This window comes from Achromobacter sp. SLBN-14, from assembly GCF_006715415.1.
Classification (GTDB): domain Bacteria; phylum Pseudomonadota; class Gammaproteobacteria; order Burkholderiales; family Burkholderiaceae_B; genus Achromobacter; species Achromobacter mucicolens.
Map to the genome: position 1 here is coordinate 1,310,188 of NZ_VFNE01000001.1, position 114,277 is coordinate 1,424,464.

At 67.5% G+C, this 114,277-nt stretch carries 100 protein-coding genes (1 of these 100 cut by a window edge); 60 read left to right on the plus strand and 40 right to left on the minus strand.

All coding sequences use genetic code 11. The annotated features are described in order from the left end of the window. The first annotated feature begins 29 nt into the window (after positions 1 to 29). The 6 genes from FBY20_RS06015 to ruvA all read left to right on the plus strand — a co-directional run bounded on the left by FBY20_RS06015 (position 30) and on the right by ruvA (position 5,499). Positions 30 to 1,199, plus strand: coding sequence for a UbiH/UbiF/VisC/COQ6 family ubiquinone biosynthesis hydroxylase (locus tag FBY20_RS06015; RefSeq protein ID WP_062840351.1), 1,170 nt, complete (start codon positions 30 to 32; stop codon positions 1,197 to 1,199). 116 nt (positions 1,200 to 1,315) lie between these two features. Next, positions 1,316 to 2,341: a tRNA dihydrouridine synthase DusB gene (gene dusB / locus FBY20_RS06020; protein WP_056321185.1), complete on the plus strand. Its 1,026-nt coding sequence runs from the start codon at positions 1,316 to 1,318 to the stop codon at positions 2,339 to 2,341. A 36-nt stretch (positions 2,342 to 2,377) separates the two neighbouring features. Next, the gene (locus FBY20_RS06025; RefSeq protein ID WP_006217670.1) at positions 2,378 to 2,617 is read left to right on the plus strand and encodes a helix-turn-helix domain-containing protein; all 240 of its coding nucleotides are present in this window, start codon (positions 2,378 to 2,380) and stop codon (positions 2,615 to 2,617) included. A gap of 101 nt (positions 2,618 to 2,718) precedes the next feature. After that, complete coding sequence (gene purH / locus FBY20_RS06030; RefSeq protein ID WP_056321182.1) at positions 2,719 to 4,308, plus strand: bifunctional phosphoribosylaminoimidazolecarboxamide formyltransferase/IMP cyclohydrolase; 1,590 nt, start codon at positions 2,719 to 2,721, stop codon at positions 4,306 to 4,308. Further along, positions 4,308 to 4,856: a crossover junction endodeoxyribonuclease RuvC gene (gene ruvC / locus FBY20_RS06035; RefSeq protein ID WP_142050713.1), complete on the plus strand. Its 549-nt coding sequence runs from the start codon at positions 4,308 to 4,310 to the stop codon at positions 4,854 to 4,856. Before purH ends, ruvC begins: the two co-directional genes overlap by 1 nt. Positions 4,857 to 4,926: 70 nt before the next feature. Then, entirely contained in the window at positions 4,927 to 5,499 is a 573-nt protein-coding gene (gene ruvA, locus FBY20_RS06040; RefSeq protein ID WP_142050716.1) for a Holliday junction branch migration protein RuvA, read from the plus strand. A gap of 6 nt (positions 5,500 to 5,505) precedes the next feature. Here the strand turns inward: ruvA and FBY20_RS06045 are convergent, their stop codons facing one another. The 5 genes from FBY20_RS06045 to FBY20_RS06065 form a co-directional block, all read right to left on the minus strand. After that, positions 5,506 to 6,432 carry a complex I NDUFA9 subunit family protein gene (locus FBY20_RS06045; RefSeq protein ID WP_142050719.1) on the minus strand — a complete coding sequence of 309 codons (927 nt, stop codon included), beginning with the start codon at positions 6,430 to 6,432 and terminating at the stop codon, positions 5,506 to 5,508. A gap of 104 nt (positions 6,433 to 6,536) precedes the next feature. After that, a complete protein-coding gene (locus FBY20_RS06050; RefSeq protein ID WP_056321169.1) occupies positions 6,537 to 7,502 on the minus strand; it encodes a threo-3-hydroxy-L-aspartate ammonia-lyase in 966 nt (321 codons plus the stop codon). 103 nt (positions 7,503 to 7,605) lie between these two features. Then, positions 7,606 to 8,679 (minus strand): Holliday junction branch migration DNA helicase RuvB, encoded by a 1,074-nt coding sequence (ruvB, locus tag FBY20_RS06055; RefSeq protein ID WP_142050722.1) that lies wholly within the window; start codon positions 8,677 to 8,679, stop codon positions 7,606 to 7,608. 85 nt (positions 8,680 to 8,764) lie between these two features. After that, positions 8,765 to 10,351 (minus strand): ATP-binding protein, encoded by a 1,587-nt coding sequence (locus FBY20_RS06060; RefSeq protein ID WP_142050724.1) that lies wholly within the window; start codon positions 10,349 to 10,351, stop codon positions 8,765 to 8,767. Then, complete coding sequence (locus FBY20_RS06065; RefSeq protein WP_142050728.1) at positions 10,351 to 11,052, minus strand: response regulator; 702 nt, start codon at positions 11,050 to 11,052, stop codon at positions 10,351 to 10,353. Before FBY20_RS06065 ends, FBY20_RS06060 begins: the two co-directional genes overlap by 1 nt. Positions 11,053 to 11,271: 219 nt before the next feature. Here FBY20_RS06065 and FBY20_RS06070 point away from each other — a divergent pair, with 219 nt between their 5' ends. Both FBY20_RS06070 and recQ read left to right on the plus strand, forming a co-directional pair. After that, the gene (locus tag FBY20_RS06070; protein ID WP_233461990.1) at positions 11,272 to 12,609 is read left to right on the plus strand and encodes a fimbrial protein; all 1,338 of its coding nucleotides are present in this window, start codon (positions 11,272 to 11,274) and stop codon (positions 12,607 to 12,609) included. A gap of 93 nt (positions 12,610 to 12,702) precedes the next feature. Next, the gene (gene recQ, locus FBY20_RS06075; protein ID WP_056321158.1) at positions 12,703 to 14,532 is read left to right on the plus strand and encodes a DNA helicase RecQ; all 1,830 of its coding nucleotides are present in this window, start codon (positions 12,703 to 12,705) and stop codon (positions 14,530 to 14,532) included. Positions 14,533 to 14,584: 52 nt separating this feature from the next. On the opposite strand, the gene FBY20_RS06080 is transcribed toward recQ, so the two are convergent. Both FBY20_RS06080 and FBY20_RS06085 read right to left on the minus strand, forming a co-directional pair. Next, complete coding sequence (locus tag FBY20_RS06080) at positions 14,585 to 15,640, minus strand: cytochrome d ubiquinol oxidase subunit II (RefSeq protein WP_142050730.1); 1,056 nt, start codon at positions 15,638 to 15,640, stop codon at positions 14,585 to 14,587. Beyond that, positions 15,637 to 16,980, minus strand: a complete 1,344-nt coding sequence (locus tag FBY20_RS06085; RefSeq protein WP_142050732.1) for a cytochrome ubiquinol oxidase subunit I — start codon at positions 16,978 to 16,980, stop codon at positions 15,637 to 15,639. The genes FBY20_RS06080 and FBY20_RS06085 overlap by 4 nt, the downstream gene beginning before the upstream one ends. Positions 16,981 to 17,116: 136 nt before the next feature. Between FBY20_RS06085 and FBY20_RS06090 the strand changes: the two genes are divergently transcribed. The 4 genes from FBY20_RS06090 to minE all read left to right on the plus strand — a co-directional run bounded on the left by FBY20_RS06090 (position 17,117) and on the right by minE (position 21,165). Continuing rightward, the gene (locus FBY20_RS06090; RefSeq protein WP_128830049.1) at positions 17,117 to 18,883 is read left to right on the plus strand and encodes a glutamine--tRNA ligase/YqeY domain fusion protein; all 1,767 of its coding nucleotides are present in this window, start codon (positions 17,117 to 17,119) and stop codon (positions 18,881 to 18,883) included. Between the two features lie 160 nt (positions 18,884 to 19,043). Next, on the plus strand, positions 19,044 to 19,946 hold the full coding sequence (minC, locus tag FBY20_RS06095) for a septum site-determining protein MinC (RefSeq protein ID WP_142050734.1): 903 nt from the start codon (positions 19,044 to 19,046) through the stop codon (positions 19,944 to 19,946). A gap of 142 nt (positions 19,947 to 20,088) precedes the next feature. After that, on the plus strand, positions 20,089 to 20,904 hold the full coding sequence (gene minD / locus FBY20_RS06100; protein WP_008158705.1) for a septum site-determining protein MinD: 816 nt from the start codon (positions 20,089 to 20,091) through the stop codon (positions 20,902 to 20,904). Positions 20,905 to 20,907: 3 nt separating this feature from the next. Next, positions 20,908 to 21,165 (plus strand): cell division topological specificity factor MinE, encoded by a 258-nt coding sequence (gene minE / locus FBY20_RS06105; protein ID WP_006217654.1) that lies wholly within the window; start codon positions 20,908 to 20,910, stop codon positions 21,163 to 21,165. Positions 21,166 to 21,254: 89 nt separating this feature from the next. On the opposite strand, the gene FBY20_RS06110 is transcribed toward minE, so the two are convergent. The 4 genes from FBY20_RS06110 to FBY20_RS06125 all read right to left on the minus strand — a co-directional run bounded on the left by FBY20_RS06110 (position 21,255) and on the right by FBY20_RS06125 (position 25,072). Further along, positions 21,255 to 21,479, minus strand: coding sequence for a glycine zipper 2TM domain-containing protein (locus tag FBY20_RS06110; protein ID WP_056321146.1), 225 nt, complete (start codon positions 21,477 to 21,479; stop codon positions 21,255 to 21,257). Between the two features lie 192 nt (positions 21,480 to 21,671). Then, the gene (locus FBY20_RS06115; RefSeq protein WP_062840342.1) at positions 21,672 to 22,205 is read right to left on the minus strand and encodes an isochorismatase family protein; all 534 of its coding nucleotides are present in this window, start codon (positions 22,203 to 22,205) and stop codon (positions 21,672 to 21,674) included. Between the two features lie 180 nt (positions 22,206 to 22,385). Further along, a complete protein-coding gene (ettA, locus tag FBY20_RS06120) occupies positions 22,386 to 24,059 on the minus strand; it encodes an energy-dependent translational throttle protein EttA (protein ID WP_056321139.1) in 1,674 nt (557 codons plus the stop codon). A gap of 92 nt (positions 24,060 to 24,151) precedes the next feature. After that, a complete protein-coding gene (locus FBY20_RS06125; protein WP_142050737.1) occupies positions 24,152 to 25,072 on the minus strand; it encodes a DMT family transporter in 921 nt (306 codons plus the stop codon). Positions 25,073 to 25,292: 220 nt separating this feature from the next. Between FBY20_RS06125 and FBY20_RS06130 the strand changes: the two genes are divergently transcribed. After that, positions 25,293 to 25,811, plus strand: a complete 519-nt coding sequence (locus FBY20_RS06130; protein ID WP_056321133.1) for a hypothetical protein — start codon at positions 25,293 to 25,295, stop codon at positions 25,809 to 25,811. Positions 25,812 to 25,862: 51 nt separating this feature from the next. Here the strand turns inward: FBY20_RS06130 and FBY20_RS06135 are convergent, their stop codons facing one another. From FBY20_RS06135 to FBY20_RS06160, 6 genes are all read right to left on the minus strand, one after another. Continuing rightward, positions 25,863 to 26,858, minus strand: a complete 996-nt coding sequence (locus FBY20_RS06135) for an ABC transporter ATP-binding protein (protein ID WP_062840340.1) — start codon at positions 26,856 to 26,858, stop codon at positions 25,863 to 25,865. After that, positions 26,855 to 27,841, minus strand: a complete 987-nt coding sequence (locus tag FBY20_RS06140; protein ID WP_056321127.1) for an ABC transporter ATP-binding protein — start codon at positions 27,839 to 27,841, stop codon at positions 26,855 to 26,857. Before FBY20_RS06140 ends, FBY20_RS06135 begins: the two co-directional genes overlap by 4 nt. Before the next feature lie 7 nt (positions 27,842 to 27,848). Next, positions 27,849 to 28,763, minus strand: a complete 915-nt coding sequence (locus FBY20_RS06145) for an ABC transporter permease (RefSeq protein WP_056321125.1) — start codon at positions 28,761 to 28,763, stop codon at positions 27,849 to 27,851. Next, complete coding sequence (locus FBY20_RS06150) at positions 28,763 to 29,752, minus strand: ABC transporter permease (RefSeq protein WP_008158681.1); 990 nt, start codon at positions 29,750 to 29,752, stop codon at positions 28,763 to 28,765. The genes FBY20_RS06145 and FBY20_RS06150 overlap by 1 nt, the downstream gene beginning before the upstream one ends. A gap of 58 nt (positions 29,753 to 29,810) precedes the next feature. Continuing rightward, a complete protein-coding gene (locus FBY20_RS06155; protein WP_062840337.1) occupies positions 29,811 to 31,382 on the minus strand; it encodes an ABC transporter substrate-binding protein in 1,572 nt (523 codons plus the stop codon). Between the two features lie 187 nt (positions 31,383 to 31,569). Continuing rightward, complete coding sequence (locus FBY20_RS06160) at positions 31,570 to 32,067, minus strand: MarR family winged helix-turn-helix transcriptional regulator (protein ID WP_056322688.1); 498 nt, start codon at positions 32,065 to 32,067, stop codon at positions 31,570 to 31,572. A gap of 367 nt (positions 32,068 to 32,434) precedes the next feature. Here FBY20_RS06160 and FBY20_RS06165 point away from each other — a divergent pair, with 367 nt between their 5' ends. The 14 genes from FBY20_RS06165 to FBY20_RS06230 all read left to right on the plus strand — a co-directional run bounded on the left by FBY20_RS06165 (position 32,435) and on the right by FBY20_RS06230 (position 49,952). Further along, positions 32,435 to 34,681 (plus strand): indolepyruvate ferredoxin oxidoreductase subunit alpha, encoded by a 2,247-nt coding sequence (locus tag FBY20_RS06165; protein WP_142050740.1) that lies wholly within the window; start codon positions 32,435 to 32,437, stop codon positions 34,679 to 34,681. Positions 34,682 to 34,694: 13 nt separating this feature from the next. Beyond that, positions 34,695 to 36,239 carry an indolepyruvate oxidoreductase subunit beta family protein gene (locus tag FBY20_RS06170; protein WP_142050743.1) on the plus strand — a complete coding sequence of 515 codons (1,545 nt, stop codon included), beginning with the start codon at positions 34,695 to 34,697 and terminating at the stop codon, positions 36,237 to 36,239. Positions 36,240 to 36,266: 27 nt separating this feature from the next. After that, positions 36,267 to 37,244 (plus strand): PDR/VanB family oxidoreductase, encoded by a 978-nt coding sequence (locus FBY20_RS06175; protein ID WP_142050746.1) that lies wholly within the window; start codon positions 36,267 to 36,269, stop codon positions 37,242 to 37,244. Between the two features lie 20 nt (positions 37,245 to 37,264). After that, positions 37,265 to 38,584, plus strand: a complete 1,320-nt coding sequence (locus FBY20_RS06180; protein ID WP_062840333.1) for an aromatic ring-hydroxylating dioxygenase subunit alpha — start codon at positions 37,265 to 37,267, stop codon at positions 38,582 to 38,584. Further along, positions 38,581 to 39,072, plus strand: a complete 492-nt coding sequence (locus tag FBY20_RS06185; RefSeq protein WP_056321109.1) for an aromatic-ring-hydroxylating dioxygenase subunit beta — start codon at positions 38,581 to 38,583, stop codon at positions 39,070 to 39,072. Before FBY20_RS06180 ends, FBY20_RS06185 begins: the two co-directional genes overlap by 4 nt. A gap of 9 nt (positions 39,073 to 39,081) precedes the next feature. Then, positions 39,082 to 40,722, plus strand: a complete 1,641-nt coding sequence (locus tag FBY20_RS06190; RefSeq protein ID WP_142050749.1) for an AMP-binding protein — start codon at positions 39,082 to 39,084, stop codon at positions 40,720 to 40,722. After that, positions 40,719 to 41,888 carry a thiolase family protein gene (locus tag FBY20_RS06195; protein WP_142050752.1) on the plus strand — a complete coding sequence of 390 codons (1,170 nt, stop codon included), beginning with the start codon at positions 40,719 to 40,721 and terminating at the stop codon, positions 41,886 to 41,888. The genes FBY20_RS06190 and FBY20_RS06195 overlap by 4 nt, the downstream gene beginning before the upstream one ends. Then, entirely contained in the window at positions 41,885 to 43,132 is a 1,248-nt protein-coding gene (locus tag FBY20_RS06200) for an SDR family NAD(P)-dependent oxidoreductase (RefSeq protein WP_056321101.1), read from the plus strand. The genes FBY20_RS06195 and FBY20_RS06200 overlap by 4 nt, the downstream gene beginning before the upstream one ends. Positions 43,133 to 43,340: 208 nt before the next feature. After that, positions 43,341 to 44,126 (plus strand): cyclase family protein, encoded by a 786-nt coding sequence (locus FBY20_RS06205; RefSeq protein WP_142050755.1) that lies wholly within the window; start codon positions 43,341 to 43,343, stop codon positions 44,124 to 44,126. A gap of 38 nt (positions 44,127 to 44,164) precedes the next feature. Beyond that, a complete protein-coding gene (locus FBY20_RS06210) occupies positions 44,165 to 44,893 on the plus strand; it encodes an SDR family NAD(P)-dependent oxidoreductase (protein WP_056321097.1) in 729 nt (242 codons plus the stop codon). A 162-nt stretch (positions 44,894 to 45,055) separates the two neighbouring features. Next, positions 45,056 to 46,207: an ABC transporter substrate-binding protein gene (locus FBY20_RS06215; protein WP_108005030.1), complete on the plus strand. Its 1,152-nt coding sequence runs from the start codon at positions 45,056 to 45,058 to the stop codon at positions 46,205 to 46,207. Between the two features lie 165 nt (positions 46,208 to 46,372). Further along, complete coding sequence (locus tag FBY20_RS06220) at positions 46,373 to 47,413, plus strand: branched-chain amino acid ABC transporter permease (RefSeq protein WP_142050758.1); 1,041 nt, start codon at positions 46,373 to 46,375, stop codon at positions 47,411 to 47,413. Continuing rightward, positions 47,410 to 49,206 carry an ATP-binding cassette domain-containing protein gene (locus tag FBY20_RS06225; RefSeq protein WP_142050761.1) on the plus strand — a complete coding sequence of 599 codons (1,797 nt, stop codon included), beginning with the start codon at positions 47,410 to 47,412 and terminating at the stop codon, positions 49,204 to 49,206. Before FBY20_RS06220 ends, FBY20_RS06225 begins: the two co-directional genes overlap by 4 nt. Beyond that, positions 49,203 to 49,952: an ABC transporter ATP-binding protein gene (locus FBY20_RS06230; RefSeq protein WP_062840326.1), complete on the plus strand. Its 750-nt coding sequence runs from the start codon at positions 49,203 to 49,205 to the stop codon at positions 49,950 to 49,952. The genes FBY20_RS06225 and FBY20_RS06230 overlap by 4 nt, the downstream gene beginning before the upstream one ends. Here the strand turns inward: FBY20_RS06230 and FBY20_RS06235 are convergent. After that, positions 49,917 to 50,852, minus strand: coding sequence for a glycosyltransferase family A protein (locus tag FBY20_RS06235; RefSeq protein WP_056321085.1), 936 nt, complete (start codon positions 50,850 to 50,852; stop codon positions 49,917 to 49,919). The two genes, FBY20_RS06230 and FBY20_RS06235, sit on opposite strands and share 36 nt — an antisense overlap. A 223-nt stretch (positions 50,853 to 51,075) precedes the next feature. On the opposite strand from FBY20_RS06235, the gene FBY20_RS06240 reads away from it, so the two are divergent. After that, a complete protein-coding gene (locus FBY20_RS06240; protein ID WP_142050763.1) occupies positions 51,076 to 52,041 on the plus strand; it encodes a LysR family transcriptional regulator in 966 nt (321 codons plus the stop codon). A gap of 97 nt (positions 52,042 to 52,138) precedes the next feature. Here FBY20_RS06240 and FBY20_RS27915 read toward each other — a convergent pair whose 3' ends face one another. The 4 genes from FBY20_RS27915 to FBY20_RS06260 all read right to left on the minus strand — a co-directional run bounded on the left by FBY20_RS27915 (position 52,139) and on the right by FBY20_RS06260 (position 54,780). Further along, entirely contained in the window at positions 52,139 to 52,267 is a 129-nt protein-coding gene (locus FBY20_RS27915; RefSeq protein WP_006226408.1) for a hypothetical protein, read from the minus strand. A gap of 129 nt (positions 52,268 to 52,396) precedes the next feature. Next, on the minus strand, positions 52,397 to 53,329 hold the full coding sequence (locus FBY20_RS06250; RefSeq protein WP_142050766.1) for a sugar kinase: 933 nt from the start codon (positions 53,327 to 53,329) through the stop codon (positions 52,397 to 52,399). Then, positions 53,322 to 53,972, minus strand: coding sequence for a bifunctional 4-hydroxy-2-oxoglutarate aldolase/2-dehydro-3-deoxy-phosphogluconate aldolase (locus FBY20_RS06255; RefSeq protein WP_142050769.1), 651 nt, complete (start codon positions 53,970 to 53,972; stop codon positions 53,322 to 53,324). The genes FBY20_RS06250 and FBY20_RS06255 overlap by 8 nt, the downstream gene beginning before the upstream one ends. 22 nt (positions 53,973 to 53,994) lie before the next feature. Next, a complete protein-coding gene (locus tag FBY20_RS06260) occupies positions 53,995 to 54,780 on the minus strand; it encodes an IclR family transcriptional regulator (RefSeq protein WP_056322686.1) in 786 nt (261 codons plus the stop codon). 227 nt (positions 54,781 to 55,007) lie between these two features. On the opposite strand from FBY20_RS06260, the gene uvrA reads away from it, so the two are divergent. From uvrA to FBY20_RS06275, 3 genes are all read left to right on the plus strand, one after another. Next, on the plus strand, positions 55,008 to 60,803 hold the full coding sequence (uvrA, locus tag FBY20_RS06265) for an excinuclease ABC subunit UvrA (protein WP_142050772.1): 5,796 nt from the start codon (positions 55,008 to 55,010) through the stop codon (positions 60,801 to 60,803). A 6-nt stretch (positions 60,804 to 60,809) separates the two neighbouring features. Next, a complete protein-coding gene (locus tag FBY20_RS06270; RefSeq protein WP_142050775.1) occupies positions 60,810 to 61,946 on the plus strand; it encodes an aminodeoxychorismate synthase component I in 1,137 nt (378 codons plus the stop codon). Positions 61,947 to 62,014: 68 nt separating this feature from the next. Further along, positions 62,015 to 62,647: an aminotransferase class IV family protein gene (locus FBY20_RS06275; RefSeq protein WP_142050778.1), complete on the plus strand. Its 633-nt coding sequence runs from the start codon at positions 62,015 to 62,017 to the stop codon at positions 62,645 to 62,647. 24 nt (positions 62,648 to 62,671) lie between these two features. Here the strand turns inward: FBY20_RS06275 and FBY20_RS06280 are convergent, their stop codons facing one another. Next, the gene (locus FBY20_RS06280) at positions 62,672 to 63,574 is read right to left on the minus strand and encodes a LysR family transcriptional regulator (RefSeq protein ID WP_062840316.1); all 903 of its coding nucleotides are present in this window, start codon (positions 63,572 to 63,574) and stop codon (positions 62,672 to 62,674) included. A gap of 211 nt (positions 63,575 to 63,785) precedes the next feature. Here FBY20_RS06280 and FBY20_RS06285 point away from each other — a divergent pair, with 211 nt between their 5' ends. Genes FBY20_RS06285 through FBY20_RS06295 form a run of 3 tightly spaced genes read left to right on the plus strand, consistent with a single transcriptional unit; the run spans position 63,786 to position 65,846 of the window. Beyond that, positions 63,786 to 65,045 carry an aromatic ring-hydroxylating dioxygenase subunit alpha gene (locus FBY20_RS06285; RefSeq protein WP_142050781.1) on the plus strand — a complete coding sequence of 420 codons (1,260 nt, stop codon included), beginning with the start codon at positions 63,786 to 63,788 and terminating at the stop codon, positions 65,043 to 65,045. Between the two features lies 1 nt (position 65,046). Beyond that, complete coding sequence (locus tag FBY20_RS06290) at positions 65,047 to 65,520, plus strand: nuclear transport factor 2 family protein (RefSeq protein WP_142050783.1); 474 nt, start codon at positions 65,047 to 65,049, stop codon at positions 65,518 to 65,520. A 14-nt stretch (positions 65,521 to 65,534) separates the two neighbouring features. Beyond that, the gene (locus FBY20_RS06295) at positions 65,535 to 65,846 is read left to right on the plus strand and encodes a non-heme iron oxygenase ferredoxin subunit (protein ID WP_063953274.1); all 312 of its coding nucleotides are present in this window, start codon (positions 65,535 to 65,537) and stop codon (positions 65,844 to 65,846) included. Between the two features lie 90 nt (positions 65,847 to 65,936). Here FBY20_RS06295 and FBY20_RS06300 read toward each other — a convergent pair whose 3' ends face one another. The 4 genes from FBY20_RS06300 to FBY20_RS06315 form a co-directional block, all read right to left on the minus strand. Beyond that, complete coding sequence (locus FBY20_RS06300; RefSeq protein ID WP_063953275.1) at positions 65,937 to 66,785, minus strand: ThiF family adenylyltransferase; 849 nt, start codon at positions 66,783 to 66,785, stop codon at positions 65,937 to 65,939. A gap of 567 nt (positions 66,786 to 67,352) precedes the next feature. Next, the gene (locus FBY20_RS06305) at positions 67,353 to 68,780 is read right to left on the minus strand and encodes an efflux transporter outer membrane subunit (protein WP_142055822.1); all 1,428 of its coding nucleotides are present in this window, start codon (positions 68,778 to 68,780) and stop codon (positions 67,353 to 67,355) included. A gap of 5 nt (positions 68,781 to 68,785) precedes the next feature. Then, positions 68,786 to 70,744, minus strand: coding sequence for a MacB family efflux pump subunit (locus tag FBY20_RS06310; RefSeq protein ID WP_142050786.1), 1,959 nt, complete (start codon positions 70,742 to 70,744; stop codon positions 68,786 to 68,788). 1 nt (position 70,745) lies between these two features. Further along, the gene (locus FBY20_RS06315) at positions 70,746 to 71,930 is read right to left on the minus strand and encodes an efflux RND transporter periplasmic adaptor subunit (protein WP_142050788.1); all 1,185 of its coding nucleotides are present in this window, start codon (positions 71,928 to 71,930) and stop codon (positions 70,746 to 70,748) included. Positions 71,931 to 72,242: 312 nt separating this feature from the next. Between FBY20_RS06315 and FBY20_RS06320 the strand changes: the two genes are divergently transcribed. From FBY20_RS06320 to purU, 6 genes are all read left to right on the plus strand, one after another. Then, on the plus strand, positions 72,243 to 73,451 hold the full coding sequence (locus tag FBY20_RS06320; RefSeq protein ID WP_128830020.1) for an MFS transporter: 1,209 nt from the start codon (positions 72,243 to 72,245) through the stop codon (positions 73,449 to 73,451). 2 nt (positions 73,452 to 73,453) lie between these two features. After that, positions 73,454 to 74,110 (plus strand): gamma-glutamylcyclotransferase, encoded by a 657-nt coding sequence (locus FBY20_RS06325; protein ID WP_142050791.1) that lies wholly within the window; start codon positions 73,454 to 73,456, stop codon positions 74,108 to 74,110. A 114-nt stretch (positions 74,111 to 74,224) separates the two neighbouring features. Then, positions 74,225 to 74,854, plus strand: a complete 630-nt coding sequence (pdxH, locus tag FBY20_RS06330; protein ID WP_056321041.1) for a pyridoxamine 5'-phosphate oxidase — start codon at positions 74,225 to 74,227, stop codon at positions 74,852 to 74,854. A 69-nt stretch (positions 74,855 to 74,923) separates the two neighbouring features. Beyond that, complete coding sequence (locus tag FBY20_RS06335; RefSeq protein ID WP_056321038.1) at positions 74,924 to 75,448, plus strand: flavin reductase family protein; 525 nt, start codon at positions 74,924 to 74,926, stop codon at positions 75,446 to 75,448. Continuing rightward, positions 75,445 to 76,554 (plus strand): NAD(P)/FAD-dependent oxidoreductase, encoded by a 1,110-nt coding sequence (locus FBY20_RS06340; RefSeq protein ID WP_062840307.1) that lies wholly within the window; start codon positions 75,445 to 75,447, stop codon positions 76,552 to 76,554. The genes FBY20_RS06335 and FBY20_RS06340 overlap by 4 nt, the downstream gene beginning before the upstream one ends. A 40-nt stretch (positions 76,555 to 76,594) precedes the next feature. Then, the gene (gene purU, locus FBY20_RS06345) at positions 76,595 to 77,449 is read left to right on the plus strand and encodes a formyltetrahydrofolate deformylase (protein ID WP_056321032.1); all 855 of its coding nucleotides are present in this window, start codon (positions 76,595 to 76,597) and stop codon (positions 77,447 to 77,449) included. A gap of 3 nt (positions 77,450 to 77,452) precedes the next feature. Here purU and FBY20_RS06350 read toward each other — a convergent pair whose 3' ends face one another. Continuing rightward, on the minus strand, positions 77,453 to 78,364 hold the full coding sequence (locus FBY20_RS06350) for a LysR family transcriptional regulator (RefSeq protein ID WP_056321030.1): 912 nt from the start codon (positions 78,362 to 78,364) through the stop codon (positions 77,453 to 77,455). A gap of 120 nt (positions 78,365 to 78,484) precedes the next feature. On the opposite strand from FBY20_RS06350, the gene FBY20_RS06355 reads away from it, so the two are divergent. The 4 genes from FBY20_RS06355 to FBY20_RS06370 all read left to right on the plus strand — a co-directional run bounded on the left by FBY20_RS06355 (position 78,485) and on the right by FBY20_RS06370 (position 83,953). Beyond that, positions 78,485 to 80,185: an acyl-CoA dehydrogenase family protein gene (locus FBY20_RS06355; protein WP_142050794.1), complete on the plus strand. Its 1,701-nt coding sequence runs from the start codon at positions 78,485 to 78,487 to the stop codon at positions 80,183 to 80,185. 70 nt (positions 80,186 to 80,255) lie between these two features. Continuing rightward, positions 80,256 to 81,233, plus strand: a complete 978-nt coding sequence (locus FBY20_RS06360) for a tripartite tricarboxylate transporter substrate binding protein (protein ID WP_056321024.1) — start codon at positions 80,256 to 80,258, stop codon at positions 81,231 to 81,233. Between the two features lie 14 nt (positions 81,234 to 81,247). Next, complete coding sequence (locus FBY20_RS06365; RefSeq protein ID WP_142050797.1) at positions 81,248 to 82,375, plus strand: CaiB/BaiF CoA-transferase family protein; 1,128 nt, start codon at positions 81,248 to 81,250, stop codon at positions 82,373 to 82,375. A 186-nt stretch (positions 82,376 to 82,561) separates the two neighbouring features. After that, positions 82,562 to 83,953, plus strand: coding sequence for an APC family permease (locus FBY20_RS06370; protein ID WP_056321019.1), 1,392 nt, complete (start codon positions 82,562 to 82,564; stop codon positions 83,951 to 83,953). A 66-nt stretch (positions 83,954 to 84,019) separates the two neighbouring features. Here FBY20_RS06370 and ggt read toward each other — a convergent pair whose 3' ends face one another. Further along, positions 84,020 to 85,780 carry a gamma-glutamyltransferase gene (gene ggt / locus FBY20_RS06375; RefSeq protein WP_142050801.1) on the minus strand — a complete coding sequence of 587 codons (1,761 nt, stop codon included), beginning with the start codon at positions 85,778 to 85,780 and terminating at the stop codon, positions 84,020 to 84,022. Positions 85,781 to 85,907: 127 nt separating this feature from the next. On the opposite strand from ggt, the gene FBY20_RS06380 reads away from it, so the two are divergent. Further along, a complete protein-coding gene (locus FBY20_RS06380; protein WP_142050804.1) occupies positions 85,908 to 86,888 on the plus strand; it encodes a LysR family transcriptional regulator in 981 nt (326 codons plus the stop codon). A gap of 78 nt (positions 86,889 to 86,966) precedes the next feature. Here the strand turns inward: FBY20_RS06380 and FBY20_RS06385 are convergent, their stop codons facing one another. After that, a complete protein-coding gene (locus FBY20_RS06385) occupies positions 86,967 to 87,959 on the minus strand; it encodes a tripartite tricarboxylate transporter substrate binding protein BugE (RefSeq protein ID WP_056321009.1) in 993 nt (330 codons plus the stop codon). 161 nt (positions 87,960 to 88,120) lie between these two features. On the opposite strand from FBY20_RS06385, the gene FBY20_RS06390 reads away from it, so the two are divergent. Beyond that, on the plus strand, positions 88,121 to 89,098 hold the full coding sequence (locus FBY20_RS06390; protein ID WP_056321006.1) for an AEC family transporter: 978 nt from the start codon (positions 88,121 to 88,123) through the stop codon (positions 89,096 to 89,098). Positions 89,099 to 89,165: 67 nt separating this feature from the next. Here FBY20_RS06390 and fumC read toward each other — a convergent pair whose 3' ends face one another. Continuing rightward, positions 89,166 to 90,563 (minus strand): class II fumarate hydratase, encoded by a 1,398-nt coding sequence (gene fumC, locus FBY20_RS06395; RefSeq protein ID WP_056321003.1) that lies wholly within the window; start codon positions 90,561 to 90,563, stop codon positions 89,166 to 89,168. Between the two features lie 161 nt (positions 90,564 to 90,724). On the opposite strand from fumC, the gene tsaE reads away from it, so the two are divergent. Together tsaE and FBY20_RS06405 are read left to right on the plus strand one after the other, a co-directional pair. Next, positions 90,725 to 91,264, plus strand: coding sequence for a tRNA (adenosine(37)-N6)-threonylcarbamoyltransferase complex ATPase subunit type 1 TsaE (gene tsaE / locus FBY20_RS06400; protein ID WP_081100995.1), 540 nt, complete (start codon positions 90,725 to 90,727; stop codon positions 91,262 to 91,264). Next, the gene (locus FBY20_RS06405) at positions 91,192 to 92,574 is read left to right on the plus strand and encodes an N-acetylmuramoyl-L-alanine amidase (RefSeq protein WP_142050809.1); all 1,383 of its coding nucleotides are present in this window, start codon (positions 91,192 to 91,194) and stop codon (positions 92,572 to 92,574) included. The genes tsaE and FBY20_RS06405 overlap by 73 nt, the downstream gene beginning before the upstream one ends. A 97-nt stretch (positions 92,575 to 92,671) precedes the next feature. On the opposite strand, the gene FBY20_RS06410 is transcribed toward FBY20_RS06405, so the two are convergent. After that, positions 92,672 to 93,310 carry a VTT domain-containing protein gene (locus FBY20_RS06410; protein ID WP_128830008.1) on the minus strand — a complete coding sequence of 213 codons (639 nt, stop codon included), beginning with the start codon at positions 93,308 to 93,310 and terminating at the stop codon, positions 92,672 to 92,674. Between the two features lie 99 nt (positions 93,311 to 93,409). On the opposite strand from FBY20_RS06410, the gene mutL reads away from it, so the two are divergent. Together mutL and miaA are read left to right on the plus strand one after the other, a co-directional pair. After that, entirely contained in the window at positions 93,410 to 95,416 is a 2,007-nt protein-coding gene (gene mutL, locus FBY20_RS06415) for a DNA mismatch repair endonuclease MutL (protein ID WP_142050811.1), read from the plus strand. A gap of 1 nt (position 95,417) precedes the next feature. Then, complete coding sequence (gene miaA, locus FBY20_RS06420; protein WP_174245387.1) at positions 95,418 to 96,377, plus strand: tRNA (adenosine(37)-N6)-dimethylallyltransferase MiaA; 960 nt, start codon at positions 95,418 to 95,420, stop codon at positions 96,375 to 96,377. 186 nt (positions 96,378 to 96,563) lie between these two features. On the opposite strand, the gene purM is transcribed toward miaA, so the two are convergent. Next, positions 96,564 to 97,613, minus strand: coding sequence for a phosphoribosylformylglycinamidine cyclo-ligase (purM, locus tag FBY20_RS06425; RefSeq protein ID WP_142050814.1), 1,050 nt, complete (start codon positions 97,611 to 97,613; stop codon positions 96,564 to 96,566). A gap of 281 nt (positions 97,614 to 97,894) precedes the next feature. Here purM and hda point away from each other — a divergent pair, with 281 nt between their 5' ends. Genes hda through FBY20_RS06445 form a run of 4 tightly spaced genes read left to right on the plus strand, consistent with a single transcriptional unit; the run spans position 97,895 to position 101,147 of the window. Next, on the plus strand, positions 97,895 to 98,596 hold the full coding sequence (gene hda / locus FBY20_RS06430; RefSeq protein ID WP_056320988.1) for a DnaA regulatory inactivator Hda: 702 nt from the start codon (positions 97,895 to 97,897) through the stop codon (positions 98,594 to 98,596). Continuing rightward, positions 98,593 to 99,291: an HAD family phosphatase gene (locus tag FBY20_RS06435; RefSeq protein WP_056320985.1), complete on the plus strand. Its 699-nt coding sequence runs from the start codon at positions 98,593 to 98,595 to the stop codon at positions 99,289 to 99,291. Before hda ends, FBY20_RS06435 begins: the two co-directional genes overlap by 4 nt. Beyond that, the gene (pcnB, locus tag FBY20_RS06440; protein ID WP_056320983.1) at positions 99,292 to 100,653 is read left to right on the plus strand and encodes a polynucleotide adenylyltransferase PcnB; all 1,362 of its coding nucleotides are present in this window, start codon (positions 99,292 to 99,294) and stop codon (positions 100,651 to 100,653) included. A 5-nt stretch (positions 100,654 to 100,658) separates the two neighbouring features. Next, entirely contained in the window at positions 100,659 to 101,147 is a 489-nt protein-coding gene (locus FBY20_RS06445; RefSeq protein WP_142050817.1) for a 2-amino-4-hydroxy-6-hydroxymethyldihydropteridine diphosphokinase, read from the plus strand. 33 nt (positions 101,148 to 101,180) lie between these two features. Here FBY20_RS06445 and FBY20_RS06450 read toward each other — a convergent pair whose 3' ends face one another. The 4 genes from FBY20_RS06450 to FBY20_RS06465 all read right to left on the minus strand — a co-directional run bounded on the left by FBY20_RS06450 (position 101,181) and on the right by FBY20_RS06465 (position 104,994). Continuing rightward, a complete protein-coding gene (locus FBY20_RS06450) occupies positions 101,181 to 102,077 on the minus strand; it encodes a sugar kinase (protein ID WP_142050820.1) in 897 nt (298 codons plus the stop codon). Between the two features lie 66 nt (positions 102,078 to 102,143). Next, the gene (locus tag FBY20_RS06455; RefSeq protein ID WP_142050822.1) at positions 102,144 to 102,977 is read right to left on the minus strand and encodes a CoA ester lyase; all 834 of its coding nucleotides are present in this window, start codon (positions 102,975 to 102,977) and stop codon (positions 102,144 to 102,146) included. Then, complete coding sequence (locus FBY20_RS06460) at positions 102,974 to 104,167, minus strand: CaiB/BaiF CoA-transferase family protein (RefSeq protein ID WP_082586256.1); 1,194 nt, start codon at positions 104,165 to 104,167, stop codon at positions 102,974 to 102,976. Before FBY20_RS06460 ends, FBY20_RS06455 begins: the two co-directional genes overlap by 4 nt. Beyond that, positions 104,164 to 104,994 (minus strand): MaoC family dehydratase N-terminal domain-containing protein, encoded by an 831-nt coding sequence (locus FBY20_RS06465; protein ID WP_142050825.1) that lies wholly within the window; start codon positions 104,992 to 104,994, stop codon positions 104,164 to 104,166. Before FBY20_RS06465 ends, FBY20_RS06460 begins: the two co-directional genes overlap by 4 nt. Before the next feature lie 188 nt (positions 104,995 to 105,182). Here FBY20_RS06465 and FBY20_RS06470 point away from each other — a divergent pair, with 188 nt between their 5' ends. Next, positions 105,183 to 106,076, plus strand: a complete 894-nt coding sequence (locus tag FBY20_RS06470) for a LysR family transcriptional regulator (protein ID WP_142050828.1) — start codon at positions 105,183 to 105,185, stop codon at positions 106,074 to 106,076. A 60-nt stretch (positions 106,077 to 106,136) separates the two neighbouring features. Here FBY20_RS06470 and paaG read toward each other — a convergent pair whose 3' ends face one another. The 3 genes from paaG to FBY20_RS06485 are packed head-to-tail and all read right to left on the minus strand — an operon-like array spanning position 106,137 to position 109,276. Further along, positions 106,137 to 106,943, minus strand: coding sequence for a 2-(1,2-epoxy-1,2-dihydrophenyl)acetyl-CoA isomerase PaaG (gene paaG / locus FBY20_RS06475; protein WP_062840288.1), 807 nt, complete (start codon positions 106,941 to 106,943; stop codon positions 106,137 to 106,139). After that, a complete protein-coding gene (locus tag FBY20_RS06480; protein WP_142050831.1) occupies positions 106,940 to 108,052 on the minus strand; it encodes an acyl-CoA dehydrogenase family protein in 1,113 nt (370 codons plus the stop codon). The genes paaG and FBY20_RS06480 overlap by 4 nt, the downstream gene beginning before the upstream one ends. Positions 108,053 to 108,085: 33 nt before the next feature. Further along, positions 108,086 to 109,276 (minus strand): acyl-CoA dehydrogenase family protein, encoded by a 1,191-nt coding sequence (locus FBY20_RS06485; protein WP_142050836.1) that lies wholly within the window; start codon positions 109,274 to 109,276, stop codon positions 108,086 to 108,088. Positions 109,277 to 109,489: 213 nt separating this feature from the next. On the opposite strand from FBY20_RS06485, the gene FBY20_RS06490 reads away from it, so the two are divergent. The 5 genes in view from FBY20_RS06490 to FBY20_RS06510 are tightly spaced (at most 56 nt apart) and all read left to right on the plus strand, a layout consistent with a single transcriptional unit that may run on beyond the window. Further along, on the plus strand, positions 109,490 to 109,894 hold the full coding sequence (locus FBY20_RS06490) for a Zn-ribbon domain-containing OB-fold protein (RefSeq protein ID WP_142050839.1): 405 nt from the start codon (positions 109,490 to 109,492) through the stop codon (positions 109,892 to 109,894). Next, positions 109,891 to 111,063: a thiolase gene (locus tag FBY20_RS06495; protein ID WP_142050842.1), complete on the plus strand. Its 1,173-nt coding sequence runs from the start codon at positions 109,891 to 109,893 to the stop codon at positions 111,061 to 111,063. Before FBY20_RS06490 ends, FBY20_RS06495 begins: the two co-directional genes overlap by 4 nt. A gap of 17 nt (positions 111,064 to 111,080) precedes the next feature. Beyond that, complete coding sequence (locus tag FBY20_RS06500; protein WP_142050845.1) at positions 111,081 to 112,598, plus strand: class I adenylate-forming enzyme family protein; 1,518 nt, start codon at positions 111,081 to 111,083, stop codon at positions 112,596 to 112,598. Positions 112,599 to 112,654: 56 nt separating this feature from the next. After that, entirely contained in the window at positions 112,655 to 113,629 is a 975-nt protein-coding gene (locus FBY20_RS06505; protein WP_056320955.1) for a tripartite tricarboxylate transporter substrate binding protein, read from the plus strand. 19 nt (positions 113,630 to 113,648) lie between these two features. Further along, positions 113,649 to 114,277, plus strand: the 5' portion of a protein-coding gene (locus FBY20_RS06510) for a nitronate monooxygenase family protein (protein WP_142050848.1). The gene runs 337 nt beyond the window's last position; 629 of the gene's 966 nt are visible here — the first part of the coding sequence; the start codon lies at positions 113,649 to 113,651; the stop codon falls past the right edge of the window.

A 114,277-nucleotide genomic window follows, 5' to 3' on the forward strand; every position in this document is an offset into this window, starting at 1 on the left:
CGATTGTAGTGGACGGTTAAAATCCGGGCATGACTTCCTCCGCCTTCGACATTGCGATTCTTGGCGCCGGCCCCGTGGGCCGCGTATTGGCCCTGATGCTGGCGCGCGTGGCGCCGGACCCGGCGCGCATCGCCCTGCTCGCGGGCAGCGCACCGGCACCCGTCACCCCGGCCGCGGCCGTGCCCGCCGCCGATCCGCGCGTGCTGGCCATGAACCACGGCAGCCGGGTGCTGCTGGAGTCGCTGCATGCCTGGCCCGAACGCTCGGCCGACATTCGCAACATCCACGTGTCGCAGCGCGGCCGGCTGGGCCGAACGCTCATCCAGAACACCGATTTTGGCGTGCCCCAGCTGGGCAGCGTGGTGGCCTATTCCGGCCTGTACGCCAAGCTGGACGAATGCGTGGCCGCTTGCGGCGTCTCCGTGCTGGCCGGCCCCCCGGCGCAGATCGGCATGCAGGACGCCGACGGCGTGCGCATCCAGCAGGGCGACACGGAAATCCTCTGCGGCGTCGCCGTGCAGTCCGACGGCGCCGGCGCCACGGATGTGCGGCGCGATTACGACCAGCACGCCGTGCTGACCACCGCCCACGCCACCCTGCCGCGGCGCGGCTGGGCCTGGGAGCGCTTCACCTCCGAAGGTCCGCTGGCGCTGCTGCCGCACCCGCAGACCCCGGATGCCTACTCCGTCGTCTGGTGCAGCGCGCCGGACCGCGCGGCCGAACTCGCGGCCCTGGACAACGTCGCTTTCTCGCATGCGCTGACGCAGGCTTTTGGCGACCGCCTGGGCCGCCTGACCAGCCATGCGCCGCGCCATGTCTTTCCGCTGGCGCTGTCCGCCCGGCGCGCCCAGGTGCACGGCCGGGTCGCGGCCATCGGCAACGCCGCACAGACCTTGCACCCGGTGGCGGGCCAGGGATTGAACCTCGGCTTGCGCGATGCGGCGCGCCTTGCCCAGACGCTGACCGGCTGGCTGGCCCGTCCCGGCGCCAATCCCGGACCGGCCCTGGCCGAGTTCGCCAGCGCGCGCCATCTGGATCGCTTCATCACGGCCGGACTTACCGATTTCATGCCGCGCATCTTCGCCACGGGGCTGGCGCCCGTGGAGCACGCCTGCGGCGCCGCCCTGCTGGGGATGGATCTGGCCTCCCCGTTGCGCGCCCCGCTCGCCCAGCACCTGCTCCAAGGATTCCGCGCGTAAATCCCCGTCGGATCCGGCCCCGTTCAGGGGCCGGCTTCCCCTCGTTCCCCCCATCTGTTACCAGGCCATCGCCCCTCCAAAAATGAGGGTTCGATCGAGCCGGTTAAAATGTGAGCATGCGCATAGGCCAGTGGACCCTTCCCAACAACGTTCTTGTCGCGCCCATGGCGGGCGTGACGGACCGTCCTTTCCGCCAGCTTTGCAAGAAGCTGGGGGCGGGTTACGCGGTGTCCGAGATGGCCGCCAGCAACCCCAAACTGTGGGATAGCGTCAAGACATCGCGCCGCCTGAACCACGACGGCGAGATCGCCCCGATTTCCGTGCAAATAGCGGGGGCGGATCCGGCCATGATGGCCGAGGCCGCGGCGTTCAACGCCAACAAGGGCGCCCGGATCATCGACATCAACATGGGCTGTCCGGTCAAGAAAGTGTGCAACGTGGCGTCCGGGTCGGCGCTGTTGCGCCACGAAGACCTGATCGTCCGCATCCTGGACGCCGTGGTGGCCGCCTGCGCGCCGCTTGGCGTGCCCGTCACCCTGAAGACCCGGACCGGCTGGGACCGCAGCAGCCGCAATGCGCTGCGCGTGGCCAAGCTGGCCGAAAACGCGGGCATCGCCGCCCTCACCCTGCACGGGCGCACGCGGGCCGACCTCTATACGGGCGAGGCGGAATATGACACCATCCGCGCCGTCAAGGCTGAAATCGGCATCCCCGTGATTGCGAACGGAGATATCGACTCGCCCGCCAAAGCCAGGCACGTCCTGGATTACACTGGCGCCGATGCGGTCATGATTGGCCGGGCGGCCCAGGGCCGCCCGTGGATCTTCCGCGAAATCGACCACTACCTGCGCACGGGCGAAACACTGGCCCCTCCCTCTTACGGGGAAATGCGCGAGCTGCTGCTCGAACATCTCGACGACCACTACCGTTTCTATGGCGAGCACACCGGCGTACGTACCGCGCGCAAGCACATAGGCTGGTATGTGGACGGCCTGCCGGGCGCGGATTCGTTTTGCGCCCGCATGAACCTGATCGACAACACCCGCGACCAATGGCGGGCGGTGGCGGACTGGTTCGACACCCTCTCAAGCGACGGCAGCTGTACCCCGGCGCCGGCCGCAGAAGCCCTGCTGGCGGCATGACCGCCTCAACACCAACATAAAAATATCTGTACTCAAATGAGCAAGAAAGATGTCCTGGAAGAATGCGTGCGCGCCAGCCTGGAGCGCTATTTCGAAGACTTGGGCGAGTCCGAGCCCCACGATATGTGGGACATGGTCATGCGCTGCGTGGAGCGCCCGGTGCTTGAAGTAGCGTTGGAGCGGTCGGGCGGCAACCAGTCCCGGGCTTCCGAGATGCTGGGCATCACCCGCAACACCCTGCGCAAGAAGTTGCTGGCGCACAATATCCAGGTATAGATTTCCCTCGCGCGGGCGGCGCACGCGTCGCGCCGCCGCCGCTTCCAGATTTCCCATCCGACCAGAACGAGAAAGGCGCTCCCGCCCCACTCCGTCCCATCATGAAAATCGAAACCGCCCTGCTTTCGGTGTCCGACAAGACCGGCATCGTTGAATTTGCCCGCGCCCTGGCCGCGCGCGGCGTGCGCCTGCTCTCGACCGGCGGCACCGCCAAGCTGCTCGCCGAATCCGGCCTGACCGTCACCGAAGTGGCCGCTCACACCGGTTCGCCCGAGATCCTGGACGGCCGCGTGAAGACGCTGCACCCCAAGATCCACGGCGGCCTGCTGGCCCGCCGCGACAGCGCCGAGCACATGGACACCATCAAGGCGGCTGGCATCGATCGCATCGACATGCTGGTGGTCAACCTGTATCCGTTCCGTGAAACCGTGGCCAAGCCCGATTGCACGTTTGCCGACGCCGTCGAGAACATCGACATTGGCGGGCCCGCCATGCTGCGCGCCGCCGCCAAGAACCACGGCACCGAAGCCGGCGGCGTCACGGTCGTGATCGACCCGGTCGACTATTCGCGCGTCCTGGCCGAAATGGACAAGGGCGGCGCCACCTCCTACGGCCTGCGCCTCGCCCTGGCCGCGAAGGTCTACGCCCACACGGCCGCCTACGACGGCGCCATCGCCGCCTACCTGACCAGCCTGACCGCGGCCGAGCCCGAGCAGGACGCCGTGCCCGCCCGTAACGAATGGCCCGGCACGCTGACCCTTCAGGTCAAGCAGGAGCAGGCGCTGCGCTACGGCGAGAACCCCCACCAGAGCGCCGCCTTCTACGTGGACGCCCAGCGTCCGGCCGGCCTGCTGGGCAACTACCGCCAGCTGCAGGGCAAGGAACTGTCCTACAACAACATCGCCGACGCCGACGCGGCGTGGGAATGCGCGCGCAGCTTCGAAGCGCCCGCCTGCGTCATCGTCAAGCATGCCAACCCCTGCGGCGTGGCCGTTGCAGCCGACACGCTGGGCGCGTACCAGCAAGCCTTCAAGACCGACCCGACGTCGGCCTTCGGCGGCATCATCGCCTTCAACCGTCCGGTCGACGCCGCGACGGCCGAGGCCGTGAGCGCGCAGTTCCTGGAAGTGCTGCTCGCCCCCGCCTACGACGGCGCCGCGCTGGCCATCCTGGCCGCCAAGAAGAACGTGCGCGTGCTGGAAGTGCCGATGGGCACCGGCCAGAACGCCTTCGACATCAAGCGCGTGGGCGGCGGCTGGCTGGTGCAGACGCCGGACGCCTACAACGTGCCGCGCGACGCCCTCAAGGTCGTCACCAAGCGCCAACCCACTGAGCAGGAAATGAACGACCTGTCGTTCGCCTGGAAGGTCGCCAAGTACGTCAAGTCCAACGCCATCGTGTTCGTGGGCGGCGGCATGACCCTGGGCGTGGGTGCGGGCCAGATGAGCCGCATCGACTCGGCGCGCATCGCGTCCATCAAGGCGGAAAACGCCGGCCTGACCCTGAAGGGCTCGGCCGTGGCATCCGACGCGTTCTTCCCGTTCCGTGACGGCCTGGACGTAGTGGTGGCGGCGGGCGCAACCTGCGTGATCCAGCCCGGCGGCAGCGTGCGCGACGACGAAGTCATCGCCGCCGCCGACGAACACGGCATCGCCATGGTGCTGACCGGCACCCGCCACTTCCGCCACTGATGCGCGTCCTCGGCATCGATCCCGGCCTGCGCCGCACCGGCTTCGGTGTGATCGATGCCGAAGGCTCGCGGCTGCGTTACGTGGCCAGCGGGACCATCGTGGTCCCGCCGGCGCTGACGCTGTCCGAACGCCTGAAGGTCATCCTGGACAACCTGCGTCAGGTGGCCCGCGACACGCAACCGGACGTGGCCGCGCTGGAAATCGTCTTTCTGAACACCAATCCCGCATCCACCCTGCTGCTGGGCCAGGCCCGCGGCGCGGCGCTTTGCGCGCTGGCCGACAGTTCGCTGGACGTGCACGAGTACACCGCGCTGCAGATCAAGAAGGCCGTGGTCGGCACCGGCCGCGCCGCGAAAGAGCAGGTGCAGATGATGGTGCAGCACCTGCTGGCGCTGGATGGCGTGCCGGCCCCCGACTCGGCCGACGCGCTGGCCTGCGCGATCTGCCACGCGCACGTGGGACCGCTGCAGGACAAGCTGGAACGCCTGGGCAGCGCGCTGCGGATGGGCGGCAAGACCCGCATCCGCAATGGCCGGCTGATCGGCTGAGCGCCCTCCCGTATAGAATCCCCGCATTCGCCGCGCGTTCCGCGGCCGCCACCATTGCAGGCCTCTCACCATGATCGGAAGAATCACCGGAACCCTGATCGAAAAACTGCCCCCCACGATCTGCGTGGATGTGGGCGGAATCGGGTATGACATCGACGTGCCCATGAGCACGCTGTATTCGCTGCCCGAGACGGGCGCGCGCGTCACGCTCTACACGCACCTGACCGTGCGTGAAGACGCGCATATCCTGTATGGATTTGCCTCGGCGAGCGAGCGCAGCGCGTTCCGTGAGCTCATCAAGGTCAGCGGCATCGGCGCGCGCACGGCGCTGTCCGTGCTGTCCGGCCTGTCGGTCGCGGACCTGGCGCAAGCCATCACGCTGCAGGAGTCCGGCCGCCTGACCCGCGTGCCCGGCATCGGCAAGAAAACCGCGGAACGGCTGCTGCTGGAGATGCGCGGCAAGCTGGGCGCGGACATCGGCGCAGCGGCGCACGTCACGCACGACAACCAGTCCGACATCCTGAATGCCCTGCTGGCGCTGGGTTACTCCGAGAAGGAATCGCTGTCGGCGCTGAAGACGCTGCCCGAAGGCGTAGGCGTGTCCGACGGCATCAAACAGGCGCTCAAGGCGCTGGTGCGCTAACTGGCGCTAAGCCGCCTTGCCGTGCTGCAGGTAGCGCGGCGCCACGGCCTCCAGGCCCGTGGGCACCACGTGCAACTCGGGGGCGATGGGCCCGCCGCAGACGTTGTCGCGGCGCAGGGAGTCCAGGTTGTCGCGCGACATCAATGGCGTGCCCGGCATGCATTCGAACAGCCGGGCTTGCATGCGCCCCACTCCCATCGGCATGCTGATGACGGGGCGCGGATGCCCGCTCCAGGCGGCGCACAGCCGCGCGATCTCGCCCAGCGTGTAGACCTGCGGCCCGCCCAGTTCGTAGGTCTTGCCGCAGGTGTGGGTGTCGGCCAGCGCGTTGACCATGGCGGTCACCACATCGCCCACATAGATGGGCTGCATGCGCGCATTGGCGCCCGCCAGCGGCAGCACCGGCAGCCAACGCGCCAGCGACGCGAACATATTGGTGAAGTTGTCGTCAGGTCCGAAAAGCACCGACGGGCGGAAGATGGTCCAGCCAATGTCGGGCCGGCCTTGGTAGGCCGCTTTGATGGCGGCCTCGCCGTCGCCCTTGGAACGCTGGTACATGCTGTCGCCGCTGGAGTCGGCGCCCAGCGCGCTGACGTGAAGCAAACGCCGCACGCCATGGCGCACACAAGCCTGCGCAATGCGCTGCGGCAGATGCACGTGGGCGCGCGCGAAATCGGACCCATACGGCCGGCCCACGTTGCCGTGGAGGATGCCCACCAGGTTCACGACGGCATCGCACCCTTGCACCATGCCATCGAGCGCGGCATCGTCGTGGATGTCAGCCTGAAGCAGCGTGACGGTGGGAAGTAATTGCAGGTCGCGTCCGCGGGCAAGAAGCCGCGTGGGCACGACGATCTGATGCGGGTCCGCGCAAAGCCGTGCTACCAAGTGGCGGCCGATGAAGCCCGTGCCGCCAATGACAAGGATACGCATGGCGTAGCCTCCGGTTCGTCAGGATCGAGGTTCGATTCTGCCCTGCAAGGTCGGCATGCGCAAGCGCGCGCGAGCGAGGCGCCGCGCGCGCCGCTTGATGCGCGTCAGCCTGCCAGCAGCTTTGCGTAGGCCGGAAGATCGACGTTGCCGCCGCTGATGATGACGCCAACCCGGGCCCCGCGCACCGGCACCACGTTCTGCATGACGGCCGCCGCCGCCAGGCAGCCCGTGGGTTCCACGACCATCTTCATGCGTTCGGCAAAGAACTTCATGGTCGTCACGAGCTGTTCATCCGTCACCGTGACGATGTCGCGCACGTACTTCTGGATGAGGGGGAAGGTGAGATTGCCCAGATGCGTGGTGGCGGCGCCGTCCGCCAAGGTCTTGGGCGCGGGGATCCGGACGATCTCACCCTTGCGCAAGGACTGCTGCCCGTCATTGCCGGCTTCGGGCTCCACGCCGTAGACCAGGCAGCGCGGGCTGAGCGCGAAGGCGGACAGGGCCGAGCCCGACAGCAGGCCGCCGCCGCCCAGGCACACGAAAAGATAATCGAGCTCGCCGACTTCCTCGAACAATTCCTTGGCGGCCGTGCCCTGCCCCGCGATCACGTCTTCGTGGTCGTACGGCGGGATCAGCGTGGCGCCGGTTTCGGCCTGGATGCGGCGGGCGATGGTCTCGCGGTCTTCGGTGTAGCGGTCGTACGTGACGATCTTGCCGCCGTAGCCTTCGGTGGCCGCGCGTTTGGCCGCGGGCGCGTCCAGCGGCATGATGATGGTGGCCTGGACCCCTTGCAGCCGGGAGGCCAGCGCGATGGCCTGCGCGTGATTGCCCGACGAGAATGTCACGACGCCCGCGGCCCGTTGCTCGGGCGTGAGGCGCGCGATCGCGTTGTAGCCGCCCCGGAACTTGAAGGCGCCCATGCGCTGGAAGTTCTCGCACTTGAAGAACAGCGACGCGCCGGCGATAGCATCGGCGGTGGCCGAGGTCAGGACGGGCGTGCGGTGTGCGTTGCCGGCCAGGCGCTCGCTGGCGCGCGCGACATCATCATAGGAGGGCAATTCGGGCTGCATGGAATAAGGTCCTTAGATCGCGAGGGGGAAACGAAACCCTCGGATCATAAACCCGCCGGCGCGATTTGCGCGCCGCCCGAAGGCATGACGGCGCGAGGGCAGCCTATTTGCCGAAGAGGTCGCCGCTGCCGCCCGTGGTGCCTGCGGGCGGCGCGAGGCCCAGGTGGCGCCACGTGGTCAGCGTGGCCGTGCGGCCGCGCGGCGTGCGTTGCAGATAACCGTGCTGGATGAGGTACGGCTCGATGACGTCCTCGATCGTGTCGCGCTCTTCGCCGATGGCTGCGGCCAGGCTGTCCACGCCGACCGGACCGCCATCGAACTTGTGGACAATCGCTTCGAGCAGCTTGCGGTCCATCAGGTCCAGGCCCTGCGGATCGACTTCCAGCATGGCGAGCGCGCGGCCTGCCACGTCGGCGTCGATGGTGCCGCCCGCCTTCACTTCGGCGTAGTCCCGCACGCGGCGCAGCAGGCGGTTGGCGATACGCGGCGTGCCGCGGGCGCGGCGCGCCACCTCGGCCGCGCCGTCCGGCGTGATGACGGCATTGAGCAGGCCCGCGCTGCGCGTCACGATGCGGCCCAGATCCGCGGCGTTGTAGAACTCGAGCCGCGAAACGATGCCGAAGCGGTCGCGCAGCGGATTGGTCAGCATGCCCGCGCGGGTCGTGGCGCCCACCAGCGTGAAGGGCTGCAGGTCCAGCTTCACGCTGCGCGCGGCCGGCCCCTCGCCGATCAGGATGTCGATCTGGAAGTCTTCGAGCGCGGGGTAAAGGATTTCCTCGACCACGGGCGACAGGCGGTGGATCTCGTCGATGAAGAGGACGTCGTTCTTTTCCAGGTTGGTCAGCAGCGCGGCCAGGTCGCCCGGGCGTTCGAGAACGGGGCCGGACGTCTGCCGCAATTGCACGCCCATTTCGTGCGCAATGATGTGCGCCAGCGTCGTCTTGCCCAGGCCCGGGGGGCCGAACAGCAGCACGTGGTCCAGCGCCTCGCCCCGCCTTCTGGCCGCGGCGATGAAGATTTCGAGCTGTTCGCGGGCGCGCTGCTGCCCGACATATTCTTCCAGCGCCTTGGGCCGCAACGCGCGTTCGATCGACTCCTCGTTGGGCGACACCGGCTGCGGCGTCACGATGCGGGGGGCGTCGGGACGGGAGGAAAGCGAATCGGACTGGATGGCCATGGTGCGGGGTACGGGCAAAGGACGAAGCAGGATGAATCGTACCGTAGCGCGGGCTGCCCCGGGGCCGTCCCCGGGGCCAGGTCGGTCAGGCGGCCTGGGAAAGCGGCAGCCGCACGCGCACGCACAACCCGCCGGACGGAGCCTCGCGCAATTCGAGCGATCCGCCATGCGCCCGCGCAATGGCCTCGGCCAGCGCCAGGCCCAGGCCCACGCTGCCGGTCCGGGTACGCGCGTCGTCAAGCCGGCTGAAGGGCCGTAAGGCTTCCTGGCGGCGTTCCGGCACGATGCCCGGCCCGTGATCGGCCACGTCCAGGACCGCGTAGCCTTCCTCGCGCCGTAGCGCGACGTCCACCGGCGGCGCGCCGTGATTCAGCGCGTTGCCGATCAGGTTGTCCAGCAGGCGCCCCAACGCCACGGCGTCGGCCTGCACCACGGCGCCGCTGGCCTGAGCATCGGTGTTCAGGCCGATCGCGGTGCCGGCGCCCTGCCAGGCGCCCACGCGCTCGGTCAGCCATTCGGACAGCACGATGGGCGCATAGCGGTAGGCCGCCGGATCGGTGCCGCGCACGAAACCGATGAACTGGTCCACCATGTGCTGCATGTCGCGCAGGTCGGTGCGCAGCCCTTCCTTCAGCGTCGAATCGTCGGCCATCTCGACGCGCAACCACATGCGCGACAGCGGCCCTTTCAGGTCGTGCGGCAGCCCGGAAAGCAGCGTGCGCCGCACGGAATCGGACTCGGACAAGGCGTCCAGCATGGCATTGAAGCGTTCGCCCAGCACACGGGTTTCGTGCGGACCCGAGGGTTCCACACGCTGCGGCTGGCCCGCGGCAAGCTGGTCCGCGGCGTCGGCCAGCCGCGTGATCGGGCGCGTGATGTGCCACGAAAAACCCACGGCCAGCAGCAGCAGCAATCCCAGCCCGCCCAGCCAGGCTGCGATGAAGGGCGTGGCAACGGGCGGATCCAGCCGGTCCAGCGGAATGACCAGCCACTCGCGCAGCCGCGGCGCGTCTTCGGTGGCCGGGTTGGGCGCCAGCGAAATGAAGATTTCCGGCGTGGGGCCGCGCGACAGCGCCACGCGCGTGCCGTCGTTCAGGCGTTCGTTGAGCTGCTGGACCAGCACGCGCAGGTCGCGGCGAATATCGTCGGGCTCGGGCTCGGACTTGTGGCGGCGCGCGTGCTCCTCGCGGGCACGGTCGCCGTCCCGCTGGGCATCGCTGCCAGTGTCTGCTTGCGCCGCATCGGTTTCGCGTTCGTCGCCGTGCACCTCCGGCGGGGGCGGCGGCGGCGGACCGTGCAATTGCGAATCCTGGGCGGGCGGGGGTGCGGGAGGCGGCGGGCGCGGCGCGGCACGCGGCGGCGGACGGCGGCCATTGAAGCGCTGCAGCTTGGCTTCGGCGGGCAGCACGCGCGACCACAACCGCCACTGGTTCTGCGATGCGGCGCGCACGAAGTCGGCGCGGTCTTCGGCCGGCACCTGGGACACGGCGGCGCGCAGCGTGCGGATGGTGGTGACGATATAGCCGATGGCCACGTCTTCCATGAACTTGTGCCGGAAGTACGACACCGTCACCAGCGTGGCGGCCTGCGTCAGCAGGACCGATCCGAGGATCAGCAGGATCAGCCGCGCCCGCAGCGAGCGGGGCACGAGAATGCCGGGGGAAAAGCGCATCAGGGAGAGAACCGGTAACCGATGCCCCAGACGGTCTGGATCCAGCGCGGCTGCTTGGGATCGTCCTCGATCACGCGGCGCAAGCGCAGGATCGCGATGTCGATGGCGCGGTCGTTGCGCTCGCCGGCGTCGTCGTCGCGGGCCAGCGCCAGCAGGCGTTCGCGCGACAGCGGCTTGCCCGCATTGCGCACCAGGGCTTCAAGCAGGTTGATTTCGCCGCCGGTCAGCTTGACCACGGTGCCCTCGCGGGACAGCTGACGCGCGGAGGGGTCAAAGACAAACGGGCCGAAAGCGACCGGCGCGTCCTTGGTGAGCGCGGACGGGCCGCGCTTGCGGCGCAGCACGGCCTCGATGCGGGCCAGCAGTTCGCGGGGGTCGAAGGGCTTGCCAACGTAATCGTCGGCGCCGGCCTCCAGGCCGATGATGCGATCCACGGCTTCGTCGCGCGCGGTCAGCAGGATGACGGGGATGTCCTCGCCCTGCTCGCGCAGGCGGCGGCAGGCATCGGCGCCGTCGCCGCCGGGCAGCATGCGGTCCAGCACCAGCAAATCGGGCGCGTAACGGGTGATGCGCGAGGAGAGGTCGGTCGCGTCCGGGGCCAGCAGCGTGTCGTAGCCATGCCGGTTCAGGTAGTCGGCCAGCAGCTGGCGCAGCGCCGGATCATCGTCGACGACCAGCAGCTTGGTGTGGGAATTGTCCATGGGCGTGATAGTGCGGCGCGGCGCGCTAGCCTGCAAGGGGCAGGAAATCATCTGAAATATACCCGTTGCACGATGTTGGCCGGATGTTTCGGGCTTTTCGCGATCGGACGTGCCCCAGACACGCGACTGCCCTAGAATGGCGCTTCGCCTGCCGCCCCTCGTGGACTTTTCTAAAGATCGTTTACAGATGCGCGGCAGCGCGCTCTCTACACTGTCCCCATGGTCGCCACAGCTAACATCTGGCGCAGAGGGCTGTTGCACGCGGCGTTGACGGCGGGCCTTGCCTGGCCGATGGCGCCTGCGTTTGGCGACGAGCCCGACGTGTCCCCGTTTACCTTGACGCCGCCCCCGGCGGGCGAGGTCACGCGCGTGGCGCGCGGCATTGGCGTGCTCTCGCCGGTTCAATCCCTGCCGGTGCGCCCCGCCCCGTCGCTGGACGACCGGGCCGTGCCGCTGGACCCCACGCCCTGCGACCTGCACGCGACCGAACCCGGCATGGACACCTCGGTGCGCGACGGCGGCCCGGATGCGGCCGACGGGTTCATCCCCGGCACGGGTCTGGGCCTGACCGGCAGCGCACCGCCGGTACCGCTGACGTGCGATCCGCTGGCGGCGCCCGCGTCCGCGGCGGACATCCCGCCGGATTATTCCTTTGCGCTTGAAGACGGCGACCTGCCGAGCGTGCCGGTCGTGGTGATCTCCGGCGTCTCCCGCCCCTCCCGCCCCTGGTTTTCGTCGGTGAGCGGACAGGACGGCCTGCGCTATGGCGGCAGCCGCAACTGGGTGTACCGCAATACCTCGGGCCCGTCCCTCACGGTGGGCAACGTCAACCCCAATGCGCCCGCCTGGGGCAGCGGCGCACCGGTGGGCGGGCTGCAGATCGCCAACTGGGGCGGCAGCGGCGCCACGTTGCCGGAAGGCAGCTTCGGTTATTCGTCCTCGCTGGGCAAGCTCAATCTCATGGACCCTGCCGCCCAGTCCGGGGCCGTGGACTACGGCGCGTCCGTCGGCAGCGGCAGCGTGCGCTACGGGCTCACGCCGGTGCTGACGGTGGAAGGCCAGATGCAGAGCGCGCCGTCGCTCACCACGCGCGGCGTGGGCACCACGTACAACGCCGGCGAATTCGGCACCTTCCGGGCAGGCGCCACGCAAAGTTCGTTCGATGCGGCCAGCGGCTACCGCTACCGCTTCGGCTACAGCGTCGATGTGGCCGACACCGTGACGCTGGGCTACACCAACGAACAGATCGGCGCGGGCTACGGCGACCTGTCGACCTATTCCGACGGCGTCGCGTCCGCCCCGCAGACCCGCAATACGGTCTCTGCGGGCGTGCCGCTCTCGGGCTGGGGCACGTTGAGCGGCACGTATTCCGGCCTGCGTGAAGGGTCGGTGCTGGCCGAGCAGCGCGTGGGCCTGTCCCACAGCATGTTCGTCGCCCCCAAGGTCAAGCTGGCCGTGGGCGCGGACCGCGACATCGTGACGGGCGACTATGGCTGGCGCGCCAACCTGAGCATGCCCGTGGACACCTTCATGCGCGGCACCTGGCTCAGCTGGTAAGCGCCGGGAACGCGGACCAAAAAATCCCCCTGGGATGGGACCGGCCGGAATTGGGGCTTAAAATCCCTGCCATGATGCTTCCGGCCTACCCCCATGTCTGACGCGCGCGCCCTCGGCGTGTTGCAGCGCGTTTTCGGTTACGAATCCTTCCGCGGCGACCAGCAAGCCATTGTCGATCAGGTGATCGGCGGCGGCGACGCCCTCGTCCTCATGCCCACCGGCGGCGGCAAGTCGCTGTGCTACCAGATTCCCTCGCTGGTGCGCGAAGGCACGGGCATCGTCGTGTCGCCCCTGATTGCGCTGATGCAGGACCAGGTCGACGCCCTGACGGAACTGGGCGTGCGCGCGGCGTTCCTGAATTCGACGCAGGAATGGCGCGTGGCCCGCGACGTGGAGCAAGCGTTCCTGGATGGCGAGCTCGACCTGCTGTATGTCGCGCCCGAACGCCTCCTGACCGACCGCTGCCTGCAGTTGCTGGACCGCGGCCGCATCGCGCTGTTCGCCATCGACGAAGCGCATTGCGTGTCCCAATGGGGTCACGATTTCCGTCCCGAATACCTGGGCCTGTCCATGCTGCACGAGCGCTGGCCTGACGTGCCGCGCATCGCGCTCACGGCCACCGCCACCGCCGTCACCCGCACCGAGATCGCCCAGCGTCTGTCGCTGGACGAAGCGCGCCATTTCGTCTCGAGCTTCGACCGCCCCAACATCCGCTACCGCATCGTCGAAAAGAACGAGGTGCGCAAGCAGCTGCTGGACATGATCCGCACCGAGCACGAAGGCGAATCCGGCGTGGTGTACTGCCTGTCGCGCGCCCGGGTGGAAGAAACGGCCGAATTCCTGTGCAACCAGGGCATCGATGCGATGCCGTACCACGCGGGGCTGAGCGCCCAGGTGCGGGCGGCCAACCAGTCGCGCTTCCTGCGCGAGGACGGCGTGGTGATGGTCGCCACCATTGCGTTCGGCATGGGCATCGACAAGCCGGACGTGCGCTTCGTGGCGCACATCGACCTGCCCAAGTCGGTCGAAGGCTACTACCAGGAAACCGGCCGCGCCGGCCGCGACGGCCTGCCCGCCACCGCATGGCTGGCCTACGGCTTGCAGGACGTGGTGCAGCAGCGCCGCATGATCGACGAATCGCCTGGCGACGAGTCCTATCGGCGGCGCCTGGGCCAGCAGCTCGACGCCATGCTGGGCCTGTGCGAAACCGTGGAATGCCGGCGCGTGCGCCTGCTGGCGTACTTTGGCCAGCAGATCACCGCGTGCGGCAACTGCGACGTCTGCCTGGACCCGCCCCAGGCGTGGGACGGCACCGTCGCGGCGCAGAAGGTGCTGTCGGCGGTGTACCGGCTCTGGAAGGAACGCGGCCAGCGCTATGGCGCCGGCCACATCATCGACATCCTGCGCGGCAAGGTCACCGACCGCACCCAGCAGCATGGCCACGAGACGCTCAGCGTATTCGGCGTGGGCGCCGACCTGTCCGACACCGCCTGGCGCGGCGTCCTGCGACAGCTTTTGGCGCAGGGCCTCTTGACGGTGGACAACGAAGGCTTCGGCACGCTGGCCCTGACCGAAGGCAGCCGCGCGGTGCTCAAGGGCGAACGCCAGCTCATGCTGCGGCGCGAGTCCGAAAAGAAACCGCGGTCCGGCAAGACGGGCAGCGGACGGCCCAAGGCGGCGGCGATCGACCTGCCGGCCGAATTGCAGCCCGTGTTCGAAGCCCTGCGCGCGTGGCGCGGCGAAGTCGCCAAGAGCCACGGCGTGCCCGCCTACGTGATCTTTCACGACGCCACGCTGCGCGAGATCGCGCTGGCGCAGCCCGAGTCCATGGACGACCTGAGCCACATCAACGGCGTGGGGGCCCGCAAGCTGGAAGCCTACGGCGAAGAAATCCTGCAGCGGGTGGCGCGGCCGGTGCTGTAGCGCCGGCCCGGGCGCCACGCCTTTGCGGCATGGCGCCCGGCCCGCAAGACCCTTAGTAAGACGGCGGCGGCAGCAGCGGCACGCGGCGGCGTTCCTTGCCGAACACGGACCGGTACGCCAGGATGTTGAACACCAGCACCACCGGAATCCCCACCACCGCGCCGGCCATCACGAGCCGCATCGAGCCCAGCGCGCCCGCGCCGTCCCACAGCGTCATGTCGTCCAGGATCAGGTACGGGAACAGGCTGTAGGCCAGCCCGCTCAGCATCAGCAGGAACAGCGCGACCGTCAGCACGAACGGCAGCCAGCTGAAGCGGTCGGCGCGGCCCGGCAGCCGAGCCAGCAGCATTTCCGCGGCCACGAAACCGGCCAGCATCAGCACCCACACCGACGCCGCGAGGCTCAGGTGCGCGATGTTGCTCCATTTGTAGAAGATGCCGGCATTGGCCAGGCCCAGGGTGACCGCGATCGACACCATGCCCACGGCGGTCCAGCGGATCGCGTGGCGCGCCCAGTTGGCCGCGCGGCGCTGCAGGTCGCCATCGACGCGCATGACCAGCCACGCGGCGCCCAGCAGCACGTAGGCCGCCACCGCGCACAGGCCCACGAACATCGCGAACCAGCCATAGCCCGCATCGGACTGGTAGCCCGTGGCAATGCGGCCAAGCAGCACGCCCTGGCCAAAGGCGGTGATGAGCGAGCCCGCCCAGAAAGCGAAGATCCAGCGCGGCTTCAATTCGTTGCGGGCGCGGATGCGGAATTCGAACGCAACGCTGCGCAGCACCACCCCCAGCACCATGAGCGTCAGCGGTCCGTAGAGTTTGCCCAGCACGGCGCCCCAGGCAAACGGAAACGCCGCCGCGAACAACCCCATGCCCAGCAGCAGCCAGAATTCATTGGCGTCGCGCCAGGGGCTGAGCAGGCTCATCATGCGGCCGCGCTCGTGCTCCGGCGCGATCTGCAGCAGGATGCCCACGCCGAGATCGAAGCCGTCCAGGACCATGCCCGCGGCAATCACGACGAACAGCAGCGCCATGAAGGCGAGCGGCATCCAGAAAGAAGGATCGTCGGGGCTCAGGCCTTGGGAGGCGGCCAGCATGGCGATCATGGCGCACCTCCGCTCAGCTTGCGCACGGGCACGACGCCGTAGCGCGCGGCATGGAACAGCATGCCGGCGAACGCGGCGAGCAGCAGCGCGTACAGGACCCCGTAACCGGCCAGGCCATACAGCACGGTGCTGGACGGCATGGAGCCCAGGACTTCGGATTGCGTGACCGTGCCGTTCACGACGAAGGGCTGCAGTCCGATGATGGACACCCACCAGCCCGCCACGACGGCGATGCCGCCGGAAAACATCATGCCGCACAGGACCCGCTGCCACCACGGCGGCAGGGCCGACGGGTCCAGGCCGCGGCGGAAGGTCCACAGGAAGGTCACGCAGGCCACGGCCAGCATCAGCAGGCCCAGCCCCACGACCACGCGCACCGACCAGAAGGTCACGGCCACCGGGGGCAGCATGCCCGAATACTTGTCCAGGCCCTGATAGGTGCCGTCCGCATTGCGGTGCAGCCACATGCCGCCCGCGTTGTTGAAGGTAAGGTCGCCGACATTGACGTGCGCCCGGGCGTCCGGCCAGCCGAACAGCACCAGCTGCGGCACGGGGCCGCTCTGCCAGAAGCCCGCCGCAGCGGCGGCCTTGGCAGGTTGCAGCTTGGCCATCATCTGGCCCGCGCCGGTTGCGACCGGCACTTGCAGGAAGGCGGCCACCACGGCCACCACCAGCGCCGTCTTGAACGCACTGCGCTCGCCCTCGCCCAGCGGCCGGCGCAACGCCTGCAGCGCGGTCACGCCCATCATCAGGAACGAGGCGGCCAGCGCCGCGCCGACCATCACCACGGCCAGGCGCCAGCCGACCGAGGGATTGAGCACCACTTTCATCCAGTCGTAGACCTGATAGCGGCCGTCGACCAGCAGCGCGCCATCGGGCGTCTGCATCCAGGATTGCAGGGCCAGCACCCAGAACACGGCCACGACCTGCCCCACCGCCACCATCAGGACGGCCAGCGTGTGCGCGCCATCGGACACGCGGCGCTGGCCGAACAGCATGACGCCCAGGAAACAGGATTTGAGAATGAAGACCGACAGGATGCCGTAGCCCAGCAGCGGACCGGCCACGTTGCCGATCTTGTCCATCAGCCCCGCCCACAGGCTGCCGATCTGGATCAGGACGGGCACGCTGGCGGCCAGCGTCAGCACGAAGGACAGGGCGAAGATGCGGACCCAGAAGCGGTAGGCCCCCGTCCAGCCGCCATGGCTGGACCACCGCGCGCGGATCTTGAAGAACAGCAGCACCCAGGCCAGGGCCAGGGAGACGGCGAGAAACAGCGCCAGGAAGCTAAGACTGGCCACGAACTGCGCCCGGGCCAGGGATAGGGTCGAGATATCCATAATGGCCCGTAGTGTAGAGCCAGTTACACGACTACGGGGGCGGATTGAAACCGGTTGCAGGCGTGACGAAAAGGGGCGCGGTGCGGAACGTGGCAAAATTGACGCTTTGTCGCTGCTTTTTCCTATTCTTTCAAGAATGACCTCCGCCACGACGCCGACCCCCGCCGCATCAAACTTCCTGCTCAACATCGTCCAAGACGACCTCGAAGCCAACCGCTTCCAGGGCAAGCGCTGGGCGGGCAAGCCTGGCCCGGCGGCCTTGCAGCAGCAGGGGGAAGCGGACCCGGCCCGCATCCGCACGCGCTTTCCGCCGGAGCCCAACGGCTACCTGCACATCGGCCACGCCAAGAGCATCTGCGTGAACTTCGGCCTGGCGCGCGACTTCGGCGGTGTCTGCCACCTGCGCTTTGACGACACCAACCCCGAGAAGGAAGACCAGGAATACGTCGACGCCATCATCGAGGCCGTCCACTGGCTGGGCTTCGACTGGAAGGCCGACGGCCGCGAGAACCTGTATTTCGCCAGCGATTACTTCGGCTATATGTATGAGTTCGCCGAAGCCCTGGTCGAAGCCGGCCATGCCTACGTCGACGAGCAAAGCGCCGACGAGATCCGCGCCAATCGCGGCACCCTGACCGAACCCGGCACGGATTCGCCCTGGCGCAACCGCCCGGCCGCCGAGTCCATCGCGCTGTTGCGCGAGATGCGCGACGGCAAGCATCCGGACGGCAGCCTGGTGCTGCGCGCGAAGATCAACATGGCTTCGCCCAACATCAACCTGCGCGACCCGGTCATGTATCGCGTCCGCCACGCCACGCACCACCGCACCGGCGACCAGTGGTGCATCTACCCGATGTACAGCTGGGCGCACCCGGTGGAAGACGCGCTGGAAGGCATCACGCACAGCGTCTGCACGCTGGAATTCGAAGACCAGCGTCCGTTCTACGACTGGATCCTGGCGCGCCTGGCCGAACTGGGCAAGCTGGCCCAGCCGCTGCCGCATCAATACGAATTCGCCCGCCTGAACCTGAGCTACGTGGTCACCAGCAAGCGCAAGCTGCTGCAACTGGTGAAGGAAGGCCACGTGGACGGCTGGGACGATCCGCGCATGCCCACCATCTTCGGCCTGCGCCGCCGCGGCTACACGCCCGCGTCGATCCGCCTGTTCTGCGACCGCACCGCGGTGTCCAAGTCCGACTCGCGCATCGACTACAGCCTGCTGGAGCAGGCCGTGCGCGACGATCTGGACCCCATCGCCCCGCGTTCGGTCGCCGTGCTGGACCCGATCAAGCTGGTCATCACCAACTACCCCGAAGGCCAGACCGAAACCTGCACCGCGCCGCGCAATCCGCATGACCCCGAGGCCGGCGTGCGTGAATTTCCGCTGTCGCGCGAACTGTGGATCGAACGCGACGACTTCCGCGAGGAAGCGCCCAAGAAGTATTTCCGTCTGTTCCCCGGCAACACCGTGCGCCTGAAGTACGGCTATGTCGTGCGCTGCACCGGCTTTACCAAGAACGAAGCCGGCGAGGTCGTCGAAGTGCAGGCCGAATACCTGCCCGACACCAAGAGCGGCACGCCCGGCGCGGACAGCGTCAAGGTCAAGGGCAACATCACGTGGGTGAGCGCGGCGCACGCGGTGCCTGCCCAGATTCACCTGTACGACCGCCTCTTTGCCGATCCGCGTCCGGACGGCGGCGACAAGGACTTCCTGGCCTGCCTGAACCCCAACTCCAAGCAGACCGTCACGGCCTGGCTGGAACCCGGCACCGTGGCCACGCCCGGCGCCACCTGGCAATTCGAGCGCCTGGGCTATTTCACGGCCGACCTGAAGGACTCGACGCCTGACGCGCCGGTGCTCAATCGCATCGTGACCCTGCGCGATTCCTGGGCCCAGGGTTGACGCGCCCACGCGCGCAATACCGGGAAAAGGCGCCTTGCGGCGCCTTTTTCTTTCGCCGTGCGCCCGGCGCAGGCCGTCCCGGGCGGGTTATCATCCCCGACATCCCGCAGCCGGTCGAGGACGCCGTTTTCCGGCGTCCAGACCGCCAGCCAAAATCAAGATGAACACTGAATCGCTAGCCCTGGACTTCAAGAGCGCCACCCTTTATGCCATCCGGGTGGTTTTGCATAGTGCCGATCCCGAACGCCTGAACGCTGCGCTCGCCAAACGCATGGCCGATGCCGGCAGCTTCTTTGAAAACGAGCCCGTCGTCATCGACGCCAGCCGTGTCGAGGAAAAGATCGATTGGACGGCATTGGTGGCGGCGCTGCGCGGCCACAACCTGCCCCCGATCGGCGTGGTGGCCGAAGGCGCCAACCTGCAGGCCGCGCGCGAAGCCGGCCTGACGCCCGTCGAACTGTCCACGCCGGCAGCGCGCCCCGCCCCCGTGGTGGACACCGCGCCGCCCAACGACGTCGCCACGCCGGTGCCGTCCGTGCCCGCGGCTGCGGTCGAAATCGCGCCCGCGCCCACCGACACCTCGGCCCAGGCCGCGCCGGCGCCTGCGGCCGATGAAGCCGCCGATGCGCAGGCTGCCGCCCCGGCGCCCGATGCGGATCCCCTGCCCGCCCGCGCGGCCAGCAGCACCACGTCCGCGTCCAGTCCGACGGCCGCGGCGCCGCACTCGTCTTCGGCGCTGGTGATCACGCGCCCGCTGCGTTCGGGGCAACGCGTCTATGCCCGCCACACGGACCTGGTGGTGATCGGCATGGTCAGCCAGGGCGCCGAGGTCATCGCCGACGGCAACGTGCACGTCTACGGTCCGCTGCGCGGCAAGGCCATGGCCGGCGCGCGCGGCGATACGTCGGCGCGCATCTTCACGACGCATCTGGATGCGGAACTGCTGGCAGTGGCGGGCGTGTATCGCGTGGTCGAGGACAAGCTCGACCGCACGCTGCAGAACCAGCCCGCGCTGGTCCGGCTGGATGGCGACACGCTGCGCATCGAAGCGCTGAAGGCCTGATGCCGCGCGCTGTGTGCGGCATCCTGCGAGACGGCGGCCCGGCAGCGGCCCGCTCAAATCTCAACACATCCTGTAAGAAGCCTTACACGGGCTTTTTGCTTTACGATAACGCGATTTATTCGAACATAAGGGTTTGATCGTCATGACACGCATTGTTGTGGTGACTTCCGGCAAAGGCGGCGTGGGCAAAACCACGACGAGCGCCAGTTTTTCCGCGGGCCTCGCGATGCGGGGCCACAAGACCGCTGTCATCGACTTCGACGTCGGCCTGCGCAACCTCGACCTCATCATGGGTTGCGAGCGTCGCGTGGTGTATGACTTCGTCAATGTGATCCAGGGCGAGGCGACCCTCAAGCAAGCGCTCATCAAGGACAAGCAGCTCGAAAACCTTTTCATCCTGCCGGCTTCGCAAACGCGCGACAAGGATGCGCTGACGCAGGAAGGCGTGGAAAAGGTCATCAACGACCTGAAGGAAATGGGTTTCGACTACATCGTCTGCGACTCCCCCGCGGGCATCGAGACCGGTGCGCTGATGGCGGCCTACTTCGCGGACGACGCGCTGGTGGTCACCAACCCCGAAGTCTCGTCGGTGCGCGACTCCGACCGTATCCTGGGCATCCTGGCCGCCAAGTCCAAGCGCGCCGTCGAGGGTGACGAGCCGGTCAAGGAATACCTGCTGCTCACGCGCTACAACCCCAAGCGCGTGTCCGACGGCGAAATGCTGTCGCTGACCGACATCGAAGACATCCTGCGCATCAAGCTCATCGGTGTGATTCCCGAATCGGAAGCCGTGCTGCAGGCCTCGAACCAGGGCTTGCCGGCCATCCACCTGAAAGACACCGACGTCTCGGAAGCCTACAAGGACGTGGTCAGCCGTTACCTTGGCGAAGACAAGGCCCTGCGCTTTACCGACTACGAAAAGCCGGGTTTCCTGAAACGCCTGTTCGGAGGCAAGTAAGCGATGTCCTTCCTGTCGTTTCTGCTCGGTCAAAAGAAGACCTCCGCGTCCGTCGCCAAAGAACGGTTGCAGATCATCCTTGCCCACGAGCGTGGCCGCGGGGATTCCCCCGATTACCTGCCGCAACTCCAGCAGGAACTGATCGCGGTCATTTCCAAGTACGTGAAGATCAATCCCGAAGACATCAAGGTGCACCTGGAACGCCAGGACACGCTCGAGGTGTTGGAAGTGAAGATCGAAATGCCGCAGAACGAGACCTGATGTCTCTGCTGTGCGCCGGCCTTGCCGGCGCGCATTGCGCAAAAAAAACGCCCGGCATTGCCGGGCGTTGCTTTTGGGGCGACGAAGGCTTAGCGCTTGCCCACCTGGTCGCCGATCACACCGCCGATCGCCGCGCCGCCGACCGTGCCGAGCACGCCGCCGTTGGTGATGACGGCGCCCGCCACGCCGCCCAGTGCGGCGCCGCCCACGGTACTCTTCTGGCGATGGCTCATGCCATCCCACGATGAACAACCCGCCATGGTGGCAGCCAGCGCCACGGCGGCACAGATCTTGGAAAGCGATGCGATTTTCATGATGAAGCTCCTGTTCTTTTACCCGGGGCCGCACCGGTGAACCCAAACGCGAGCGCGCGGACCTTTTTGGGGTTAGGAGCCTTCAGGATCGCAAAATATCCGGGGACATGGTGTTAGGTTTGCCCAGGAATTGTGTCAAAGGGAGAGCAGATCGTTGCGCTCTCCTGGGGACGATGTTGCAGGCGCGGGCCGCTATTTGACCAGACGTAACACGTCGCGGAAGCGCGGGTGCTCGCAGGTTTCCATCCATTCGAAAATCGCCATTTCCGACGTGACGATTTCCGCGCCGTGCGCGCGGGCGCGGCGCAACGCGGCATGATGGTCCGACGGCTTGCGCGAGCCTGCCGCGTCCGCGACCAGCACGGCCTTGTAGCCCAGCTCCACGAGGCCGATGACGGTTTGCAGCACGCAGATGTGCGCCTCGCAGCCCGCCACCAGCACCGTGCGGCGCGAGGCTGGCAGCCAGCCGTCGAAACCCGGTTCCCGGGCCGAGGAAAAGTGCATCTTCTGGAAGGTGGCCTGGACCAGTTCGCGCAACGGGTCCACGGTCACGCCCAGCATCTTGCTGTGGTGCTCGGTGGCCACGACCGGCACATCAAGCAGCCGCGCCGCCTGCGCCAGCTTGTGCGCGGCGTTGAGCACGGCATCGCCGTCGTGGATGACAGGCATCAGGCGGCCCTGCATGTCGACGATCAGCAGGGTGGAATCGGTGGCGGACAGCAGCATGGTGAAGACTCCCAGGACAAGCTGTCAGCATAACGCCTGGCCGAAAAAAATCCCGGCGCTTGGCCGGGATGCTTGGCGTGTATTCCTACTGGCTGGTGTCTGACACCCTTGCGGCGGCGTCTTGAATTGACGGCTGTGCCACCTGGGTGTCAGACGCCAGAGGAATCGGCTTTCGGCCTTTTACTTCAGCGCCTTGTAGCGCAGGCGCTTGGGCTTGGCGCCCTCTTCGCCCAGGCGGCGCTTCTTGTCGGCTTCGTATTCCTGGTAGTTGCCGTCAAAGAACACCACTTGCGAATCGCCTTCGAACGCAAGGATGTGCGTGGCGATACGGTCCAGGAACCAGCGATCGTGGCTGATGACCATGACGCTGCCCGGGAACTCGAGCAGCGCATCTTCCAGGGCGCGCAGGGTTTCGACGTCGAGGTCGTTGGACGGTTCGTCAAGCAGCAGAACGTTGCCGCCCGCGATCAGCGTCTTGGCCATGTGCAGGCGGCCGCGTTCGCCGCCCGAGAGCTGGCCCACGACCTTGTTCTGGTCGCCGCCCTTGAAGTTGAAGCGGCCCAGATAGGCGCGCGACGACATTTCGAACTTGCCCACGGTCAAGAGGTCGGCGCCGTCAGCCACCGCGTCGAATACCGTCTTCTTGTCTTCCAGCGCGTCGCGCGACTGGTCGACGTACGCCAGCTTGACGGTCTGGCCGATCTTCACTTCGCCCGAATCCGGCTGCTCGCGGCCCGCGATCATGCGGAACAGCGTGGACTTACCGGCGCCGTTCGCGCCGATGATGCCGACGATGGCGCCCGGCGGCACCTTGAAGCTGAGGTTGTCGATCAGCAGGCGGTCGCCGTAGGCCTTGCTGACGTTGTTGAACTCGATGACCTCGTTGCCCAGGCGCTCGCCCACGGGAATGAAGATTTCCTGGGTTTCGTTGCGCTTCTGGTATTCGTAGGAAGACAGTTCCTCGAAACGCGCCAGACGCGCCTTGGCCTTGGCCTGGCGGCCCTTCGGGTTCTGGCGCACCCACTCCAGTTCCTTCTTGATGGTCTTCTGGCGCGCGGATTCGGAGGACTCTTCCTGCTTGAGGCGGTCTTCCTTCTGTTCGAGCCACGAGCTGTAGTTGCCCTTCCAGGGGATGCCGTAGCCGCGGTCCAGTTCCAGGATCCATTCGGCCGCGTTGTCCAGGAAGTAGCGATCGTGGGTCACGCCGACGACGGTGCCGGGGAACTTGTGCAGGAATTGCTCCAGCCACTCCACGCTCTCGGCGTCCAAGTGGTTGGTGGGCTCGTCCAGCAGCAGCATGTCGGGCTTGGACAGCAGCAGGCGGCACAGGGCCACGCGGCGCTTTTCACCGCCGGACAGCTTGCCGACGATGGCGTCCCAGGGCGGCAGGCGCAGCGCGTCGGCGGCGATTTCCATCTGGTGTTCGATGTCGTCCGCGCCGCTGGAAGCGGCGGCGGCGATGATGGCTTCGAGTTCGGCCTGTTCAGCGGCCAGCGCATCGAAATCGGCGTCGGGTTCCGCGTACGCGGCGTAGACCTCGTCCAGGCGCTTCTTGGCGGTGACGACGGCGCCCAGGCCTTCCTCGACCGCCTGGCGGACGGTGTGCTCGGGATTGAGCTGCGGTTCCTGCGGCAGGTAACCGATGTTCAGGCCGGGCATGGGCACGGCTTCGCCTTCGATCTCGCGGTCGACGCCCGCCATGATCTTCAGCAGCGTCGACTTGCCCGAGCCGTTCAGGCCCAGCACGCCGATCTTGGCGCCAGGAAAAAACGAAAGCGAGATATCGCGCAGGATCTGCCGCTTGGGCGGCACGATCTTGCCGACGCGGTTCATGGTGTAGACGTATTGGGCCATGGGCTCGTAGGTGAGATATAGCTGAGAAACCGTTGATTGTAGGCCGGAACCCTGACCGGCGTGCGGCAGGCGTGATCCGGCCCCATGCCGCCTCAGCGGGTTTTTGCCGCGCGCCCCGGCATGCCCGGCGTGCGCATCTGCGCCAGCATCACGCCGGCCAGCGCCAGCGCACCGCCGGCAATGTGAAAGAGATGCGGCTTTTCATCGAGGAACAGCGCCGCGATGGCCACCGTGAACACGGGCATGACGTTCAGGAAGATGCTGGCGCGGTTGGGCCCCAGATGGCGCACGCCCTGCATCCACAGATACGGCGCGAACAGCGACGGGAACACCGCGGCATACAGCACCAGCGGCACGTTGGCGGCATTGAGCGGCGACGGCGCGGCCATCAGGAAGGCGGGAAGCTGGAACAGGATGCCGAACGCGACCTGCACGTACAGCGATTGCCACGGCCCCACCGGCAGCGCCCAGCGCCGCAGCAGCACGCCGTACAGCGCATAGGCCAGGGCGCCCAGCCCCATCAGCACGTCGCCATGGTTGGCGCCCACCGACAGCAGCCGGGACGGATCGCCCTCGCCGATCAGCAGCGCCAGCCCGGCCAGCGAGACCAGGCTGCCCAGCACCGCCATCGCCGAGGGCCGCTCACGCATGATGACCGCCATGACGGCAATGGTCATGAGCGGAATCATCGCGGTGATGAAACCCATGTTGGTGGCGGTGGTCGAGGCGGCCGCCACGTAGGCGAGGCCCTGGTACAGCGCCATGCCCAGTCCGCCCAGCACCGCGAACTTCGGCAGATGCGCCAGCACCTGGCGTCGCTGCGCCCAGACGCCTGGCAACGCAAAGGGGGTCAGCACGATGCCCGCCAGCGCCCAGCGGTAAAAGCCGATGGCGGCGGGCGCGATCACGCCGGCGGCCATCTTGGTCACGATCATGTTGACCGACCAGATCAGGGCGGCCAGCAGGGGGAACAGGAAATAGCGGAGGGGAAGCTGCGGAGCGTCGGAGCGCATGTTTGAAACGGGAAGGCAGGAAGACGAAAGCCGGCCAGTGTAGGCCTCGTCCGCCTTGATGTATATGTCACCGATATGCCGCCGCCCCAGCACGCCATCCGGATACCGCACACGTTTCTTCGTAATCCAAGCGCCCGATGCAACGCAGCGCCGTTCGCGCGACAATAGCGCCTGACGTATCTGCCGTGCCGTCGCGGCTTCATCGCGCCCAGGAACCAACATGTCCGCCTCTGCCACTCCACCCGCTTCCTTGACCCATTTCAGCGCCCCCGAACTGGACATGCTGGCCAAGACCGCGGACGCCCTCAGCGCCTATCTGGGCAAGCCTGTGCTGGCGGAAGTGGTGCTGGGCGACGAAGGCACCGAATGGGTGACCTACGGCGTCCCAATGGACGAGAAAGCCGAGGCGGACGAGGAACAGACGCACGTGCAGATGGGCGGGCCGGGCGCGCGCCTGCTCGGCAACCGCGGCGGCCTGCCGCAGTCCGATGACGACACCTACGACTGCCTGTACCTGTGGGCGATCCAGATCTCGCTGAACGACGGCGAGCGCTTCATCAAGCTGGACCACGACGGCGAAGAGTCCGCCTGGTCCGACAACCTTGAGGAAGTGCTGCCTTTCGCCCTGACCGAGGAACCGCAGCCCGATCCGGACGAAGAAGACGAGGAAGAGGACGACGACGCGGACGACGAGGACGACGACACGCCCTACGACGACGTCCACAACCACCGCCATTGAGCGCGGCGCGCCGCAGCCCGGGCAGGCGCCCGGTCCGCGGCGGCGGCAGGATCACACCGTGATCCGGCCTTCCTCGACGGCATGGCAGGCCACGATCGACACCCCCGCCAGCTTCGCGGCCGGCGCCTCCGCCTTGCATCGGTCATTGGCGTGCGGGCAGCGCGGATGGAAGGTGCAGCCGGACGGCGGATTCAGGGGATTGGGCACCTCGCCCGCCACCGCCGTGCGCGGCTTGCCCGCGCCGTTGATGTCCGGAATCGCCTCGAGCAGCATCCGCGTGTAGGGATGCCGCGGCCGCGCAAAGAGTTCGTCGCGGGGCGCCACTTCCACCATGCGCCCCAGGTACATCACCCCCACGCGGTCGGCCACGTGGTGCACGACGGCCAGGTTGTGGGAAATGAACAGGTACGTCAGCCCCAGCTTGCGTTGCAGGTCCTTCATCAGGTTCAGCACCTGCGCCTGCACCGACACGTCCAGCGCCGAGGTGGGCTCGTCGCACACCAGGAACTCCGGATTGACCGCCAGCGCCCGCGCAATCGAGATACGCTGGCGCTGGCCGCCCGAGAACTGGTGCGGATAGCGGCCCTGGTCCGCCGGGTCCAACCCCACCTGCCGAAGCAGATCGCCCACGCGCGCGACGCGCTCGTCTTGTGTCATCTGCGTGTGGGTCAGCATCGGCTCGGCGATGATGCGGCCCACGCGCCAGCGCGGATTCAGGCTGGCATAGGGATCCTGGAAGATCATCTGCAGGCGCTTGCGCAAGGCGCGGCCGCCCGACTCGGACATGCGCGACAGCGGCTGGCCGTCGAACTGGATGTCGCCACGGGTCAGGCCGTACAGCCCCACCAGCATGCGGGCGACCGTCGATTTTCCACAGCCGGATTCGCCCACCAATGCGAGCGTCTCGCCGCGGGCGATGTCGAACGACACCCCGTCCACCGCGCGCAGCATCACTTTGGGCTTGCGCGCCAGCGTGCGCTCCAGCCAGGGCGGCGACACGTCGAACCACCGCGCCGCGTCCTTTACTTGAACCAAGGGCGTGCTCATGCGGCCACCTCCAACGTATTGCCTTTGTCATGCAGCCAACAGGCCGCGCGCGACGTGCCCGCGGGCATCAGCTCGGGGCGGTCGTGCGCGCAGCGCGGCAGGCGCTGGCCGCAGCGCGGGTTGAACGCACAGCCCGGGGGAATGGCGTTCAGCCGCGGCATGCTGCCGTCGATCTGCACCAGCCGCTCGATGTGGCCTTCGAGCGTGGGAATGGACCCCATCAGCCCCGCCGTGTAGGGGTGGCGCGGCTTGTGGATCACGTCGGCCACCGGCCCGATCTCGGCCACGCGGCCGGCGTACATCACCGCCACGCGGTCGGCGGTCTCGGCGATCACGCCCATGTCGTGCGTGATCAGCATGACGGCCGTGCCGTTCTCGCGGCACAGGCGCTTGAGCAGTTCGATGATCTGCGCCTGGATCGACACGTCCAGCGCGGTGGTGGGTTCGTCGGCCACCACAAGCTTCGGCTCGGCGGCCAGGGCCAGCGCGATCACCACGCGCTGGCGCATGCCGCCGGAAAACTGGTGCGGGTAGTGGTCGATGCGCTCGCGCGCGGCGGGAATGCCAGTGGACGCCAGCAGTTCCACCGCGCGGTTGCGCGCCTGCGACCACGTCATGTCCAGATGCGTGACGATGGTTTCGGCCAGTTGCCTGCCCACCGTGTACAGCGGGTTCAGGGAGGTCAGCGGGTCCTGGAACACCGCGCCGATCTCGCGGCCGCGCACGCGGCGCATCTGTTCGTCGGGCAGATTGTCGATGCGCCGGCCCGCCAGCAGGATCTCGCCGGCGGCAATGCGGCCCGGCGGTTCGAGCAGGCCGATGATGGAAGCGCCGGTCAGCGATTTGCCGGCGCCGGATTCGCCCACCACGCCCAGGACTTCGCCAGCCTGGATGGAAAAGGACACATCGTCCAGGGCGCGTAGCGTGCCGCGGCGCGTGGGAAATTCCACGCGCAGGTTGCGGACTTCGAGTAATGCGCTCATGGTTACCTCAGTTCAGTCGCGGATTGAGCGCATCGCGCAGCCAGTCACCCAGCAGGTTGACCGACAGCACCAGCAGCACCAGCGCCGCGCCCGGGAAAATGGTGATCCACCACTCTCCGGAAAACAGGAAATCGTTGCCGATCCGGATCAGCGTGCCCAGCGACGGCGCGGTCGGCGGCACCCCCACCCCCAGGAACGACAGCGTCGCCTCGGTGATGATGGCGGTGGCCAGGTGCACCGTGGCCAGCACCAGCACCGGACCCAGCACGTTGGGCAGCACGTGGCGGAACATGATGACGGGCGAGGCCACGCCGATCACGCGCGCGGCCTGCACGTATTCGCGGTTCTTTTCGACCAGCGTCGAACCGCGCACCGTGCGGGCGTACTGCGGCCAGCCGGCCAGCGCGATGGCGCCGATCAGCACCGGAAAGGCGATGATCTCGTGCATCTCGCGCGGCACCGCCGCCCGCGCCACGCCGTCGATCAGGAGCGCGATCAGGATGGCGGGGAACGAGAGCTGCACGTCGGCGACACGCATGATGAAGGCGTCGATGCGGCCCCCGGCATAACCCGACACCAGCCCGAGCACGATGCCGATCAGCATGGACAGCAGCACCGAGGCCAGGCCGATCAGCAGCGACACGCGCGTGCCGTACAGGATGGCCGAGTACAGGTCGCGGCCCTGGCTGTCGGTGCCCAGCAGGTACGTGGCCTGCCCGTTGGGTTCCCAGGCCGGCGGCAGCAGCGCGTCCAGCAGTTCGACCTTGGTCAGGTCGAACGGATTGTGCGGCGCGACCCAGCCGGCCCCGAAGGAGCCGATCAGGAGGGCCGCGAGCAACAGAGTGGCCACGATGGCCACGGGCGCCCGGCGCCAGGCCCAGGCAATGTCGCTGTCCCACCAGCGTTTGAGTACGGCGCGCATCAGTGAGCCCCCCCGCCGCGAGTCAGCCCGGAACGCAGCCGCGGGTCCACGACGAAATACAGAAGATCGACGATCAGGTTGATGACCACGAACACCAGCGCGATCAGGCACAGGTACGCGGCCATCACCGGCACGTCGGCGAATTGGACGGCCTGGATGAAGAGCAGGCCCATGCCCGGCCACTGGAACACGGTCTCGGTCACGATGGCGAAGGCGATGATGCCGCCCAGCTGCAGGCCGGTGATGGTGATGACGGGCACCATCGTGTTCTTGAGCGCGTGGCCGAAGTGGATGGCGCGGCGCTTCAGGCCCCGGGCGCGCGCGAACTTGATGTAGTCCGAGCGCAGGACCTCCAGCATTTCGGAGCGCACCAGCCGCAGCACCAGCGTCATCTGGAAGAGCGACAGCGTGATGGACGGCAGGATGAGATGCTTCCAGCCCGTGGCGGTGAACAGGCCCGAGGTCCACCAGCCCAGGCTGACGGTATCGCCGCGCCCGTAACTGGGCAGCCAGCCCAGTTGCACCGAGAACACCAGGATCAGCAGGATGCCGATCAGGAAGGTCGGCAGCGACACGCCCAGCAGCGACCCGGCCAGCAGCATCTGCGAGACCAGGCTGTTGCGCTTGAGCGCGGTGTACACGCCCAGCGGCACGCCCACGACCAGCGCCAGCAAGGCAGCCACCATCGACAGCTCAAGCGTGGCGGGCAGGCGGGATTTCAGCAGGGTGGAAACGGGTTCGCTCTGGCGCAGGGAGATGCCGAAATTGCCCTGCACGGCGTTGGCCACGAAATGGCCGAATTGAACGATGGCGGGCTCGTTCAGGCCCAGGCGTTCACGCAGTTCGATGCGCTCGGCATCGGTGGCGTCCTGTCCCAGCATGATGGTGACAGGGTCGCCGACGTATTGAAAAAGCACGAAGGCCAGTAGCGCGACGGTGAGCATCACCGCTACGGCCTGCAACAGGCGACGCAGTATGAAAGCGAACATAGGCGGAAAAAAGCAAGACGGCGGAACCGGGTAGGTCCCGCCGTCTGGTTAGCCTGGATCAGTCAACCTTGACCCAATCGGCAACGAGGCGGTTGTCGGCACGGTGGATGACCGTGACGTTCTTGCGCATGGCCCAGGGGATGACCTGATCATGCAGCGGGATGTGCCCGAAGTCCTTGGCGTGCCCTTCCAGCACGGTGATGATGTCGGCGTCGCGCTTCTTCGGATCGGTCTCGGTCTTGATCCGGTCGATGATGACGTCCAGTTCCTTGTTGCTGTAGTTGCCCAGGTTGTACATGCCGTCCGCGCCCTCGCCCTTGGTGCGGATCAGGTTCTGCAGCGTGTACATGGCGTCGAACGTGGGCACGCCCCAGCCAAACAGATAGGCGCTGGTGTCGAACGACTGCACCTTCGGGAAGTAGGTGGAACGCGGCATGGCGTTCATGGTGGCCTTGACGCCGACCTTGGCCCACATGCCGACGACAGCCTGACAGATGGCTTCGTCGTTGATATAGCGGTTGTTCGGGCAATCCAGCGTGAAGTTCAGCGTGCCGTCGTAGCCGGCTTCCTTCAGCAGGGCGCGGGCCTTTTCGGGATCGTAGGGCACGCGCTTGTGCAGCGATTCGGCCCAGCCATGCACCTGCGGCGCGATCATCGTGCCGGTGGGCGCCGACAGGCCGCGCATCACGGCGCGCTTGATGGCGTCGACGTCGATGGCGCGGTACAGCGCTTCGCGCACGCGCACGTCCTGGAACGGGTTCTTGCCCTTGATGTTGGAGTACTGCAGCTCCGGACGCTTCTGGTCCAGGCCCAGGTAGATGGTGCGGTATTCGTTGCCCTCGACGACCTTCTGCGACTGGCGCAGGCGGTCCAGGTCTTGCGCGGCCGGATCCAGCACGAAGTCGATCTCGCCGGACAACAGCGCGGCGGTGCGCGTGGCGTTCTGCTTGATCGGCGTGAACACGACTTCGGTCACGTTGCCGACCTTGCCGGCCTTGTTCCACCAGTCCTTGTTTTCCTCGAAGACCGTGCGCACGTCGACTTCGCGGCTCTTGAGCTTGTAGGGACCGGTGCCGTTGGTATTGCGCGCGCCGTAGGTTTCTTCCTTGTTGACGAAGTCCTGCGGCTTGGCGATGTTGTTCTTTTCGGACCAGGCCTTGTTCATGATGAACACGTTGGTCAGCTGGCGCAGCAGCACGGGGTTGGGCGCGGAGGTTTCGATCTCGACCGTCAGGTCGTCGATCTTGCGCGCTTCCTTGATGCCGGTAGTGTAGGCCTTGTAGTTGGACGTGGGCGCCATGGCGCGGTGGATCGAAAACACCACGTCGTCGGCGGTGAACGCGGCGCCGTCATGGAACTTGACGTTGGGGCGCAGCTTGAAGCGATACAGCGTGGGCGACACCTGCTCCCATTCCGTGGCCAGTCGCGGCGACACCTTGAAGGACTTGTCGTAGTCGACGAGCGGCTCGTAGATGTAGCTGTTGGCGGCGATCGTCATGCCCTCGTTTTGCGAGTGCGGATCGAACGTGAGGATGTCGCCCTGGGCGGCCCAGCGGAAGGTCTTGGCTTGCCCGATCGAGGGCACTGCCACGGCGGCGGCGATCGCGATAGCAATCAAAGTGCGGCGCATAAGTGTCAACTCCTGACAGTAGTCTGAATACCGGCGCGAGTGTGCCTAGCGGCGAGACCCGCGTCAATTCAGGGTTTGTGCGTACCGGAGGGGGTTTTCAGAGAGCGGGAGCAATCAGGGACGCATAAGCATGTAACGAAATAATCGGACCGAACGATGTTCGAGTGCGTGCTTGCAACGGAAGGCGTCATTCGTCGGTGTCGATGGGCAGTTCCAGCGGCACGTGCTCGGTCATCAGGACATCGAGCATTTCGATCAGCATCGCGGCCTTGGCTTCGCCGAAGGGCGCGAGCACCGCCTTTTGATGCTGCAAGGCCTGCTCGCACAGCCCGCCGATGAGGTTTGAGCCCTTGGCCGTGATGCAGACCCGCGTCTGACGGCGGTCTGCGCGTACGCCGGTGCGGGCCACCAGCCCGTCGGCCTCCATGCGCTGCACGACCTTGCTGAGCGTGGGCTGCTTGGTGATGGCCAGCACCGCCAGGCTGCCGATGGTTTCGCCGGCGCTGCCCTGAAGACTGGCCAGCACGCGCCATTCGGTCACGGACAACCCGGCGGCCTTGACCTGTTGATGGAATTCCGCCGAGATGCGCTGGCTGGCCTGCGCGAGCAGGTAGGCCAGGTAGCCATCGACGAACCGCGGGCCCGTTGCGGCCGCGCGCGTGCCGCGTGGCTTATCTGCCTGCATGTTGGTTTGCTCCCACGCACCCATTTCGAAGGCCCGCCCCGTTGCCGAAAAGCGCATTGCACCACGACGGCGCAGCCGCGCGCCATGATGTTCCGCAATGCTGTTGCGCAGCACAGGGTATACCCCAAATCGCAACCCGTTTTTGCACCATTGCAGCGCTCCGAAACCGTCAAAAAGCTAAAGGACAACCAGTATATACACCCTTGTTTTTGCGTGATATTTTTTAATTTCCATGAAATTTCATCTTTTTTATTGACAGCTAAAACGTTGACTCCTAAAGTATTTTTCAGGCGATGTTTTCGTGGCAGGACGATGCTGCACGGCAGCACGGATTAAGGACCCGCCCGGGTCCGCGTAAGGGATCCAGATGGCGGAAAGATCTTTCAAGAAAGAAGTCCAGCAGCTGCGCATCGGCGCGGGTGAGGAATTTCGCGGCGAAGGGATCCTTGCCGTCACGAAGGCGCTGCTTCAATCGGGCGTGGGCTACGTCGCCGGCTATCAGGGTTCGCCGATCTCGCATCTGATGGACGTGTTGGCCGACGCCAACGACATCCTGCAGGAACTGGGCGTGCACTTCGAGGCCAGCGCCTCGGAAGCCACCGCCGCGGCCACGCTGGCCGCCTCCGTCATGTACCCCATCCGCGGCGCCGTCACCTGGAAATCCACGGTGGGCACCAACGTCGCATCCGACGCGCTGGCCAACCTGGCGTCGGGCGGCGTCACGGGCGGCGCGCTGGTCATCGTGGGCGAAGACTACGGCGAAGGCTCGTCGATCATGCAGGAACGCTCGCACGCGTTCGCCATGAAGTCGCAGATCTGGCTGCTGGACCCGCGTCCGAACCTGGAAAGCATGGTCAAGGCGGTGGAAGACGGCTTTTCGCTGTCCGAAGCCAGCAAGACGCCCGTGATGCTGCAACTGCGCATCCGCGGCTGCCACGTGCACGGGCGCTTCATCGCCAAGGAAAACAAGCGCCCGGCCTTCAGCCTGGCCGAGGCGCTGGAAAGCCCGGCGCGCGACACGAGCCGCATCGTGCTGCCGCCGGCGTCGTTCCTGCACGAACAGGAAAAGATCAAGGAGCGCTGGCCCGCGGCCATCCGCTACATCAAGGAACACCAGCTCAACGAATTCTTCGACGGCGAGCAGGACGATATCGGACTGATCCTGCAGGGCGGCCTGTACAACGGCGTGATTCGCGCGCTGCAGCTCCTGGGCCTGGCGGACAACTTCGGCAACAGCCGCATCCCGCTGTACGTCATGAACGTGACCTACCCCGTCATCGAGGACGAGGTCATCGACTTCTGCCGGGGCAAGCGCGCCGTGCTGCTGCTGGAGGAAGGCCAGCCCGACTACATCGAGCAGAACCTGCACGCGGTGCTGCGCCGCGCGGGTGTGAGCACGCAGTTGTCCGGCAAGGACGTGCTGCCGATGGCAGGCGAATACACCACCCAGGTCATGCGCGACGGCCTGCGCGAGTTCCTCAAGCGCAACCGGCCGGAATCGCTGCAGACGCATCCGGCCGTGGCGGCGGATGGCCAGGCGCAAGCCCCGGCTGAACCGCAGGCGGAACCTGCCGCGATCTCGATCACCGAAATCTCGCGGCCCAAACCGCCGCGCCCCGCCGAGCAGCCCATCACCTTCCACAAGCACGTCGAAGGGCTGGCCGCCGTGGTGCCGCCGCGGCCCGCCGGCTTCTGTACGGGCTGTCCGGAGCGGCCGATCTTTTCGGCGCTGACGCTGGCGCAGGAAACACTGGGCCAGCACCATATCTCGTGCGACATCGGCTGCCACCTGTTTTCCATCCTGCCGCCGTTCAACCTGGGCGCCACGACGATGGGCTACGGCCTGGGCGCCTCCAGCGCGGCCGCGTTCAACGTGCCGGCCGCCAAGCGGCCCATCTCCATCATGGGCGACGGCGGCTTCTGGCATAACGGGCTGGCGTCGGGCATTGGCAACGCGGTGTTCAACAAGTACGACGGCGTCATCGTCATCGTCGACAACTTCTACGCCTCGGCCACCGGCGGGCAGGACATCCTGTCCTCGCGCGCCGACAATCCCGACCGCTCGACCAACAACCCGATCGACCAGGCCGTGCGCGGCGTGGGCGTGAAGTGGGTGCGCACGCTGGACCGGACCTACGACGTCGCCAAGGTGCGCGCCACCATCGAAGAGGCGCTGACCACCGACATCAAGGGTCCGAAGGTCATCATCGCGCAGTCCGAGTGCATGCTGAACAAGCAGCGGCGCGTGAAGCCGCTCTTCAATAAGGCGGTCAAGGAGGGCAAGCGGGTCGTGAAGGAACGCTTTGGCGTGGATCCGGATGTCTGCACGGGCGACCACGCCTGTATCCGGCTGTCCGGCTGCCCGTCGCTGACGGTCAAGGACAGCGGCGATCCCCTCAAGGAAGACCCGGTCGCGCACGTGGAAAGCAGCTGCGTGGGCTGCGGCAACTGTGGCGAGGTCGCGCATGCGGCCGTGCTGTGCCCGTCGTTCTACCGCGCCGACATCATCCACAACCCGACCGGCGCCGACCGCTTCGTGGCGCGCCTGCGCGGCGCGGTGATCGGCTTTCTGCAACGGCGCCGCGCGGCGCGCCTGGCGCACGACGCCCTTTGAGGAACCCAGCACCATGAACGCGGCGGTGATGCAACAAGGCAACCCCATCAAGATCGCCATCCTGGCCATGGGCGGCCAGGGCGGCGGCGTGCTGGCCGACTGGATCGTCGACATGGCCGAGCACGCGGGCTGGTGGGCGCAGACCACCTCGGTGCCGGGCGTGGCGCAGCGCACCGGCGCCACGATCTACTACCTGGAGCTGCTGCCCGAGGCCGACGTGCAGCGCGCGGGCCGCCAGCCGGCCCTGGCGCTGATGCCCACGCCGGGCGACGTGGACCTGGTGGTGGCCGCCGAATTGATGGAAGGCGGCCGCGCCATCCAGCGCGGTCTCGTGACGCCCGAACGCACGGTCCTGATCGCGTCGTCGCACCGCAGCTTTGCAGTCAGCGAAAAGTCCGCGCCCGGCAACGGGATCGCGGACCCGAACAAAGTGCTGGAAGCGGGACGCGCCGCCGCGCGCCGCTTCCTGTGTTTCGACCTGCAGGATCTGGCGGACCGTGCCGGCAGCGTCATCAGCGCCAGCCTTTTTGGGGCGGTGGCCGGCAGCGGCGCCCTGCCCTTTAGCCGCGACGACTTCGAGGCCACCGTGCGGCGCGCGGGCCTGGGCGTGGACGCGAGCCTGCGGGCGTTTGCGCTGGGCTTCGAGTCGGCCGACAAGGCGCCGGACGCGCCCGCCGCCATCGACCTCGCGCGTCCCGTTCCGCCTGTGCCCGAGCGCGCCGCCAGCCCGCGCGCGCAGGCCTTGCTGGACGCCATCCGGCGCGACTTTCCGGCCTGTGCGCAGCCCATGCTGACCGCGGGCGTGCGCCGCCAGATCGAATTCCAGGACCTGGCCTATGCCGAAGACTACCTGCGCCGCATGAAGGCGATCCGCGACCTGGACGCGCAGCACGGCGGCGACGCCCGCCAATGGGCGCTGACCTGCGCCGCCGCGCGCTACGTGGCCACGGCCATGGCGTACGACGACGTGATCCGCGTGGCGGACCTGAAGACGCGCGGCACACGCTTTGACCGCGTGCGTTCTGAAGTCGGCGCGCGCCCCGGCCAGCTCGTGGACACCACCGAATTCATGCACCCCCGGCTGGAAGAGATCTGCGGCACCCTGCCGGCGCGGCTGGGCCGCTGGCTGGAGGGCTCCAAGGCCTTCGGCGGCTTCGTGGAGCGCAGGCTCGGCAAGGGCCGCCGCCTGCGCAGCGGCACGCTGGGCGGCTTCCTGATGCTGTACACGCTGGCCGGCATGCGGCGCTTCCGGCGCGGCACGCTGCGCCACCAGATCGAGGCCGAATCGCTGGAAACGTGGCTGGCGCTGGTGGCCCGGCTGGCGCCGCGCGACTACGCGCTGGCGGTCGAGACCGTCAACTGCCGCCGCCTGGTCAAGGGCTACAGCGATACCCATGTGCGCGGCGGCGGCAAGTACCGGCAGCTCATCGCGGCGGCGGACCAGCTGGCCGGCCGTCCCGACGCCGCCGACGCGCTGCGCGCGCTGCGCGACACGGCGCTTGCCAACGTGAAGTGCGAGCCCATGGAACGCCAGATTGCGGAAAAACTGGCCGCCTGAGGCCGCCACCTGAAAGAGACAGACATCGTGCAGACACTCAAACTGATCGTCCGGGAAGTCCGGCAGGAATCGCCGCTGATCCGCTCGTTCCGGCTGGCGCGCGAAGACGGCGGCGCGCTGCCCGCCTTCGGCCCCGGCGCGCACCTGAAGGTGACGATCCCCAGCCTGCGCGATCCGCGCTGCTATTCGCTGGTGCAGTTGGCGCCCGAGGCGGGACGCTTTGCCGAACCGGCCGAGTACCGCCTGGGCGTGCGGCTGGAAGAAACCAGCCAGGGCGGATCGCGCCACATGCACGCGCTGTCGGCGGGCGACGTGCTGACCGTGGAAGGCCCGAAGAACGACTTTCCGCTGCACGAATCGCCTGCCGGCGACGAGCCGGTCATTCTGATTGCAGGCGGCATCGGCATCACGCCGATTGCGTCCATGGCCGCCGCGCTCAAGTCCGCCGGCCGCGCGTTCCATCTGCATTACTGCGGCCGCAGCAAGGATCAGCTTGCCTTCCTGGCCGAGCTGCAGGCGCTGGCGGGCGGCGACCTGACGCTGCACGCCGACGACGATCCCGCGAGTCGGTTCGACCTGCAGGCGCTGCTGGCGTCGGCCACGCCGCGCCAGCACCTGTACGTCTGTGGCCCCAAGGGGCTGATCGACGCCGTCATCCAGGGCGCGCACGCGCGCCACTGGCCCGACGCCCACATCCATTTCGAGCTTTTCGCGACGGCCGCGCCGCAGGCTGGCGACCAGGCCTTCGAGGTCGAACTGCGCCAATCCGGCCGCGTGCTGACGATTCCTGCCGACAAGACCATCGTCGAGGTCATGGAGGAAGAAGGCTGCGACCCGATGGTCGACTGCAAGCGCGGCGAATGCGGCGTGTGCCAGGCCACCGTGCTGGAAGGCGAGCCCGACCACCGCGACTATTACCTTTCCGACACCGAGAAGGCGAGCGGCAAGATCATCCAGATCTGCATCTCGCGCGCCAAGTCCGCGCGCCTGGTGCTGGACCTGTAGTCCCCGACAAGGAAGCGACCATGGGCAAATACCGCGACAATCCCGACGCCATCCGCGCGCTGCTCCGCGACACCGAGGTGCACAAGGACCTTTTCATCGACCAGGAACTGTTCGACCTGGAAATGGAACGCCTGTACGCCAACACCTGGGTCTATGTCGGCCATGACAGCCAGGTGCCCAACCCGGGCGACTACATCACCACCACCGTCGGCAACCAGCCGGTGGTGATGGTCCGCCACAGCGACAAAAGCGTGCGCGTGCTGCACAACCGCTGCCCGCACAAGGGCACCATGGTCGCAGGCGAGGCCTGCGGCAACACGGGCAAGTTCTTTCGCTGCCCTTATCACGCCTGGACGTTCAAGACGGACGGCAGCCTGCTGTCGATCCCGCTGAAAAAAGGCTACGAGAACACCGGCCTGGAAAACTGCGAAGCCAGCCAGGGCATGGCGGCCGTGAAAGACGTGCGCAACCATCGCGGCTTCGTCTTCTGCCGCCTGAACCCCGAGGGCCAGTCGTTCGAGGAATTCTTCGGCGATTCGCTATCGACGCTGGACAACATGGTCGACCGCTCGCCCGAAGGCCGCCTTGAGGTCGCCGGCGGCGTGCTGCGCTACATGCACCGCTGCAACTGGAAGATGCTGGTCGACAACCAGACCGACACCTGCCATCCGATGGTCGCGCACGAATCCTCGGCGGGCACGGCGGTCAAGGTCTGGGAACAGGCGCCCGAAGGCACGCCCAAGCCGATGGCGGTCGAGCTGTTCGCGCCGTTCATCTCGCCCTACGAGTTCTTCGAGAACATGGGCATCCGCGTCTGGGAAAACGGACACGGGCACACCGGGGTTTCCGACTCCATCCACGCCTCGTATTCCGGCATTCCGGGGTATTGGGACTCGATGGTGCAGGCCTACGGCGAAGACCGCGCCAAGGCGATCCTGGGCGACGTGCGCCACAACACGGTGTACTTCCCCAACATCATGGTCAAGGGGCCGATCCAGACGCTGCGGATCTTCAAGCCGATCGCTGCCGACCGCACGCTGGTGGAGTCCTGGACATTCCGCCTGGTGGGCGCGCCGGACCTGCTGCTTGAGCGTACGCTCATGTACAACCGGCTCATCAACGCGCCGACGTCCGTGGTGGGCCACGACGACCTGGAAATGTACGAACGCGCCCAGGACGGCCTGCACTCGCGCGCACGCGACTGGGTCAACGTGGGACGGCTCTACGCGCCCGGCGAAGCGGACCAGAAGAACGTCGTCACCAATGGCACCAACGAATGGCAGATGCGCAACCAGTACCGCGCATGGGGCCGCTACATGACCGGATCGGAGTCGGTATGAGCGCAAGCGACCGCGAGTTGATCGATTTTGTCTACGCCGAGGCGCGCATGCTGGACGAGCTGCGCTTCGAGGAATGGCTGAACCTGTACACGGACGACGGCTATTACTGGATGCCGCTGGCGCACGGCCAGACCGATGCGAAGCTGCACGCCTCGCTGATGTACGAGGACAAGCTGCTGCTGCGCGTGCGCGTCGAGCGGCTGGCGGGCCAGCGCACGTTCTCGCAGCAGCCCAAGAGCCGCTGCCATCACCTGCTGCAGGCGCCCACGGTCGAGCATGACCATCCCGAATCGGCGCCTGCCGAAGGGCGGCACGTGGTGCGCACCGCCTTCCATTACGTCGAAACGCGGCAGGACACGCAGACCCTCTTTGCGGGCTGGGCCACGCATCACCTGGTGGAACAGGACGGCGCGCTGCGCATCCGCCTGAAACGCGTGGACCTCGTCAACTGCGACGCGGCCTTCGGCAACATCCAACTGTTCATGTAGGAGCGGACCGTGACCGCCACCGTCCACCAGGCCTTTGCCGACACCGCATCCCGCCACGGCGGCCAGCCGTTCCTGTGCATCCTGCCCGAAACGGCGGATGCCTATGGGATCGAGGCCGGCGAACTGACCTACGGCAAGGCGGCCGACGCCATCGAGACGCTGCGCGCCGCGTATGAGAAGGCGGGCTATGGCCACGGCCACCGCGCCGGCCTGCTGCTGGAAAACCGGCCCGCGTTCTTCCTGCACTGGTTTGCGCTCAATGCCCTGGGCGTGTCCGTCGTGCCGATCAATCCGGATCTGCGCGCCGCCGAACTGGAGTATCTGGCCGGCCATTCCGAGATCGCGCTGGCAATCGCGCTGCCGGGACGCCACGCGGACCTGCTGGCGGCAGCGGCCCGGGCGGGCCGGGAACTGCGCGTGATGGGCCCGGACGACGCGCCGCCCGCCGCGCCCTTCCCCGCGCCCCAGCAAGGCACGCCGCCTTCCGAACTGACCGAGTGCGCGCTGCTCTATACGTCCGGCACCACCGGCCGGCCCAAGGGCTGCATCCTGCCCAACCGTTATTTCCTGCACGCGGGCGGCTGGTACGCCCGCATCGGCGGCCTGGCCGCGCTGCGGCCCGGCCAGGAACGCATGCTGACGCCGCTGCCGCTGGTGCACATGAACGCCATGGCCTATTCCGCGATGGCGATGGTGCTGACGGGCGGCTGCCTGATCCCGCTGGACCGCTTTCACCCGCGCTCGTGGTGGGACAGCGTGCGCGAATCGCGCGCCACGGTGCTGCACTACCTGGGCGTCATGCCCGCCATCCTGATGAAGGCCGAGCCTTCCCCGCAGGACCTGCAGCCGGCCATCCGCTTCGGCTTCGGCGCGGGCGTGGACCGCAAGCTGCATGCGCCCTTCGAGGCGCGCTTCGGCTTTCCGCTGCTGGAGGCCTGGGCCATGACCGAGACCGGCGCGGGCGCCGTCGTCATCGCCAACCAGGAACCGCGCCACGTCGGCACCAGCAGCTTCGGCAGCGAGGAAGCTGACGTCGAGGTGCGCATCGTGACCGACGCGGGCGAACCGGCCGCCATCGGCGAACCGGGCGAGCTGCTGGTGCGCCATGCTGGAGAAGATCCGCGCTATGGATTTTTTGCCGGCTACCTGAAGGACGAGGCCGCTACCCGCGAGGCCTGGGAAGGCGGCTGGTTCCACACGGGCGACATCGTGCGCCGCGAGGCCGACGGCGCCCTGCGCTTTGTCGACCGCAAGAAGAACGTCATCCGCCGCAGCGGCGAGAACATCTCGGCCGTGGAAGTGGAAAGCGTGCTGATGCAGCATCCGCTGGTCAAGGCCGTGGCGGTGGCCGCCGTGCCGGACGCCGTGCGCGGCGACGAGGTGCTGGCCTGCGTGGTGCCGGAAACGCTGCCCGCCGGCGCGGACGCCATGGCCGAGGCCGCGCGCAGCATCGTGCAATGGTCGCTGTCGCAGTTGGCGTATTACAAGGCGCCCGGGTATGTCGCGTTCGTGGACAGCCTGCCGCTCACCACCACCAACAAGATCCAGCGCGGCGAGATGAAGGCCCTGGCGCCCACCCTGCCGGGGACGGCGCGCTGCGTGGACACGTGCCACATGAAGAAGCGCCCGGCCGAGGGGACTCGCCCATGACCCGCCTGGGCTACGACGGCGTCGTGGCGGCCCTGCCCGTCACCATTCCCTATGAACGCTATTCCACGCACGCCGCGCACTGGTGGCTGGGACGCGCGCTGGGCGCGCTGATCCGGCAATCCGGGCTGGCCAAGACCGACGTCGACGGCCTGTGCGTGTCCAGCTTCACGCTGGCGCCCGACACGGCGGTCGGCCTGGTCCAGCACCTGGGCATGACGCCGCGCTGGCTCGATCACATCCCGATGGGCGGGGCGAGCGGCGTGGCCGCGCTGCGCCGCGCCGCGCGCGCCGTGCAGGCGGGCGATGCCGACATCGTGGCGTGCCTGGCCGGCGACACCAACCACGTGGACTCGTTTCGCAACACGGTCAGCCAGTTCTCGCGCTTTGCGCAGGACGCCGTCTACCCGTACGGCGCCGGCGGCCCGAATGCGAGCTTTGCGCTGCTGACCGCCAACTACATGCGCCAGACCGGCGCCACGCGCGAGGATTTCGGCAAAGTCTGCGTGGCGCAACGCGACAACGCCCTGCGCTACCCGCACGCGCTGATGAAAAAGCCGCTGACGCTCGCCCAATACCTGGACGCGCGCGTCATCACCGAGCCGATCCACCTGTTCGACTGCGTCATGCCGTGCGCGGGCGCCGACGCGTTTCTGGTCATGCGCGAGGACCGGGCACGCGCGCTGAACCTGCCTTATGCGCGCATCCTGTCCACCATCGAGCGCCACAACGCATGGATCGACGATCCCATCCAGACCCGGGGCGGCTGGACGCTGGACATCGATGAACTGTATGGGCAGGCCAATGCCGGCCCCGCGGACATGGACTTCCTGCAGGCCTATGACGACTATCCCGTCATCAACCTGATGCAGATGGAAGACCTGGGGTTCTGCAAGAAAGGCGCCGCGCCGCAGTTCGTGCGGGACAACACCTTCACCGTGGACGGCAGCTTTCCGTTCAACACCAACGGCGGCCAGCTGTCGGTGGGCCAGGCCGGCGCGGCCGGCGGCTACTTGGGCATGGTCGAGGCGCTGCGCCAGTTGACGGGCACGGCCGGCGGCACGCAGGTGCGCGAGGCGCGCATGGGGCTGGTCAGCGGCTTTGGCATGATCAATTACGACCGCGGGCTGTGCACCGCCGCGGCCATCCTGGCAAGGAGCGACGCATGACCGAGCCGCTGGCCAAGCCGCCGCGCAAGAACCCCGTCGCCCGGACCCGGCAGCCCACGCTGCCGCCCGGCTCGCGCAGCCGCGCCGCGCTGGGCCTGACGGCCGCTGCCGCCGAGGGGCGTTTCGATCTGCAGACCTGCGCGGAATGCGGCACGGTGCAGTACCCGCCGCGCGAGGTGTGCGGCCATTGCCTGTCCGAGCACCTGCCCTGGCGGCCCGCCGACCCGAACGGCGTGCTACTCGTCAGCACGACGCTGCATCACAGCAACGACCTGTACTTCCGCGAACGCCTGCCGTGGCGCGTGGGCACGGTGCGGATGGACGCCGGTCCCTCCGTCGTGGCGCACGTCCACCAGGACTGCGCCGACGGCGCGCGCGTGCGCCTGGCCCTGAAACTGGACCGCAGCGGCCAGGCCGTGATGATCGCCCTGCCCGAAAGGAATACGCCGAACATGGAAGACGACAAGACACTGCGCGAGACCTCGTGCGATCCGAAGTTCCGCCGCGCGCTGGTCACCGACGGCAAGTCGGCCGTGGGCCAGGCCGTGGCGCGTGCGCTGCTCGATGCGGGCAGCCCGCTGGTCTTCCTGGGCGATCCGCAGGCGTGGCGGCGCGATGCCGCGTTCGACGCCCTGGCGGCGGACCCGCGTGTGCAGGCCGTGACGCTGGACGTGACCGACACCGATTCCGTGGAGCGCGTGGCCGCGTCCATCGGCGGCAAGGTCGAGATCCTGGTCAACACGGCCGACCTGGAGCGCGAGGGCGGGCTGCTGAGCCGCAAGGACGTGAACACCGCGCGCGACGCCATGGACGTCAATGTGCTGGGGCTGATGCGGCTGGCGCAGAGCTTCGGCCCCGCGCTGTGCGGCCGCGCCGCCGACGGCGTGAACAGCGCCGCCGCGTGGGTCAACGTGCTGTCGATCTACGCGCACATGAACCTGCCGGCGCGCGGCATGTGGTCGGCATCCAAGGCCGCCGCGCTGTCGCTCGCGCAATGCCTGCGCGCGGAAATGCGCGGCGCGGGCGTGCGGGTGGTGAACGTGTTTCCCGGCCCCGTCGACCACGAATGGGAACAACGCACCCCGCCCCCGCGTGTTGCGCCAGCGGCCATCGCCGCCGCCATCGTGCGCGCGCTGAAGGATGGCATCGAAGACGTGTACGTGGGCGACGTGGCGCAGGAATTCCGGGCGCGGCTGGCTGAGAACCCGAAGGGACTGGAACGGGAGCTGGGCGCGGGCGGCTGACCGCTGGATCACACTGTGGATAACGCGGTGTCAGACACCGTGCAGAAGAACCCGGTGTCTGACAGCCGGCAGAAGAACCCGGTGTCTGACACCCTGGGGAGACAGCCGACAGCTTGGAACGGCGTCTCAAAGGGTGTCAGACACCTACGCAGCAGCCTACGAAGCAAAGGGTGTCCGACACCCGCAGGAACCAACAGGAGAGCGCATCGTGAGTCAACCTATCCTTGCCCAGTTCATGACCGAGCTGGTCTCCGGGCGCATCCGCCTGGTGGACCTGACCGAAACGCTGACGCCGGAGTTTCCCACCATCGTGCTGCCGCCGGAATTCGGGCAGGCCTGGCCATTCCGGATCGAGGAAATCTCGCACTACGACGAGCGCGGTCCGGCCTGGTACTGGAACAACTTCTCGTGCTCCGAACACACCGGCACGCACTTCGATGCGCCCGCGCACTGGGTCACGGGCAAGGACCAGCCGGACAACACGGTGGACACGATTCCCATCGACGCCTTCATCGCCAGCGCCTGCGTGATCGACTGTTCCGCCCAGGCGGCCGGCAACCCGGACTTCCTCTTGACGATCGACTTCGTCAAGAAATGGGAAGAACAGCACGGCCGCATCCCCGCGCGGTCCTGGGTGCTGATGCGCACCGACTGGTCCAAGCGCGCCAAGCCCGCCGACTACCTGAACATGCAGGCGGACGGCGCGCATTCTCCCGGCCCCGACGCCGACGTCGTGCCCTGGCTCATCAAGGAGCGCGACGTGCACGGGTTCGGCACCGAATCGGTGGGCACGGACGCCGGGCAAGCCCAGCATCTGGATCCGCCCTATCCCTGCCACTACTACATGCACGGCAACAACCGCTACGGCTTGCAGTGCCTGACCAACCTGGACCAGTTGCCGGCCACCGGTGCGGTGATCTTCTCGGCGCCGCTCAAGATCCGCAGCGGCTCGGGCAGCCCGCTGCGCGTGCTGGCGCTGGCGCCCACGGCCTGACGCCGTCCCGCCCACACCAATAATCAAAGGGGGAAACCATGACGCAAACCCATGTGGCCATCGTGACCGGCGGCAGCGCCGGCATCGGCGCGGAAATCTGCCGCAGCATGCTCGACGCGGGCTACGAGGTGATCTCGATGGCGCGCCGCGCGGCGGATTTCTCGCATCCGCGGCTGCACAACGTGCAGGTGGACCTGCTGGACGCCGCCGCCACCGCGCAGGCGGGCGCCGACGTCGCCGCGAAGTTTCCGGTCAGCCACGTTATCCACAACGCCGGCGTGATCTGGCCGAATCTGCTGCCGCAAGTCACGCAGGAAGAACTGCATGGCTTGACGCAGATCCACCTGGGCGCGGCGATCAGCCTGGTCCAGGCGGCCCTGCCCGGCATGCAGGAACGAAAGTTCGGCCGCATCGTGATGATGTCCTCGCGCGGCGCGCTGGGCCTGCCCACGCGCACCGCCTACTCGGCCACCAAGGCCGGCATGATCGGCATGGCGCGCACCTGGTCGCTGGAGCTTGCGCCTTACGGCATCACGGTCAACGTGGTGGCGCCCGGCCCCATCCAGACCGACATGTTCTACGAGGTGATCGAAGCCGGCAGCGAACGTGAACGGCAGCTTGCCGAGGGCATCCCGGTCAAGCGGCTGGGCCGTTCGGACGACGTGGCGCGCGCCGTCATGTTCTTTGCCGATCCGGCCAACAGCTTCGTGACCGGCCAGACGCTGTTCGTCTGCGGCGGCGCAAGCGTCAGCTCCATCACCATCTGACCGTCGCTTCGGGTTTTGACGGATAGGTAAGCACCGGGACCCGGGTCTACAGTGCTGATCCTTGAAGGTAAGAAACTTTAAGCAACAAGTATTCCCGCAGTTCCCGTTTTCTCCGCTTTCCAGCCGCACTCCCACTCTGCTCCCTACCCCGGAGGTTTTGCCATGCTGTCGAAGAAACTCCCCCTGGCCGCCGTCGCTGCCGTCGCCGCCCTGTTCGCCCTGCCCGCCCTGGCCCAAGTCAAGGTCGGCGTGGTCACCTCGTCCACCGGCCCCACCGCGCTGGTCGGGATTCCGCAAAAGAACACGGTGCCGCTGCTGCCCAAGAAGATCGGCGACCTGACCGTGGAATACATCTCGCTGGATGACGCCAGCGACTCGACCAACTCGGTCACGGCCTTCAAGAAACTGATCACGGAGCAGAACGTGGACGCGCTGATCGGCCCGTCGGGTTCGCCTAACGCCATGGGCGTGATCCAGTTCGCCGCCGAGGCCGGCGTGCCGATGCTGGCGCCGGTGGGCACCGCCGCGGTGGTGCTGCCGATGAACGACCAGAAGAAGTGGGTGTTCAAGACCACGCAGAACGACGACATCATCGCGCGCGCGCTGGTGGACCACATGGCCAAGACCGGCATCAAGACTGTCGGCTTCATCGGCCTGAACGACCCGTACGGCGAGAACTGGTACAAGGTTTTCTCGGGACTGGCCGCGGAAAAGGGCATCAAGATCACCGCCAACGAACGCTACCTGCGCTTTGACAGCTCGGTCACGGGCCAGGCGTTGAAGATCCTGGCCGCCAAGCCGGACGCCGTGCTGGTGGCCGCGCCGGGCGCCGCCAGCGTGCTGCCGCAGACGACGCTGTTCGACCAGGGCTACAAGGGCAAGTTCTACCAGACCCACGGCGCCGCGCTGCCCGACTTCCTGAAGCTGGGCGGCAAGAAGGTCGAAGGCACGGTGCTGGCCGCCAGCCTGATGCTGGTCCTGCCGGAAATGCCGGACAGCAATCCGTCCAAGAAGGTCGCCGCCGACTACATCGCCGCCTACGAAAAGCTCAACGGCTCCAAGCCCGCCACCTTTGGCGCCAACGTCTACGACGCCGGCCTGCTGCTGGAAAAGGCCGTGCCGATCGCCGAGAAGGCCGGCAAGCCGGGCACCAAGGAGTTCCGCAGCGCGCTGCGCGATGCGCTGGAGCAGACCAAGGAGCTGGTCGGCACGCAAGGCGTCTACAACATGAGCGCGGCAGACCACAGCGGCTTTGACGAACGTGGCCGCGAACTCATCACCGTCAAGGACGGCAACTGGACGCTAGTCAAGTAAAAGGATCTCCCCCCACGCTCACATGCGCTGCGGGCGTCGCCAGAAAGCAGGCTCTGCGCGTCCCATCGGGATGCCGCGGATCCGGGCTCCGCCGGTCCGCAGGCATGCCCCCTGGGGGGAAGCGCGCAGCGCTTCGGGGGGGACATCCGCTTATTGGAATTTTGTATGAATGCTCAGATTGCCTTGATACTCGGGCAGGACGGCATCACCAATGGCGCCATCTACGCGCTCTTGGCGTTGTCCATCCTGCTCGTCTTCACCGTTACCCGCGTCCTGTTCATCCCACAGGGCGAGTTCGTCGCCTTCGGCGCGCTGACCATGGCCGCCATGCAGGCCGGCAAGCCCATCCTGCTGGTGTGGCTGCTGCTCGCATTCGCGCTGGCCGAGGCCGCCGCCGACCTGATGGCGCGCCGCAAACGGCCCGCCCGGCGCGGCGCCCTCTGGCGCATGGCGGCCAAGGTGATCTATCCGCTAGCGCTTGCGCTGCTGCTGTACCGCCTGCCGCTGGCGCAGTTGCCGATGGCCGTTCAGGCGCTTCTGACGTTGCTGCTGCTGGTGCCGATGGGACCGCAGCTCTATCGCCTGTTCTATCAGCCGATCGCGTCGGCCTCGACGCTGGTGCTGCTGATCGTGTCCATCGCGGTCCACCTGGCGCTCGTCGGCCTGGGGCTGCTGGCCTTCGGCGCGGAAGGCGCGCGCACGGCGCCCTTCAGCGACGCCAGCCTGACGCTGGGCCCGGTCAACGTGAACAGCCAGGCGCTGTGGGTCGTAGCGGTGTCGGTGGTGCTGATCGTCGTGCTGTACCAGTTCTTTGAACGCTCGATGTACGGCAAGGCGCTGCGCGCCGCGGCGTTCAACCGGATCGGCGCGCGCCTGATGGGCATCTCGCCCGTGTTCGCGGGCAAGGCCACGTTCTTTCTGGCGGCGCTGATCGGCACCGTGTCCGGCATTCTCATCGCGCCGATCACGACCATGTATTTCGATTCAGGATTCATGGTCAGCCTGAAGGGCTTCGTCGGCGCCATCATCGGCGGGCTGGTGAGCTACCCGCTCGCCGCGGCGGGCGCCGTGCTGGTGGGCCTGATCGAAGCGTTCTCGTCGTTCTGGGCCAGCGCCTACAAGGAGATCATCGTGTTCACGCTGATCATCCCCGTGCTGCTCTGGCGTTCACTCAACAGCCATCACGTCGAGGAAGAAGACGAATGACCCCGCGCCACATCCTCCTCGCCTTCCTGGCTCTGCTGGCGCTCGGCCCCCTGGTGCTGCCGCCTTTCTACGTGACGCTGCTGAACTATATCGGCCTGTATGCGCTGGTGGCCCTGGGCCTGGTGCTGCTGACCGGCGTCGGCGGCCTGACCAGCTTCGGGCAGGCCGCCTTCGTGGGCGTGGGCGCCTACACGACGGCGCTCCTGACCACCCGCGCGGACACGCTGCCGTCGTGGCTGGGCTGGCTGGGCGCGTCGCCCTGGCTCACGCTGCTGGCCGGCCTGGCCCTGACGCTGGCGCTTGCGTACCTGCTGGGCGCCATCACGCTGAAACTATCCGGCCACTTCCTGCCGCTGGGCACCATCGCCTGGGGCCTGTCGCTGTATTTCGTGTTCGGCTCCGTCGAAGGTCTGGGCGGCCACACCGGCATCCCCGACATTCCGGCCATCAGCCTGTTCGGCTGGACGCTCAACCAGGGCGGCAACATCTACTACCTGATCTGGGCCTTCCTGCTGGTCGCCATCTGGTCCACGCAGAACCTCCTGGACTCGCGCGAAGGCCGCGCGATCCGCGCGCTCAAGGGCGGACGCGTGATGGCCGAATCGATGGGCGTGGACACGGCGCGCTCGCGCATGGTGATCTTCGTCATCGCGGCCTTGCAGGCCTGCGCGTCGGGCTGGCTGTACGCGCACATGCAGCGCTTCGTGAACCCCAATCCCTTCGGCCTGCAGATGGGCATCGAGTACCTGTTCATGACCGTCATCGGCGGCGCCGGGCAGGTGTGGGGCGCACTGGTGGGCGCGGGCGTCTTCACGGTGCTCAAGCAATGGCTGCAGGATCTCTTGCCCAAGGTACTGGGCCAGACCGGCAACTTCGAAGTGATCGTCTTCGGCTTCGGCATGGTGCTGCTGCTGCACCGCGCCCGCAGCGGCCTGTGGCCCGTGCTGACGCGCTGGGTGCCGGTCAAGCGCAAGCCGCGCACGGTCGACATGACCGCCGAGCCGCTGCCCCGCCGCACCATGCCGCCGCGCGGCGAGGTGGTGCTCAAAGCCGTTGACGTGACCCGCAAGTTCGGCGGCCTGGTCGCCAACAACGCCATGAGCCTGGAGATCCGCGCGGGCGAAGTGCTGGCGCTGATCGGCCCCAATGGCGCGGGCAAGAGCACGATGTTCAACCAGATATCCGGCGTGGACACGCCGACCTCGGGACAGGTCACGCTGCTGGGCCAGCCGGTGGCCGGCGTGGGCGCGCGCAAGATCGCGCGCCTGGGACTGTCGCGCACCTTCCAGCACGTGCGGCTGCTGGGCCGCATGAGCGTGCTGGAAAACGTGGCCATCGGCGCGCACCTGCGCGGGCATCGCGGCGTGTTGCCGGCTGCCTGGCGGCTGGACCGTCCGGAAGAAGCCCGCCTGCTGGCCGAAGCCGCTCGCCAGGTCGAGCGCGTGGGACTGGGCAAGCATCTGCACGACGAGGCCGGCTCGCTGGCATTGGGTCAGCAGCGCATCCTGGAAATCGCGCGCGCCCTGGCCTCGGACCCGTGCATCCTGCTGCTGGACGAACCTGCGGCGGGCCTGCGCTACCAGGAAAAATGCGAGCTGGCCGAATTGCTGAAACGCCTGCGCGCCGAGGGCATGGCCATCCTGCTCGTCGAACATGACATGGATTTCGTGATGGGCCTGGTGGATCGCGTGGTGGTCATGGACTTTGGCGAGAAGATCGCCGAAGGCCTGCCGGCCGAGATCCAGCAGAATCCCGCAGTGCTTGAAGCCTATCTGGGCGGAGTGGAAGAATGAGCGCGAAACTGCTGCAAGTGCGCGACCTGCGCGTGGCCTACGACAAGGTGGAAGCGGTCTCGGGCGTCAGCCTGGAAGTGGGCGAAGGCCAGATCGTCACCGTCATCGGTCCCAACGGCGCGGGCAAGACCACGCTGCTGTCGGCCATCATGGGCGTGCTGCCGTCGCAGGGCGGCATCGTCTTTGGCGGCAAGACGCAAGCGCACGCCGAGATCGAGGAAATGGTCGCCGCCGGCATGAACCTGGTGCCGGAAAAGCGCGAGCTCTTTGCCGAGATGACGGTCGAGGACAACCTGATGCTGGGCGCTTTCGACCGCTACCGCCGCGGCCTGCGCGACCAGGACCAGACGCTGGCCGAGGTCTATGACCTGTTTCCCCGGCTGCGGGAACGGCGGGTCCAACTGGCCGGCACGCTGTCCGGCGGCGAGCGCCAGATGCTGGCGGTGGGCCGCGCGCTGATGGCCAAACCCCGCCTGTTGATGCTGGACGAACCCAGCCTGGGGCTTGCGCCGCGCATCGTGCGCGAGGTCTTTCGCATCGTGGCGCGGCTGCGCGAGATGGGCGTGTCCATCCTGCTGATCGAACAGAACGCGCGTGCCGCGCTGCAAGTGGCCGATTACGCCTACGTGCTGGAAACCGGCGCCGTCACGCTGGAAGGCCCCGCGGCCGACGTGGCGCAGGATCCGCGCGTGGTGGAGGTCTATCTGGGATTAGGCCACGCCGCGCCGCCGGTCGCGGCGGTATAGCGCGTAGCCCAGCGGGTACATGACGGCCACGAGGAACGTCGCGACCGGATGGGTAAGGCGGTAAGCCTGGACGGCCGTGGGCACGCCTGAATGTTTCAGGTGCAGCCTAAAGCGCGTGTAGCGCGCCGCGGCCATCATGAATTCCCGCGGACGGTAGCGGAAGAATTCCAGGTGATGCTGCAGCATGTCCCAGGCCAGCAGATACAGACCCTGGGCGTTGTTCGCCACCGATACCGCCCCCTGGCTCAGCCCGCCGGGCGTGTCGTGATACGTGCGCACGACGCGGTTGATGAAGCGGCTTAGATAGCCGGCGCGGGCGACGGCCCACCACACCAGGCTTTCGGGCACGAAGCCCGCCACGTCCTCGGGAAACGGATACTTGCGCAGGATGTCGGTGCGCATACAGCCGAATTTCTCGCCCTTGATGCGATAGCGGAAATACACGTCCACCGCCGTGCTGTCGAAGACATCCTGCGGATAGCGGTCGCCCACGATGCTGCCGTCGGGCCGCGCGCACAGGCCGGTGATGGCGAAGTACGAGTCGCGGCGCGCGGGCGGAATGGCGTTCCAGGCTTCATGGAAGATGGCCAGCGCGTCGGGGGGCATCTCGTCGTCGCTGTCCAGGCCAACGATCATCTGGCCGCGCGCCTCGCGCACGCCACGGTTGAAGGCGGTCTTCTTGTGCTGGTTGTTCTGCCAGACATAGCGGATCGGAAAATCCGCCAGCGACTGCCAGTGCAGGATGGACTCGTGCGTGTTGTCGGTGGAGCCATCGTCCACGACGACCCATTCGAAATCCCGGAATGTCTGCCGGCAGAGCGATTCGTAGACGCGGTGCAGGGTCCCTGCCCGGTTGTAGGTCGGCGTCAGAACAGTGAAAAAAATCGGTGTATCGGTCATGCCTGCTGTGCCCCTTGCGATCTTCCAGAAACCGCTGCGGTCTTGGTTCTTATGATTTCGCCTGAAGTGTAGGGGATATGCCTGCGCCAACCGATGGCACGTCTTTGGAATTTGCAATCAAATCTGACAAACCGTGCGGTTTTTTTTGATAACGCGCCCGGCCGCGGCCGTTGGGGCGCGCAGCGGACTGGCGTAAACTCGGGCGGCCCAATTCGGAACGCCTATGGAAGCCTCGCCCGTCCAGCTCAATGACATCGCCTTGTTCGTCGAGGTGGCCAAGCGCAAGAGCTTCAGCCAGGCGGCGCGCGCGCTGGAGATGCCGACGTCCACGCTTTCCCGCCGGATCAACGAACTGGAGCGCGCGATTGGCCTGCGGCTCATCAACCGCAACACGCGCCGGCTCGATCTGACGGATGCGGGCGCGGCCTACATGCGCCGTTGCCAAGGCCTCATCGACGAAGCCCGCCTGGCGCACGAGCAGCTGCTCTCGCTGTCGGGCGGCCCGTCGGGCAATCTGCGCGTGTCCATGCCGTATAGCCTGGCCATCTGGCTGCTGCCCGAGACCATCAGCGATTTCACCGATCGCTATCCCGACGTGGAGTGCGAGTTCGACCTGAGCATGATGACGGCATCGGACGCGCAGGGCACGCCATTCGACGTGGTGCTGCGGTTTGGCCGCGAGGCCGACTACCCGGGCGCCTCCGCCGGGAACGGCAACGGCAACGGCACGCCGCATCGCGCCATCGAAGGCGCCGTGGTGCAGGAGCTGGTTTCGCTGGAAACGCACCTGTATGCGTCCGACCGCTATATAGAACGTCATGGCACGCCGCAGACGCCGGCCGACCTGTCGCAGCATCAATGCCTGCGCACGACGATCGACGAGGAGCACTCGTACTGGACGTTGAACAACGGCGCGATCTCGCAGCGCGTCGCGGTCTCGGGTCACCTGGCCGCCAACAACATGAGCATCGCCGGCACGCTGGCCGGCCTGGACTTGGCCATCACGCGGATGCCGCACTGCCATGCCCTGGAGCCCATCATCCAGCGCAATTCGCTGCGGCGGGTGCTGCCGGGCTGGTCGGTGGACCCGATCTCGATCTACGTGGTGTACCCATCCAGCATTCAGCCGGCCAAGACCCGCGCATTCATGGATTTCATCCGCCCCAAGCTCGGCCCCCCGCAAGGCTGATGCGCCGCGCAGACGAAAAAAAACCGCAAGGCTCGCGCCCTGCGGTTTTTTGATCGGGCCCGGCAGGTTTTGACGACCGCCGAGCCAGACGCGTCATTTAGACGCGCTTGATCTTTTCCAGCATCTTGAACACACCCTTGGGCGACTTGACGAACAAGCGCTTGAAAGCCTTGCCCAGGCAACGGCGTTCCAGGGTGTTACGACGCACGCGTTTGCGTTCAGCCATGTTGATTTCTCCTGTTGAATTCGCGGAAATTGGCCCGCACAACCGGAAATCGGGCTGGCGGAAAAAAATTCGGATAACTTGGCATTTTAGCCTGAAATCCGGAAAGGACGCCAACCGGCCGGTTTTTGGCTAGGTTGAGGCGGCTTTCAGCCGTTCCCAGACCTGCTCGGCCCGCGGCAGCGGATCGACCGCGCCATAGCCCAGGGTCGACAGCGCCGCCGCCGCATTGGCGTAGCGCACGGCGTCTTCCCAGGCGTCGCCCTGGCAACGGCGCGCCAGCAGGCTGCCGGCAAAGCAATCCCCGGCGCCCGTCGCATCGACGGCCTGCACGCGCAGCGCCGGCATCGGGGTGCGGGTGTGGCCGTCGTCGATGATGGAGCCGTCCTTGCCCAGCTTGAGCACCACCACGCCCGGCGCGCCGCCATCGCGGATCCAGTCCAGCGTGCGCTCCGGGTCGTCGTTGCCTGTGAGATGCTGCATGTCGTCCATGCTGGGCAGAAACACGTCCGCGGCGCGCATCGCCTCGCGCAGGATGGCGCGGGCCCGGTCCACGGGCCACAGGCGCAGCCGCAGGTTCGAATCCAGGCTGACCTGCACGCCGGCGGCATGCGCCCGCGCGATGGCCGCAAACGCCGTGTCGCAGGCGGTGGTGCTGATGGCCATGCTGATGCCCGAGACGTGCAGGAACCGGGCGCGCTCGATCAGGCCGCCGTCCAGGCTGGCCGGCGTCATCAGGCTGGCGGCCGAACCGCGCCGCAGATAGCTGAAGGCGTGGCCGTCCGGCCCGTGCTGCACGAAGTACAGCCCGGTGTGGGCATCGTCGTCGACCTCGACGCCGGTGGTGTCCACGCCCTCGGCCTGCCACAGGTCCAGGAACTGCTTGCCGAAGGCGTCATTGCCGACCCGGGTCAGATACGCGCAGCGCGCACCCTGCCGGGCCGCCGCGATGACCGCGTTGGAGGTGTCGCCCCCGAACCCCTGCAGGTATTGCCGCTGGCCCTTGTGCGTCTGGTTCAGTTCGACCAGCGGCTCGCCCAGCGCCACGATATCGAAATCAGCCATGGGCGGCCTCGCGTGTCTGGGTGATCTGCGCCACCAGCGCGGCGGTGTCGCGCGACGCGAAGGCGGCCTTGTCGTAGAGATTGCTGCCGATGCCCACGAGCCCCGCGCCCGCGGCGAAGTACGTGCCCATGTTTTCCTGCGTGATGCCGCCCGTGGGGCAGAAGATCGTGTCCGGAAACACGGACTTCAGCGCGGCCAGGTGCTTGGGGCCGCCCGTGTCGGCCGGAAACACCTTCACCACGTCCACGCCCGCGCGGCGCGCGGCCAGGACTTCGGTCGGGGTGAAGGCGCCCAGCATGCACAGCGCGTCGGCGGCGTGGGCCATGTCCACGATCTCGTGCGCCAGGGCGGGCGACACCAGGAAGTCCGCGCCCGCCACCAGCGCCTCGCGCGCCTGGGATTCGTCCAGCACCGTCCCCACGCCCAGCAGCAGGCTGGCGCCGTGCTTGTCGCGCAGGGCGCGCACCAGGTCGGTGACGTTGGGGATGGTCCAGGTCAGTTCCAGCGTGGCGCAGCCGGCCGAGACCGCGACTTCCGCGGCATAGGCGGCGGCCGCCGCGTCGGTGTAGCGCAGCACGGGCACGACGCGGGCAGCCAGCAGGGCGGCGAGCTTGGAGGCGATGGGAGCAGCGGTTGCGGTCATGGATTTCCTCTGGAGCGAACGGTCAGATGCCGCCGGACGATACCGGCAGGACGGCGAGTTTGGCCGCGGCCGCGTCGCGCAGCCGCAGCAAGGGGTCGATGTAGGCGGACTGCGGGTCGGCCGCCCGGCGGAACAGCAGCGTGCTGACGCTGACGCCCGCAACCGGCCGTCCCGCCCCGTCGCACAGCGCGACGCCGTAGCAGACGATGCCGGGTTCGTTTTCCTCGTTGTCGATAGCGTAGCCCTGCTCGGCCGCCGCGCCCAGCGCCTCGCGCAACGCGGGCAGGCTGGTCAGCGTGGCGGGCAGCCGCGACGGCAGGGGCAGATCCTGCAGCAGGCGTTCCCGCGAGGCCTCATCCAGCGCGGCCAGATAGGCCTTGCCGACGGCGCTGGAATGCAGCGCCACGGATGCCCCCACGCGCGACACCATGCGCACGGGGCCGGGGCTTTCCAGCTTGTCGATGTAGATCATTTCGTGGCCGGCGGGAACCGCCAGATGGACCGTCTCGCCGGTCTGGTCGCGCAGCGCCTGGAGTTCCGGCGCCAGCGCGGCGCGCAGGTCGAACTGGGACCAGGCCTTGCTGGCCAGCGACATCAGGCGCGTGCCCAGGCGATAGGCGCCCCCGCTTTCCGCGACCATCCCCTGCTCGGCAAGCGCCGCCAGGATGCGGTAGACGGTGGGGCGGGGATAGCCGCAGGTGCGGGCCAGCACGGGGGCCGTCGGCGGCTGCGGCGCATCGGCCACCGCTTGCAGCACCGCCATGAATTTTCCGAACGCCGCCGCGCCGGCCACCTTGGATTCCTGCACACACGTCCCCAAATAAAGGCGATAGCCCAGGCAGATGCGCAACGCGACCAGCGCGATTTTCAGACGAATCTGCGATACTGTTTATTTGTACAGCTACCGAGGTGCTGGTTGTCCACATTATGGACTGGCGCCTCACGATATAGTCAATTATTCCATATCGACGCGCCCGGAACCAGCGATGGGTCGCCGCGCCGGCATGCTCCCTTCGTCAGGCTACGATACCGTCCATGAGCTCCCATATCCGCATCGTTGGCGCCCGCCAGAACAATCTCAAGAACCTGGATCTGACCATCGCCACCGGCGAACTGGTCGTCGTCACCGGGGTGTCGGGGTCCGGCAAAAGTTCGCTGGCTTTCGACACCCTGTACGCGGAGGGGCAGCGGCGTTACGTGGAAACCTTCTCGCCCTATGCGCGCCAGTTCCTGGACCGCATGGACAAGCCGCAGGTGGACCGCATCGAGGGCATTCTGCCGGCCATCGCCATCGACCAGACCAATCCGGTGCGCAGCTCGCGCAGCACGGTCGGCACGATGACCGAACTGAACGATCATCTGAAGCTCTTGTTCGCGCGCGGCGCCAAGCTCTATTGCCGCGGTTGCGGCAAGCTGGTGCGGCGCGACACACCCGATTCCGTCTATCACTCGCTGGCCGAGCGCGCCGCGCAGGCGGGCGACCCGCGCCTGGTCGTGACGTTCCCGATCGCCGTGCCGGCCAACTTCACCGAAGACGAAGTGCGCGGCTTCCTTGAGCAGCAGGGTTACACCCGCGTGCACGCCGAGGAAACCGCCGTGCCGCGCGCCGCCGCCCCCGCCAAGGGCGCCAAGAAGGCCAAGACCACGAAGACCGCCAAGGCCGCCCCCGAGGAACGCCGCATCCTGCACGTCATCCAGGATCGCTTCCGCTTCGCCGGCACCGAACGCGAACGCATCATGGAAGCGCTGGACACGGCGCTGCGCATGGGCGCCGGCCACATCGCCGTCTACGTCATGGACGCCGACGGCGGCAACGCGCATATCTGGAAGTACAGCGACCGGCTGCACTGCGCCGACTGCGACATCGAATACACCGACCCGCTGCCCAGCAGCTTCTCGTTCAACTCGCCGCTGGGCGCCTGCGAGGCCTGCCGCGGCTTTGGCCGCGTCATCGGCATCGACTTCGGCCTGGTCATCCCCGACGAGAAAAAGACCCTGCTCGAAGGCGCCATCAAGCCGTGGACCACGCCGTCCTACAAGGAATGCCAGGACGACCTGCAAAAGTACGCGCCGCGCGCGGGCGTGCCGCTGGGCGTGCCCTGGAAGGACATGAGCGACGAGCACAAGCGCTGGGTCCTGTACGGCACGCCCGACTGGAAGGGCGGCAACGACGCCTGGAAGCACCAGTGGTACGGCGTGCAGCGCTTCTTCGACTGGCTGGAAACCAAGGCCTACAAGATGCACGTGCGCGTGCTGCTGTCCAAGTACCGCAGCTACACGCCCTGCCCTACCTGCAACGGCGCGCGCCTGAAGCCCGACGCCCTGCTCTGGCGCCTGGGCAACAAGGAGGAAGCCGACGCCGTGCTGCCGCCCGAAGACGGCCGCTACAAGCGCTTCATGCCCGTCGGCACCACCTGGAGCCGCGAACAGCTCAACGGTCTGGACGGGCTGTGCCTGCACGACGTGATGCTGCTGCCGATCGAACGCGTTCGTAAATTCTTCGACACGCTGTCGTTCTCGGGCGCGCTGGACGCGGCCACCGACCTGCTCATGACCGAGGTGCGCGCGCGCCTGAAGTTCCTGTGCGACGTGGGGCTGGGCTATCTGACGCTGGACCGTCAGAGCCGCACGCTGTCCGGCGGCGAGGTCCAACGGATCAACCTGACCACGGCGCTGGGCACCTCGCTGGTGAACACGCTGTTCGTGCTGGACGAGCCCTCCATCGGCCTGCACCCGCGCGACATGCACCGCGTGGTGGAGGTCATGCACCGCCTGCGCAACGCCGGCAACACGCTGGTCGTCGTGGAACACGATCCGCAGGTCATGGTGGCCGCGGACCGCATCATCGACATCGGCCCCGGTCCCGGCGAACGCGGCGGGCGCATCGTCTTCGACGGCACGCCCGCGCAACTGCGCGCCGCGCCCTCGCTGACGGGCGACTACCTGGGCGGCCGCCTGCGCGTGGAAGCGCCGCGTCCGATGCCGGTCGCGGCCAACACGCCGCGCCTGCTGCTAGAAGGCGTCAATGCGCACAACCTGAAGAACGTGTCGGTCGAGCTGCCGCTCGGCCGCCTGGTCTGCGTGACCGGCGTGTCCGGCTCGGGCAAGTCCACGCTGGTGCAGGACGTGCTCTACCCCGCGCTGCTCAAGCAGAAGGGCAAGCCGTCGGAAGCGCCGGGCGCGTTCGACCGCCTGCTGGGCGCCGAGCAGATTGCCGACGTGGTCATGGTGGACCAGACGCCCATCGGCAAGACCGCGCGCTCCAATCCGGCCAGCTACGTCGGCGCGTTCGACGCCATCCGCAAGCTGTTTGCCCAGGCCCCGCTGGCGCGTGAGCGCGCCTACACCGCCGGCACGTTCAGCTTCAACGGCGGCGACGGCCGCTGCCCGACCTGCGGCGGCACCGGGTTCGAACACGTCGAAATGCAGTTCCTGTCCGACGTCTACCTGCGCTGCCCGGATTGCGACGGCAAGCGCTTCCGCCCCGAAGTCCTGGAAGTGCGCGTCGAGCACCTGGGCAAGAGCGCGTCCATCGACGAAGTGCTGGAAATGACCGTCAGCGAAGCGCTGGACTTCTTCAAGGGCCTGCGCGACGTGCAGACCGGTCTGGCGCCGCTGGCCGACGTGGGCCTGGAATACGTGCGGCTGGGCCAGCCCGTGCCCACGCTATCGGGCGGCGAGGCGCAGCGCCTGAAGCTGGCCGGCCACCTGGCCGAGGCGGCGCGCAGCGGCATCTCCACCGCGAAGGTCGCCAAGAAGGGCAGCCTGTTCCTGTTCGACGAGCCCACCACCGGCCTGCACTTTGACGACGTGGCGCGCCTGATGCGCGCGTTCCGCAAGCTGCTGGCCGCGGGCCATACGCTGCTCGTCATCGAACACAACCTGGACGTGATCCGCGCGGCCGACTGGCTGATCGACCTGGGACCGGAAGGCGGCGACGCCGGCGGCCTGGTCATGGGCACCGGCACGCCGCAGGACCTGATGGACAACCCCAAGTCGCACACGGGCGCCGCCCTGCGCGACTACGAGGTCAGCATCCTGCCGGCCGATGCCGTCGCCGGCGGCGCGGCCGACGTGGTGGTCAGCAGCGACGCCGACGCGCAGATAGCCGAGCAGGCGGGCCTGACCGCGCGCATCGCCGAGCCGCAAGCCGAGTACGGCGCGGGCGTGGGCACGCCGCTGCAATCGCTGGTGCGCGAACGCCGCCAGGGCAGCATGGCCATCGAGATCCGCAATGCGCGCGAACACAACCTGAAGAACATCAGCGTCGAGATCCCGCACGACAAGTTCACGGTCATCACGGGCGTGTCCGGATCGGGCAAGTCCACGCTGGCGTTCGACATCCTGTTCAACGAAGGGCAGCGGCGCTATCTGGAATCCCTGAACGCCTACGCGCGCGCCATCGTGCAGCCGGCGGGCAAGCCGGACGTGGACGCCATCTTCGGCATCCCGCCCACCGTGGCGATCGAACAGCGCACCAGCCGCGGCGGCCGCAAGTCCACCGTGGCCACGATGACGGAAATCCACCACTTCCTGCGCCTTCTCTACGTGAAACTGGGCACGCAGTACTGCCCGGACTGCAACGTGGCGGTCGAGCCGCAGAACACCGACCAGATCGTGGCGCGCCTCTTGCGCGAGCACAAGGGCGTGCACATCGGCCTCCTGGCGCCGCTGGTCACCGCGCGCAAGGGTTACTACACGGATCTTGCCAAGTGGGCCGGCTCAAAGGGCCATTCCCATCTGCGCGTGGACGGCGAGTTCATTCCCGTGGCCCCGTGGCCGCGCCTGGACCGCTACAAGGAACACACGATCGAACTGCCGGTGGCGGACGTGGTCGTGGACCCGGCCAACGAGGCCGAGCTGCGCGCGGCCGTCAAGAGCGCGCTGGAAAACGGCCAGGGCGTGATGTCGGTGGTGTGGCCGGTCAACAAGCTGCACGAGGCGCTGAACAGCGAACTGCAACAGCAGCACTTCTCGGTCAAGCGCGCGTGCCCGTCCTGCGGCACCAGCTTCCCCGAACCCGATCCGCGCCTTTTCTCGTACAACTCCAAGCACGGCTGGTGCACGGGCTGCTACGGCACGGGCCTGCAACTGCAGGGCTTTGACGAAGAGCAGACCGGCGAGGAAACCGCCTGGAACGCGTGGTACGAAGGCGAGGCCAAGACCTGCACGCAGTGCGACGGCCAGCGGCTGAACCGCGTGGCGCGCGCCGTGCGCTGGCGCGACAAGTCGATTGCCGAACTGGCCTCGCTGCCGGTGTCGGACGCGCACACCTTTTTCACCGGCCTGGTGGCGCGTGGCCGCGAAGGCGAGATCGCCCGGGACATCCTGGCCGAGATCCGGGGCCGCCTGAACTTCATGCAGGAAGTCGGCCTGAACTACCTGGCGCTGGACCGCGCCGCGCCCACGCTGTCCGGCGGCGAGGCGCAGCGCATCCGGCTGGCCGCGCAGCTGGGCTCCAACCTGCAGGGCGTCTGCTACGTGCTGGACGAACCCACCATCGGCCTGCATCCGCGCGACAACCGCATCCTGCTGGACGCGCTGGCGCGCCTGGAAGGCAACGGCAACACGCTGGTGGTGGTCGAGCACGACGACGACACCATCCGCCGCGCCTCACACGTCATCGACATCGGGCCGGGCGCGGGCATCCGCGGCGGCCGCGTGGTGGCGCAAGGCACGGTGCAGGACGTAATCGACGCGCCCGAATCCGTGACGGGCCGCTACCTGAAAACGCCGCTGGCGCATCCGCTGCAGGGCCGCCGTCCGGTCGAGGCCGACACGCCCATGATCGAGATCCGTGGCGCGCGCCTGCACAACCTGCGCAGCGTGGACGCGCGCATCCCCGTGGGCCGCCTGAGCGTGGTGACCGGCGTGTCCGGCTCGGGCAAGTCCACGCTGGCGCGCGAGGTCCTGCTGGACAACCTGACCCAGGCCGTCTCGCAGGGCAAGGCGCCCGGCTGGGCGGGCTGCGAAAGCATCAAGGGCTGGGAAGCCATCGACCGTGTGCTGGAAGTGGACCAGACGCCCATCGGCAAGACGCCGCGTTCGTGCCCGGCCACCTACGTGGGCTTCTGGGACGACGTGCGCAAGCAGTTCGCCGACACCCGCGAGGCCCGCATGCGCGGCTGGACGGCGGCGCGCTTCTCGTTCAATACCGGCGACGGCCGCTGCCCGATCTGCGAAGGCCAGGGCATGCGCACCATCGAAATGAACTTCCTGCCCGACGTGAAGGTGCCGTGCGACGCCTGCAACGGCGCGCGCTTCAACAACGACACGCTCAGCGTGCAGATGCGCGGCAAGAACGCCGGCGATCTGCTGTCCATGGAAGTGGACGACGCCATCGGCTACTTCGCGGCGCATCCCAAGATCCATCGTCCGTTGCAACTGATGCAGGACGTGGGGCTGGGCTACCTGACGCTCGGCCAGCCGTCGCCGACGCTGTCGGGCGGCGAGGCGCAGCGCATCAAGCTGGTGACCGAGCTGTCCAAGGCCCGCCTGACCGATGGGCTGATCAAGACCGGCCGCGCCTCGCGCATCCCGCACACGCTGTACGTGCTGGACGAGCCGACGGTCGGCCTGTCGATGGCGGACGTAGAAAAGCTCATCCACGTGCTGCACCGCCTGGTCGAGGCGGGCAACACGGTGGTGGTGATCGAACACAACCTGGACGTGATCGCCGAGGCCGACTGGCTGCTGGACCTGGGTCCCGAGGGCGGCACGGGCGGCGGCCAGCTGGTGGGCGAAGGCTCGCCCGAGCACGTGATGACGCTGGCCGACCATTCCCATACGGGCCGCGTCCTGACGGAGTTCCTTGCGCAACAACAGCCGTAAGCCATCATGGATTGTCGTTTTGAAGACCGGCTGGCCGGGCGCGCCCTGCGCCTGGACGGCTTTCGCGCCCGGATCGAGGCGCGCTCGGCCGCCGAGGTCGCGCCCGCGCTGGCCGCCATCGAGGCCGCGCGGCGCGAAGGCCGCTGGATCGCGCTGTTGCTGGATTACGAGCTGGGCGAATGGCTGCTGCCCGAGGCCACTCGTCCCGCGCCGGCCGGCCCGTGGACGCCGCCGCGCGACGACGGGCCGCCCCGCCTGACCGCGCTGGTGTTCGACCGCAAGATCGACGAGACGCCGTGGGAAGCGCCGGCCCCCGACGCGCCGGCCGCATCCATCAGCCTGCCCGCGCCGCGCATGACCGAGGCCGCCTACGTGCGCCAGATCGACGCCATCCGCGGCCTGATCCAGGACGGCGAGCTGTATCAGGTCAATTTCACGCAGCCGCTCGATGTGGGCTTTCAGGGCGACCCGGCCACGCTGTACCGCCGCATCGCGGCGCGCAATCCGGTCGCCCATGGCGCCTACATCCAGGACGGCGCCCGCACGGTGCTGTCCTTTTCGCCCGAGCTGTTCGTCCGGCGCGATGGCGCGCAGCTGACAACCCGGCCCATGAAAGGCACCGCTCCACGCCATCCCGACCCGGCCGAAGACGAACGCCTGGGCCAGGAACTGCTGGCCAGCGACAAGAACCGCGCCGAAAACCTGATGATCGTGGACCTGCTGCGCAACGACCTGGGCCGCCTGGCCGACCCCGGATCGGTCAAGGTCGACGCGCTCTTTTCGCTGGAGCGCTATCCCACGGTCTGGACGATGACTTCAACCGTATCGGCCACCGCGCCGCACGCCACGCTGTCGGACGTGCTGCACGCCCTGTTTCCCTGCGGGTCGATCACGGGCGCGCCGAAAGTCGCGGCCATGCGCCGCATCCGCCAGATGGAGGCCGCGCCGCGCGGCCTGTATTGCGGCAGCATCGGATGGCTGGCGCCCAATGGCGACTTCTCGTTGAACGTCGCGATCCGCACCCTGGTCCTGGACCAGCACGGCCACGGCGTCTACAGCGTCGGCGGCGGCATCGTTTACGATTCGGACCCGGCGGGCGAATGGCAGGAATGCCACTGGAAGGCCCGCATCCTGCGCGCCTGACGGCGCAAATCCCCCGGCCGGTAGTAGCATAGAGCGCGGCTTGGCCCGGCTTATTCCAGGAGAGTCCCATGCAACCCGAACTGATCGAGACCATCCTGGTGGAATCGTCCGGCAACGTGCCCCTGCTGGCGCGCCACCTCCACCGTCTGGAAGCGTCCTGCAAGGCGCTGGGTTACGTCTGGGGCGGCCGCGACGTCGAAGGCGACATCCTTCTCGCCGTCATGGCCCTGTCCTCCGCCGGACCGCATCGCCTGCGCCTGCTGGTCGCGCGCGATGGCAGCCGCCACATCCAGACCGCCGTCCTGCCGCCCCTGCCCGCGCACCAGGAAGTGATGCTCGCGCCCGAGGCGCTGCGGTCCTCGGAACCCCTGCTGCGCTACAAGACCACGCACCGCCCCTGGTACACCAAGACGATCGAATGGCTGCCTTCGCATCCACACATCTTCGACCTGGTCTACCTGAACGAGCGCGGCGAACTCTGCGAAGGCAGCCGCAGCAACGTCTATCTGCGCAGGGACGACAACTGGTACACCCCGCCCGTCGACAGCGGCTGCCTGCCCGGCGTGCAGCGCGCGCAGCTGCTCGATGCCGGCGAGGCGAAAGAACGCGTGCTGACCCTGGCCGACCTGCATGCCGCCGACGAGATCCGGTTGTCGAACGCGCTGCGCGGGTGGTTCACGGTGTCGCTGCGCGAGGCGTAGCGCAGCCCCCGGCCCGCCGCGGCATCAATCCGCAAACACGTCCACCACCACCTGCCGCAGCCACTGATTGGCGGCCTCGCGGTGGTTGCGGGCGTGCCAGAACACGTTGATGACGGATTCCGGGATCTTCACCGGACAGGGCGCGGACGCCAGGCCAAAAGGGCCGCAGGCGCAGTCGGCAAAGCGCTGCGGCACCACCGCAATCATGTCGGTGGCCTGCAGCACCGGCCCCACCGCCATGAAGTGCGGCACCGTCAGCCGCAGCCGCCGGCGGATTCCCGCGCGCGCGATCACTTCGTCCACCACGCCGTGGCCGGTGCCCTCGGACACGATGGCCACGTGTTCGGCCGCGCGAAACTGCCGCGCCGACACCCCCGAGCGCGCCAGCGGATGGTCCTGCCGGAAGATGCAGACGTACGGCTGACGGAACAGCCGGCGCTGGAAGAATCCGCCTTTCAGCCCGGGCAGAAAGCCCATCGCCAGATCCATACGCCCGCGCTCCATCTCGTCCCGCACGTCGATCGACGTCGTGCGCACCGTGCGGATGGTCACGCCCGGCGCGACCTGATCCAGCGCCCGCATCAGGCGCGGCAGGAAGTAGGTCTCGCCCACATCGTTCACCCCGATCACAAACGCCCGCTCGCTGCGGGCCGGATCGAACGCCACCCGCGCGTTCAACGTGCCGTGCAGCGCGGCAAGCGCATCGGCAATCGGCTGGGCCAGGCTTTCGGCATAGGGCGTCGGCACCATCCCGCGCGAGGTCCGCAGAAACAGCTCGTCGCCCAGCAGCTTGCGCAAGCGGGCGAGCGCGTTGCTGACGCCCGGCTGTGAAATCCCCAGGCTTTCCGCCGCCGCCGACACCCGGCCATGCTTGTGCAATTCATTGAAGACGACGAGCAGATTCAGATCCACGTCTTTCAGGTTCATGCGTTTGTCTCCACCAATATTGATTTTGGTGATTTATGTAATAAGCCAGATTCTATTTATTAATCTCTGGGCGTGCCCGATGATGCAGAAAAATGCCTGCGCCCATGCCGCGCAAGGCACTGCCCGGCCGCCGCGCGGCCAGCTGAAAATGGAGACAAATCATGCGCATCCGCACGCATCGCCGCCTCACGTCCTGTCGCAGGGGCCGTCCATGAACGCCCCCGAACATCCCATCCATGTCGTCCCGCCCTGGAAAGGCGACGGCTCGCATCGCATCCCGTTCGGCGTCTACACCGATGCGGCGCTGCACCAGCGGGAACTGGAGCGCTTCTTCTACCGCGGCCACTGGAACTACGTGGGCCTTGAAGCCGAGGTCCCCAATCCCGGCGACTTCAAGCGCACGGTCGTGGGCGAGCGCTCCGTCGTCCTGCTGCGCGACAACGACGGCCAGGTGCGCGTCGTGGAAAACGTCTGCGCCCATCGCGGCGTGCAGTTCTGCCGCGAACGCGCCGGCAACCGCAGCGAGTTCGTCTGCCCCTACCACCAATGGAATTACGACCTGCAAGGCAACCTGATCGGCGTGCCCTTCCGCCGCGGCGTCAAGCAGGACGGCAAGATCAACGGCGGCATGCCGCCCGACTTCAAGCCCGAGGAACACGGCCTGACCAAGCTGGCGGTGGCCGCGCGCAACGGCGTCGTCTTCGCGTCGTTCGACCATGACGTCGAACCGCTGGAAGACTACCTGGGGCCCGACATCGCGCATTACTTCGACCGCGTCTTCGACGGCCGCGAACTGGTGATCCACGGCTACAGCCGCCAGCGCATTCCCGGCAACTGGAAGCTGATGCAGGAGAACATCAAAGACCCCTACCACCCCGGCCTCCTGCACACCTGGTTCGTCACCTTCGGGCTATGGCGCGCGGACAACCGGTCCGAATTGAAGATGGACCGCCACTTCCGCCACGCCGCCATGATTTCCACGCGCGGCCAGGGCGGCAAAAGCACCGTCACCAGCGGCGTGTCCAGCTTCAAGGAGCAGATGTCGCTGAACGACGACCGCTTCCTGGACATCGTGCACGAACCCTGGTGGAACGGCCCCACCGCCGTGCTCATGACGCTGTTTCCCAGCGTCATCATCCAGCAACAGGTCAACTCGCTATCCACCCGCCACATCCAGCCCGTCGGCCATGACGCCTTCGACTTTGTCTGGACCCATTTCGGATTTGCCGACGACACCCCCGACATGACCCAACGCCGCCTGCGCCAGGCCAACCTGTTCGGGCCCGCCGGTTTCGTGTCCGCCGACGACGGCGAGGTCATCGAATTCTCGCAATCCGGCTTTGAACAGAAGCCGTGGCACCGCAGCGTCGCCGAACTGGGCGGCAAGACCGCCGAAAACACCGACCACATGGTCACCGAAACGCTCATACGCGGCATGTACGCGTACTGGCGCCGCGTCATGGAGGCGTGACATGCTGGACTTCCCGCTTTATTACCAGCTCACCCGCCTCTACGCCGACTACGCGGCCGCGCTGGACGCCGGCGAATGGGAGAAATGGCCCGACTTCTTCGTGGAAGATTGCGTCTACAAGGTGCTGCCGCGCGAGAACCACGAACGCGGATTTCCGCTCGCGACCATGGCCTTCGAGAGCCGCGGCATGCTGAAGGACCGCATCTACGGCGCCACCGAAACCATCTTCCACGACCCCTACTACCAGCGCCACGTCGTCGGCGCCCCACGCGTGCTGCTGGTGCAGGACGGCCGCATCGAATCCGAGGCCAACTACGCCATCTTCCGCACCAAACCCAGCCAGCTCACCACCGTCTTCAACGTCGGCCGCTATCTGGACGTCATCCGCCAGACGCCCGACGGCCTGAAATTCGAATCGCGGCTATGCATCTTCGACAGCGAGCTGATCCCGAACTCGCTGATCTACCCCATCTGACCAGGAGACGAATCATGAGTGTGCAATGGATCAAGGCCATCGGACGCGATGACGTGCCCGATGAAGACGTCATCGCCGTCGAGGCGGGCGGCAAGGAGATCGCGCTATACGGCGTCGACGGCGAGGTCTACGCCACCGACAACCTCTGTACGCACGGCAACGCCAGACTCTGCGACGGCTTCCTGACTGGCCACGAAATCGAATGCCCCCTGCACCAGGGCCGCTTCGACATCCGCGACGGCCGCGCCCTGTGCTCGCCACTGCGCGAGAACATTGCGACGTATCCCGTACGGATCGAGGATGGCGTGGTGTTTGTGGCGCTATGAGTCATTTGCGCGCCGGACGCAGCGACGTCGCGTCTGACCGTTGAGGCACCGCGGCACTCAGGCATCGAGGCGCCCCCAACCCGGCGGCCCTCAGACCGCCAGCCGCAAAGCCTCGTTCGCCGCCGCCATGCCCATGGCGGCGGTCACGGTAACCACCGACCCATAACCCGCGCACGACAGGCCCTGCGGCGCCAGGTTCAGACCCGACGCGCCCATATCATCTTCACCTTCACGAGGGCGGGTCCACGCATCCGGCAAAATCGCCGGCTGGTCGAACCACAACGCATGCACGCCCATCTTCGGCACCCGCTTGAGCGCCTTGCCGTTCTTGTCCGACGCCCGCGGAAACCCATGCTCGCGCCGCAACTTGTTGCGCAGCTTCGAGAGCAGCGCATCATTGACCGCCCCCGACAGATCCCCCGCCCGCAACGCCAACGGATCCGTCTTCCCGCCCGCACCGCCACACAGCAGCATCGGCACCCCAAGCGCCCGCGCATGCAAAATCATCGCAATCTTCGCGGCCGCCTGATCCGTGCAATCGATGATGACCGTATAAGGCCCCGGCAACACCTCGCCCACGTTCTCCGGCGACACAAAGTCGTCCACCCGTGTAATGCGGCATTCGGGATTGATCGCCAACACCCGCTCGGCCATCGCGTCGACCTTGGATTGCCCCAGCGTCGAACTCAACGCATGGATCTGCCGATTGACGTTGGATTCGGCAATGTGATCCAGATCGATCAGCGTCAACGCCCCCACCCCGCAACGAGCAAGCGCCTCCACCGTCCACGACCCCACGCCGCCCAGCCCGGCAACGGCAACATGGGCATTACGGATACGCGAAGGCGCCTCAGGACCATAGAGGCGCGACAGCGCGCCAAAACGACGGTCGAGATCGGCGGGTTCAGGAATGAGTTCGGGCGAGTTCATGGACCGCATTTTATGGCAGCCGGCCGCCAACCCACGCTCCCCCACCCCTGCAGACAAGGTGACAAGGTGTCTGACACCCTGCAGAGACTGCCGTCATACCAAGGATGTGCCCCAAGGGTGTCAGACACCGGAAGCAGCGGCGCCCGGCCCCCACCGCAAGCGCGAAGCGTCATCCCCGGACGCAAGACACCGCGTAAGCGCCCGGAGGCCGCCCGCGCGGCCAACCGGGCGCGGGCCCCGCAAAATGCTTCAAAGCCGCGCAAACCCAGGCAAGAACCTTAAAAACCCCACCCGCCCCAGCGCCCGCCAAGCTGAACTCACCCGAGCCCGGCGTGGCGGCGGCCTGGGGTGCGCGGGGCGTGTAGATGCGCCCGAGGGAATCGGAAGGCAGTCGCCGGAGGCGACAACGACGATGACGACGGGGGGGCCGCCTAGGCCAGTCCGGAGCGAAGGCTCCGGACCGCAATCGTAGCCCCGCGCGCCCCAGGCCGCCGACGCGCCGGGCGTCAAAAGAACCAAGATCGATGCCTGCCACCGCCTTCCGACGCAAAACGACGCGCCGGACTGCTGCAAACCTCACCTCCGCAGCCCATCCCCGTCAACAGCCACCACATCATCCCCCCCCAATGCCTGATAAACCGTCACCTGATTCACCAACCGGTTCAGCATATTCTCGTCCCGCGCCACCTCAGCCACCCGGCGCTTTTCCTGCGCATCCAGCCAATCCCGCAGCGGCACCGCCCCCGCCCGGTACCGTACTTCGTATAGCCGCTCAGCCTCCCGAGCCGCCCGCAAAGAAAGATCCAGCTGCTGCGCCCGCACCGACAACTGCGTGCGATTCGACAACGCGTTTTCCACATCCGCCATCGCCTGATACAGCGCCTGCCGGAACGTCACCACCCGTTCCTCGTAATCCGTCTTCGAGATCTTGATGTTCAGCTGCATCTGATTCCACTGCAGGAATGGCAGCGTCAACCCCGCCCCCAGCGTCCCGATCGGATTCTTCAGCACATCCGACAACGTCGGGCTCGAAGTGCCCAGCGCCCCCGTCAACGTCACCGGCGGATAAAAGCTTGCCCGTGTCGCGTCAACGTTTGCCAGCGACTCCCGCAACCGCAACTCCGCCGCGCGCAGGTCCGGACGGCGCCCCAGCAACTCCGCCGGCACACCCGCCCGCGCCTCAGGCAATGCGCTGGACGGCAGCCGCGCCGGATCCGCCGTGATGCGATCCGGCGGGCCATCGAAAAGAATCGTCAGCGCATTGATGTATTCCACCCGCTGCTGCACCAGCAGCGCATGCGCCGCCTGCTGGCTTGCCACCGTCTGCTCCGCCTCCGCAAGCTCCAGGGCCGACGCCCCGCCCGCCGCGTACTGCGCCCGCACCAGATCCTGCGTGCGGCGCGCGTAGGCGATGCTCTCCTCGCTGCTCGCGATGCGCTGATTGATGAATGCCGTCTGCCAATACAGCGTCGCCGTCGTGCCCACCAGCGACAGGGCCGCGCTCTGGCGGTCCTGTTCCGTCGCCAGCGCCTCCCACTGCGCCGCGTCGCGCTGGCGCGCCAGCTTGCCCCACAGATCGACCTGATAGCTCACCGTCAGCTCGGCCGAATTGGCTCGCGTGATCGTGCGGTCGCCATACAGATTGCGCACCCGCGACACGTTCGCGTCGCCACCGAACTGCGGCATCAGCTGGTCGTCCGCCAATCCCGCCTGATACTGCGCCCGGCGCACGCGAATCGCCGCCGCCGCCAGATCGTTGTTGCGCGCAAGCGCCGCCTCCACCAGGCCATTGAGCACCGGATCCTCGAAATTGCGCCACCAGGCCCCGCCCTCCGCCAGCCACGCCGCTGCGCCGGCATCCGAAGCCGGACGCGCGTGGGTCCAGGACGCCGGCACGCTTGCGGCCGGCGGCTCGTAATCGGTGCGCAGCAGGCCGCCGCAGCCGCCCAGCGCCAGCAGCAGCGCCACGCCCAGCGGTTTGCACAAAAAAGAAACTGCTCTCATCTTCCTCATTCCCGGGCCAACGCCTCGACGGGATCCAGGCGCGCCGCATTGCGCGCCGGCAGATAGCCAAAAATCACACCGATCAGCGTCGAGCATGTGAATGCCGCCACCATCGATGCCGTGGAATAGATCATCTGGAACGAGCCGCCCGTGGCCTTGCTGACCAGCACACCCAGTCCCAGCGACAACAGGATGCCGACCGCGCCGCCGATCAGGCACACCAGCACCGCCTCGATCAGGAACTGCTGCATGATGTCGCTGCGCCGCGCGCCCACCGCCATGCGCACCCCGATCTCGCGCGTGCGCTCGGTGACCGACACCAGCATGATGTTCATCACCCCGATACCGCCCACCATCAGCGAAATCAGCGCGATCAGCGACACCAGCAGCGTCATCGTCGCCGTCGTGCGTTCGATCGTCTTGCGCACCGCGTCCGTGTTGAACACAAAAAAGTCCTTCACCACGTGCCGGCGCGTCAACACCCGCACGATGGCCTGCTCGGCCGCCGCCGGCGGCGTCGCGTCGTTCACGCGCACCGTGATGCTCTTCAGGTGCTGCTGCCCCAGCACCCGCGACAGCGCCGTCGTGTACGGGATCCACACGTTCAGCGACTCATTGTTGCCGAACACCGTGTCCTTCTTTTGCGTCACCCCGATCACCCGCGCCGGCATCGACCCCAAAAAGATCACCTGCCCGATCGGTTCGGTGTGCGACCCGAACAGAGCGCGCCGCGTGCCCTCGTCGATCACCACTTCCTGCGCCCGGCGCGCCACGCTGGTCTCGTCGAAAAACTTTCCTTCAGCCAGCTTGATCGCGCGCACCCGGAAGTACTGTTCGCCCACGCCCTGGATCGAACCGTTCACCGATACATTGCGGTAGCGCAGCGTATTGCTCGTGCCCACTTCCGGCGTCACGCTGTCCACATACGACTCGCGCGCCAGCGCGTCGGCATCGGCCGGCACCAGCGTGCGGATGTTCACCGCCTTTTCATCGCCGAAGTCCTTGCCCGGGAAGACCTCGACCGTGTTCGTGCCGATCGCGCTGATGTCTTCCAGAATCTTGCGCCGCGAGCCCTCGCCCAGCGCCACCACCGACACCACGGCGGCGATGCCGATGATGATGCCCAGCATCGTCAGCGACGTGCGCAGGCGGTGCGCGTTCATGGCCAGCAAAGCCATGCGCAGCGCCTCGCCGCAGCGGTCCAGATAGGCCTGCCACGCCGGGCGCTGGGCCATGTCCGGGGTCTCGTCACGCGCCATCTGATGGCGCGGCGCGTCGGGGTTGCGCTTGTCCGCGACGATCTCCCCGTCGCTGATCTCGATGATGCGCTGGGCGTGGCGCGCCACGTTCATATCGTGCGTGACGATGATGATCGTGTGCCCCGCCGCGTTCAGTTCCTCCAGGATGCGCAGCACTTCCTGGCCGGTATGCGTGTCCAGCGCGCCGGTGGGCTCGTCGGCCAGGATGATGTCGCCGCCGTTCATCAGCGCCCGCGCGATACTCACGCGCTGCTGCTGGCCGCCCGACAGCTGGCCGGGCCGATGGCCGGTGCGATCGGCCAGCCCCAGCCGCGCCAGCAGCGCCGAGGCGCGTTCCAGCCGGGCCTCGCGGCGCTTGCCCGCGTAGACGGCCGGCACCTCCACGTTGCCCTGTGCGCTCAGGTCCGCCAGCAGGTGGTAACGCTGGAAAATGAATCCGAAGTGCTCCCGGCGCAGTTCGGCCAGTTCGTCGGGGTCCAGTTCGCCGGTGCTGCGGCCGCCGACCTTGTAGTCGCCGCGCGTGGGCCGGTCCAGGCAGCCCAGGATGTTCATCAGCGTGGACTTGCCCGAGCCGGACGCCCCCACGATGGCGACCATCTCGCCCGCCTCGATCGACAGGTTGACGTCCTTCAGGACCGCAATCGTCTGGTCGCCCGCGGGAAACTCGCGGCGCACGCCAGACAGGGAAATGAGCGGGCCGCCCATGTCAGGCTCCCGGCTTGGCGACGGCCGGCGAGGAATCCGCCGACACGACGCGTTCGCCCACCTCCAGGCCTTCCAGCACCTGCGCCTGCACATTGTTGTTCATGCCGATGCGCACTTGCCGCGTCTCGGTCTTGTTGCCGTCCAGCACCACGCGCACCTCGTAGCGCCCGTCCTTGCCGCGCTTGCCCAGCGCCGAGGCGGGCACCACCACGGCGTCCTTGGCCTCACCCAGCACGATGAAGACCTGCGCCGTCATCGAGATGCGCAGCTTCTCGTCGGGATTGGGCACGTCGAAGAGGCCGTTGTAATAGACCGCGGCGCTGGTGGATGTGCTGGATGAAGTGGTCAGCGACGACGCCGCGTCTTCCTTCTGGATGGAATCCGGGGCCGGTTCCACCGCGCGCAGCGTGGCGCGGTAGCGCTCGTCGGGTTCGCCGAGAATGGTGAAGTAGACCGGCAGGCCGGGCTTGACCCGCGTCACGTCCGCCTCGGAGATCTGCGCCTTGATCGTCATGGTGTCCACCTGCGCCACCTTGATGATGGTGGGCGCGCTCTGAATCGAGTTGACGGTCTGGCCTTCCTTGGTGACCACCGCCACCACCATCCCGTCGATTGGCGAGATGATCCGCGTGTAGCCCAGGTTGACCTGGGCGGTGTCGACCTGGATCTCGGCCTGGGCGATCTGCGCGTCCAGCGAGGCGATCTCGGCGCGGGTCACGGCCAGCGTGGCCTCGGCCGTTTCGTAGGCCTCGCGCGAGCTGGCGTCGGCCGCCAGCATCTGGCGCTGGCGCTTGAACGCCAGTTCCGCCTGTTTCAGCGTGGCCACCTTGGCGGCCCGCTCGGCGCGCCGGGTCTGCAGCGCAGCTTCGGCGTTACGCAGCTCGTTCTGCTGGGTCAGGTCGTCGATCTCGGCCACCAGCTGGCCCTTCTTCACCCTGTCGCCCAGTTCCACCTTCAGGGACTTCAACTGGCCGGTGGCCTGCGCGCCCACGCTGACCCGCTCGATGGCATCGATGGTGCCGCTGGCCAGCACGCTGTCCTCCAGGTCCGCGCGCGACACCTCGGCCACGGCAAACGTGGGCGGCGGCGGGGCCGAGAAGAACGCGGCGCGCGCGCCAAAAACGAGAAGCAGGAGGATGGCGGCTATCAGGGCGTAGCGCTTGAACTTGCTGCGGGACTTTTTCATTGAACCTGGACGATGGGAACGGCGGGCGCCATCTGCGGCGCCGGTAATGCGGCAAAAAAGCGGTGAATACCAGAGACGGATTGCACCACGCGGAGGGTTCCGTTGCGTGAACGATACAACGATCCCCGGGAGGTTGCGGAACCGTTTTACCGCACCTGCCGTGAACGTGCCGTCATCTTGCCGAATAAGCGCGGGACTTGTCCGCTAGAGCCTGTTAACTCCGCAGAGTGACTAGTCACCCGATGACGCAGCGCAAAAAAGCGTCGCCTCGACATAGACGGATGTTACGAACAGAATGAATGCAGTTAAGCCGTGTCTACCTCCAACAGATCCCCCTCCTCGCCATCCAGTTCCCCGGAATTTTCCGGGGCGGTGCTTTTGTGCCTGCTGGCAATGATGAATCATGTGGCGCTGACCGGGGGACGGATCACCGTTTCCCTGACGGCGCTGCAGATGGGGCTGTCCACGTTCACGGTCGGCACGCTGGTCGCCGTGTTTGCCGTGCTGCCGATGCTGTTCTCGGTGCGGGCGGGACGCTGGGTGGACCGCGTCGGCATCGTGCGTCCCCTCGTCATCGGCACCACTTTGGTCGCCTTCGGCACGCTACTGCCCTCTATCTCGCAAACCCAGTCCGCGCTGCTGGTGGCGTCCTGCGCCATCGGGATCGGCTTCATGCTGCACCAGGTGGCCACGCAGGATCTGCTGGGGCACGCCGAGCCCGAGCAGCGGCTGCGCAATTTCTCCTTCATGTCACTGGCGCTGGCCGGATCGGGCTTCTCGGGCCCGCTGATTGCCGGGCTGGCGATCGACCACCTGGGCACGCGGACGGCATTCGGCCTTCTGGCGGTCGGCCCGCTGCTGTCGGCGGTCGGCCTGTACAGCCTGCGTCATCAATTGAAGGCCGTGGATGCGGCCATCACCGGCGTGCGCGAGGCCCAGCGCCGTCGCGTGACCGAATTGCTGGCCGTGCCCGCGCTGCGCCGCATTCTCATGGTCAACACGATCTTGTCCGGCGCATGGGACACCCACCTGTTCGTCGTGCCGATTTTTGGCGTGGCGATCGGGTTGTCCGCCACCACCATCGGCCTCATTCTTGCCTCCTTCGCGGCGGCAACGTTCGTCATCCGCCTGATTCTGCCCCTTATCCAGCGCCGCGTCCGGTCCTGGACCTTGGTGCGCGTGGCGATGGCGACTGCGGCCATCGACTTCATGCTTTACCCGCTGTTCACCGACGTTACCGTCCTGATCGTGTTGTCTTTCATCCTGGGCCTGGCCCTGGGCTGCTGTCAGCCCAGCATGCTGGCCCTGCTGCACCAGCACTCGCCCCCCGGTCGCGCGGCCGAGGCGGTGGGCCTGCGCATGGCGCTCATCAACGGTTCGCAGGTCTCCCTGCCGTTGACCTTCGGGGCGCTGGGTGCGGTAATTGGCGTTGCCCCGCTTTTCTGGGCCTACTCCGTGGCGCTGATGGCCGGGGGCTGGGCCAACCGCAACCCTCCGCACGAGTCTGAACGGAATACGTAGTCGTGAACAAGCAGTCATCCCACTCTGACCTCTCCGGCGCCACGCTGCCCTTCCGGCTCTGGACGCCCGAGGAACGGCAAGCCTCGCTCGACGACGCGCTGCGGCACTGGCCGGATGGGGAAGATGTATGGGTATTCGGGTACGGATCGCTTATCTGGCGGCCGGATTTCGATTTCATGGAACGCCGCCTGGCCACGCTGCGCGGCCACCACCGGGCGCTTTGCCTGTGGTCGCGGGTGAACCGGGGCACGCCCGAGTGCCCGGGACTGGTGTTCGGCCTGGACCGCGGCGGTTCCTGCCGGGGCGTGGTGTACCGCCTGGCCGGCGAACAGGTCCCCCATTACTTTCCCGCCCTCTGGGAGCGCGAGATGTCCACCGGCGCCTATCTGCCCCGCTGGATCAACTGCGCCACGGACGAAGGCGTCGTCCGGGCGCTGGTCTTCATCATGAACCGCGACAATCCCGCCTATATCCGGGCCCTGCCCGAGGCGGAACTGCTGGCCATCGTGCGCCGCGCGGCGGGACGCTACGGTCCCTGCACGGATTACGTGGTGCAGACGGCCCAGGCCTTGCGGTCCGCCGGCATCCACGACGCCCGGCTCGACGCGATTGCCCGCCGGCTGGAGCTGGACGGCCACCCGCTACCCGAGGGCCCGTGACGCGCCCCCGCGGCTGGAGGCGGCAAACTTGTCCGGGGCCTGCGCGGGGTCAATGAGGGGCCGGTCTCCCAGGCGGTATAAACTCCGTGTTATCAACGCTGAACCCCCAAGACCATGTCCGTCTCTGATCTGCGTCAAAGCTACGAAAAGAATGTGCTGCTGGAAAGCCAGGCAGCCTCCTCGCCGTTCGAGCAATTCACCCGTTGGTTCGACGAGGCCCTGGCCGCCAAGGTGCCCGAACCCAACGCCATGACCCTGGCCACGGTGGATGCCAGCGGCCAGCCCAGCGCCCGCATCGTCCTCATCAAGGGGTTTGACGAGCAGGGTTTCACGTTCTTCACCAATTACGAATCGCGCAAGGGCCTGGACCTGCAAGCCGAGCCGCGCGCCAGCCTGCTGTTCTTCTGGCAGCCGCTGGAACGCCAGGTCCGCATCGAGGGCGTGGTCGAAAAGGTGGCGGCCGAAGAGTCGGACGCCTACTATCACAGCCGCCCGGCCGGATCGCGCATCGGCGCCTGGGCTTCGCGCCAGAGCCAGCCCATCACCCGTGAAGAGCTGGAAGCCCGCGAAAAGGAATTCCGCGAGCGTTTCGGCGAACAGCCGCCGCGTCCGCCGCACTGGGGCGGCTACCGCCTCAAGCCCACGGCCTTTGAATTCTGGCAGGGCCGCCCGTCCCGCCTGCACGACCGCCTGCGCTACGTGGCGGACGGGGCGGGCTGGAAGATCGAACGCCTGTCTCCCTGATACGGGGCGCCCCGACGCGGGGCGTCCATCCGCCGGGCGCCTCCTGCGCCCGACCGAACTGTCTATTGCATGTCCGCCTCCTCCCCTGATTTCGACTCCGTCTTTTTTCGCACCGCCTTGGGCCGATACGCCACCGGCGTGACGGTCGTGACGACCACCGGCCTGGACGGCGCCCCCATCGGCCTGACCGTCAGCTCGTTCAACTCGGTCTCGCTGAATCCGCCGCTGGTGTTGTGGAGCCTGTCGCTGGGCTCGTCGTCGCTGGACGCCTTCGAACAGTGCGAACGCTACGTCGTGAACGTATTGAGCGCCGACCAGATCGCGCTGGCGCGCCGCTTCGCGACGGGCAAGACGCGGGACCGTTATGCCGGGCTGCAGGTGCATCATGCCCCGGGCGGCACGCCGATGCTGGACGGCCATTGCGCGGCCTGGTTCGAATGCCGCAACCGCAGCCGCTACGTCGAGGGAGATCACGTCATCATGGTCGGAGAAGTCGAACGTTGCGGACATAGCGGCGAACCGCCGCTGGTCTTTCACGCCGGCGGGTTCGATCTGACGCCGGCCGGCACCCGCGCCGAAAAGGCCAAGCCATGAGCGCCGACGTCGATTGCGTCGTCATCGGCGCCGGCGTCGTCGGCCTGGCCATCGCCCGCGCGCTGGCCCAATCGGGCCGCGAAGTCCTGGTGGCCGAAGCCACCGAGGCCATCGGCACCGGCACCAGCTCGCGCAACTCCGAAGTCATCCACGCCGGCATCTACTACCCCGCCGGCAGCCTGAAGGCGCGCCTGTGCGTGCGCGGCAAGCATCTGCTGTACGCGTACTGCGCCGAACGCGGCGTGCCGCACAGCCGGCTGGGCAAACTCATCGTGGCCACCAGCCCCGAGCAGGCCACCCAGCTAGAAGGCATTGCCCAGCGCGCCCGCGCCAACGGCGTGGACGACCTGCAATTCATTTCGGGCGAAGAAGCCATGCGCCTGGAGCCCGCGCTGCAGTGCACCGCCGCGCTGGTGTCGCCGTCGACCGGCATCGTCGACAGCCACGCGTTGATGCTGTCGTTCCAGGGCGACGCTGAGAACGCAGGCGCCCAGTGCGTCTTCCATACGCCGCTCGCGTCGGGCCGCGTCCGGCCGGAAGGCGGCTTCGAGCTGCAATTCGGCGGCGACGACGCCATGAGCCTGACCTGCAACGTCCTGATCAATTCGGCCGGCCTGCAGGCGCCCGCGCTGGCGCGCCGCATCGAGGGCGTGCCGGCGGACAGCATTCCCGCCGATTACCTGTGCAAGGGCAGCTATTTCACGCTGTCCGGCCGCGCGCCGTTCTCGCGCCTGATCTACCCGGTGCCGCAGCATGCCGGGTTGGGCGTGCACCTGACGCTGGACATGGGCGGCCAAGCCAAGTTCGGCCCCGACACCGAATGGGTGGACACCGAGGACTACACCCTCGATCCCTCCCGCGCCGATGTGTTCTACGAAGCCGTGCGCAGCTATTGGCCCGCCCTGCCCGACGGCGCGCTGGCGCCCGGCTACACGGGCATCCGCCCCAAGATCTCCGGTCCGCACGAACCGGCCGCGGACTTCGTCATCGCGGGGCCCGCCGTTCACGGCGTGCCCGGACTGGTGAACCTGTTCGGCATCGAATCCCCCGGGCTGACCTCCAGCCTGGCCCTGGCGGAAGAAACCCTGGCGCGCCTGTCCGCCTGACCCCGCCCGCTTCCTTTTTTCTTATTCAGCCATTCCTGCCATGCAGCACAACGACTACATCCTGACCCTGTCCTGCCCCGACCGCACCGGCATCGTCTACCGCGTCAGCGGCCTGTTGTTCGAACTGGGTTGCAACATCCTGGATTCGCAGCAGTTCGGCGACGAAGAGACGGGCCGCTTCTTCCTGCGCGTGCACTTCGACCTGCCGGTCAGCGCGTCCGCCGACGACCTGCGCGCCCGCCTGGACGCGATGTCCGCCGACTACGGCATGGAGCTCAAGCTGCACGACGCGCGCCGCAAGGAGCGCCTGCTCATCATGGTCAGCAAGCAGGGCCACTGCCTGAACGACCTGCTGTTCCGCGTACACAGCGGCCATCTGCATGCCGAGGTGGCGGCCATCGTCTCGAACCACAACGACTACGCCAGCCTGGCGGCAACCTACAACATTCCGTTCCACTACCTGCCGGTCACGCCCGACACCAAGCTGGAACAGGAAAAGCAGGTGCTCAAGATCGTCGACGAGGCGAACATCGACCTGGTCGTGCTGGCCCGTTACATGCAGATCCTGTCGGCCGACATGTGCCGCGCCCTGACCGGCCGCGCGATCAACATTCACCACAGCTTCCTGCCCAGCTTCAAGGGCGCGCGCCCTTACCACCAGGCGCATGCGCGCGGCGTGAAGATCATCGGCGCCACGGCGCACTACGTGACGTCGGACCTGGACGAAGGCCCGATCATCGACCAGGACATCGAACGCGTCGACCACACGATGACGGCGCAGGACCTGACCCAGGTGGGCAGCGACATCGAATCCCTGGTGCTCTCGCGCGCTGTGCGCAGCCACGTCGAACACCGCATCCTCCTGAACCGCAACAAGACCGTCGTGTTCCGCTGATCCTCAGGCTCTTGCAGGGGCGGGTTGCAACGGCGCAAACGCCTGCGCCACCAGCGCCACCGCGCGCTCCTGCAACGGCGAGCGCGCCGCATCCGGCCAGATCACCTGGCTGATCGAGCGCGCCTCGTGCTCGAACGCGATGAACCGCGTGCCCGCCAGCCCGCTGCGCGACAGGCAGGCCGGCACGATCGACACCCCCAGGCCCTGCGACACCAGCGAGGCCACGCTCAGCCAGTGGCGCACCTCGTGCCGGATCGCCGGCATGAAGCCGGCCGACACGCACATGGCCAATACCGTCTCGTAATAGCTGGGCGACGCCGCGCGCGCGAAGAAAACGAAGTCGTCCCGCGCCAGTTCCGTCAGCCGCAGGGTCTGGCGATCTGCCAGCGGATGCGCATCGGGCAGGCACACCACGAAGGGCTCGGCCATCAGGTCGCGCGCCTGCACGCCTTCCGGCACCGGGTTGGCGTGGATGAAGCCCAGGTCCTGCTCGCCGCGCCGCACCGCCTCGATCTGGTCGTTCGAGTTCAGTTCGGTCAGCACGTGTTCGACGTCGGGCAGTTCCTTGCGCATGACGTTCAAGAGCGCGGGCAGTCCGCGATACAGCATGGACCCCACGAAGCCGATGCGCAGCCGGCCGCGCAGGCCCGCATCCACCTGGCGCACCAGCGTGCGGACCTCCTCGGCCTGGCGCAGCAGGATCACCGCTTCGTGGTACAGCGCCTGGCCGGCGTCGGTCAGCTCGACGTGCCGGCTGGTGCGGGCCAGCAGGCGCGCGCCGATGTTCTCTTCCAGTTGGCGGATCGCGTAGCTGAGCGGCGGCTGCGAAATATGCAGGCGCGCCGCCGCCCGGCTGAAATGGCGCTCTTCGGCCACGGCGATGAAGTAGCGCAGCAGACGCGGTTCGAGATCCATGCGTCCCTCCTTTGGGCATATCTATATTTATTTTGGATTGATCTACATCAAAACAGTATTTGAGTAGATGGATCAACCCCCGCAACATAGGGCATCTCCCGTCCCGACCCGGATGCCGCCATGGATACCCCTGTCTTGCCTGTTGCCGCCACCGCCACGCCCGTACCGGACTCCCGGGGGCTGAATCTGTTCGATGCCGACCCCTACGCCGAGGCGCTGAGCCGGCGCTACCTGCCCGCCGAGCTGCATGCGCACCTGCTGCCGCATCTGAGCCGGCTGGGCGAACTGGCCGGCGGCGTCATGGACGAACTGGCGTCGGTCGCCGACAAGCACCCGCCCACGCTATCGGTGCGCAGCCGCGCCGGCACGGACGAATCGCGCATCGACAAGCATCCCGCCTACGTCGAACTTGAACGCCTGGCCTACAGCGAATTCGGTCTGGCGGCGCTGTCCCACCGGGGCGGCGTGCTGGGTTGGCCCGAGCCCATGCCCGCCGCGGCCAAGTACGCGCTCAGCCATCTTTTCGTGCAGGCCGAATTCGGCTTGTGCTGCCCCGTCAGCATGACCGACTCGCTGGCGCGCACCCTGCGCAAGTTCGGCGATCCCGCGCTGGTCGAGCGCGTGTTGCCGCAGGTGACTTCGCAGGATTTCGACACGCTGCGCCAAGGCGCCATGTTCATGACCGAACAGGGCGCGGGCTCGGACGTCAGCGCCACCGAGGTCACGGCCCAGCCGCAGGATGACGGCACCTGGCGCATCCACGGCGACAAGTGGTTCTGCTCGAACCCTGACGCCGGTTTCGCAATGGTGCTGGCACGCAGCGAACCGGACGCGGGCCTGAAGGGCGTGTCGCTCTTTCTGCTGCCGCGCGACCTGGCCGACGGCACGCACAACCACTACCGCATCCTGCGCCTGAAGGACAAGCTGGGCACGCGTTCCATGGCCAGCGGCGAAATCCGCCTGGAGGGCGCCGTCGCCTGGCTGGTCGGTGAACGCGGCCGCGGCTTCAAGCACATGGCCGACATGATCAACAACTCGCGCCTGTCCAACGGCATGCGCGCCGCGGGCCTGATGCGCCGCGCGGTCACCGAGGCCATCTACGTGTCGCAGCACCGCCGCGCGTTCGGCAAGCGCCTGATCGACATGCCGCTCATGCAGCGCCAGCTGGTCAAGATGACCGTGTGGGCGGAACAGGCGCGCAGCGTCATGTTCCAGACGGCGCGTGCGCTGGCCGACGCCGATCAAGGCGCGGCAGACCCCGCGCTGGCCCGGATCCTGACGCCGCTGATCAAGTTCCGCGCGTGCCGCGACGCGCGCAAGGTCACGGGCGACGCGATGGAAGTGCGCGGCGGCTGCGGCTACATCGAGGAATGGACCGAGCCGCGCCTGGTGCGCGACGCGCATCTGGGCTCGATCTGGGAAGGCACCAGCAACATCGTCGCGCTGGACGTGCTGCGCGCCATCAAGAAAGAAAACTCCCTTCCGGCGCTGCGCAGCCACATCGACCGCCTGCTGGCGGACGGCGCGCCCTGCCCGCCCGAACTGGCCGGCATGCAGGCCAGCGCCCTGGAAAAGACCTATGCGCTGGCGGAACACGCCGCGCAGGGCGACCATGCGCAGCTGGCCCGCCAGGCCGCGTCGCTGCTTTATCACGCCGTATCCATGGCCGCGCTGCGGTGGGAAGCCACCGGCGCGGGATTGGAAACCCGTGCCCGGCTGGCCGACCAGGTGCTGCTGCACCGCCTGGCGCCGCGCGACCCCTACGCCATCCCGCCTGACGAAAGCGCGGCCTGCCAGGCCATCCTGCACTACGCGCTGTAGCCCCTGTCAGGGCTTTCGCTGTAACCCGACGCCGGCGGCACAGCCGGCGCGTCATCCACTGGAGACACGCATGAAACGCTATTTTGCCCCCCTGTTCCTGGCGGCCGCCGCCATCGCCGCCACGCCCGTCGTGGCAGCCGACGCCTTCCCCACGGCCCGCCCGGTCACGCTGGTGGTGCCCTTTCCGCCGGGCGGCCCCACCGACGCGCTGGCGCGCCGCCTGGCCGAAAAGCTGCGCGAGCCGCTCATGCAGAACGTCATCGTCGAGAACCGCAGCGGCGCGGGCGGCAACATCGGCTCCGAATATGTCGCCTCGGCCAAGCCCGACGGCTACACCATCCTGTTCGGCACGTCCGGCCCGCTGGCCATCAACGTCAGCCTGTACAAGAAGCAGAACTACAACCCCGAGACCAGCTTCGCGCCCATCATCCGCATCGGCCACCTGCCCAACATCCTGGTGGTGAACCCGTCGGTGCCCGCCAACAACCTGCAGGAACTGATCGCGTACGCCCAGAAGAACCCGGACAAGCTGAGCTACGCCTCGTCCGGCAATGGCGCGTCGTCGCACCTGGCCGGCATCCTGTTCAACCGCATGGCCGGCACCAAGATCATGCACATCCCGTACAAGGGCACCGGCCCCGCGCTGAACGACCTGCTGGGCGGACAGGTGTCGATGTCGTTCACCGACATCCTGACTGCGCTGCCCTACATCAAGGCGGGCAAGCTGCGCCCCATCGGGCTGGCCAGCGCCCAGCGTTCCGATGCGCTGCCCGACCTGCCCACGCTGTCCGAACAGGGCCTGAAAGGCTATGACGTCAGCGTCTTCTTCGGCATCGTCGCCCCCAAGGACACGCCCGCCGATGTGGTGAACACGCTGAACCAGGCCTTCAAGACCGCCCTCGCCGATCCCACGATCGCGCAGACGCTACGCACGCAGGGCATCGTCGAGGCGCAGGACAAGACGCCGCAGGGCCTGTCCAGCTTCATCACCACCGAAGTCCCCAAGTGGCGCGAACTGATCCAGAGCGCCAACGTTTCCATCGACTGACGCGAAGCATAGCCATGGCCCAAACCCTACCCAATGCCGGCGCCCTCGCGGGCTGCAAGGTGATCGATCTGTCGCGCGTGCTGGGCGGCCCGTACTGCACCCAGATCCTGGCCGACCACGGCGCCGACGTGCTGAAGATCGAGCCGCCCGGCGGCGACGAGACGCGCGGCTGGGGCCCGCCCTTCCTGGGCGAGACCGCCTCGTATTTCGTCGGCGTGAACCGCAACAAGGACGGCATGACGCTGGACCTGTCGCAGCCCGCCGGACAGGAACTGCTGCGCCACCTGCTGGCCGACGCCGACGTGCTGGTCGAGAACTTCAAGCCCGGCACGCTGGAAAAGTGGGGCCTGGGCTACGACGACCTGAAGCAGGCCTTTCCCGCGCTCATCCATTGCCGCGTCAGCGGCTTCGGCTCGGATGGCCCGCTGGGCGGCCTGCCGGGTTACGACGCCTGCGCGCAGGCCATGTGCGGCCTGATGAGCGTGAACGGCGAGGCGGACGGCGAGGCAACCCGGGTGGGGCTGCCTGTCGTGGACATGGTGACGGGCCTGAACGCGGCGGTAGCCATCCTGCTGGCCCTCAACGAGCGCACGCGCAGCGGGCTGGGACAATTCCTGGACATCACGCTGTACGACTGTGCGCTGTCGCTGCTGCACCCGCATGCGCCGAACTACTTCTACAGCGGCAAGGTGCCGCAGCGCAGCGGCAACGCGCACCCCAACATCGCCCCCTACGAAACGCTGCCCACCGCAAGCGGCCCGATCTTCCTGGCCGTCGGCAACAACCGCCAATTTGCAATGCTGGCCCGGACGCTGGACGCCCCCGCGCTGTCCGACGACCCGCGCTACGCCACCAACGCGGACCGCCTGCGCAACCGCCCGGCACTGCGCGATGACCTTGCCGCCCTGCTGGCCCGCCATGAGGCGGCCACGCTAGCGGACCAGCTGCTGCGCGCGGGCGTGCCCACCGCCGCCGTGCAGACGGTGGACCAGGCGCTCGCGCATCCGCACACCCGGCATCGCGGCATGGTGCTGGAACAAGGCGATTACAAGGGCGTGGGCTCGCCCATCAAGCTGTCGCGCACGCCCGCCACGCTGCGCAAGCTGCCGCCAGACCTGGCGCCGCCATCTGGACAGGGCTGATCCCGCATCGATGAACCGCCCGGCGCCCGCCGGGCTTTTTTTTCCCAAGCGAGCCGCCGCCCCACGCGCAACAACTTAGACATTTGGTTTCAGCACGCCGCCCGATTGCCGCCTTAGACTTTTTTCCGCATCTCGCGTTGCTCCCCGCACGCTTTTCCCGAGCCACATAAGAGGAAATAAAAGACTATGGCCACGAACGACTCACAAGACCACGGCCAGCTGAAACGGGTGATGGGCCCGAAACTGCTGCTGCTATTCATTGTTGGCGACATCCTGGGCACCGGCGTGTATGCGCTGACCGGGCAGGTGGCCGCCGAAGTCGGCGGTGCGGCCTGGCTGCCGTTCCTGGTGGCCTTCGGGGTGGCCCTGCTGACCGCGCTTTCCTACCTTGAACTGGTCACCAAGTACCCCCGCGCCGCCGGCGCCGCGCTCTACGTCCACAAGGCGTTCGGCGTGCACTTCCTGACGTTCATCGTCTGCTTTACCGTCATGTGTTCCGGCCTGACGTCGGCCGCCACCGCCTCGCAGGCCTTCGCCGCCAACCTGTTCGCCGCGATGGGCATCGAGGCCGAAAAGCACTGGATCACCCTTGGCGCGCTGGGCTTCATGACGCTGGTCATGCTGGTCAATTTTCGTGGCGCGACTGAAAGCGTGCGCGCCAACGTCGTGCTCACGCTGATCGAGCTGTCGGGCCTGCTGATGGTCATCCTGCTGGGCTTTTACGCCATCTCCGACGGCCAGGCGGATTTCTCGCGCGTCGTCGCGTTCGATACGCCCGAGGACAAGAGCGTGTTCCTGGCGGTGACCTCGGCCACCGCGCTCGCCTTCTTCGCCATGGTCGGCTTCGAGGACTCGGTCAACATGGCCGAGGAAACGCACGATCCCAGCCGCATCTTCCCGAAGGTCATGCTGACCGGCCTGGGCATCACGGCGCTCATCTATGTGCTGGTGTCCATCTGCGCCGTTGCGCTGGTGCCGGTGGGCGAACTGGCCAAGAGCAGCACGCCGCTGGTGCTGGTGGTCAAGCGCGCCGCGCCGGATCTGCCCGTGGAATACATCATGCCGATCATCTCGATGTTCGCCGTGGCGAACTCGGCGCTCATCAACATGATGATGGCCAGCCGCCTGCTGTACGGCATGTCGCGCCAGGGTGTGCTGCCGTCCTTCCTGGCGCACGTGCACCGCAAGAACCAGACGCCGTGGACGGCCATCCTGTTCACGACGGCGCTGGCCTTCGGCCTCATCATCCTGGTCTCGCTGACCGACTCGCAGGCGATCCGCGCGCTGGGCGGCACCACCGCGCTGTTGCTGCTGGGCGTGTTCGCCTTCGTGAACGTCGCGGTGCTGGTCCTGCGGCGCGACAAGGTGGCGCATCGCCACTTCTCCATCAACCGCCTCGTCCCGTGGGTGGGCGCCGCGGCCTGCCTGTTCCTGGTCACCCCGCTGACCGGCCGTGACGTGATCCAGTACCAGGTGGCCGGCTGGCTGCTGCTGCTGGGCGTGGTGATGTGGTTCGTGACCTGGCTGGCGCGGCGCCGCGAGTCCAGGATGGAACTGGACCCGTCGTCGCTGGAGTGATGCCGCAAGGGCCGCAGGCGCCCGGACCGTTGGCGCGCGGCTACGCGGCGCCGGTCGGGGCGCGCGTCAGCCGCCCACCGCAAGCCCTTCGCGGCGCGGATCCGCGCCGCCTTCCATCCCCTTGGCGTCAATGACGATGCCGTGGATGCCGCTGGGAAACTCGGTGATCCGCACCGGGTGACCCATGCGCTCCAGCGCCGGCGCCAGCGCTTCCAGCGCCGTGCCCTTCTCCAGTTCGGTTTCCTTGTTGCGGCTGCCCATGTTGGGCAGGTCGATCGCCGACTGGATGTCCAGATTCCAGTCCAGCACGCCCACCAGCGTCTTGGCGACGTAGTTGATGATGGCGCTGCCGCCCGGCGAGCCCACCAGCAGGTAAGGCTTGCCCTCCTTGAGCACCATCATCGGCGCCATCGAGCTGCGCGGCCGCTTGCCCGGTTCGATGCGATTGGCCACGAGCCGGCCTTCGGGGTCCTTGAACGACGACGAAAAATCGGTCATCTCGTTGTTGAGCAGAAAGCCCCGGACGAAGATCTTGCTGCCGAATTCGCTTTCGATCGTGGTCGTCATGGTCAGGGCGTTGCCCTGCGCGTCGACCGCCACCAGGTGGCTGGTGGACGGCAGCTCCAGCGCGTTGTCCTTGCCCAGCGACAGCAGCTTGCCTTCGGGATCGCCGGGCAGCGCCACCTTCATGCTGCGATCCGGCTGGATCAAAGCGCCGCGCGCGCGCAGATACGCCGGGTCCAGCAAGGCGCGCACCGGCACGCGCACGAAGTCGGGGTCCGCCACATAGAAATCGCGGTCGGCAAAGGCCAGCCGGCCAGCTTCCGAGAAATAGTGCACGGCCTGTACCGTGCCGGGCGCATACCGGCTGAGCGGGAACTGCTCCAGCTCGCCCAGCATCTGCAACACGGCAATGGGCCCGCTGCTGGGCGGCCCCATCCCGCAGAGCTGATAGCCGCGGTACGCGCCGCAGACCGGATCGCGCGTCTTGGCGCGATAGTCCGCCAGATCCGTCAAGGCCAGGTCGCCGGGCTTCTCGTGGCCCTGCACCGCCGCCACGATGTCGCGCGCGATGTCGCCCTGGTAGAAGGCGTCGGCGCCCTGCGAGGCCACGGCGCGCAGGGTGCGCGCGAACGCCGGATTCTTCAGCACGTGCCCCACGGGCCACGGCGTGCCGTCCGGCGCGTAGAAGTACGCGGCGGCGGCGGCCTGTTGCGGCAGCGCCTTGTTGCCGGCCAGCAGCGCGTGCAGGCGCGGCGACACCGCAAAGCCCGATTCCGCCAGTTCGATGGCCGGCTGGAACAGATCGGCCCAGGGCAGCTTGCCCTGCGCCTTGTGCGCCAGTTCCAGCCCGCGCAAGAGGCCGGGCACGGCGACCGACATGCCGTTGTTGACGGCCTGTGCAAAGGGCAGCGGCTTGCCCTCGGCATCCAGGAAGCGGTCGGGCCGCGCCGCCGCGGGCGCGGTCTCGCGGCTGTCGTACGTGCGGATCTGTCCGTCCGCCGCCGAATACACCACCATGAAGGCGCCGCCGCCGATGCCCGACGACTGCGGCTCGACCAGATTGAGCACCAGTTGCGTGGCGATGGCCGCGTCGACCACGCTGCCCCCGCGCCGCAGCATGGCTTCGCCCGCACGGCTGGCAAGGGGGTTGGCGGACACCATCATGAAATGCGGCGCGCGCACGAGCTCGCGCTTCTGGACGCCGCTGGCGGCTTCGGGATTCAGGTCTTCCGCCGCGGGCGTTCGCGCCCAGCTGGCGGATGCGAACGGCAGGCCGGCGATGGCGGCGGCGAGCAGCAGGGCGGCGTGGCGGCGTAGGCGCATGGAAAGCTCCGGTGATCGCCGGACGTCCGGCAGGCGTCCATGATAGTCAAAGGCCCGCGCCGCTGCCCATGCGCGCCTTCCGGCTTAGAATCGCGGTTTACGGATCACCAGAGCCCCCGTTTGCGCCATGCGCCTGCGCCACATCGAGATATTCGAAGCGATCCGCCGCACCGGATCCCTGACCGAAGCCGCCGCCGCGCTGCACATTTCACAGCCCGCCGCCAGCAAGCTGCTGGCCCATGCCGAAAGCCAGCTTGGCTTCAAGCTGTTTGACCGGGTGAAGGGCCGGCTGGTCGCCACGCGCGAGGCAGAGATCCTGACGCCCGAGATCGCGCGGCTGAGCCAGGACCTGAGCAGTGTGCGCCGGCTGGCGTCCAACCTGCGCGACCGGCCCAACGGCCATCTGCGCCTGGGCTGCGCGCCCGCGCTGGGACTTGGCCTGCTGCCCGGCGTCGTGCGCGACAGCCGCGACGCGCAGCCCGGCATCACGTTCGATATCCACACGCATCACAGCGCCGAGCTGGTGCAGGGGCTGCTGACGCGCGAACTGGATCTGGCCATCACGTTCGACACCAACGACTATCCCGGCCTCACGCGCATGGGGCTGGGGCACACCGAGCTCGTGCACCTGAGCCGCCGCGCCGCGCAGGGTCCGCTGCGATTGTCGGAGCTGTCCGAAGCGAGAGGCGTAGAAGCGTCGGGCGCCGATGCGTCGGGCGCCGCAGCGTCGGGCGCCGGTGCGTCGGGTTCCCCCACGGTAGCCGATACGCTGATCGTGCTGGACGCCAGCGACGCCTCCGGGGCATTGCTGCAACTGGCGCTGGACGCCCAAGGCCTGGCGCCGCAGGTCGCCATCCAGGTGCAGACGCATTACGTGGCGTGCGCGCTGGTGGACGCGGGTTGCGGCGACGCCATCGTCGACGCCATTACCGCGCAAGCCATGCTGCGTCCCGGCATGACCCTGCGCCGCCTGGATCCCGCGCTGCGGGTGCCGATCAGCATCATGACGCGCAACCAGGATCCGCTTTCCGCCCTGCACCGCGACCTGATCGAGCGCCTGCGCGCCGCCTGCGCCGCACTCCTGGAAGGACTGGACGCGCGGGTCTGATAGCCACAAAGCACAACGGGCGCCCGAAGGCGCCCGCTGCAATGTCGATCGGGGCAGACCCGCCTGCCCCGCGAAACATCAGTCCAGCTTGATGTTTTGCTTCTTCACGACGTCCTGGGCCCAGTCGAACTGTTCCTGGATTTCCTTGGCGAACTCTTCCGGCGTGTTGCCCGACGGCGCCGAGCCTTGCTCGTCCAGCGCCTTGATGACCTTCGGGTCCTTCAGGGCGACGACGGCGGCGTCACGCAGCTTGTTCACGACTTCCATCGGCGTGCCCTTGGGCGCCAAGAGGCCATACCAGACCGGCTGGTTCAGCACCGGGTAGCCGGCTTCCTTGAAGGTCGGAACGCCCTTGACCGCGGCGATCTGCTCGGGCCAGGCGATGGCCATGGCGTTCAGCTTGCCGGCCTGGATCTGCGGCATCGACGACGGCAGGTTGTCGAACAGGATTTCGATCTGGCCGCCAACGGCATCGGCCAGCGCCGGGCCCGAACCCTTGTAGGGCACGTGCACGATGTCGGTGCCGGTGGCCATCTTGAAGGATTCGCCCATCAGGTGCAGCACGCCGCACGTGCCCGAGCTGCCGTACGAGTACTTGCCCGGATTCTTCTTCAGCTCTTCGATGAAGCCCTTGAAGTCCTTGGCGGGGAACTTGGGGTTCACGGCCACGACGTTGGCGGTGTTGGCGAAGTTGGTGACCGGCTGGAAGTCCTTGATCGGATCGTACGGCAGGTCCTTCGGACGGCAAGCGGGGTTCACGGCCATCGTGGAGACGGTGGCGATGGACAGCGTGTAGCCGTCGGCCGGCGCGCGCGCGGCTTCGGCCGCACCGATGGCGCCGCCCGCGCCGCCCTTGTTCTCAACGACCATGGGCTGGCCGAGTTCCTGGCTCATGCGCTGCGTCACGAGACGCGCAATGATGTCGGTGGAACCGCCAGGCGCGAACGGAACGATCACGCGGATGGCCTTGCTGGGGTACTTGTCTGCGGCGTGCGCGACCGAAGCGCCCAACGTGCCGGCGGCGCCGGTAGCAAGGGCGATGGCCACGGCCAGAGAGCGGACCTTATTCATAGATGTGTTTCCTCCAAGAGTGCGAGCCCGTTTGTAGACGGCCCGTTGTGTGTTGTGTCCGCCTGTAGACGGACCAGCAGATAACGGTGCGGGCGCATTGCTTGTGCGCAGCGTGTCGGCGCTGCATTTATGAGTTGCTTGTGGCACAAGCGCCCGCCAGAATGTCGGAGAATAGCAGCAAACGCTTACACCCGCATAGCGCGCCGGTCACCGCCCGGCGCTCGGCAAAAACCTCTTCTCCCATGTCTGTTGCCCTCCTGGTTTTCCCCGATTTCATGCTGGTCGCGCTGGGTTGGGCGCTACGTCACAAGCTGGGTTTCTCGCGCGAATTCTTCGCCGGAACGGAACGCCTCGTCTACTTCGTGCTGTTCCCCGCCTTGCTGTTCCAGGCGATCGTGCGCACGCCGATCACGGCGGGCAACGCGGCGCTGCTGCTGCAGGCTTCTGCCGCGGTCGTGGCCGCGGGCGTGGCGATGGCGTGGCTGGCGGGCCCGGTCCTGCGGCCCTCGTCCCTCGGGCTGGCCTCGTCGGCGCAATGCGGCTACCGCTTCAACACCTACATCGGCCTGGCCTTGTCGGCCAGTCTGGCTGGCACCCAGGGCCAGACCGTCATGGCGCTGATCGTCGGGTTTGCGGTGCCCATGGCCAACGTCGCGGCCGTATACGGGCTGGCGCGGCACAACGGCGGCAACCTGCTGCGCGAGCTGGCGCGCAATCCACTCGTGGTCTCCACGCTGCTGGGCCTGGCCTGCAATCTCGCGGGACTGCAACTGCCCGGCGCCGTCGACACCGTGCTGGCGCGGCTGGGCGCGGCGGCGATCGCGCTGGGCATCCTCTGCGTGGGGGCCAGCCTGGCATGGGAAGGCGGCAAGGGCTACGGATCGCTGATTGCCTGGATGTTGGGGGTCAAGCTCGTCGCGCTGCCCGCGGTCGCGCTGCTGGTGGCGCACCTGCTCGGCCTGCCGCCGCTGGAAGCGCGCATGCTGCTGCTCTTCGCCGCGCTGCCGACGGCCTCGGCGGCCTACGTGCTGGCGATGCGCATGGGCGGCGATGGCCGCATGGTGGCCGTGCTGATCTCGCTGGGCACCTTGTTCTCGGCCGTCACGATCCCGATGTGGCTGCTGCTGGCCGGCGGCTGATCTTTCCCCCCAAGAAAAAGGCCGCCCCGGCAAGGGCGGCCATCTCATGCGGGTGGCGCAAGCCGGTTCAAGAAGGCTTGTGCGCGTTCGTCATCGAGCCCGGCACGACCCATTCGGCAAACTGCGCTTCGGTCACATAACCCAGCGCCAGCGCCGATTCCTTCAGCGACAGGCCTTCCTTGTGCGCCTTCTTGGCGATCTGCGCGGCCTTGTCGTAGCCAATGTGCGGATTCAGCGCGGTCACCAGCATCAGCGAACGGTCCACGAGTTCGGCAATGCGCTCGTGGTTGGGCTCGATGCCCGCGGCGCAATGCTTGTCGAAGCTGGCCATGCCGTCCGTCAAAAGGCGCACCGACTGCAGGAAATTGTGGATCACCAGCGGCTTGTAGACATTCAGCTCGAAGTTGCCGCTGGCGCCGCCGATGTTGATCGCCACGTCGTTGCCCAGGACCTGCGCAGCCAGCATCGTGATGGCTTCGCACTGCGTCGGGTTGACCTTGCCCGGCATGATCGAACTGCCCGGTTCGTTCTCGGGGATGCTGATCTCGCCCAGGCCCGACCGCGGGCCGCTCGACAGCCAGCGCACGTCGTTGGCGATCTTCATGAGGCCGGCCGCCAGCGACTTCAGTGCGCCGTGGGCGAACAGCAGCGCTTCGTGCGAGGCCAGCGCCTGGAATTTGTTGGGCGCCGAGACGAACGCCGTGCCCGTGGCATGGGCCAGATCGGCCGACACTTTGGCGCTGAATTGCGGGTGCGCGTTCAGGCCCGTGCCCACCGCCGTGCCGCCGATGGCCAGCTGGTGCAGGCCCGGCAGCGTGGCGCGGATCTGCTGTTCGGCCAGATCAAGCTGCGCCACGTAGCCCGAAAGCTCCTGGCCCAGCGTCAACGGCGTGGCGTCCTGCAGGTGGGTGCGGCCGATCTTGACGATGTCGTAGAACGCGGCGCTCTTTTCCGCCAGCGTGGCGCGCAGCGCCTTCAGCGACGGCAGCAGGCGATGCTCGACCTCGACGGCCGCCGCCACGTGCATGGCGGTCGGGAACGTGTCGTTGGACGACTGCCCGCGGTTGACGTGATCGTTCGGATGCACCTTGCGCGCTTCGCCGCGCTCGCCGCCCAGGAGTTCCGAGGCGCGGTTGGCCAGCACCTCGTTCATGTTCATGTTGCTCTGCGTGCCCGACCCGGTCTGCCAGACGGACAGCGGGAATTCGTTGGGCCACTTGCCAGCGATGACTTCGTCGGCGGCGCGCATGATCGCGTCCGCGATCTGCGCGTCCAGCTCACCCAGGTCGGCATTGACCTTGGCCGCAGAACGCTTTAGCCGCGCCATCGCATTGACCAGCGGCTCCGGCATCTTTTCGGTGGAGATCGCGAAGAAATGCAGCGAGCGCTGCGTCTGGGCTCCCCACAGATGGTCTTGCGGCACCTCGATGGGGCCAAAGGTGTCTTTTTCGATGCGGGTCTTCATGGCGCGTACAACTCCGTGGCGGCGTCAGTCGCGGGCGGCGGGACGCCGTCGGTCACGACATATTGAGAATAAATATCAGTTATAGGTTAGCAGAAACCCGCATTCCTATAATTGCTCCAAACTGTGCTCCGATCCTCGTTTTTTACCACTCGCCCCGCGCCATGTCCGCCCCCCTTGCCACCCTGACTTTGCACCTGCCCGACGAAGCCGCCACCGAGGCGCTGGCGCGCCAGCTGGCGCCGATGGTCACGGGCGCCAAAACCGGCCTGCCAGGCGCGTGTATTCATCTCCAAGGTGACCTCGGCGCAGGAAAAACGGCCTTCTCCAGGGCATTGTTGCGTGAAAGCGGCATCACAGGCCGAATCAAGAGTCCAAGCTACGCCCTGCTTGAATCCTATAAACTTTCTAACTTATACTTCTATCACCTTGATTTTTATAGATTTAGTGATTCGCGCGAATGGTTGGACGCAGGATTTCGGGATTTACTGCGTGACGATGCGGTCGTTTTGATCGAATGGCCGGAGCGGGCAGAAGGCCTTTTGCCCCCACCGGACCTGCTGATCTGCCTTGCCTATGCAGGCGACGGACGTGACGCCACCCTGACCGCGTACACCGCCCGAGGACAAACATGGTTGAACGCGATTGTCCCCCCGCCCCTGACGGCGCCCTCCCCTCGGCAGGCGCCACCCGCCGACGCCTGATCAGCGTCGCCGCCACGCTGCTCGTCCTGCCGGTCGTGCCGCGGCTGGCGCAGGCCGCCACGATCCTGGCCGTACGGACCTGGCCTGCCGACGAATACACCCGCGTCACGCTGGAACTGGACAGCGAACTCAAGGCTGAACAGTTCACGCTGGAAAATCCCCACCGCCTGGTGGTCGACATCGAGGGACTGACCCTCAGCGCGGCGTTGCACGACCTGGTCTCCAAGGTCCGGCCCGACGATCCCTACATCCAGAGCCTGCGCGTTGCGCAGAACCGCCCGAATGTGGTGCGGCTGGTGTTCGATCTGAAGCAGCCCGTGGCGCCGCAGGTGTTCACGCTCAAGCCCGTTGCCGACTACCAGTACCGCCTGGTGCTGGACCTGTACCCCAAGATTGCCCAGGATCCGCTGATCGCGATCCTGAACAAGTCCAGCGGTCCCGATGTGGACGATCCGCTGGCGCGCATCCTGGAAGACATCCAGCGCAACCCGGTGACCCGCGCGGATCCGCCCGAGCCTCCCCGCGTGCGCGGCCAGCAGCCGGCGCCCGCCCTGCCGACCCCGCCCAAGCCCCCTGCCACCGCCAGCCGCGGCAAGCCGCGCATGCTGACCATCGCGCTGGACCCCGGCCACGGCGGCGAAGACCCGGGCGCCATCGGCAAATCCGGTCTGCGCGAAAAAGACGTGGTGCTGCGCATTGCGCGGCGCCTGAAGTCGCTGATCGACAGCCAGCCGTACATGCGTGCTTATCTGACGCGGGACGACGATTACTTCGTGCCGCTGCACGTACGCGTGCAGAAGGCGCGCCGTGTGCATGCGGACCTGTTCATCTCCATCCACGCGGACGCCTGGGTCAAGCCCTCCGCCAACGGCTCGTCGGTCTTCGCGCTGTCCCAGCGCGGCGCCACCAGCGCGCAGGCCCGGTGGATGGCCGACAAGGAAAACGCGGCCGACCTGATCGGCGGCGTCAACCTGGGCAGCCACGACCGCCAGGTCGCGAAGGTGCTGCTGGACCTGTCCACCACGGCCCAGATCAACGACTCGCTCAAGGTGGGCAACGCCTTCCTGGACGAGATCAAGAAGATCAACCGCCTGCACAAGAACAGCGTCGAACAGGCCGGCTTTGCCGTGCTGAAGGCGCCGGACATTCCGTCGGTGCTGGTCGAGACCGCCTTCATCAGCAATCCCCAGGAAGAAGCCCTGCTGCGCAGCGCAGGGCACCAGGACAAGCTGGCGCAGGCCATGATGACCGGCATCCAGCGCTACTTCACGGCCAACCCGCCGCTGGCGCGCCTGGGCGACGTGAGCTAGGTTTTACGCGCGTGCCCGGGCCCTTTGGCCAGGCCCATGAAAAAAGGCTATGCACCCTTTGGCGCATAGCCTTTTTGTTTGGGCGCCGCGCGCCGCCCTAGTGCGCCCGGCGCGCGCGCACCAGTTTGACCAGGCCGGCCCCCACGACCGGCACGACGGCCGCCGCCAGGCCCACCAGGACGATGGTGTTCAGGTGATCGCGGATGATCGGGATATTGCCGAAGAAGTAGCCCGCCGCGACCAGGCTGATCACCCACAGCAGCGCGCCCATGATGTTGAACATCTGGAAGCGCGCCATCGACATCTCGGCCACGCCCGCCACGAAGGGCGCAAAGGTGCGCACCACCGGGATGAAGCGCGACATGACGATCGTCTTGCCGCCGTGCTTTTCATAGAAGGCATGCGTGCGCATCAGCGCGCCGCGGTCCAGGAAGCGCAGGTTCATCGAGAACACCCGCGGTCCGATGTAGCGGCCGATCGCGTAGTTCAGCGAGTTGCCGGTCACGGCCGCCACGATGAGCAGCACCGACATCAGGATGGGGTCGATATGGCCCGTGGCGCCAAAGGCGCCGGCGATGAACAAGAGCGAGTCGCCCGGCAGGAAAGGCAGCACGACCAGTCCCGTCTCGGCAAAGACGATGAGAAACAGCACCAGGTACACCCACACGCCGTATTGCTCGACCCAGAGACCCAGCGTCTGGTCGATGTGGAGCACCATATTGAAAAACTCGAGCATTGAAGCGGCCCTGATATCCGATGTGAATTTGTCAGCGACTATAGCCCACTGGAGCATGACGCTAAAATCGTCCGCACTGCTACATAAGATCTGGGCCTCATGACCGAACGTCGTTCCATCCTTGCGCTTCCTGACCTGCTGATCAGCCAGATCGCCGCTGGCGAGGTCATCGAGCGCCCCGCGTCCGTGCTCAAGGAAATCCTTGAAAACGCGATCGACGCAGGCGGGCGCGCCATCGAGGTCCGTCTCGAAGGCGGCGGCATCCGGCGTATTGCGGTGACGGATGACGGCGGCGGCATCCCGCCCGAGGAACTGCCGCTGGCGCTGGCCCGCCACGCCACCAGCAAGATCCGCTCGCTGAACGAGCTGGAATCCGTGGCATCCATGGGGTTTCGCGGCGAGGCCCTGGCCTCGATTGCGTCCGTGGCCCAGGTGTCCATCATTTCGCGCACCCGCGACGGCGACCATGCCTGGCAGATCGACGCGGGCAGCATGCAGGTCAGCCCCGCCTCCGGCCCGCCCGGCACCACCGTCGACGTGCGCCAGCTGTTCGACGCGGTGCCCGCGCGCCGCAAGTTCCTGCGCTCCGAAGCCACCGAATTCGGCCATTGCGTCGACGCCATGGAGCGCATCGCGCTGGCGCATCCGCAGATTGCCTTCCGCCTGTTCCACCACGACCGCGCGCAGCGTCAGTGGCTGCCGGCCGAACCGCCGCAGCGCATCCGCGACGTGCTGGGCGCCGAATTCGCCGAGCACGGCCTGCTGCTGTCGCATTCGGTCGGCACGGTCAGCCTGGCCGGCATGATTACCCGGCCGACCGCCGCCCGCGCCCGCGCCGACCGTCAGTACCTCTACGTGAACGGCCGCTACGTGCGGGACCGCACCGTCAGCCACGCGCTGCGCGCGGCCTACGCCGACGTGCTGCACGGCGACCGCCAGCCTGCTTATGTGCTGTTCCTGGACATCGATCCGGCCGCCGTGGACGTGAACGTTCACCCGGCCAAGCACGAAGTGCGTTTCCGCGACAGCGGCGCCGTGCACCGCTTTGTTTCGCACGCGGTCAGCCAGACGCTGGCGCAGACCGGCGGCTCGTCGGCCGTGGCGCCCGCGGCACAGGCCGATGACGGCGGATTCGAAACCGTCGCGCGACCGGCGGGCGACGCCGCCTCCTCCGACGCCGCCGCCCCCGCCTACCGCCCTGCGATGCCGGCCCCGGCCGAATCGCCGCGCCCGGGCTATGGGGGCATGAATGGCGGCACCGCAGGCAGCACAGCGGGCAGCACAGCGGGCGGCGCGCATGCAGGTGCGCATCCCGGCTCGGGCAACGGCGCCGCCTATGGCCTGCTCCCGTCGCCTGCCCCGCAGCGTCCGCATACCCAGGTGCCCTTCCGCCTGCACGCCGAACCGGCCGGCATTCCCGCCGCCGACTGGCAATCGCTCTACCGCCCGCTGACCGACGACACCGCCGCCCGGGCCGCGCCCCTGCGTGAACCGGCGCCCGCCGCGCTGGCCGCCGACGAAGAACACCCGCTGGGCATGGCGGTGGCGCAGCTGCACGGCGTGTACATCCTGGCGCAGAACCGCCGAGGCATGGTGCTGGTCGACATGCACGCCGCCCACGAGCGCGTGGTGTACGAACAGCTCAAGCAGGCCCTGGACGCGCGCAGCCTGCCGCGCCAGGACCTGCTGGTGCCCGTGGTGTTCCACGCCCAGGAAAAGGACGTGGCGCTGGTCGAGGAATTCGAGGAACAGTTGAACGACCTGGGCTTTGAGATGCGTCCTTCCGGCCCCACCTCGATCGCGGTCCGATCGGTGCCGGCCATCCTGGCCCGCGGGGACATCGAAACCCTGGCCCGCGCCGTGTTGCGCGATCTGGGCGCGGTGGGCGTCTCGCGCCTGTTGACCGAACAGCGCAACGAACTGCTCTCGACCATGGCCTGCCACGGCTCCGTGCGCGCCAACCGCAAGCTCACCCTCGAAGAGATGAACGGCCTGCTGCGCCAGATGGAATCCACGGAACGGGCCGACCAGTGCAATCACGGCCGTCCCACCTGGGTGCAATGGTCCATGTCCGACCTGGACAAGCTCTTCCTGCGTGGGCAATAGCTTGCCGGCGTCCCTCTCCCCCGTTTTGCCCCCGGTCATCTGCCTGGCCGGCCCCACCGCGGCCGGCAAGAGCGCCTCGACGCTGGCCCTGGCCGAACGCTGGCCGCTCGAGATCGTCAACGTGGACTCGGCCACGATCTACCGCGGCATGGATATCGGCACCGCCAAGCCCTCTCTTGAAGAACAGGCCCGCGTTCCGCAGCACCTGCTCGACATCCTGGACCCGGCGCAGTCGTATTCGGCCGCGGAATTCCGCGCCGACGCGCTGCGCCTGATCGCCGACATTCGCGCGCGCGGCCGCATCCCGCTGCTGGCGGGCGGCACGATGATGTACTACAAGGCGCTGCGCGATGGCCTGGACGACCTGCCGCAGGCCGATCCCGCGCTGCGCGCCGAACTGGAAGCGCGCGCCGCCCGGCTGGGCTGGCCCGCGCTGCACGCCGAGCTGGCGAAGCTGGACCCCGTCACGGCCGCGCGCCTGGCGCCTAACGACAGCCAGCGCATCCAGCGCGCACTCGAAATCTGTCAGCTTTCCGGCCAACCGATGTCGGCTCTGCTGCAACGCGCCCAGCGCAAGCCGGACGATGACGCCAACCGTTACCTGACGATCAGCCTGGAGCCCTCGGACCGCGCCGCCCTTCACGCCCGCATCGAGCAGCGCTTTGACGCCATGCTGCGCCAGGGCCTGCTGGACGAGGTGCGCGGCCTGCACGCCCGCGCCGACCTGCACCCGGGCCTGCCCTCCGTGCGCTGCGTGGGGTACCGCCAGATGTGGGCGCACCTGGACGGCCAGATCGACCTGGACACCGCCCGCGAACAGGGCATCGCGGCGACGCGGCAACTGGCCAAGCGCCAGATCACCTGGCTGCGCGCGCAGCCCGATCGCGTCATTGTCGACTGCCTGGCGGCCGACGCCGTGGCGCAGACCATCGACGCCGTGGCGCTGGCGCTGGCGGACTGACGGGCTGTATTCAAAGGTGTCTGACACCCCAACGAGACCGACTTCATCCTGCGATGCCGTCTCAGGGGGTGTCAGACACCTTTGAATGAGCCGCCCAGACGCCCGCCCGTGGCATCAAACGCCGCGCCAAAAAAAAATGACCGCCATCACGGCGGTCATCTTCATTGCAGCGCGATCGCCGCGGCGTCACACCACGAAGGTCTGCGCCATGCCGGCTTCCTGGGGCACGATCTCGCCCAGCTTGCTGACGGTCTCGCCCTGCTCGCGCAGCGTGGCGGCAATGGCGTCGGCCTGGGCCGGATCCACCACCAGCACCATGCCGATGCCGCAGTTGAAGACGCGGTACATCTCGGTGTCCTCGACGCCGCCTTGCTCTTGCAGCCACTGGAACAGCTTGGGCATTTCCCAGGCGTCGCGGTGCAGCTTGGCAGCCAGGCCGTCCTGCAGGATGCGCGGCACGTTGTCCAGCAGGCCGCCGCCGGTGATGTGGGCCAGGCCCTTGATGTCGGTGCCGTGCTTGGCCAGGGCGGCCAGCGCCTGCTTCACGTAGATGCGGGTCGGGGCCATGACCACGTCGACCATTTTCTGGCCGTGGAAATCGTCGTCGGGCTTGGCGCCCGCGCGTTCCAGGATCTTGCGCAGCAGCGAGTAGCCGTTCGAGTGCGCGCCGCTGGAAGCCAGGCCCAGCACCACGTCGCCCGCCTTGATGGACTTGCCGTCGATGATCTTGGACTTTTCCACCGCGCCCACCGCGAAACCGGCCAGGTCGTATTCGCCGTCCGGGTACATGCCCGGCATTTCGGCGGTCTCGCCGCCGATCAGCGCGCAACCCGACAATTCGCAGCCCTTGGCAATGCCGCCCACCACTGCCGCCGCCGTGTCCACCGACAACTTGCCGCAACCGAAGTAATCCAGGAAGAACAGGGGTTCGGCGCCCTGCACCAGGATGTCGTTGACGCTCATGGCGACCAGGTCGATGCCCACCGTGTCGTGGCGGTTCCAGTCGAACGCCAGGCGCAGCTTGGTGCCCACGCCGTCCGTGCCGGACACCAGCACGGGCTCCTTGTAGGTCTTGGGCACTTCGAACAGGCCGCCAAAGCCGCCGATACCGGCCAGCACCCCGGGGCGCATCGTGCGCGCGGCAAGGGGTTTGATTCGGTCGACCAGGGCGTCGCCTGCGTCGATGTCGACACCGGCGTCGCGGTAGGTCAGGGGGGCTTTAGGTTGGTTCGTCATGAGAAATGCCGTGGGGTATGTAACAATTGCTGGGATTTTGGTGGAACGCCCTGCATTTTACGATGACCCGGCCGCGGACAGGCGCTAAAGGGCGCAAACCCCCGCCAGGCCAAGCGTTCGGACGCGACACCATCGCCTCAGGTGGTTTAAAGTGTAGGGTTGGCCGGTATTGATTTTGCCAGTTTCTACATGGCCCTTGTATCACCGATTTTTCTTGGCTTTTTGCGGCGGCCCGGCCTTGACCTTCCGGCGCCCCCGAAAACGCCTGATTGCTAACTCTCATGAACCGCCAGCTGCTGCTCGACGTTCTCCCCGCGCCAGCGCCATCGCTGAACAACTACATCGCCGGCCCCAACGGAGAAGCGGTGGCTGCCGTGCGTGCGCTCAAGCCCGGACGTGCCCTGTATATCTGGGGCGCCGCCGGCTGCGGCCGCACCCATCTGCTGCGCGCCCTGACCGCGCGCCCGGACGCCGTCTACATCGACCCGGCCAACGGCGAAAACATGCTGCGCCGCCTGGCCGAAGCCGATTCCAAATCGCCGATGCCCCACTTTGTGGCCGTCGACGACGTGCACCGCATGGACGACAGCCGCCAGGCCGCCCTGTTTGCGCTGTACAACCGCTGGCGCGAATCGGCCGCCACGCAGCGGGCCTTTGCGCTTGCGCTGGCCGGCGACCGCGCGCCGCTGTCGATGCCGCTGCGCGAAGATCTGCGCACGCGCCTGGGCTGGGACCTGGTGTTCCGGCTGGATCCGCTGTCCGACGCCGACAAGCTGGCCGCGCTGTCGGCGCAGGCCGCCGAACGCGGGCTGCACCTGGCGCCCGAAATCATCAACTGGATGCTCACGCACCACGAGCGCGACATCCGCAAGCTTGCGGCGTTGCTGGACGCGCTGGATCGTTATTCCCTGGCCACCGGCCGCCCCATCACCCTCCCCCTGCTGCGCGCCATGCTCGCAGATCCTGATTCACAACGCACATGACCACCCGACGTCTTGCCCTGTTCGACCTTGATCACACCTTGCTGCCGCTCGACAGCGACTATCAATGGGCCGACTATCTGGCGCGCACGGGCCGCGCGGGCGATCCCGAGCAAGCCCGCCGCCTGAATGACGATCTGATGGAGCGCTACAACCGCGGCGAACTCACGGCCGAACAGGCCGCCGAATTCATGCTCGGCCTGCTGGCCGCGCACGCGCCTCACGATCTGGCCGTGTGGCACGAAACCTTCATGGGCGAAGTCATCCGCCCGTCCATCACCCCCGCCGCGCGCGACCTGGTGGACGGCCACCTGGAAGCCGGGGACCTCTGCGCCATCGTCACGGCCACCAACAGTTTCGTCACCGCCCCGATCGCCCGCGCGTTCGGTGTGCCCCATCTGGTCGCAACCGATGCCGAGTACCTGCGCGGCCGCTACACGGGCCGCATCCTGGGCACGCCAAGCTTCAAGGAAGGCAAGGTGGTGCGCGTGAACGACTGGCTGGGCAGCATGGGCTTGGGGCTTGCGGATTTCTCCGAATCGTTTTTCTATAGCGATTCGGTCAATGATGTGCCGCTCCTCGAAAAAGTGACCCGTCCGATTGCCGCCAACCCCAGCCCCGCCCTGCGCGCCATTGCGCAGGAACGCGGCTGGCAAGTGATCGACCTGTTCGACCACATGGAAGATTCGAAGTCCTAAATGATCACTGAAACCATAAAAAAATTCGTCGGCCGGCTATTCGCGCCGACACCCAGGGGGCCGTTGCGCATCGGGCGCGACAAACACGGCATCGACCGCCGCAACGTGTCGCGCCACGCCATCAAGGTGTGCGAGGTGCTGCGCCAGCATGGCTACGAAGCCTATATCGTCGGCGGCGCGGTGCGCGACCTGATCGTCGGGCTCGAGCCCAAGGACTTCGACGTGGCCACCAACGCCACGCCCGAACAGATCCGTCCGCTGTTCCGCCGCGCGCGCATCATCGGCCGGCGCTTTCAGCTGGTGCACGTGGTGTTCGGCCAGGAGATCATCGAGACCTCCACCTTCCGCGCACCCGCCTCGGAAGACCAGGAAACCGACGAACACGGCCGCATCCTGCGCGACAACGTGTTCGGATCCCAGGAAGAAGACGCCAAGCGCCGCGACTTCACCATGAATGCGCTGTACTACGACCCGCACAACGAGGAAGTCATCGACTACCACAATGGCGTGGCCGACCTGAAGAAGCGCCAGATCCGCATCATCGGCGATCCCGTCAAGCGCTACCGCGAAGATCCGGTCCGCATGCTGCGCGCGGTGCGCTTTGCCGCCAAGCTGAACGGCACGATCGATCCGGCCACGCGCGAGCCCATCAGCACCATGGCCGACCTCATCGAGAACGTGCCGGCCTCGCGCCTGTTCGACGAGATGCTCAAGCTGCTGACCTGCGGCCATGCGATGGACTGCCTGCGCCAGCTGCGCGCCGATGGCCTGCACAACGGCCTGCTGCCGCTGCTGGACGTGGTGCTTGAACAACCCGGCGGCGAACACTTCGTGGAACTGGCACTGGAACGCACCGATGCGCGCGTGCGCGCCGGCAAGACTATCAGCCCCAGCTTCCTGTTTGCCGCGCTGCTGTGGCAGCAGGTCGAAGTGCGCTGGAAGCAGTTGCGCGCGCAAGGCGAGCACACCATTCCGGCCCTGTCGTCGGCCGCGGACTCCGTGCTGGACGAACAGACCGAGAAGCTCGCCATCCAGCGCCGCTTCTCGTCCGACATGCGCGAGATCTGGTTCATGCAACCGCGTTTCGAACGGCGCATGGGCAAGACCATCTACCGCATGATCGAGCAGCCGCGTTTCCGCGCCGCCTGCGACTTCCTGCAGCTGCGCGCCGCCGCCGGCGAGTTCGACAGCGTGCTGGCGCAGTGGTGGATGGATCTGGCCAATGCCGACGACGCCACCCGTGCCGACATGATCGAAGAAGTGTCGCGCCAGCCGCGCGAAGCCAGCGACGACGCCGCACCCGCGCGCCGCCGCCGCCGCCCGCGCCGCAGCGGGCCGCGCAGCGCGCCCGCCGGCGAGTAACCGCGGTGCCGCAGCCGCCTGTCCGCGCCTACGTGGGCCTGGGCGCCAATCTGGGCGACAGCGCGGCCACCCTGCGCCAGGTCCTGGCGCAGCTTGAGGCCACGCCCGGCATCTCCGGGGTGACGGCCTCGCCGTTCTACCGCAGCGCGCCGGTCGACGCCACCGGCCCCGACTTCATCAATGCCGTGGCCGCCGTGGATACCGTCCTTGCGCCGCTGGCGCTGCTGGACGTCCTGCAGGCGCTGGAGCACGAACACGGCCGCCTGCGTCCCTACCGCAATGCCCCTCGCACGCTCGATCTGGATCTGCTGCTGCACGGCGATGCGCAGCTTGATCACGAACGGCTGATCCTGCCCCATCCCCGTTTGCATCTGCGCGCCTTCGTGCTGCTGCCGCTGCGCGACCTGACGCCTGACCTGTCGGTGCACGGCAAACCGCTGGATGCGTGGATCGGCGCGATCCACGACCAGCCCATCGAACGCCTCGCGGGCTGATCACGCCCATCGGGACGCGCCGCCTGCCGCGCGTCAGGGCTTGGGCGTGAAGGCCATCATGGCGCGCTCGACGTCTTCCACGTCCGGCAGCCCCGCCTCATTGCCCAGATGCTGGATCTTGTGCGCCGAGGCCGCGCGCGCGAACGTGAAGTGCTCGATCCAGGGCTGCTCCGGCCGCGTCAGGTAGGACCACACGTAGGCGCCGTGAAACACGTCGCCCGCCCCCGAGGTGTCGATGATCCGCGAGGCGGGCACATCCAGCGAAGGCAGCGTGTCGACGCGCCCCGTTTCGTCGTACCAGAGCATCCCGCGTTCGCCCATCGTCACGGCGCCGATGCGGCAGCCGCGCGCCTTGAGCAGGTCCAGCAGGCCCTCGGGCGGCAGGTTCAGTTGTTCGCACATGCGCTCGGCGCACACGGCCACATCGATGTAACGCAGCAGTTCGTCGGTGTTCTCGCGCACGCCGCCTCCGTCCAGTGACGTCAGCACGCCGGCCTGGCGGCACGCCCTTGCGTAATGCAGCGCGGCATCGGGCTGATGGCCGTCCAGATGCAGCGCGCGATAACCGGCAATGTCCAGTCGGGGAAAGTCGTTCAGGTAATCGGCATCGCGGGCGCGCAGGATGGCGCGCTTGCCGTTGTTGGGCATGATGAACGACAGCGACGACCGCCGCACGTGCCGCGCGTGCAGCGTGACACCATGCGCGGCGGCCATGTCCGTGTACATGTGCCCCAGCCAGTCGGGCGCCAGGGAACAGATCAGATCGGGCGGCAATCCCAGCCGCGCGCAGGCAAAGGCCGCCGTGACCGCATTGCCGCCGAAGGACACCGCGTAATCGCGCGCCACGCTTTTCTGGTCGCCCGTGGGCCATTCGTCGGCCAGCACGGTTACGTCGATGTAGGTATGTCCGATAAAAAGCGCCTCGCCCATGGGCCCGCCCTGTCAGTTGCGCGCGGGGCGCCACGGTGTGGTCTGGACGAGGCGCCGGCGCGAGAATCAGCCGCGCGCGGACTCGCCCGCCTGCGCCAGCACCAGACGCGCCCGTGCGATGACGGGCGCGTCGACCATCTTGCCATCCAGCATGAACGTGCCCGCGGCCGTGTCGCGATGCGCGGCGACAACGCGCCGCGCCCAGTCCAGTTCCTGCTGCGCCGGCACGAACGCGGCGTGAATGACCGGAACCTGCGTGGGATGGATGCACAGCATCCCGCCGAAACCCATTTGCTGCGCGCGGCCCGCGGCGGCCGCCAGGCCCGCCTGATCCTGCACGCCGGGAAAAACGCCGTCCAGTGCAGGCGCCAGGCCCGCCGCGCGCGTGTGCAACAGCACCTGCACCCGCGCGTGGTCCAGCACCGTTTCGGCGCCCGGCGTGTCGGGCGTCAGGCCCAGATCCAGGCCGTAGTCCAGGCTGCCGAACGCCAGCCGCGCGACGCCGGGCGTGGCGGCGATCTCGGTGGCATTGAGAATGCCCTGCGCGGTTTCAAGGATGGGGATCACCGGACAGCCGGCCTGCGCCGCGTGCCGCACCTGCATCATGCTTTCGGCCTTGGGCAGCAGGATGCCCGCCACGCCGGCCTTGCCGCGGCAGGCCTTCAGATCGTCGTCGTGCCAGGAGGTGGAGGCGTCGTTGATGCGAACCCACAGGCGGGCCTCGCGATGCATGCCCAGGAAATCGCACAGGGCTTCGCGGGCCGACGCCTTGGCCAGGTGTTCCACGGCGTCTTCCAGGTCCACGATGACGGCGTCCGCACCGGCGGCCAGCGCTTTGGGGATGCGCTCGGGCCGCGAGGCCGGCACAAACAGGGCGCTACGAACGACGGGATGTGTCACACGACCTCCGAGGCATGGAACTGCGCCACCTGATCCGGCGCGTATCCCAGAGATGCTAGCACCGCATCGGTGTTTTGGCCCACCGCAGGCACCGCACCCATGCGCGGCGCGAACGCGTTGCTGCTGGCGGGCGGCAGCAGGGCCGGCAGCACGCCGGCCGGGCTGTCGACCTCGCTCCAGCGCTGGCGCGCCTGCAATTGCGGATGCGCCCACACGCCCGCCATGTCGTTGACGCGGGCATTGGCGATCTGCGCGTCTTCCAGGCGCTGCGTCACCTGCTCGATGGACAGGTCCGCGAACGCCGCCACGATGAGCGCGCGCAGGGCGTCGCGGTTGGCGGTGCGCAGCGAGTTGGAAATGAAGCGCGGGTCTTCGGCCAGATCGGCCTGCCGCAGCACCTGAGCGCAGAAGACGCGCCATTCGCGTTCGTTTTGCAGGCCCAGCATGATGGTCGACCCGCCGCCCACCGGGAACGGCCCGTACGGATAGATGGAAGCGTGGGCCGCGCCCGCGCGCACGGGCGGCGCCGCGCCGTCGAAGGCGTAGTACATGGGAAAGCCCATCCACTCGACCATGCTCTCCAGCATGGAGACGTCCAGGCGGCTGCCCACGCCGGTGCGCTGGCGCAGCAGCAGCGCGTTCAGGATGGCCGAATACGCGTACATGCCAGCAGCGATGTCCGCGATGGAACACCCCGCCTTGACCGGGTCATCCTTCGTGCCGGTGACCGACAGGAAGCCGCTTTCGCTCTGGATCAGCAGGTCGTAGGCCTTCTTGTCCTGGTAGGGACCGCCCTCGCCGTAGCCCGAGATGTCGCAGACGATCAGGCGCGGATGCTTCGCGTGCAGCGCCTCGAAGGACAGTCCCAGACGCGCGGCGGCGCCGGGCGCCAGGTTCTGCACCAGCACGTCGGCCGATTCCAGCAGGCGGTCCATGATCCCGGCCGCTTCGTCGCGCTTCAGGTCCAGCGTCAGGCTCTCCTTGGAGCGGTTGGTCCAGACGAAGTGCGAGGACAGCCCGCGCACACGCTCGTCGTAGCCGCGGGCGAAGTCGCCCGTGCCCGGACGTTCGATCTTGATGACGCGCGCGCCCATGTCCGCCAACTGGCGGGTGCAGAAAGGCGCGGCGATGGCGTGTTCCAGGCTGACGACGGTGATGCCGTCCAGTGGGCGGGAGGCCTGCATGTTCATTCGGTGAACCTCAATTCGGCTTGGTGGGCGAGCGTGCCGTCCTGCTCGGCCCAGAGCTGGGCGACGCCCGGCTCGGACAGGCGGCCGGCAACCTGGAAAGGCGTGGGGGAAATCAACGGGCGCAAGCCGCGGTAGGCCAGGTGCGTGAGACGGGCCTTGGGATGGGCGCGAACAAACGCGGCGACCATTTCGGTAGCGATGAGCGGACCGTGTACGACGAGGCCGGGATAGCCTTCGACGCCGGTGACGTAGGGGTGGTCGTAATGGATGCGGTGGCCATTGAACGTGACCGCCGAATAGCGAAACAGCAGGACGGACGTGGGGTTGACCGTGTCGCGCCATTCGGCCTGCGGCGCGGGTTCGCTGCCCGTCAGCTTGGGCGGCGAGGGCTGGCGGTACACGATGTCCTGCTCTTCCAGGATGGCCACCTCGCCAGACTGCCGGTATTCATGGCGCACGGTCACGAACAGCAACGCGCCGGTGCGGCCCGCCTTCTCCTTGACCTCGGCCACGGTGGAGACGCGCTCGGCCGGCACGCCGACCTTGAGCGGCTGGCGGAATTCCACCCGGCCGCCGGCCCACATGCGGTTGCGGTCCTGCGCGGGCGGCAGGAACCCGCCGCGCGAGGGATGCCCATCCGTCCCCAATCCATCCATGCCGACCGTGGCAATGAAGAACGCCCATTGCCACAGCGGCGGCAGGTCGTCTCCCTGGGCCGGCACCGTTCCGCCCAACGTGGCGGCGATACGCGCGGCGTGGCCGGGATCCATGGCGTCCGCCTTGCGCTCGCCGCTGCCGATCCATGCGGCCGGATCTGTAGATGTCATGCCGAGTTCCTCTGGTGGTGTTTTTACAGACTGAAGCATGCCCGCAAGCCGTCTGGGCTGTGAATTCGTTTTTCCTCAAGGCGGGGTTTGCTGCGCCTGAATCGGCCGTCCGCGCCCCGGCCGGCCGTCGCAAATCGATCCCTATCCCGAATGGCCGCCCCCCGGCGCCACGCCGTAATATATGGACCATGCACTTCGACCTTGCCGACCTCCGACTGTTCATCCACATCGCCGAATCCCCCAGCCTGACGCAGGCGGCCAAGCGGGCGCATCTGTCCCTGGCCGCGGTCAGCGTGCGGATCAAGGCGCTGGAAAACCAGCTCAATTCCCGCCTGCTCTACCGTGACAGCCGCGGTGTCGAGATCACGCCTGCCGGGCAAAAACTCTTGCAGCACGCGCGCGTCATCATGCGGCAGGTGGACCACCTGAAGCACGATTTCCAGGAACAATCCGACGGCGACGCGGGCCACATCCGCATCTTCGCCAACACCACCGCCGTCACCGAATTCATGCCGGACATCCTGGCGCAATTCCTGTCGGGCCACCCCGGCGTCACGGTGGACCTGCAGGAACGCCTGACCCGCGACATCGTGCGCGGCGTGCTGGACGGCACCACCGACCTGGGCATCGTCGCGGGCCCGGTGGATGCGCCGGAATTGCAGACCATCCACTTCAGCACCGACCGCCTCGTGCTGGTCGTGCCCAATGGCCATCCGCTGCAGGATCAGGACAAGGTCAAACTGGCGGACGCCGTGCGCTACCCGTTCATCACCATGCACGAAGGCTCCACGCTGGTGGCCTTTCTGCGCGACCAGCTCGAACGCGTCGGCCAGCGCCTGCCGCAGCGCATCCAGCTCTACAGCTTTGACTCGATCTGCCGCATGGTGCAGGCGGGCGTGGGCATCGGCGTCATTCCCGACTCGGCCGCGCGCCGTTACGGGTCGGAGACCAAGCTGCAAGTCGTCGAACTGGACGAACCCTGGGTGGTGCGCGAGCGCAAGCTGCTGGTGCGCGACATCGACGCCCTGCCCGGCTGCGCGCGCGAACTCATCGATCAGATCCAGACGCCGCGACAAGCCTGAATCCAGCGCGACTGCTTTTCCGGGGCGCCTTTTTTCCGGGGCGCCATTTTTCGCCGCGCCTCATTTGCCCGTGAACGCCGGCGGCCGCTTTTCCGCGAACGCGCGCATCCCTTCGAGGTAATCGTCGGTGTACCCCAGTTCGCGCTGCAGCCCGCATTCCAGATCGAACTGCTGCGCCAGCGTGTTGCCGCTGGAGGCCTGCAGCGCCGCCTTGGTGGCCGCGTAGGCGCGCGTGGGGCCGGCGGCCAGCGTGTCCGTCACCTGCCCGATCGTGTCCGCCAGCGCCGCGTCGGGCACGACGCGCCAGATCAGTCCCCAGGATTCCGCCTGCGCCGCCGACACCGGTTCGCCGAAAAGCGCGGCCCCCATCGCGCGCGCCGATCCCACGAGGCGCGGCAGGAACCACGTTCCGCCCGCGTCGGGCAAGAGGCCGATCTTGCTGAACGCCTGCACAAAGCGCGCCGATTCCACCGCGAACACCACGTCGCAGGCCAGCACCAGGCTTGCGCCCGCGCCGGCCGCCACGCCGTTCATGACGCACACCACCGGCACGGGCAAGGCGCGCAGGCGGTTGATGAGCGGCCGGTAGCACTTGTCCAGCATGACGCTCAGGTCCCGGCGCGAGCCGTCCTCGGCGGGCTTGCGTTCACCCAGATCCTGCCCGGCGCAGAATCCGCGGCCAGCCCCGGTGATCACGAGCCCGCGCAGGCCCGCGTGCCCTTCCAGCAGGTCCAGCGCGCGCGACAGCTCGCCGTGCATCACCTCGGTGAAGCTGTTCATGCGCTCGGGCCGGTTCAGCGTGATGACGCCAACGCCGCGATCCAGCGTGAACAGGATCTGCGTGAAGGCCGGTGCGTGCGCGCTCATGCCAATTCCTCCAGAACGGCCAGTTGCTCGGCGGTATCGCCCATCAGTTGATTGACCACGGTCAGCCGCTTGAAGTAGTCGCCCACCTCCAGTTCGTCCGTCATGCCCATGCCCCCGTGCAACTGCACGGCCAGCTGCGCGACCAGGCGCCCGGCGCGGGCGGCCTCGAGCTTGGCCGATGCGATCATGCGGCGCCGCTGCGCCGCGTCGGATTCCGTCAGCGCCGCGACGGCCACATAGGCCATCGACAGCGCAAGCTCCTTGGCCACCAGCATTTCGGCCAGCCGGTGCTGCAAGGCCTGAAACGACGCCAGCGGCTGGCCGAACTGCTTGCGGGTCTTCAGGTAATCGACCGTGATTTCCAGCAGGCGCTCCATCGCCCCTGCCGCGTGCGCGCACAGCGCGGCGGTGCCCCACTGCAAGGCCTGCGCCAGCGCGTGGTCGGCCGCCTCTCCTTCTGCCAGCAATGCCTGCGCCGGCACCGGCACCGCGTCCAGGTCCAGCCGCGCGCAGCGCGCGCCGTCCAGCGTGGGCGTATCCGTCACGCGCACGCCGGCGGCATCGGCGGGCACCGCCAGCAGGACCGTCTGGCCGTCCTCGCCCTTTGCACTGACGAACCACGCATCGGCGGCCGCGCCGTGCCACACCAGATGCTTGGCCCCGTCCAGCCGCCAGCCTTCAGGGGTGCGGGCAGCGCGGCAGTCCTGCGGGTTGGCGGCGTAACGGCGGCCGGGCTCCTGCCACGCCACGCTGACGATGGCCTCGCCCGACGCAATGGCCGGCAGCCAGCGCCCACGCGCCGTCTCGCCGCAGGCGTCGGCCAGCGCCGCGCCCATCACCGCGCTCGGAATGACCGGCTCGGACACGAGCCCACGCCCCAGCTCGACGTGCACCGGCAGCAGGCTGGCGGGCACTTCGCCGAAGCCGCCGTGATCTTGCGAGATGTTCAGGCCCAGCACGCCCAGTTCGGCCAGAGCCTGCCACGCCTGCCGGTCCAGCTTGCCCGCAGCCTGCCGGGCCCGCCGCTGCGGAAAGGTCCATGCCTGGTCCACCAGGCGGCGCAGGCTGTCGGCCAGCATGCGCTGTTCTTCGGTGTAGATGAAATCCATGCGTCGTGTTCCTGTCGGGGTTGCGCGGCGGGCCTACACGCCCAGAACCAGGCGGGCGATGATGCCCTTCTGCACTTCAGTCGTGCCGCCGTAGATCGAGGTCTTGCGCATATCGGCATAGCCCGCGCCCGCGGCCGCGGCCATCTCCGGACCCGGGCCATGAAACGCATTGCCGGCCTCCATCCAGTCCGGGTCGTACGGCCACGCGTCCGGCCCCGCGACCTCCATCTGCAACATGGCCAGGTCCTGCTGGATCTCCGAGCCGCGGATCTTCAGCACCGAGGCCTCCGGGCCCGGCGTGCCGTCGTTGCTGGCGGCCACGCGCAGCAGCAGCATCTCCAGCGCCATGATGTCGACTTCGATGCGCGAGATGCGGTCGCGCATGCGGCTGTCCTGCAAGAGCGGCTTGCCGCGCGTTTGCGCGCGCGCCGCCATGTCCTTCAGGATGCCCAGTTCGCGGTGGCAGTGGCCCAGTCCCGCGATGCCCGTGCGCTCGTGGCCCAGCAGGTACTTGGCGTAGGTCCAGCCCTGGTTCTCCTCGCCGACGAGATTGGCGGCCGGCACGCGCACGTTTTCCAGCCAGACCTCGTTGACGTCGTGACCGCCGTCCAGCGTGCGAATCGGCCTCACCGTGACGCCCGGCGAATGCATGTCGATAAGCAACATGGAGATGCCGCGTTGCGCGCGCGCCTCGGGGTCGGTGCGCACCAGGCAGAACATCCAGTCGGCGTATTGGGCAAGCGTGGTCCAGGTCTTCTGGCCATTGACGACGTATTCGTCGCCATCGCGCACGGCGCGCGTCTTGAGCGACGCCAGGTCCGACCCCGAACCGGGCTCGGAATAGCCCTGGCACCACCAGTCCTCTACGCGGATCATGCGCGGCAAGAAGCGGGCCTGCTGCTGCGCGCTGCCGTAATTCATCAGCACGGGGCCGATCATCGACAGGCCGAACGGCAGCAGCCGTGGCGCGCCCGCCTTGAAGCATTCCACTTCGAAGATCAGGCGTTGCAAGGCGTTCCAGCCTGTGCCGCCGTGTTCGACCGGCCAGTTCGGCGCGCCCCAGCCCTGATCGGCCAGGACGTTGTGCCAGCGCACGTAGTCGTCGCGTTCCAGCCGCTGGTGCCGCAGCACCTTGGCGCGGATGTCCTCGGGCAGTTTGTCGGCGGCGAAGGCGCGCACGCGCTCGCGGAATTGGCGCTCTTGCGGCGTCCAGGTCAGGTTCATGGTCCACCTCCTTTGCCCGGTATCTAGCCACGGCGCGCACGGCCGGACAATCTGCCTCTTCCGAAGACGGGCTTCGCGCTGCGTGTAGGGCGCGCCGCCCACTACGGATTGGCAAAAGTCCTGCTTCAGCAATGAAGAATGGCCGAAGCCGGTGGCAGTGCGGACACTAGGGCCTGTTCCGTTTCACCCGATCCACTGGAATCCCATCGCACCATGACTGCTCCCGATCAGACGGATGGCGTGTCGCAAGGCGTCGAGGCGCAGTACCGCCAGGCGCTCGACGACGGCCGCTTCCTCATCCAGCATTGCGCCGGCTGCGACCGCGCCGTGTTCTATCCCCGCATGATCTGCCCGCACTGCGGCGCGGACAAACTTGGCTGGGTCACGCCCGACGGACGCGGCACCGTCTATTCCACCACCGTCGTGCGGCGCAAGCCCGACGCGGGCGGCGACTACAACGTGGCGCTGATCGACCTGCAGGAAGGCGTCAGGCTCATGAGCCGCGTCGACGGCGTGGCGCCGGACGCAGTCCGCATCGGCATGGGTGTGCGCGCGCAGGTAATCCAGCAGGACGGGCGCGGACTGGTGATTTTCGTGCCCAACAAGGAGGCGCCATGACGCTGAACGAATTGCGCGGCGCCGTCGCGGTGGCCGGGGTAGGCCACGCCGGCCTGGGACAGGCCGCTGGCTTTACCGAAATGGAAATCCTGGGCCAGGCGGCGCAGCGCGCCGTTGCGGACGCGGGCCTGACGATGCGCGACATCGACGGCCTGTGCACCGCCAGCGTCGCGGCCCCCATGTGGGCCATGCCGGTGATCGAACACCTGGGCATCCGCCCCACGTTCATCGACAGCACCATGCTGGGCGGGTCCAGCTTCGTGGCGCACCTGATGCCGGCGCTGCATGCGCTGGCCTCGGGCCAATGCAACGCGGTGCTGGTCTGCTACGGCAGCACGCAGCGCACGTCCACGCTGAGCCGCGCCGAGATCGGGCGCGTGCGCAAGCAGTTCGACCCGCAACCGTATGAAACGCCCTACGATCCGCTCAGTCCGCTGTCCTCGTATGCGCTGGCGGCGGCGCGGCACATGCATCAGTACGGCACCCGGCGCGAAGACCTGGCGCGCGTGGCGCTGGCGGCCAACCAGTGGGCGCAGCTGAACCCCGAAGCGCAATTGCGCGAACCGGCGACGCTGGATCAGATCCTGTCCGCGCGCATGGTGTCCGATCCGCTGAGCGTGCGCGACTGCTGCCTGGTCACCGACGGCGCCGGCGCCTACGTGCTGGTGCGCGCCGACCGCGCGCGCGACCTGCCGCGCCCGCCCGTGTACGTGCTGGGCAACGCGACGGCGGTGTGGAACCGGCAGATCTCTTCCATGGAAGACCTGACCGTCACGGCCGCCGCCGAATCCGGACGCCGCGCCTACGCGATGGCGGGCGTCGCGCCGCGCGACATCGACGTCGTGGAGCTCTACGACGCCTTCACCATCAACACGCTGCTGTTCCTGGAAGACCTGGGCTTTTGCGCCAAGGGGGAAAGCCGCGACTTCATCGCGGACGGGGCCATCGCGCCCGGCGGCAGGCTGCCCGTCAACACCAATGGCGGCGGCCTGTGCTGCGTGCATCCGGGCATGTACGGCGTCTTCATCATGATCGAGGCGGTGCGCCAGCTTCGCGGGGAATGCGGCGAACGGCAGGTCGCGGATGCGCAGCTTGCGCTGGTGCATGGCAATGGCGGTACGCTGTCCAGCCAATCGACCGCCATCCTGGGCACCCAGGCAACCCTTTGATCCCCACGTATCAACCCATGTCTCACGCTGAATCGATCACCCGCATCCACGAGGTCCTGGCGCTGCAGGCGCGCCGGCAGCCCGACGCCATCTGTCTGTACGAGGAAGGCGGCGGCACGCTGACCTACGGGCAGTTGTGGCAACGGGTGCAGGATACGGCCGACTGGCTGCGCGGCCAAGGCGTGCAGCCCGGCCATCGCGTGATGATGGTGGGCGAGAACTGCACGGCGATGATCGCCACGCTGTTTGGCTGCGGCGTGGCAGGCGCGTGGCCGGTGGGCGTGAATGCGCGCCTGTCGGCGCGCGAGGTCGAGAACATCCGCCACCATGCGCAGCCCGAATTGGTGCTGTACACCAGCGGCGTGTCGACGGCGGCTGCCGCGCACGCCGCAGCAGCGGGTGCTTCCGATGCCGACGCTACCGTCTGGGGGCCGGGCATCGCTGCCGCCCGCGCGCCCTCTCCCACGCAGGCCGAGACCGGCGATCTGGCCGGCGAGGTGGCCACGGTGATCTACACGTCCGGCACCACGGGCGCGCCCAAGGGCGTGATGGTGCCGCACCGGGGCCTGGTGCATTTCGCGCGGGTGTCGGCAGCTTCGCGGCGCCTGACGCCGCACGATATCGGCTATGCCGCGCTGCCCATGTCGCACATCTTCGGCATCGCAACCGTGCTGATGGCCACGCTGCATGCGGGCGCTAGCCTGGTGCTGCGCAGCCGCTTCGATCCGCAAGACGTGTTCAAGGCGCTGGCGCATCCCGGCGTCAGCATCCTGCAAGGCGTGCCGACGATGTTCAGCCGCCTGATGGCCGCTGCGCCGCCCCGCGCGGAACTGCGTGCGCCGACCCTGCGCTACCTCTACACCGGCGGCGCCGCGCTCGACCCGACGCAAAAGCGCGACGCGGAACGCTACTTCGGCGTGCCGATGCACCACGGCTACGGCATCACCGAATATGCGGGTTCGATGTTCATCACCGACATCGACGCGCCGCGCGACGACTGCTCGGCGGGCCATGCGGTGGAAGGCGTCGAGCTGCGCATCGGCAGCCCGGATGTGTTCCCGGAGCCCGGCACGCGCGGCGACCTGCTGATCCGCGGGCCGGGCGTGATGCCGGGCTACTACCGCAACCCGGACCAGACCGCGCAGGCGCTGCTGCCGGGCGGCTGGCTCAATACGGGCGACATCGGCTACCTGGACGCGAGCGGCGCGCTGTTCATCGCGGGCCGGTCAAAGGACCTCATCATCCGCTCGGGGTTCAACGTCTACCCGATCGAGGTCGAGTCGGTGATCAATGCGTTTCCCGGCGTGCGCCTGTCCGCCGTGGTGGGCCGCGACACCGCCGATCACAACGAAGAAGTCATCGCGTTTGTCGAGCCCCTGCCCGGCGCGACGATCGACACGAACCTGCTGATGCTGCACCTGCGCGCCCAGCTTGCGCCGTACAAGCGGCCGGCACAGATCATTCCCATCGAGACGATTCCCACCACCGTCAGCGGCAAGATCCTGAAGCAGCCGCTGAAAGAAAGGCTGGCGTAGGCGCGGGCTGACGTTCCGCTCCACGACCGGCCACCCATGCACAAGGAGACAAGAGCGTGAACATCAAGACCCTTATTGCCGCGGCCGCCGCCGTGGCTGCGCTGGCCGGCGCCCAGAGCGCGACGGCGCAAACGTATCCCGACCGTCCCATCCGCCTGCTCGTGGGCTACGCGCCGGGCGGTCCGGTCGACACGACGGCCCGCGTCTTCGCCAAGTACCTGGGAGACAAGCTGGGGCAGGCGGTGGTGGTGGAGAACCGCGCGGGCGCGAGCGGCATGATCGCGTCGGATGCCACCGCCAAGGCAACGCCGGACGGGTACATGCTGGGCTTTGCCGCCAGCCCCACGCTGACGATGTCGCCGCTGGTCCAGCGCAGCACGCTGTTCGATCCGCGCAAGGATTTCTCGCTGATCGGCCTGGTGGTCGATTACGCCAACGTGCTGCTGATCGGCCCGCAGATTCCAGCCAAGAACGTGGGCGAACTGGTGACCTACGCGCGCGAGCATCCGGACGCGGTGTCGTTCGGGTCGGCGGGGATCGGCGCCTCGAATCACCTGTCGGCCGAGCTGCTCAAGAAGCAGGCGCAGGCGTCGATGCTGCACGTGCCGTATCGCGGCAATTCGCCGGCGATGATGGACGTGGTGAGCGGCAAGGTGACGTTCATGTTCGACATCACGAGCACGGCCATTCCGTTCATCAAGAGCGGCAAGGCGCGGGCGCTGGCGGTGACGTCCAAGACGCGCAATCCCGAGTTGCCCGACGTGCCGACGATGAGGGAGGCGGGCATGAAGGACTACGAGGTGGTGGGGTGGTATGCGCTGGTCGGCCCCAAGAAGCTGCCCGATGCCGTCACCGCGCGTCTGACCCGCGCATTGGCCGAGGTGTCGAAGGATCCCGCCTTCCGCCAGGCAATGACCGAAGGCGGCTATTCGATCAACACGGGCGATTCCCAAGCCCTGCAGGAACGTATCGACCGCGAGTACGCGTTGTGGTCGGACGTGATCCAGACCGCCAACATCCAGGCCAACTGACCTACCCCGGAGCAACACGATGAATCCCCCGTCCGCCCTGCGCGACCAGATCCGCCTGCCTGTGATCGGCGCCCCGATGTTTCTGGTCTCGGGGCCGCAACTGGTGGTCGCGCAGTGCGCGGCGGGAATCATCGGGACGTTCCCGTCGCTGAACGCGCGGCCGCAAGAGCAGTTGCACGCGTGGATCACGCGGATCGAGGACGGGCTGGCTGCGCGGCGGCGTGCTGCGCCGTCCGAGAAGGTGGCGCCGTACGGGGTGAATCTGATCGTGCATCCAAGCAATCCGCGCTGGCAGGGAGACCTGGCAATCTGCGCGGAACGCCGGGTGCCGCTGCTGATCACGTCGCTGCACGCGCCGGAGGCGGTGGTGAAGGTGGCGCATGCCTATGGCGGCATCGTCTTTCACGACGTGACGAATGTGCGGCATGCGAAGCGGGCGCTGGATGCGGGGGCCGATGGGCTGATCCTGGTTGCCGCGGGCGCGGGCGGACACGCGGGGCAGATCAATCCGATCGCGCTGGTGAACGAGATCCGGGCGTTTTACGACGGGCCGTTGGCGCTGTCGGGGTGCATCAGTCACGGGAAGGACATTCTGGCTGCGCAGGTGCTGGGGTGCGATTTTGCGTACATGGGGACGCGGTTCATTGC

Coding starts and splice junctions, on each gene's coding strand:
- FBY20_RS06015 (WP_062840351.1), top strand. CDS start 30: ATGACTTCCTCCGCCTTCGACATTGCGATTCTTGGCGCCGGCCCCGTG.
- dusB (WP_056321185.1), top strand. CDS start 1,316: ATGCGCATAGGCCAGTGGACCCTTCCCAACAACGTTCTTGTCGCGCCC.
- FBY20_RS06025 (WP_006217670.1), top strand. CDS start 2,378: ATGAGCAAGAAAGATGTCCTGGAAGAATGCGTGCGCGCCAGCCTGGAG.
- purH (WP_056321182.1), top strand. CDS start 2,719: ATGAAAATCGAAACCGCCCTGCTTTCGGTGTCCGACAAGACCGGCATC.
- ruvC (WP_142050713.1), top strand. CDS start 4,308: ATGCGCGTCCTCGGCATCGATCCCGGCCTGCGCCGCACCGGCTTCGGT.
- ruvA (WP_142050716.1), top strand. CDS start 4,927: ATGATCGGAAGAATCACCGGAACCCTGATCGAAAAACTGCCCCCCACG.
- FBY20_RS06045 (WP_142050719.1), bottom strand. CDS start 6,432: ATGCGTATCCTTGTCATTGGCGGCACGGGCTTCATCGGCCGCCACTTG.
- FBY20_RS06050 (WP_056321169.1), bottom strand. CDS start 7,502: ATGCAGCCCGAATTGCCCTCCTATGATGATGTCGCGCGCGCCAGCGAG.
- ruvB (WP_142050722.1), bottom strand. CDS start 8,679: ATGGCCATCCAGTCCGATTCGCTTTCCTCCCGTCCCGACGCCCCCCGC.
- FBY20_RS06060 (WP_142050724.1), bottom strand. CDS start 10,351: ATGCGCTTTTCCCCCGGCATTCTCGTGCCCCGCTCGCTGCGGGCGCGG.
- FBY20_RS06065 (WP_142050728.1), bottom strand. CDS start 11,052: ATGGACAATTCCCACACCAAGCTGCTGGTCGTCGACGATGATCCGGCG.
- FBY20_RS06070 (WP_233461990.1), top strand. CDS start 11,272: ATGGTCGCCACAGCTAACATCTGGCGCAGAGGGCTGTTGCACGCGGCG.
- recQ (WP_056321158.1), top strand. CDS start 12,703: ATGTCTGACGCGCGCGCCCTCGGCGTGTTGCAGCGCGTTTTCGGTTAC.
- FBY20_RS06080 (WP_142050730.1), bottom strand. CDS start 15,640: ATGATCGCCATGCTGGCCGCCTCCCAAGGCCTGAGCCCCGACGATCCT.
- FBY20_RS06085 (WP_142050732.1), bottom strand. CDS start 16,980: ATGGATATCTCGACCCTATCCCTGGCCCGGGCGCAGTTCGTGGCCAGT.
- FBY20_RS06090 (WP_128830049.1), top strand. CDS start 17,117: ATGACCTCCGCCACGACGCCGACCCCCGCCGCATCAAACTTCCTGCTC.
- minC (WP_142050734.1), top strand. CDS start 19,044: ATGAACACTGAATCGCTAGCCCTGGACTTCAAGAGCGCCACCCTTTAT.
- minD (WP_008158705.1), top strand. CDS start 20,089: ATGACACGCATTGTTGTGGTGACTTCCGGCAAAGGCGGCGTGGGCAAA.
- minE (WP_006217654.1), top strand. CDS start 20,908: ATGTCCTTCCTGTCGTTTCTGCTCGGTCAAAAGAAGACCTCCGCGTCC.
- FBY20_RS06110 (WP_056321146.1), bottom strand. CDS start 21,479: ATGAAAATCGCATCGCTTTCCAAGATCTGTGCCGCCGTGGCGCTGGCT.
- FBY20_RS06115 (WP_062840342.1), bottom strand. CDS start 22,205: ATGCTGCTGTCCGCCACCGATTCCACCCTGCTGATCGTCGACATGCAG.
- ettA (WP_056321139.1), bottom strand. CDS start 24,059: ATGGCCCAATACGTCTACACCATGAACCGCGTCGGCAAGATCGTGCCG.
- FBY20_RS06125 (WP_142050737.1), bottom strand. CDS start 25,072: ATGCGCTCCGACGCTCCGCAGCTTCCCCTCCGCTATTTCCTGTTCCCC.
- FBY20_RS06130 (WP_056321133.1), top strand. CDS start 25,293: ATGTCCGCCTCTGCCACTCCACCCGCTTCCTTGACCCATTTCAGCGCC.
- FBY20_RS06135 (WP_062840340.1), bottom strand. CDS start 26,858: ATGAGCACGCCCTTGGTTCAAGTAAAGGACGCGGCGCGGTGGTTCGAC.
- FBY20_RS06140 (WP_056321127.1), bottom strand. CDS start 27,841: ATGAGCGCATTACTCGAAGTCCGCAACCTGCGCGTGGAATTTCCCACG.
- FBY20_RS06145 (WP_056321125.1), bottom strand. CDS start 28,763: ATGCGCGCCGTACTCAAACGCTGGTGGGACAGCGACATTGCCTGGGCC.
- FBY20_RS06150 (WP_008158681.1), bottom strand. CDS start 29,752: ATGTTCGCTTTCATACTGCGTCGCCTGTTGCAGGCCGTAGCGGTGATG.
- FBY20_RS06155 (WP_062840337.1), bottom strand. CDS start 31,382: ATGCGCCGCACTTTGATTGCTATCGCGATCGCCGCCGCCGTGGCAGTG.
- FBY20_RS06160 (WP_056322688.1), bottom strand. CDS start 32,067: ATGCAGGCAGATAAGCCACGCGGCACGCGCGCGGCCGCAACGGGCCCG.
- FBY20_RS06165 (WP_142050740.1), top strand. CDS start 32,435: ATGGCGGAAAGATCTTTCAAGAAAGAAGTCCAGCAGCTGCGCATCGGC.
- FBY20_RS06170 (WP_142050743.1), top strand. CDS start 34,695: ATGAACGCGGCGGTGATGCAACAAGGCAACCCCATCAAGATCGCCATC.
- FBY20_RS06180 (WP_062840333.1), top strand. CDS start 37,265: ATGGGCAAATACCGCGACAATCCCGACGCCATCCGCGCGCTGCTCCGC.
- FBY20_RS06185 (WP_056321109.1), top strand. CDS start 38,581: ATGAGCGCAAGCGACCGCGAGTTGATCGATTTTGTCTACGCCGAGGCG.
- FBY20_RS06195 (WP_142050752.1), top strand. CDS start 40,719: ATGACCCGCCTGGGCTACGACGGCGTCGTGGCGGCCCTGCCCGTCACC.
- FBY20_RS06200 (WP_056321101.1), top strand. CDS start 41,885: ATGACCGAGCCGCTGGCCAAGCCGCCGCGCAAGAACCCCGTCGCCCGG.
- FBY20_RS06210 (WP_056321097.1), top strand. CDS start 44,165: ATGACGCAAACCCATGTGGCCATCGTGACCGGCGGCAGCGCCGGCATC.
- FBY20_RS06215 (WP_108005030.1), top strand. CDS start 45,056: ATGCTGTCGAAGAAACTCCCCCTGGCCGCCGTCGCTGCCGTCGCCGCC.
- FBY20_RS06220 (WP_142050758.1), top strand. CDS start 46,373: ATGAATGCTCAGATTGCCTTGATACTCGGGCAGGACGGCATCACCAAT.
- FBY20_RS06225 (WP_142050761.1), top strand. CDS start 47,410: ATGACCCCGCGCCACATCCTCCTCGCCTTCCTGGCTCTGCTGGCGCTC.
- FBY20_RS06230 (WP_062840326.1), top strand. CDS start 49,203: ATGAGCGCGAAACTGCTGCAAGTGCGCGACCTGCGCGTGGCCTACGAC.
- FBY20_RS06235 (WP_056321085.1), bottom strand. CDS start 50,852: ATGACCGATACACCGATTTTTTTCACTGTTCTGACGCCGACCTACAAC.
- FBY20_RS06240 (WP_142050763.1), top strand. CDS start 51,076: ATGGAAGCCTCGCCCGTCCAGCTCAATGACATCGCCTTGTTCGTCGAG.
- FBY20_RS27915 (WP_006226408.1), bottom strand. CDS start 52,267: ATGGCTGAACGCAAACGCGTGCGTCGTAACACCCTGGAACGCCGTTGC.
- FBY20_RS06250 (WP_142050766.1), bottom strand. CDS start 53,329: ATGGCTGATTTCGATATCGTGGCGCTGGGCGAGCCGCTGGTCGAACTG.
- FBY20_RS06255 (WP_142050769.1), bottom strand. CDS start 53,972: ATGACCGCAACCGCTGCTCCCATCGCCTCCAAGCTCGCCGCCCTGCTG.
- uvrA (WP_142050772.1), top strand. CDS start 55,008: ATGAGCTCCCATATCCGCATCGTTGGCGCCCGCCAGAACAATCTCAAG.
- FBY20_RS06270 (WP_142050775.1), top strand. CDS start 60,810: ATGGATTGTCGTTTTGAAGACCGGCTGGCCGGGCGCGCCCTGCGCCTG.
- FBY20_RS06275 (WP_142050778.1), top strand. CDS start 62,015: ATGCAACCCGAACTGATCGAGACCATCCTGGTGGAATCGTCCGGCAAC.
- FBY20_RS06280 (WP_062840316.1), bottom strand. CDS start 63,574: ATGAACCTGAAAGACGTGGATCTGAATCTGCTCGTCGTCTTCAATGAA.
- FBY20_RS06285 (WP_142050781.1), top strand. CDS start 63,786: ATGAACGCCCCCGAACATCCCATCCATGTCGTCCCGCCCTGGAAAGGC.
- FBY20_RS06290 (WP_142050783.1), top strand. CDS start 65,047: ATGCTGGACTTCCCGCTTTATTACCAGCTCACCCGCCTCTACGCCGAC.
- FBY20_RS06295 (WP_063953274.1), top strand. CDS start 65,535: ATGAGTGTGCAATGGATCAAGGCCATCGGACGCGATGACGTGCCCGAT.
- FBY20_RS06300 (WP_063953275.1), bottom strand. CDS start 66,785: ATGCGGTCCATGAACTCGCCCGAACTCATTCCTGAACCCGCCGATCTC.
- FBY20_RS06305 (WP_142055822.1), bottom strand. CDS start 68,780: ATGAGAGCAGTTTCTTTTTTGTGCAAACCGCTGGGCGTGGCGCTGCTG.
- FBY20_RS06310 (WP_142050786.1), bottom strand. CDS start 70,744: ATGGGCGGCCCGCTCATTTCCCTGTCTGGCGTGCGCCGCGAGTTTCCC.
- FBY20_RS06315 (WP_142050788.1), bottom strand. CDS start 71,930: ATGAAAAAGTCCCGCAGCAAGTTCAAGCGCTACGCCCTGATAGCCGCC.
- pdxH (WP_056321041.1), top strand. CDS start 74,225: ATGTCCGTCTCTGATCTGCGTCAAAGCTACGAAAAGAATGTGCTGCTG.
- FBY20_RS06335 (WP_056321038.1), top strand. CDS start 74,924: ATGTCCGCCTCCTCCCCTGATTTCGACTCCGTCTTTTTTCGCACCGCC.
- FBY20_RS06340 (WP_062840307.1), top strand. CDS start 75,445: ATGAGCGCCGACGTCGATTGCGTCGTCATCGGCGCCGGCGTCGTCGGC.
- purU (WP_056321032.1), top strand. CDS start 76,595: ATGCAGCACAACGACTACATCCTGACCCTGTCCTGCCCCGACCGCACC.
- FBY20_RS06350 (WP_056321030.1), bottom strand. CDS start 78,364: ATGGATCTCGAACCGCGTCTGCTGCGCTACTTCATCGCCGTGGCCGAA.
- FBY20_RS06355 (WP_142050794.1), top strand. CDS start 78,485: ATGGATACCCCTGTCTTGCCTGTTGCCGCCACCGCCACGCCCGTACCG.
- FBY20_RS06360 (WP_056321024.1), top strand. CDS start 80,256: ATGAAACGCTATTTTGCCCCCCTGTTCCTGGCGGCCGCCGCCATCGCC.
- FBY20_RS06365 (WP_142050797.1), top strand. CDS start 81,248: ATGGCCCAAACCCTACCCAATGCCGGCGCCCTCGCGGGCTGCAAGGTG.
- FBY20_RS06370 (WP_056321019.1), top strand. CDS start 82,562: ATGGCCACGAACGACTCACAAGACCACGGCCAGCTGAAACGGGTGATG.
- ggt (WP_142050801.1), bottom strand. CDS start 85,780: ATGCGCCTACGCCGCCACGCCGCCCTGCTGCTCGCCGCCGCCATCGCC.
- FBY20_RS06380 (WP_142050804.1), top strand. CDS start 85,908: ATGCGCCTGCGCCACATCGAGATATTCGAAGCGATCCGCCGCACCGGA.
- FBY20_RS06385 (WP_056321009.1), bottom strand. CDS start 87,959: ATGAATAAGGTCCGCTCTCTGGCCGTGGCCATCGCCCTTGCTACCGGC.
- FBY20_RS06390 (WP_056321006.1), top strand. CDS start 88,121: ATGTCGGAGAATAGCAGCAAACGCTTACACCCGCATAGCGCGCCGGTC.
- fumC (WP_056321003.1), bottom strand. CDS start 90,563: ATGAAGACCCGCATCGAAAAAGACACCTTTGGCCCCATCGAGGTGCCG.
- tsaE (WP_081100995.1), top strand. CDS start 90,725: ATGTCCGCCCCCCTTGCCACCCTGACTTTGCACCTGCCCGACGAAGCC.
- FBY20_RS06405 (WP_142050809.1), top strand. CDS start 91,192: ATGGTTGAACGCGATTGTCCCCCCGCCCCTGACGGCGCCCTCCCCTCG.
- FBY20_RS06410 (WP_128830008.1), bottom strand. CDS start 93,310: ATGCTCGAGTTTTTCAATATGGTGCTCCACATCGACCAGACGCTGGGT.
- mutL (WP_142050811.1), top strand. CDS start 93,410: ATGACCGAACGTCGTTCCATCCTTGCGCTTCCTGACCTGCTGATCAGC.
- purM (WP_142050814.1), bottom strand. CDS start 97,613: ATGACGAACCAACCTAAAGCCCCCCTGACCTACCGCGACGCCGGTGTC.
- hda (WP_056320988.1), top strand. CDS start 97,895: ATGAACCGCCAGCTGCTGCTCGACGTTCTCCCCGCGCCAGCGCCATCG.
- FBY20_RS06435 (WP_056320985.1), top strand. CDS start 98,593: ATGACCACCCGACGTCTTGCCCTGTTCGACCTTGATCACACCTTGCTG.
- pcnB (WP_056320983.1), top strand. CDS start 99,292: ATGATCACTGAAACCATAAAAAAATTCGTCGGCCGGCTATTCGCGCCG.
- FBY20_RS06450 (WP_142050820.1), bottom strand. CDS start 102,077: ATGGGCGAGGCGCTTTTTATCGGACATACCTACATCGACGTAACCGTG.
- FBY20_RS06460 (WP_082586256.1), bottom strand. CDS start 104,167: ATGAACATGCAGGCCTCCCGCCCACTGGACGGCATCACCGTCGTCAGC.
- FBY20_RS06465 (WP_142050825.1), bottom strand. CDS start 104,994: ATGACATCTACAGATCCGGCCGCATGGATCGGCAGCGGCGAGCGCAAG.
- FBY20_RS06470 (WP_142050828.1), top strand. CDS start 105,183: ATGCACTTCGACCTTGCCGACCTCCGACTGTTCATCCACATCGCCGAA.
- paaG (WP_062840288.1), bottom strand. CDS start 106,943: ATGAGCGCGCACGCACCGGCCTTCACGCAGATCCTGTTCACGCTGGAT.
- FBY20_RS06480 (WP_142050831.1), bottom strand. CDS start 108,052: ATGGATTTCATCTACACCGAAGAACAGCGCATGCTGGCCGACAGCCTG.
- FBY20_RS06485 (WP_142050836.1), bottom strand. CDS start 109,276: ATGAACCTGACCTGGACGCCGCAAGAGCGCCAATTCCGCGAGCGCGTG.
- FBY20_RS06490 (WP_142050839.1), top strand. CDS start 109,490: ATGACTGCTCCCGATCAGACGGATGGCGTGTCGCAAGGCGTCGAGGCG.
- FBY20_RS06495 (WP_142050842.1), top strand. CDS start 109,891: ATGACGCTGAACGAATTGCGCGGCGCCGTCGCGGTGGCCGGGGTAGGC.
- FBY20_RS06500 (WP_142050845.1), top strand. CDS start 111,081: ATGTCTCACGCTGAATCGATCACCCGCATCCACGAGGTCCTGGCGCTG.